We start from the raw sequence: 115,343 nt of genomic DNA on the forward strand, positions 1-115,343 counted from the left end.
AAACTGATCTGTTAACGGTAATCTCTCAATAGGCATAAACACACTACATGTAAGGTTTTCACCTGGGTTACTTTGCCAAATTGTACCCATCTGTCCCTTACCCAATAGTTGCTTTCTTGCTATTACGCAAACTGGAGTTGTAAAATGCTTTTCACGATTCAAGTCTCTTAGAAAAGTATTTGTAGAGTCAATGGCATCAACTTTGATTATATGCATGTATAAGGTGTAAAAGTTTTACAAATGTCCGACTAATACAGACATTAAAATCATAAAAAGTAATAACTTTACACAAATTAAAAAAATGCATGACTAAAAAAGAAATCGGTAACGATCAATTAATTACTCAAATATTAAAAGGTATTGAAGAAGTAAAAGGTAAGGATATTAATATTTTAGATCTCAGAGATATCGAAAATACAGTATGTAACTACTTTGTAATCTGTAACGGAACTTCTAATACGCAAGTAAATGCAATTGTAAGCTCTATCCAAAAAACGGTAAGTAAAGAACTCAAAGATAAACCTTGGCATATCGAAGGTAGTGAAAATGCAGAATGGGTATTAATTGATTATGTTAATGTTGTTGTGCATGTTTTTCAAAAACACATCAGAGAATTCTATGATATAGAAGGACTTTGGGGAGATGCAAAAACTACAGTTATCGAAACGAATTATTAAAAGAACACCGTAAATGGCGAAAGAAAATAAAAAAACAGAACCGAATAAAAAACCAAAGTTTAGTGCATATTGGATTTATGCAATTATTATTGTTGGTTTTTTAATATTGAATTTTATGGGTGGAAGCGGACTAGGATCTGCTCCCACTACTTCTCCTTCTGAATTCCAGGAGTTTTTAAGTAACGGAGAAGTAGAAAAAGTAGTGATTGTAAATCGCCGAAATGCTAAGGTCTTTCTTACCGGTGAAGCTAAATCATTAGATAAGCATCAAAAAAACAAGAGCAAATCCCTATTGCCAGCAAGTCCCAATGACCCTGATTATCAATTTGAATTTGGTGACTTACAGAATTTTGAAAATAAAATTGCCACAATAAAAAAAGAGAATGGATTATCAACCCAGGTAAATTATGATACTGAAAGTAATGTATGGGGAGAAATTTTTATCACCCTCTTACCGTTTGCCCTTATAATCGGAGTATGGATATTCATCATGCGAAGAATGAGTGGTGGTTCTGGTGGTGGTGCCGGAGGGCAAATATTTAATATTGGTAAATCTAAAGCTAAGCTTTTTGACCAAAATACCGAAGTTAAAGTTTCTTTTGAAAATGTAGCTGGATTAGAAGGTGCCAAAGAAGAAGTACAAGAAATTGTAGATTTTCTTAAAAACCCAGAAAAATATACCTCTTTGGGAGGTAAAATCCCTAAAGGAGCTTTACTAGTAGGACCTCCGGGAACTGGTAAAACATTATTAGCAAAAGCTGTAGCTGGCGAGGCAAAAGTGCCATTCTTTTCTCTGTCAGGATCAGATTTTGTAGAAATGTTTGTTGGTGTTGGAGCCTCTCGTGTTCGAGATTTGTTTAAACAAGCAAAAGAGAAATCTCCTGCTATTATTTTTATCGATGAAATTGATGCTGTGGGTAGAGCCAGAGGTAAAAGTAATTTTTCGGGATCTAATGATGAAAGAGAAAACACATTAAACCAGCTACTTACAGAAATGGATGGTTTTGGTACAAATACCAATGTAATTGTTATAGCTGCTACCAACCGTGCAGATGTACTTGATAAAGCATTATTACGTGCCGGTCGTTTTGATCGTCAGATATATGTAGATCTTCCGGATATTCGTGAGCGTAAAGAAATATTTGATGTTCATTTAAAGCCATTAAAGAAAGTTGAAAATGAACTCGACACCGAATTCATGGCAAAACAAACTCCAGGGTTCTCTGGTGCTGATATTGCAAACGTATGTAACGAAGCTGCCTTGATTGCCGCAAGAAAAGGTAATAAAGCAGTTGGGAAACAAGATTTTCTTGATGCAGTAGATAGAATTGTAGGAGGATTAGAGAAAAAGAATAAAATTATTACTCCAGAAGAAAAACGAGCTATCGCTTTTCATGAAGCAGGTCACGCAACTGTAAGTTGGATGTTAGAACATGCTGCTCCACTGGTAAAAGTTACTATTGTACCCAGAGGACAATCTCTAGGTGCTGCATGGTATTTACCAGAAGAAAGGCTAATTGTACGACCAAATCAAATGCTTGATGAAATGTGTGCCGCATTAGGAGGTCGTGCTGCAGAAAAAGTTATATTTAATGAAATCTCTACAGGTGCCCTAAGTGACTTAGAAAAAGTGACTAAGCAGGCAAGAGCTATGGTTACTGTATATGGATTAAATGATAAAGTAGGAAATCTTACCTACTACGATTCTTCAGGACAAAGTGAATATAATTTTACAAAACCATATAGTGAACAAACCAGTGAACTTATTGATAAAGAAATTTCGAATATAATTGAAGAGCAGTATCAACGTGCAATTAAATTATTAGAAAAAAATAAGGACAAGCTAACAGAATTAGCAGAGGTCTTATTAGAAAAAGAAGTGATTTTTAAAGATAACTTAGAGAAAATTTTTGGCGAAAGACCATTCGGCAAAAAAGAAGAAGAAATCATTAAAGAACCTTCTTAAACATATTATTTTTACTTGTAAATTGAAAAATCTTAACCTAACGGAATATTAGGTTAAGATTTTTTTTATCTTTGGAGGTAATGTAAAACCGTAATTTCCCAATCCCAATCTAAAAAATGAGTCTATTTAGAAGAATATTTTCCTCAAAATCTAAATCAGACCAAAAGAGTAAAGAACGTCACTTAGATGATCGCAGTAAATATATGCCAGAAATCGATCTACCGATTGATGAAAGCTTTATGATAAATTTTAAAAGAAACGGTGGTAAGTTTCTTTATTGTGATGATGAAAATGAAGTCTCTGATTCTTTTGACAAGATTCTTTTGGAAAATGATTGGTATGAGAAAGACGTATGTTGTTTTGATATTGCTTTAGAACATAAATTCTCTGGTTTCAATCTAAATTATGTTAAAAGCTTTTCTGCTTCTTTCTTTTTTGCTACTTGTGAATATTTAATTGCAGATAACGGATCTATATTAGTATCCTCGAACCAACTTAGAGAGAAAAAACTTACCGAGCTTCCTGATAATTTTGTAATCTTAGCTGCTACCAGTCAACTAGTTAAAAGTATTGGCGAGGGATTAAAAGGTATAAAAAATAAAAACAAAAATTCTATTCCTTCTAACATTACTACAATCAAAGATTTTGAACCGCAAAAAGAAAAGGATTTCTTAAGCTATGGAAATAGTTCAAAAAATTTATATTTGCTGCTGCTGGAAGATTTATAATATGAAGGAACTGCTTACAAGATCTTTATCGGGGCTTTTATATGTCTCTATTTTACTACTATGTATATGTATCAATAGATATACCTTTATTGGGATCTTTTTGGTTTTTGGAGTAATTGCTATATATGAATTTCAAAAATTAATTTATCTTAGAAATAAAAGATTGTATGTAATATTTATTATCCTCTTGGCGGTGTTAAACATATTTCAGGATAAGCTATATTTTTATCTTATTCTCCCTGTTTTAACTCTTACCATTATCACAGAATTGTTTTTGGTAAAAGATTTAGTTACGATTCGTATTATCCCAATGTTCGAGAAACGAAAATATCATACCAGTATTTTTTATCTAATCACTTCTATCGTGTTTTTAACTCTTGTACCTTATTATACAGGAGAGTATCAACCTTTCATTATTGCGGGAGCATTTTTAATCACTTGGGTCAATGACACTTTTGCTTATTTGGTGGGTAAAAATTTTGGAAAACATAAATTATTAGAACGAATATCTCCAAAAAAGACTATAGAAGGGTTTATCGGAGGGTTTATTTTCTCATTATTAGCGGGATATTTAATCGCCATATTCACCAATACTTTATCCATAGGCATTTGGTTGATTATAAGCATAATTATGAGTATTTTTGGAACTCTGGGAGACTTAATCCAATCTAAGTTCAAAAGACAGGCTGGAGTTAAAGACAGTGGCACTATAATGCCAGGTCACGGCGGCATATATGACAGATTAGATAGTGTTATATTTGCCAGCCCATTTTTATATGCATTTTTACAAATATTAAAGCATGTTTCATAAAGAAGGATATAAAATAATATCGGTAGCACTTGTATTATTTCTAGGCATTAATTTGGCCTCATACGTAGCTATTCAGATCGATGAATGGCAAATCGCTATATTTTCGGTTACATTAGTATTTCTGATCTTAATTTTGCAATTTTTCAGAAATCCTAAAAGGCATACAACAGTAAATGATAGTACTGTAGTTGCACCTGTTGATGGAAAAGTAGTAGTTATCGAAGAAGTATTCGAAAAAGAGCATTTTAAAGACAATCGTTTACAGGTTTCAATTTTTATGTCTCCGGTAAATGTTCATGTAACACGTCATCCAATAAATGGCGAAGTTATTTTTAGCAAATACCATCCTGGTAAATACCTTGTAGCCTGGCACCCTAAAGCTTCTGAAGAAAATGAAAGAACTACCGTTGTCGTAAAAAATAATAGTATAGAAGTACTTTATCGACAAATAGCAGGAGCACTTGCAAAAAGAATTGTAAATTATGCTAAGGAAGGAGAAAAGGTAGTTCAAGGTTCTGATAGCGGTTTTATTAAGTTTGGATCAAGAGTAGATGTATATTTACCTATAGGAACCGATGTAAATGTTACTTTAAATCAAAAAGTAAAAGGAGGAGAAAGTGTTATTGCTAATCTTTAATCATGACCGAAGAAGAATTAAATATCGCCTTCGATAACGCATATGAGCGCGCCTGCAATACTAAAATACAATTGCCTCCCGATATCATGCTTCATTTCTATGCATATTACAAAAGAGCAACGCATACAGAAGGTTTTTTTACCCCATCAGGAGACAGTGAGCTTAGAAATGCATTTAAATTAAATGCATTTTTTCAAGCAAAAAACCTTACCCCAAAAGAAGCTAAAGAAAAATACATAGAATTGGTAAATAAATATATTATCGACTAATAAAAAAGGCCTTGATTTGATCAAGGCCTTTTTTATGAATCAAACTATCTATCTAATTATGTAAGCTCTTTAGACTTGATTTTATAGTAGCAATTTTAGCTTCAGCATCAGCTTGTTTCTTTTTTTCATTAGCAATAACCTGCTCTGGTGCATTGTTTACAAAACGCTCATTTTGTAATTTTTTCTGAACAGATTTCAAGAAACCTTCTGTATACGATAACTCATCGGTCAACTTTTTAATTTCTTCCTCTACATTTATTGCTCCAGAAATCGGAATAAAATATTCATTAGATTTCACTCTAAAAGAAAGTGCTCCTTCAACCTTTTGATCTACATAATTTAATGTCGACAGGTTTCCGAGCTTACTAATTACCGGATCAAAAGTAGAACTATTGTTTTCGCTATTCAATACAGATAATTCGATGGTTTCTTTAAACGCTATATTTTTCTCCTTTCGTATTGTTCTAATTCCAGAAACCACATCTGCTGCAATCTCAAATTCTGCAATCAAACTTTCATTAACAACTTGTGATGCTGGCCAATTGGCAATAATTAATGCTTCTTCTGGTGTTCTATCTGTGATCTGTTGCCATATTTCTTCAGAAATAAAAGGAACAAAAGGGTGTAAAATCTTTAAATTGTCTTCTAAGATTTTGATTATCTCCCGGTAAGTTTTACCATCAATAGGACTACCATAAGCAGGTTTAACCATCTCTAACAACCAGCTACAGAAATCATCCCATACTAATTTATAGGTTGTCATTAAGGCATCACTAATACGATATTTTGCATAGCTATCTTCTAGCTCTAACAATGCTTTTTGAAATTTTGAGGCATACCATGCTATTGCCATAGCCGAAGCTTCTGGTTGATCTATAGTATTATCAACCTCCCAACCAAGAATAAGTTTAGAGGCATTAAATATTTTATTAACAAAGGCACTACCTTGCTTACACAAGTCTTCATCAAACATTAAATCATTTCCTGCAGGAGAACTTAACAACATTCCTACTCTAATACCATCTGCTCCATATTGGTCAATTAAATCTAATGGATTTGGAGAATTACCTAAAGATTTAGACATCTTACGGCGTTTTTTATCTCTTACAATACCAGTAAGGTATACATTGGTAAAAGGTTTTTCTCCTCGATATTCATATCCAGCAATAATCATACGTGCCACCCAAAAGAATAAGATTTCTGGGGCAGTAACCAAGTCATTAGTAGGATAATAGTAATTAATCTCTTTATTATCTGGCTCCAAAATACCGTTAAAAACACTCATAGGCCACAACCAGGAAGAAAACCAGGTATCCAAAGCATCAGGATCCTGAGTAAGATCTGCATTAGTTAACTCTGTATTCCCTGTTTTTTCTTTGGCCAAAATCAAAGCCTCTTCTTTACTTTCTGCTACCACAAAATCTTCCTTACCATCTCCATAGAAATATGCCGGAATTTGATGTCCCCACCATAACTGGCGTGAAATGTTCCAATCTCTAACATTTTCCATCCAGTAACGATAGGTATTTATAAATTTTTCGGGAACTAGGTTTACCTCTTTATTCAAAACAGAATCTAAGGCTGGTTTAGCCAGGTCTTTCATTTTTAAGAACCACTGATCACTTAATTTTGGTTCGATCACAGCTTTGGTACGCTCACTAGTCCCTACTTTATTAAGGTGTGTTTCTGTTTTTGCAAGTGCTCCAATATGTTCTAACTCCTTTACAATCTCTTTACGAACTACAAAACGATCTTTTCCTTCATACTGTAACCCATAAGAGTTTAAGGTAGCATCATCATTAAAAATATCTATAACTTCTAGATTATGTTTATCTCCCAATGTCTTATCGTTAGGATCATGAGCAGGTGTTACTTTAAGGCACCCGGTACCAAACTCCATATCTACATATTCATCTTCGATTATTGGTATAACACGATTAGCAATAGGCACAATGGCTTTTTTACCTTTAAGATGCGTAAATCGATCATCATTTGGGTTAATACAGATTGCAGTATCTCCCATAATTGTCTCTGGACGGGTAGTTGCAATGGTTAGTATATCTTCTGTACCTTCTATTGCATAATTGAGGTAGTATAAATTACCTTGTTTTTCTTCATAGATCACTTCTTCATCAGACAAGGTGGTCTTAGCTTGGGGATCCCAATTTACCATTCTATACCCACGATAAATCAATCCTTTATTATACAGATCTACAAAAACCTTAATTACAGATGCCGACAAGTTGTCATCCATTGTAAAAGCAGTACGTTCCCAATCACAAGAAGCTCCTAGTTTTTTTAACTGTTCCAGGATAATTCCTCCATGCTTATGGGTCCATTCCCAGGCATGTTCTAAAAACTCTTCTCTGGTAAGATCGTTTTTATCAACCCCTTCATCTTTTAGCTTAGCAACAACTTTAGCCTCTGTTGCTATCGAAGCATGGTCTGTTCCCGGTACCCAACACGCATTATACCCTTTTAAACGAGCTCTACGGATTAACACATCCTGAATTGTATTGTTAAGCATATGTCCCATATGCAAAACACCAGTAACATTTGGCGGTGGAATAACAATAGTATACGCTTCTCTTTCATCAACCTCTGAGTGAAAATAGTTATTTTCCATCCAGTAGGCATACCACTTTTCTTCTATCGATTTTGCATCGTATTTTCCTGCTAAAGACATACTTTGGTCTGATTTTTGAATTAAGAAGTGCAAAAGTACTTATTAAAGTATGAAGTACGAAGTTAGAAATATGAAAATTTAAAAAAAACCTGAGTAATGAAATTAAATATTGTGGCTATAAAAATATAATAGTTTATATCATACACTATATGAAATTTTCTAACCTCACACCTCTAGCTTCTGACCTCTTACTTTTGGGTATCATTTTGCAGTTGAATAAAAAGTAAGTACTTTTACGTTTAACAAAAACCTACATCATGAAAAAAATAATGATAATTTTATTTATTGGTTTTCTTGGCACAACCTTATATGCACAGGATACTAATAAAGCGCAAATAAAATTTAAATCCGAAGTTGTTGACTATGGCGAAATCGCCAAAGGTAGTGACGGTGTTCGTCAATTTGAATTTACAAATACAGGAAATGCTCCTTTAGTTATCTCCAGAGTATATTCAAGCTGTGGATGTACCATTCCTAAAAAACCAGAGCAACCAATTGCTCCTGGAGCATCTGGTGTTATCGAAGTTAAATACGATACCAAAAGAGTGGGACCAATTCGTAAAACTATTACAGTAACATCTAATGCAGGAGATACTCCTACAATGGCTATAAAAATTAAAGGAACTGTCCTTGATAAAAGTGTTTTAGAAAAGAAAAACTAGAACTCGTATAATTAATCGTATTAAAAAAGGATACTCTAGAGTATCCTTTTTTATTTTTAAATTACTTTTTTAAGTGAGAAATTATAACTTATTTCTATCCCTAATCGTTCTATTTTCATCTTAATTCTCCTTCCTTCTTCAAAATAAAACATATCATTGAGATCAGAAAGTTTATACCTATATGCGTTTTTACCGTTCACTTGCAAAATAACATCTCCTTTTTTTAAACCAGCAAGATCAGCTGGCGAATTAGGTCTAACATCCAAAATTTCGTACTTGGGCTGAAGAATAAAGTTATTTGTCAACTCAATTGTTTTTTGGTTTACCAATTTATTTAATCCCAAATACACTCTATCTTCTTCTTTATAATTTTTTACTGCTGTAAAACCTGTATGCTGAATAGTAAGCCCACTCATATTATAATGAAAAGGTTTATTAAAAAAACTATTCTTTTTAAAAGATATTTTCTGACGGGTATAATCTAAAATAAGATTAAACCTCCTTAGAATATTTCCTCCTAATGACCCTTGCCTGTTATTTAAAGATATCCCTTGTATATAGATAGAATCCGGAAATGAGGCTGTTACCTCCTTCATTTTAAAATCACCAATATGGAGTTCTTTAATTTTAGTTTTTTCACCATAAATATCTCCACTAAAACCTTTACCCAAAAAATCTCTAAAGGAATTCTCACCAGCATATATCCCTTTTTCTTTATTCTCAAATAACCATAAAGAAGAACCAGAACCCGAATCTAACAAAAGATTGATATCGATCAACCCCTTAGCAGATTCATATTGAGCCGTAATAAAGGGTCTTTTCTTTTTTTCTCTAAAATCAATTTTGGTTTGGTAGCACTTTTTACACTTTTTGTAAGTATACGACCCTGGATTATACATTTTTATATACTGCTTTGAATAATTAATATCCAAAACAAAGTTTTTAATAAAATCATGACCTATAATCCCATGTACAGGAAATCCCATTCTGGGAGAAAAATTAATTGACTCATCCAAAACCAGGTAAATCTTGTGATTAGTACTAACAGCATCACCTATCCTTACTTCGTTATTAATAGATTTTATTGCCTCTACGGGTTCATTATCGCCTAACCCTCTAAGGTAAATTTTTGATGCATTCTTAAGTTCTAAGGAGCTTTTATTATCTACGCTAAATATAATTGTTGACCCTACGCCAGTATCTAAAATAAAGGAAAGTTCGACACCATTTACAACAACAGGAACAACAATGAGGTTGTTTGATAATTCAAATTTAATCTTATCACTTTTTTTCCCAATAGGTAATTGGAAGCTTTCTTGGGCAAAAAGAGCTGTACTAAAGATCAGAAATAATACTAAAATCTTACTTTTAAAAAAATGACAAAAATCTAGTGATAAAATCTTCATTACTCTAAATATAAAAAATATACTTGAAAAACCTACAAACTAAATAGGGATTTACAAATTCGAATACGTTATTCTTCTGTTAGATAACCTTTTTTAAATAGAATTTGCACTTTATTTCTACTCCTAATCGTTTTATTTTTATCTTAATCTTTTTACCTTCTTCAGAAGAAAATAAATTATTAAGATCCGAAAGTTTATATTTATAGGCATTTATTCCATTCACCTGTAAAAGAATATCTCCTTTTTTTAAACCAGCAAGATCAGCCGGTGAACCAAGTCTTATATTTGAAATCTCATATCTGGGCTTAAGTACAAGATTATTTGAAATCACCAATTTTTGTTCACTTACAATATTATTTACTCCTAAATAAGCTTCATTTTTTTCTGTATAAGATTCTTTTTTTATACCATTAATATCATAATCATTTATGGTAGTATAACCTCTATGCTGAATAGTAATTCCGCTCATATTGTAATAAAATGGTTTACTATAAAAGCTATTCTTTTTAAACGATATTTTCTGACCAGGATAATCTATAATAAGGTTAAATCTATGTAAAACATCACCGCCTAACGATCCTTCTCTGTCATCGAGAGACATTCTCTGGGTGTAAATAGAATCTGGAAAAGAAGCTTTTACTTCTTTCATTTTAAAATTACCAATATAAAACTCTTTGATTTTAGTTTTTTGACCATATACATCTCCATTAAATCCTTTACCCAAAAAATCTCTAAACGACTTTCTGGTTATTCGAATACCTTTTTTAACATCTTTAAACAACCATAAAGAAGACCCAGAACCTGAGTCCAGCAAAAGATCAACATCAATCAATCGATTTTCAGACATGTATTTTGCAACTACAAATGGTTTTTTATTTCCATCTCTTAAATCAAGTTTAGCCTGATAGCATTTTCTACATTTTTTATACACATAAAATTCTGGTTTATATATTTTTATGTATTCTTTGGTATAATTAACATCAAAAACAAAATCTTTAAAAAAATCATAACCGATAACTCCATGTATAATAATCCCCATTCTGGGCGAAAAATTAATTGATTTATCCAAAACCTTATAAATGGTATGATTAATACTTAGCGCATCACCAATCGTGATAACATTATTAACCGTTCGCATCGCTTCTACCGGGTCATCATTACCTAATCCTCTAAGCTGAATCTTTGAAATATTTTTATGTTTCAGAGAAATAGTATCATCAACACTAAAAACAATTGTAGAACCAATACCAGTATCTAGAATAAAAGAAAGCCTGGTATCGTTTACAACAACAGGAATAACAATTAGATTATTGATTAATTGAAACTTAATCTTAGTGCTGTTCTGTTTAAAAGGTAATCTGAAATCATTTTGAGCATGAAGAACAAAATTGAAAAGTAAAAATATCATTAAAAGCCTACCTTTCATAAAACAACAAAATTAAGTCATAGAAGCTTGATCGCATTAAATATAAAAAAATAGTTAAAAAAACATCTCAATTACACCCCTATTCCTAAAATATTTAAGAAATTTACCGCTATTTTATTTTTTTAAATCAGATCAGATGCCAATAATATCGCATAAAGGCAAAGCTATGCCCGAATCACCAATTCGAAAATTGGTGCCTTTTGCAGAAAAAGCTGCAAAAGAAGGTAAGCATATTTACCATTTAAATATCGGTCAACCAGATATAAAAACACCGATTGAAGCCATGGATGCCATACGAAACCACAAATTAGACATTTTAGCGTATAGCCACTCTGCCGGATTTGAAAGTTTTAGAAATAAATTAGCCGACTATTATGCAAAACACAATATTACGGTATCTTCTGATGAAATTTTGGTCACTACCGGAGGTAGTGAAGCATTAATTTTTACTATGGGTAGTATTACAGATCCTGGTGATGAGATTATAGTTCCCGAGCCTTTTTATGCAAATTATTATAGTTTTTCGACACAATCTACTGTTAAGGTAGTTCCTGTTATATCTAAGATAGAAAACGGATTCGCATTACCATCAATTGCAGAGTTCGAAAAATTGATTACGAAAAAAACCAAAGCCATACTGATCTGTAACCCCGGTAATCCAACAGGTTACCTTTACAGCAAAGAAGAAATAAAACAATTAGCAGAACTTGCTATCAAGTATGACTTATTTTTGATTTCTGATGAAGTGTATCGAGAATTTGTATATGACGACTCAGAGCATTACTCTATTTTACAAGAAAAAGGTCTTGATGAATATGCCATTATTGTAGATTCTGTCTCTAAACGATACAGTATGTGTGGAGCCCGTATTGGATGTATGATAAGTAAAAACAAAAGTGTAATGGAAACTGCTATGAAATTTGCACAAGCACGACTAAGCCCTCCTACTCTTGCGCAAATTGCTAGTGAAGCAGCTTTAGAAGCGCCAGAATCCTATTATACAGAAACAGTTGAAAAATACAAATTAAGGAGAGATACCTTGGTTGCAGGACTTAGAGAAATCCCAGGAGTAAAAGTAGGAGTTCCCAAAGGTGCTTTTTACTGTATTGCCGAATTACCAATCGAAGATGCTGATCATTTTGCACAATGGCTTCTAGATGAATTTGATTTAGATAAACAAACTATTATGGTGGCACCAGCTTCTGGATTTTATTCGGGACCTAACAAGGGGAAAAATCAAGTAAGAATAGCATATGTTCTAAATCGAAGAGATCTTAAAAAGGCAATTGAAATATTAAAAATAGCTCTTGAAAAATACAATAATCAATGAAGCGAACATTAAAAAATTAAACCTATTTTCCCAAAAGGAAATGTTTAAGATTTTTAATGAGAGAACGTAGTGATTTGCACATGTTCTCAATTTTATAATTAATTTATCATCAAATAATTACTAAAATTTAAATGTGTGAAAATTGAATATAATAAATCCTTAAAAAAATACAATACTTTCGGGATTGATGTCGTTGCAGCAGAATTTGCAGCTATTACATCAGAAGCCGAACTTGATACAATGCTCTTAAAAAATAATAAAAATCCACTTTTTATTTTGAGCGGCGGGAGCAATATGCTGTTGACAAAAAATCTAGATATGTTAGTGTTGCATATTGCCATAAAAGGAATTACAGTTATAGAAGAATCAGACAAGTATGTATCTGTATCTGTAAATGCAGGAGAAAACTGGCATGATTTTGTACAATACTGTATCAAAAATAATTATGGAGGCTTAGAAAATTTATCTCTAATTCCCGGGTATGTTGGTAGTGCTCCTATTCAAAATATTGGTGCTTATGGTGTAGAACTTAAAGACACAATGACAAGTTGTGAAGCAATCAATATCAATACCAGAAAGAAACATATCTTTTCAAATAAAGATTGCAAATTTGGATATCGTAATTCTATTTTTAAAAACGAGGTAAAAGGTGAATATATAATCACCAAAGTCACTTTTAGATTAACAAAAAAAGAACATACTCTTAATACAAGTTATGGTGCTATAGAAAATGCCTTGATAAATGGGGGAATTACCCAACCCACAATTAAAGACGTTTCTGAAGCAGTGATTGCTATACGAAAAAGCAAACTTCCGGATCCCTCACAAATAGGAAACAGTGGTAGTTTTTTTAAGAATCCTGTTGTTGATGTTAAACATTTTACCAGGCTTCAAAAGACATATCCTAACATTCCTTTTTATAAAATAGATGAAGAACATATTAAAATTCCGGCAGGCTGGCTGATCGAACAATCTGGTTTTAAAGGAAAACGTTGGGGTGATGCAGGAGTGCATAAAAAACAAGCTTTGGTTTTAGTAAACTACGATAATGCCTCTGGAAATGAAATTTTGAATGTATCTAAAAGAATTTTAACCAGCATAAAAGAAAAATTTGATATTCTTCTGGAAACTGAAGTTAATATTATATAATACAATATTGAGATATTAATAAAGATATCTAATCAAAAAAAGCTAATATTAATCAAGAATTGACACATTATTCTTAATTTTTTGTTTAATAGCTTCTTAGCCATACATTCTTTGTATCTTTGTAATCAATTTTGATTTTTTATATTATTATGAAGCTTTTATTACTTACAATTGTTTTATTACTATTAGCATTTGGTGGTATCGCAATTAAACTATGGGCGAAAAAAGATGGTAAATTTGCTGGTACATGTGCAAGTCAAAGTCCGTTTTTAAATAAAGATGGTGAATCATGTTCTCTTTGTGGTAAGACTCCGGATCAATACTCAAGTTGTAACGAAGAAAAACACACTAAATAGTTTCTTATCGATTATCTATTTCACTCAAAAATAATGTATTGAAAAAAGAAGACTCTATCCTTTTAGAAGATCATATTAAAAAAGCTAAAGAAGGGAAACAAATATCTTTTAATTATCTTCTTGATACTTTTTGGAATGATGTTTACAATTTTCAGTTAAAAAAAACTCAGGATGAGTACGAAGCTGAGGACATTACTATACAAAGTTTTTCTCGAGCATTTGATAAAATTAACACGTTTAAAGAAGAATACAACTTTAAAACATGGCTGATTCAGATCTCAAAAAACATACATATAGATCTATTGCGAAAAAAAAATGCTTCAATACAGTCCAAAACCACAACACAAGTAGATGATGCCGTATATAAAATTATCGACCATAACCCAACCCCAGAAGATAAGCTAATTACCGAGCAAAATTTAGCTCAATTACTACTCTACATTAAACAATTAAAACCTAATTACCAAAAAGTAATTAATCTAAGATATTTTCAGGAATTGAGTTATAAAGAAATTGCTGATCATCTCAATGAACCTATAAACAATGTTAAAGTAAAGTTATTGAGGGCCAGAAAACTACTTTCTGAAATAATTACCAATGCAAAACACTAATTTATAAACGAAAAACTATCGCAAGGTAAAAGAAGTAAACCTTTTGATAACACTATATAATGGATCAATCCATTTGTCGTTGATCTTTTTATCGTATTTCACAAACTTTTGTATCAATCCTTTTGGCGCAGAAATCTCTTTTTCTATAGCAGTGATATTAATATACTTCTGGTTATTAAGCAACCATTTTTCTACACGCTTTCGATTGTTTTTTGTTTTTTTAAGACTTATCAATTCTTCGGGCATGATTTTTTCTCTTTATCACATGAGATAACTGTCAAATTCAAAAAAAATTTTACGTTAACTTAATTTTAACCTGATGTTAAGACTTTGTATGGATATGGTTTTACTGTAAGGAGAAATCTACAGAAACTATAGCTCTTGTTCTCCTTTAATATCACGTAGTTTAACAATGTACTTCTTTTTCAAAATCAAGATGCCTTTTATAACGATGTATTAACTTTATTCAAAACTTCATCTTAATCTAAGCTTTCTTTGTATTTTTGCTAAAAATGTTGCTTGTATGAATAACAATGTTGCTAGTGTAGCACCTCCTAAAGGAAAACCAAAATGGTTACGTGTTAAACTTCCTACGGGAAAGAAATACACAGAGCTTCGGGGATTAGTAGATAAATATAACTTACATACTATTTGCACCTCAGGAAGCTGTCCTAATATGGGGGAATGCTGGAGTGAAGGAACTGCTACCTTTATGATATTAGGTAATATATGCACCCGTTCCTGTGGTTTTTGTGGCGTTAAAACCGGAAGACCAGAAACTGTAGATTGGGAAGAACCCGAAAAGGTAGCTCGATCTATAAAATTGATGAAGATAAAACATGCTGTTATTACATCTGTAGATAGAGATGATTTGTTAGATGGTGGGTCAATTATCTGGGCAGAAACTATTCAAGCTATTCGCAGAATGAATCCAGAAACTACACTAGAAACACTAATTCCGGATTTTCAAGGAAAAACAAAAAATATAGATAGAATCATTACAGTAAAACCAGAGGTTGTTTCTCATAATATGGAAACTGTAAAGAGATTAACTCGGGAGGTTCGCATCCAGGCCAAATATGAGCAAAGCTTACAAGTATTAAAATACCTTAAAGAAAATGGTATTGAACGTACAAAAAGTGGAATCATGTTAGGACTTGGTGAAAAAGAAGAAGAAGTGATACGAACACTAAGCGACCTTAGAACAGTAGGTTTAGATATCGTTACAATAGGGCAATATCTGCAACCAAGTAAAAAACATCTTCCTGTAAAACAATTTATAACTCCGGATCAGTTTAAAAAATATGAAGAAATAGGTTTAGAAATGGGATTTAGGCATGTAGAAAGTAGTGCCTTGGTAAGATCTTCATATAAAGCTCAAAAGCATTTAACTTAATCCAAAAACAGTAGTAAGGATTTAATGAATACACCTATTAGAATTGCCATCAACGGTTTTGGAAGAATAGGCCGTAACTTGTTTAGATTATTAATTAATCATCCTAGTATACAAGTTGTAGCAATAAACGATCTCGCCGACTCAAAAACCTTAAGTCACCTTCTTAAGTATGATAGTATACATGGTATTTTATCTTATGAGGTATCACATACCAAAGATCATATTATAGTACAAGATGTATCAATACCATTACTTAATGAAAAAGATCCCGAACATTGCAACTGGAAAAAATATGATGTAGACATTGTTATCGAATCAACGGGAAAATTTAAAACCAGGCCTGATGCAGAAAAACATCTTAAGGCTGGAGCAAAAAGAGCTATCCTATCTGCTCCTTCTATAGAAGATAGTATAAAAACTATCGTCATAGGCGTAAATGATCATATACTTGATGGGTCAGAGACTATCTTATCTAATGCTTCTTGTACCACAAACAATGCAGCACCAATGATCAAGGTAATTAATGATTTATGCGGAATTGAACAAGCTTACATCACCACAGTACATAGTTATACTACTGATCAAAGTTTACATGATCAACCACATAGGGATTTAAGACGGGCACGAGCCGCAAGTCAATCTATAGTACCTACAACAACTGGCGCAGCAAAAGCACTAACAAAAATTTTTCCCGAACTAAGTGATGTAATAGGAGGATGTGGTATAAGAGTCCCTGTCCCAAATGGATCACTCACAGATATTACCTTTAATGTTAAAAGACAAACTTCTATTGAAGAAATTAATAACGAATTTAAAAAGGCCTCTCAAACCAGCTTAAAAGGCATCTTGTCATACACAGAAGATCCAATCGTATCTGTTGATATACTTGGCAATCCGTACTCTTGTACGTTTGATTCTTTAATGACTTCTGTGATAGGAAAAATGGTAAAAATCATAGGTTGGTATGACAATGAAATAGGATATAGTAATAGAATAATTGATTTAATTATTAACATTTGTAAGAAATAACTATCTTAGTTGAGATATTTCAGAGGAAAATGCCAACCCAAATCAAATATTTTATAGCGCAATTTTTACTTATTTGTTGTTTTTTTGGTTCTGCACAAACGACTGAGCTTTCAGAAAACAATCAAATGAAAGACTCTATTGAGAGCTATTTGATGAATGCTTCACAATCTATTGATCAAACTAGATTAGAAACTGCACTTTCTAATATTATCAACGCAAAAGAACTTGCTTTACAACAACAAAATAAAACCTATATAGCAAAGACCAATATGGTGCTTGCTAAGCTATACCGCGAATTGGGGGATCTAAAAAAAGCTGAAGAGCAAATCCTAGATGCTATTGCTTTTCAGAATGAAACCAATGACGAATTTATGCTTGTTTCCTCATATAGTATATATGGATCAATTGCCACAAAGCTTGGAAAATTTAAAACAGCATTAAAATCCCTTCAAAACGCGTTAGCAATAGCCAAAAAAAATGATTACAAAAATCAGGAAGGACCTATAAAATTAAATCTTGGACTTTTAGCTCTCGCTCAAGAAAAACCCAAATTGGCTATACAACACTTTAACAGCGGGCTTCCTATCATCAATTCATTTGATCAGTATTATTTCAAAGCAAAACTCTATACAAATAAAGCTAGAGCACAGTTATCAATGAACCAACCTGATGAAGCCATGAAAACCAATGATTTGGCTATGCAAATTGGTGAAGATATGGGATATGCAGAAATACAGTCAGAATGTTTCGAACTGTATAGCCAGATATATGAACGAAAAGAAGATTATCCTGCTTCTCTTAAGAATCTTAGAGCGCACGAAAAAATAAAAGATGCTCTTTTTAACACCAATAAAGAAATTATAGCTCAGGAAGCAGGTGCAAAACTAAATCTAAATGAAAACAATGTTCTAATAGAAGAGTTAACAGAAGAAAACATACAACAACAAAGGTCATTAAAATTAGGACGACTTACTACCATACTAAGTATTGCTTTAATAACAATATTATCTCTTTTAACGCTTTCTCTTTATAAAAATAATAACCTAAGAGCCAGAGCAAATGAATTATTACAAAATAAAAATACAGAACTTATACTGGCAAAAGAGAATGCAGAAAGAGCTAGTGAAGCCAAAGTTCAATTCCTTTCTACAATAACACACGAGTTAAGAACACCATTATATGCTGTCACAGGATTAACGCATTTGTTACTCGAAGAAAGCCCTACACCTAATCAAAAAGAGCATCTTAATTCTCTCAAATTCTCTGGAGAATATCTTTTGTCACTAATTAATAATATTCTGGATCTCAATAAACTTGAAGCTAACAAAGTAGAACTAGAAAACACATCATTCAATTTAAAAAAACGAATAAACGATGTATTAATAGCGCTGGGCAAATCTGCTAAAGACAGAAATAATAATTTACATTACGAATTTGATGAGTCTATCCCAGCTAAACTTAAAGGAGACCCACTTAAAGTTTCTCAAGTCTTAATTAACCTTATCGGAAACTCTATAAAGTTTACACAAAACGGAGATATTTGGATACGAGTAAAACCAATTAATCGAACCGATAATAAAGTCTCGCTTAGTTTTGAAATCGAAGATAACGGAGTAGGAATATCAGAAAAAAAGCAACTTAGTATTTTTGAAAACTTTACTCAAGGTTCTGTACAAATTAATAGAAAATTTGGTGGTACGGGCTTAGGACTATCAATAGTAAAGAATTTATTATCCTTAATGGATAGTGAGATCAAACTAGAAAGTGAATTAGGCAAGGGATCAAAATTTTTATTTGATCTTAAATTCGAAGTTTTTGAAGACAAAAGCACCAACTATACTGAAGAAGCTAAGAAAATTGATTACAGCATAATGATCGACAAACATATACTGGTGGTCGAAGACAATAAAATCAATCAACTAATTACGAGAAAAATCTTAGAAAAGAATGAGATAAAATGTGATGTTGCCGATAATGGTGATATTGCAGTAAATAAAACAAAAGAAAACGCTTTTGATCTTATTCTTATGGATATCCATATGCCAGGAATCAGTGGAATTGAAGCCACCAAACAAATTAGAAAATTTAATAAAGAAATTCCAATTATAGCATTAACAGCCGTTACCCTAGATGATAATCTGGATGAGTTCTACGATAATGGATTTAATGACATCATACCAAAACCATATAAAACTGAAGAGTTTTTCACAAAACTCCACAAAGCATTGGTAAAAAAACAAGCCACTGCTTAGTGATTTGGCATGGCTTTTGAGAAACAAAGGTTAACCGAGTTTATAAATAAACTTATTTGAGTTAGCCAGAATTAAAAAACAAGATCCTACTATAGGATCTTATTTTTTTTCAATAAACTTCAATATTTTATCATCAAAAGAAGAAGCTCCTTCTACAAACCTTACTCCTATCGGCTGGTACCATAATTTCTCTTCAGAAATATTCGAAGCTAATCTCACATAATCTTTTTCTGTCGTAATAATAAATTCAAGACCATTTAATTTATCTAATTCAGTATCGGTAAAATTATGATGATCAGGAAAACTAATATGATCAAATGTTAACCCTAAAGAAGTATAATAATCTAATAAAGGAGTAGGATTAGCTATACCAGTCACCAAAGTAAAATGAATAGTTTGTAAGGAACCGATTGGTTTTGTTCCAGAAATATTTACGATATCATTTCCATAATCGATAGTAGTAAAAAACAAATCTTGATTGGGTTTTATCGCAAGTTTATCTGTAATTCTTTTTCTTTCTTCAAAAGACAATGGATTAGGACATTTTGTAACTACAACAATATCAGCTCGATCAGCCCCTTTTTTTGGTTCCCTTAAATTTCCTGTAGGCAAAACAATATCATTACAGTAAAGATCATAATATGCAGTAAGCAAAATATAGAATCCTGCTTTTACCTTACGATGTTGATAAGCATCATCTAATAAAATTACTTCCGGTTCGGGTGTTAATGATCTTAAATTAGAAATTCCACTACGCCGATCTGCATCTACCGCTACAACAACATCTGTAAATTTTCTTTTAAACTGAAGTGGTTCATCTCCTACTTGTTTTGCCGTAGAAGAAGTAGCAACCAGCTTAAATCCTTTGGTTTCTCTTTTATATCCCCGACTAAGTGTTGCTAATGACACCTTATCTTTAAGCAAAGTAATTAAATATTCTACCATCGGTGATTTACCTGTTCCTCCTACACTAAGATTCCCTACTGCTATTATCGGAAAGGTATATGTCGTAGATTTTTTAATCCCCAGATCATACAATTTATTTCTCAACCAAGTAATCAAATAATAAAAAGGAACAAAAGGTAAAAGTATTTTTCGCAGTAAATTCACACGTTTAAAATTTTCAATATATCAGTGCAACAAAAGTATAAAACGAAACTTTGATTATTGATAAAAATTTTTTTACATTCAATTTTTATTCAAAAACATATTATAATGCAAATAAAAGAGGTTATACAGCATCTTGAAACTTTAGCTCCAATCACATACGCAGAGGATTTTGATAATGTTGGTTTATTGGTTGGTAGTCGTGAAACTGTAGTAACAGGGATTTTGGTAACCCTGGATACTCTCGAAAACATAGTAGATGAAGCAATAGAAAACGACTGTAATCTCATTATAAGTTTTCACCCTATCGTATTTAAAGGACTCAAAAAATTTAATGGCAGTAACTATGTAGAGCGAGTAGTAATGAAAGCTATTAAAAATGACATTGCCATTTTTGCTATTCATACAGCACTAGACAATGCGATACACGGAGTAAATAATATGATATGCGAGCAATTAGGACTTCTAAATCGCAAAATTCTTATCCCGCAAAGCGGAAATATAAAGAAATTAATCACCTTTGCTCCTACTACTGAAGCCGAAGTATTACGCAACAAGCTATTTGAAGCCGGAGCAGGAAGCATTGGTAATTATGATAATTGTAGTTTTTCTTCTGAAGGAACAGGAACATTTAGAGCTTCTGATACTGCAAACCCATCAATTGGTGAAATCGGAAAAACACATCGCGAAAAAGAAACTCAGATTCAAATTACATACCCCAAACATTGTGAAGGTAAAATCCTTAAAACTCTTTTTGAAAATCATTCTTATGAAGAAGTAGCCTATGAAATTACCACTCTTGAAAATAAAAATCAAAATATTGGGATGGGTATGATTGGGGAGCTTCCAAACCCGGTAGAAGAGCTCGATTTTTTAAAACACATCAAAAATATTTTTAAAACCGGATGTGTACGACACTCAGCATTACTAAACAAGCCTATCAAAAAAGTAGCTGTTCTTGGCGGTAGTGGTAGTTTTGCTATTGCCAATGCACATCGAGCAGGTGCAGATATTTTTATCACTTCAGATCTAAAATATCATCAATTTTATGAAGCCGAAGGAAGGCTAATATTAGCCGATATTGGCCACTATGAGAGCGAACAATACACAAAAAACCTAATTGTTAGTTATCTTAGAAAAAAAATCAGTAATTTTGCAATCATTTTATCGGATAAAAACACCAATCCTATTCAATACATATAAAATATGGCAAAGAAAGAAGTTACTGTTGAGCAAAAATTAAGAGCACTATATGACTTGCAATTAATAGACTCTAGAGTTGATGAGATCAGAAACGTACGCGGAGAATTACCTTTAGAGGTTGAAGATCTTGAAGATGAAGTAGCCGGATTAAACAAAAGATTAGAAAAGCTAAACAATGATCTTGAAACTATCGCCGAAGGTATTAGTAACAAGAAAAATCTAATTGAAGAAGCTAAAGCATTAATCAAAAAATACGGAGAGCAACAAAAAAATGTTCGCAATAATCGCGAGTACAATTCACTTAGTAAAGAAATTGAATTCCAGGAATTAGAAATTCAATTAGCAGAAAAGCATATCAAGGAACACAAAGCTCAGATTGTTCAAAAAAATGAGATCATCGATCAGACCAAAACAAAACTTGGAGAACGTAACTCTCATCTTTCTCACAAAAAAGGAGAGCTTGATGCTATTTTAGCTGAAACTGAAAAAGAAGAACAAGCTTTAATCTCTAAATCTGAAGATTACCAAAAAGAGATCGAAGAACGTTTAATCAATGCTTACAAAAGAATACGTAGTAATGTAAAAAACGGACTTGCTGTTGTGCCAATTGAACGTGGTGCTTCTGGAGGGTCGTTCTTTACCATTCCGCCGCAAGTACAGATGGAAATTGCTTCTCGCAAGAAAATCATCACAGATGAACACAGTGGTCGAATTTTAGTTGACCAAGAACTTGCAAAAGAAGAAAAAGAAAAAATGAATGCACTTTTTGCAAAACTATAATAAATACTAGTTTAACAACATATAGCCTCAGTTTTACTGAGGCTTTTTTGATTGCACAAACAATGAATCATATCCTCATCATAGGCTTTGTTTGGCCAGAACCCAATTCTTCGGCAGCAGGAAGCAGAATGATGCAGCTTATAGCACTATTCGAAGCTCAAAACTGGAAAATCACCTTTGCCAGCCCCGCAGCAGAAACAGAGCGCATGGTAAATCTCGAAAACACAAACATCACTAAAGCAACAATAGAGCTTAACAATTCTAGTTTTGATGATTTTATCAAAAAACAACAACCAGACATAGTGATGTTTGATCGATTTATGACTGAAGAACAGTTCGGATGGAGAGTCACAAAATATTGCCCTAATGCATTAAAAATATTAAACACAGAAGACCTACATAGTCTTAGAAAAACCCGGCAAGAATTATTTAAAAGCAATGCAACTTTTAACAACGACGCTCTTTTATCTAGTGACATTACAAAACGAGAGATTGCAAGCATATATCGATGCGATCTATCCCTAATTATTTCTGATTTTGAAATAAAACTTCTTAAAGAGATCTTTAAAATAAATGAAGACTTATTATTCTATTTACCTTTTCTGTTTGACTCCATCACTACAGAGATAAAAAAAATATGGCCAGAGTATAAAAACAGAAAACACTTTGTTACTATAGGAAATTTTCGCCATGAACCAAATTGGAATAGTGTGTTATACCTTAAAGAAGTTATTTGGCCATTAATCAGAAAAGAGCTTCCAGAAACAGAACTGCATATCTATGGATCATACCCTCCTCCTAAAGCAACACAACTACACAATCCAGAAGAAGGGTTTCATATTAAAGGATGGGCAAAAAGTGCAACAGAAATAATGTCGCAAGCCCGCGTTTGCCTTGCCCCTTTGCAATTTGGAGCAGGAATTAAAGGAAAACTCGCAGAGGCCATGCTTTGTGGCACACCAAGCGTAACCACCTTTATAGGGGCAGAAGGAATGCTCGATGAAGAAGCCGATTGGAACGGTTTTGTTATCGATGACCCTTCAAAATTTGCCAAAGCAGCCATAAGATTATATAATAACGAAAGCCTCTGGCAACAATCACAACAAAACGGAATAGAGATTACAAATACACGGTTTCAGAAAAAAAAGTTCTGTACCCCGTTTCTCAATCAGGTTTCTAAACTTCAAAAAAACCTTAATAAACATCGTACCAAAAACTTTATCGGTAGCATACTACAGCATCATACACTACGAAGCACCGAATTCATGTCTAGATGGATAGAAGAAAAAAACAAAGCTTAGTGAGCTCGCATTACAAAACAACACTACCCCCTCCTCCCTGTAACTTATTGTAAATCAATTAATAAAATTGAAAAACAGGGGAAATCCCCCTTTTATTAGAATAAAAATATCTCTAATTTTACTTTACCAACAAAATTAATTTTAGGAGGAATCAGAAAACCCTTTAACAGAGTACGAACAACTAGTACTGGTTTCTATTACTATATAAATTTGATCGAAACTAGTATAAATCTTAAAACCTTATGAAAAAATTCACACTAACCATCTTGGCGAGTTTTATGTTACTATTATTCTCATCTTGTGAAAAAGAAGTTAACACTACAATCGAAACTCAGGAAGTAATTACCCAGGAAGATATCATTGGAATCAAGAGATCCGAAATACCTGATGACATTAAACTCGATTATCACGAAAAATATGGTGTTATACGAGCAGATGAATACCCTATGGAGCGTAGAGGTACAGAAATCACCTTAGAAACATTTTTAGAAAAAGCAAATCTCAAAAAAGATGATTTTGCCGATTACAGAATCACCGAAAGACAATTTTCTGGAATTGGACTAGCTGAACATCGAATAAACGGGGAAGTAATTCAGGTACATCACGAATACAAAAACGAACCTGTAACTGTTTTTGAAGGAGTTACACATGAAGGCAAAAGAGTAACAATAATCATCATTATTGTCTGTTCTAATGGACTTGTTATTATAATTATTCTCTAAACTTCTAAAAAAACAGCAATTCTGAAAATAAATAAAAAATCAGGAGTGACACCATAACATATCACTCCTGATTTTAATATTATAATAAAAGTACCGCTACTTAAAGTGCAGCTACGTGTTTTGCTAATTGTGATTTCAAGTTAGCAGCTTTATTCTTATGAATAACATTATTCTTAGCTAACTTATCAAGCATAGAAACAACTGTAGGAAACAAAGTCTCTGCTTCTTTCTTATCAGACTCACGTAATTTTTTTATAGCATTACGTGTAGTTTTATGCTGATACCTGTTTCTAAGACGTTTTGTCTCGTTACTTCTGATTCTTTTTAATGCTGACTTATGATTTGCCATCTCTCTTCTATTAAATTTCTTACTATAAAATTTGTAGCCCGTAGGGGAATCGAACCCCTCTTACCAGGATGAAAACCTGGCGTCCTAGCCGATAGACGAACGGGCCATTTTCCCTTTTCAAGGATTGCAAATTTATAGCTTTCACTTTAAATTTGCAATTAATTTCATTATTGTAGCCCGTAGGGGAATCGAACCCCTCTTACCAGGATGAAAACCTGGCGTCCTAGCCGATAGACGAACGGGCCATGTTGTCTAATTGCGGATGCAAAAATACAACTATTTTTTAATGCTGCAAGTGTTATTTTATTTTTTTCTAAAACCCTTAATAAGCCTTAGCAAATAACACTCTCATTTTTGATGGCTTATCACTATAAACACAGCTCCCTTCCTCTTCTTTTGCATCAAAAGGAATACATCGTATTGTAGCTTTAGTAAGCTCCTTTATCTTTTGCTCTGTCTCTGCAGAACCATCCCAATGTGCCGAAATAAACCCTCCTTTATTCTCCAAAACATCTTTAAACTCATCAAAAGAATTTACTTCTGTAATATGTTCATCCCTATATTGAGTTGCTTTTTGATGTAAACTTTCCTGAATCTCTACAAGCAACGACTCTATTGTTTCAACAACTTCATCTTTAGCAACAAATTGTTTTGTTAATGTATCACGGCGAGCAAGTTCTACAGTTCCTTTTTCTAAATCCTTAGGTCCAATTGCAATCCTAAGAGGAACTCCTTGTAATTCATACTGAGCAAATTTAGCTCCTGGCCTATGCGTATCTCTATTGTCAAACTTAACAGAAATTCCTTTAGATCGTAAGTCAGTGACCAATGCATTAGCAACTTCAGAAATTTGATTTAACTGCTCTTCTCCCTTATATATAGGAACAATTACTACTTGAACAGGAGCCAAATTAGGTGGTAAAACCAAACCATTATCATCGCTATGAGTCATAATTAAAGCACCCATCAAACGAGTCGAAACTCCCCATGAAGTAGCCCATACATAATCTAACTTGCCTTCTTTTGACGTAAATTTTACATCAAATGCTTTTGCAAAATTCTGCCCTAAGAAGTGCGAAGTACCTGCCTGTAAAGCTTTTCCATCTTGCATTAGCGCTTCAATACAATATGTATCTTCTGCTCCAGCAAAACGCTCACTCTCTGTTTTTCTTCCTCTTATTACAGGAATAGCCATAAATTGCTCTGCAAAATCCGCATATACATTATTCATTTGCTCTGTTTCTGCAATTGCTTCCTGCCTTGTAGCATGAGCTGTATGCCCTTCTTGCCATAAAAACTCTGCAGTTCGAAGAAATAGCCTAGTACGCATTTCCCACCGCACTACATTAGCCCACTGATTCACCAACAAAGGCAAATCTCTATATGATTGTATCCATCCTTTATATGTATTCCAAATAATAGCTTCAGAAGTTGGACGTACAATCAACTCTTCTTCTAACTTAGCTTTAGGATCTACAATAAGCTTAGAACTATCTTCTGGGTCAGTTTTTAATCTATAATGAGTAACTACTGCGCATTCTTTAGCAAACCCTTCTGCATTTTTTTCTTCTGCTTCGAATAAGCTTTTAGGCACAAATAATGGAAAATAAGCATTTTGATGCCCTGTTTCTTTAAATTTTTTATCTAATTCTGCCTGCATTTTTTCCCAAATAGCATACCCATACGGCTTAATCACCATACACCCTCTTACTGCCGAATTCTCGGCCAGGTCGGCCTTAACGACCAATTCGTTATACCATTTTGAATAATCTTCACTACGCTTTGTTAAATTCTTACTCATAAACTTCTATTTGGCACAAATGTTGTGGCTCTGTTAAATATAATTTAGTTAGCGCAAAACTAACTAAATTTGTAATGTTCAACAATAAAATAAGAAGATATGCGACTTAAAAATTATTTTCAGAGAAGTGGAGCTTTAGGTTTTTTACTTTTAGCAGCCATCCTTATGTTGACGTCTTGTGGTTCGTATGAATACACTCCTTATAGAGATGGTATTTATGGCGACGCGGCAAGCCAAAAAAACATTGAGACCCAACCTAATAATACAGATAAAAAATCTAATTATTATTCTAGCTATTTTTCTGAAAAATCTGCACAAATCGATACCGCAATTGAGGAAGATGCAATTTTTACCGATATTGATTCTTATTCTAGCGAAGGTTATGATGCTGCAGATACTACTGCTACTGCATTAAACTATGAAGTTGGACAACCAGCATGGGGCAGCAACCCTACAGAAATCAGCGTTAACCTTTACAATACTGGTTGGAATAACTGGGGTCCTGGATGGGGATGGAATGGATGGTACGGTAATGGATGGGGATGGAATGCAGGATGGGGATGGAACACCGGATGGGGATGGAATGGTCCTGGATGGGGATTTGGCTGGGGTAACCCTTATTGGTATGGTGGTTACTATTGCCCTCCTTATTATGGAGGTTATGCGGGATATTACAGAGGATATTATCGCCCTTACTATAACAGGTATCCATATTATGGAAGATCTCGTTACAGAGCATACAACAGGAGTGCAAGAAACTCTTATGCTTACTCTACCAGAAGTCGCAGAGCATATAATAATTCAAAATACAGCACAAGGTCACGAAGATCTTCAACTTACAGCAGAAGCAGACAAGGATATAGCAACAGAAGAGTTGATGCTGCCAGAAGAACACGATCTTCATCAAACAACTATTATAACAGATCCGGATCTTCAAATAATACGTATTCTCGTTCAAGATCATCTTCGGTAGGCAGAAGTAATTCGACAAGATACACTAGACCAGCAACAACGACAAGATCCAGAAGTAATTCAACAAGAAGCAGAGGATACTCTCCTTCGTCGAATAATTCTTCAAGAAGTAGAAGTTCTGGGTATTCAAGAAGTAGTGCGCCTCGTAGCAGTGGGTATTCACGATCAGGAAGTAGTAGCAGGTCTAGAAGTAGCGGAAGTCGTGGTGGTAGCAGAAGCAGAAGTCGCGGAAGAAATTAAAAAACTTAATTCAAACTTATAAACCAATTGTTAGATAACTTTCCCGAATATCTTACTTATTTTTGAGGTATTCTGTAATTCAAAATTTAAAAAATTGATGAAAAAGCTATTCTTATTCATAGGTATACTATCTATGTCTTTTTTGAGTGCTCAAGATATTACCGATGCATTACGTTATTCACAACAAGATATCCTTGGTACCGCACGCTACAGAGCTATGAGTGGTGCTTTTGGCGCCTTGGGCGGGGATTTATCTGCACTGCAAATTAACCCTGCAGGATCAGCCGTTTTTTTAAATCCTCATGGATCGGTTACCCTTTCAACTAGTCATATTGATAACGACATAAACTACTCTAATCGTTTAACTAATCGTGATTCTAGAAATTTAAATTTTAATCAAGTAGGAGCCGTTTTTGTTTTCGATCATTACAGTGATGATGCGATTATTAATAAGCTTTCATTAGGATTAGCGTATGATCAGACTGCAAATAACGCCAATGAATTTGCTGCTTTTGGGAGAAGTTCTAATTCTATCGACAACTTTTTTCTTGCCGAAGCCCAAGGGCTGCCTCTGGATTTGATTTCGAGAAGATCGGGAGAATCTATAGACCAGCTTTATAGTTTTCTTGGAGAATCTGAAGGCTATGCTGCTCAACAAGCATTCCTAGGTCGTGAAGCTTTTGTTATAGAAGCAACTGATATTGACAATCCTAATAACACTTCTTATTTCTCGAATATTGCACCTGGTGTTTTTGATCAGGAATACTATTATGAAAGCACAGGTTTAAATGGAAAATTCACCTTAAATGGAGGTGCACAAATTAATCAAGTTTTTTATGTAGGATTTAATATCAACTCTCATTTTATTAATTACGATAGAGTTACTGAGTTTTTTGAAGGAAATAACAATGCAGGCAGCAATGTTAATGAAGTAACATTTACCAATAAATTATCTACTACTGGTGGAGGGTTTTCTGCTCAAGTTGGGGGTATTGCCAAGGTATCTGAAATGATTCGCTTAGGAGCTTCTTTTGAATCTCCTACCTGGTACTATATTGAAGAAGAGACCACTCAGCGCCTAGAAACATTTAGCGATATAGACGGAAGATCTATTGTTGATCCCGATGTTATTAATATTTTCCCAGAATATAAATTACGCACACCCGCAAAAGCCACAGGTAGTATTGCTGTATTATTTAAACAACATGGATTAATCAGTGTCGATTACTCTTACAAAGATTATTCTACAACAAAACTAAGCTCTGACGAAAACATTAGCTTCTCTAATCTTAACAGGGAAATTAACGACAATTTACAAGGTGCTTCTAGCATAAGAATTGGTACCGAATGGAGAGTTGAAAACTGGAGCATTAGAGGTGGATATCGTTTTGAAGAAAGCCCATATAAAAATGATTTGATCCTTGGAGAAAAAATAGGGTATTCTCTTGGAACAGGGTACTCTTTTGGAAAATTTAAAATTGATATTGCTTATGATTACAGCGAACAAGAACGTACCGAGCAATTTTATCCTAATTCTGGTTTTAACAATGCAGCTCTTGTAGATAGTCAAATGCAAAATCTTACATTTACTTTTGGCATGAATTTCTAGAATAGTATTTATCATACAAAAAAACCGAGATGCTATGATCTCGGTTTTTTTGTATAAAAGTATTTTATCGTATTAATGAAAAATTACCTGCAAAAACTCTCCTTCGCATATTCGGATCTCTGGGTTCATTAAATTCTACTCTAAACCAATAATCTGAAGAAGGCATATTTTTTCCGTTATAGGTACCATCCCATCCTGGTCCACCTGCCCTTAGTTGTTTTAACAACTTACCATATCTATCAAATATATAGATTAGTGCCGCAGGTTGGCCTTCGATATTAATCAGGCTCCAGGTATCATGAAAGCCATCCCCATTAGGTGTAAAATATTTAGGGTATCCTAAAATCATAATAACATCAGATATTTCTTCACTAGCAGGACAGTTTGCATATCTGGCTGTAATAAAATAATCTCCTGGCGGAACATTAGTAAATATTGGCGAAGACTGAAAAGGCCTATATTCTAAAAAGCCATTTCCTATATCCCGGTCGAGCCTATACTCAAAATCATCAAACCCTGCAGCTTCTACATCAGGAGCAGCAACTACTTCTGCCGTAATAGTATACCCCCCTGCAAAAGACTCTTCTGCAATAGAATATCCTACAGAAACAACAGCATCCGAAACATCCAGAACTACTAAATCATCAGGAGAATCAGGAACCTCTGCTCCTGTTTCATCAAAACCTCTTAATTGATATACTCCTTCTGTAGTAACTTCTAAAAATGGTATTACTCCAGGAGGTCCCGGAACATTCACAAAATTAGTAGTTCCTACATCTGCTCTTGCCCATTGATACGTTACAGCTCTAGGAAACCTTCCTTCTATAGTAATCGGAAATTCACCACATGTAGCAATATCAGGTCCTACACCTGGTTCTAAAATACTACAATCTGTAGTTCCTGCATTATCTTCGTTAAGATTGGTTTGCTGAAGTTGAATAACCCCTGCCTCATCTGCAAAATTAGTAATTAGAATAATATAATACTCGCCAGATTGCGCATTAGGTATTGTTAGTGTTTCTATATAGATATCATCATCTGGTGTTCTTGCATAACTACAATCTATAATATTAGTATTATCCATATTATTAATATAATAATCAGGATCATCGACATTATTTACACATTCTGCAGGACGTATATTATCTCCGTCCCCATTATTATCACATCCCTGAGAAAGAATATCACAATTCACAAATGAAGTAGGAAAAGGTCCCCAGGCAATAAAATCTACATCAAGTTGCCTTTCTCCTCTGTCTAAATTACTATTATCATTACTATCGACCCATTGCTGAATATCAAAAATCAATTCTCCTGGTTGATCAATACGAATAAAGTACCATGCTGGATTAGGAGTAGTATTTAAACAACCCACTTCACCAAGACCATCCATATCACCAGTTACATTAGGGAAAGTCAATTCTAAAGAAGCATCAGAACAAAAAGGTTGAGCAGCTCTACAAGCTACATCAAAGTCCTGAGCATAAAAAAGCGTACTTTTAAAAACAAGAATGCTAAAAAGTAACAAAATTTGAGGTAATCCTTTTGCCATTTTCATATAACGTTAAAACTTTATTTTTCGTGTGTTACAGTTCAATTTGGGACTTAAATATACAGAACTTCTCCAAGAAAACTAATATCTACAATTGTTTAACATAGCTTTTACTAAGTAAAACAACAAAATCGTATCTTTGCACACCATAATATAGAAGGTATTCATTAATACGATTCTATTTATGTTACAAAAAACAAAAAAGTGAGAATTTTGATAAATTATAAAATTTTGAAGTGTGAAAATTGACAAGGCCCTCGAAGCTATTGAAGCGCTAGGTGATAATCATGTAGCTACTAGCGCTACCACTCCTCTTAGAGAAGATGCCTTTAAACTTAGCGATGCCGAAAAAATTGCTTTGATTAAAGAAGATGTAAAACATATTATGGAAACTTTGGGACTAGATCTAACAGATGACAGTCTTAAAGGTACTCCTCAACGTGTAGCAAAAATGTTTGTAAATGAGATTTTTTCGGGCCTTCATCCTCAAAGAAAACCAGATGCCTCTACATTTGACAATCATTATAAATATGGAGAGATGCTGGTAGAGAAAAACATTACTGTATATTCTACTTGTGAGCATCATTTACTTCCAATTGTTGGTCGGGCTCATGTGGCATATATCTCTAATGGTACCGTAGTTGGACTATCCAAAATGAATCGTATTGTTGATTATTATGCAAAACGTCCACAAGTACAGGAACGTCTAACCATGCAAATCGTTCAAGATTTACAAGTAGTTCTGGGAACAAAGGATGTAGCTTGTGTTATCGATGCAAAGCATTTATGTGTTAATTCTCGAGGAATCAGAGACATAGAAAGCAGTACGGTTACTAGCGAGTTTGGCGGTAAATTTAAAGAGCAATCTGTAAAAAGAGAATTTTTGGATTACATCAAATTAGATACTACCTTTTAATTTTATTTTCAACAAAATCATAAGCATCACTCTACATCATGGCAGCAACTTCGTTGTATAAAACTCAGGAATTAAAAATTTATAATTCCATTTCAGGTCAAAAAGAAACATTTAAATCTATTACAGAAGGTAATATAGGAATGTATGTGTGCGGCCCTACGGTTTATAGCAATGTACACTTAGGAAACTGTCGTACATTTATTTCTTTTGACCTGGTATTTAGATACCTAAGACATCTGGAGTATAAAGTTCGCTATGTTAGAAATATTACCGATGCCGGTCATCTTGAAAACGATGCAGACGAAGGCGAAGATAAAGTGGCCAAAAAAGCACGATTAGAAGAGCTAGAACCTATGGAAATCGTACAGCGATATACTTTAGACTTTCATCATGTTATGTCTAAATTTAATGCAATATCACCAAGTATAGAACCTACGGCTACTGGACATATCGTAGAACAAATTGAAATTATCAAAACGATTATCGATAATGGTTTTGCATACGAATCAAATGGTTCTATCTATTTTGATGTTCAGAAATTTAATAAAACTAATCATTACGGAAAGTTAAGCGGGCGTAATCTCGAGGATATGATTGCAAATACCCGGGAGTTATCTGCTCAAAGTGATAAAAAGAACCCCCAGGATTTTGCGCTTTGGAAAAAAGCAGAACCTCAGCATATTATGCGCTGGCCATCTCCATGGAGTGATGGTTTCCCAGGTTGGCACCTGGAGTGTACTGTAATGAGCACCAAATATTTAGGTGAGCGATTCGATATTCATGGAGGAGGAATGGATTTAAAATTCCCTCATCACGAATGTGAAATTGCACAGGGAGAAGCCGCTTGTGGTCAAACCCCTGTAAATTATTGGATGCATGCCAATATGCTTACTCTTAATGGCAAAAAAATGTCTAAATCAACCGGGAATACCATATCCCCGGGAGAATTATTTTCGGGCAATAATAACTTTTTAAGCAAACCATTTGACCCTAGCATTGTTCGGTTTTTTATGCTTCAGGCACATTACAGAAGTATTTTGGATTTTTCTAACGATGCATTAGAAGCTTCAGAAAAAGGGTTTTATAAATTGATAGATGCAATACAAACTATCGATACGCTATCAGCTAACTCGACCACCAAAGGGTTTAATGTTCAAAACTGGAGGCAAGAATGCTATGATGCAATGAATGATGATTTTAACAGTCCTATTCTAATTGCTAAGTTATTTGATGCCGTTAAGTTTGTTAATACCGTTAAAGAACAAAAGGCTACAATTTCTGCAACTGATCTCGAATTATTACGTAAAACCATGCATGATTTTGTTTTTGACGTTCTTGGATTGGTGAACATAAATGAAACTGCATCAGACATAAGCGATAAGCTTTCTGGAGCGGTAGAATTATTGATTAACTTAAGAGCAGAAGCAAGAGCTAATAAAGATTTTGCCACTAGTGATAAAATTAGAGATGAACTTATAGAAATTGGCATTCAACTTAAGGATGGCAGGGATGGCACTAGCTTTTCATTAAATTAACCATTTTGGCTTTTAAGACGACCATAAAACAAATTTTAATATTTCCATTTGTGGTATTGGTTAAGCTGTATCAAAACCTAATATCACCATTAACTCCTGCTACCTGCCGTTATCAGCCTACTTGTTCGCATTATACTCTTGAAGCGTTACAAAAACATGGGCTTTTTAAAGGAGGAATGCTTTCAATTAAGCGTATTTTTAGTTGTCACCCCTGGGGAGGTAGTGGATATGATCCAGTTCCTGATGTCGAGAATGAATCTGTGAAAAGTGAACAATAAAGATCCTTTCATAATAATTGTATTTATAAAACGTATGGTCATTTTTTCAATATATGAATATGTAATACGTTTCTCATATAAATACCTATATTTACTTTTGAAAAATAAAACTCACGCATGATATTTACAAAAATTACCTGGAATCCGGTTGAGGGAATAGATCTCGGCTTTTTTGTTATTCGTTTTTACAGCTTAATGTTTGTAATTGCCTTTACACTAGGATGGTACCTAATGAAAAAAATCTATATCCGAGAGAATGTCTCTATGGAAAAACTAGATTCTGTATTTATATATGCCGTTATCGGTACATTATTAGGCGCCAGGTTAGGACATGTATTTTTTTATGACTGGGATTATTACAAAAACAATCTTTTAGAAATTCTTTTACCTTTCAGGTTTAAGCCAGCGTTTGAGTTTATAGGTTTTCAGGGATTAGCGAGTCATGGAGCTGCTATTGCTTTTATAATTGCAATGTATTATTACTCTAAAAAAGTCCTACATAAACATCCGCTTTGGGTTTTAGATAGAGTTACTATTCCTGCAGCATTTGGAGGTATTTTTGTTCGATTAGGTAATTTCTTTAACTCTGAGATTATTGGAAAAGAATCTGGAGATTCTTTTTTTGGAGTAAAGTTTATACGTGATGGTATAAGTAAAAGAGAGGCTTTAAAAGAAACCGGAATGGATAGCGTTAATAAAGCATATTCTGCAATCGTAGAAAATCCTAAATTCTCTAACTTACTAGAAGCTATTCCATATCGTCATCCAGCTCAATTATATGAAGCTTTTGGATATATATTTGTATCTATTATCCTATGGTTAATCTATTGGAAAACTGATAAACGAAAAAACAGTGGGTTTCTTTTCGGAATGTATTTAATTCTAATATTTACGGTACGTTTTATTGTAGAGTACGTTAAATCAAGCCAGGGAGGTTTTGAAAGCGCCTTAGGTTTGCTATCAACAGGCCAATGGCTTAGTATTCCTTTTATTATTGTTGGCTTGTATTTTGTAATACGATCCCGAAAGAAAACAGAAGTTAATTAAATAGAAAATAGCATAAAAAAAGCCGATGTAAGATACATCGGCTTTTTTTATGCGTTTAGTTTTATTTTAAAAAATCTCGTTAGATTCTTTTAGTTTTTCTGTATTCGCCACCAATTGAAGTTCATCGATAATTTTCTGAATATCTCCATCTATAATATTACCTAAGTCATATAAGGTTAAACCAATACGGTGATCAGTCACCCTACCTTGTGGATAGTTATAGGTTCTAATTTTTGCAGAACGATCTCCGGATGAAACCATACTTTTACGTTTCTCAGAATCTGCTGCTTGCTTCTTTTCCAGTTCTAAATCATACAATCGAGAACGCAATACTTTCAATGCTTTTTCGAGGTTTTTATGTGATGATTTCTGATCCTGGCAACTTACAATCATTCCTGTTGGCTCATGATGTAATTTAATTGCCGAATATGTAGTATTTACAGACTGCCCTCCTGGTCCTGTAGAAGTAGTACGTTCTATACGCACTTCTTGCATATCGAGTTCGATATCAAATTCTTCTGCTTCAGGTAAAACCATTACGGTGGCAGCACTGGTATGTACACGACCTTGTGTTTCGGTTTGAGGAACTCGTTGTACACGATGTACACCTGCTTCAAACTTTAATGTCCCATAAACATCTTCACCATTAACTTCGAAAATAATCTCTTTATAACCACCACTGGTTCCTTCATTAAGATCTACAACACTAGTACTCCATCCTCTACCTTCACAATATTTAGTATACATTCTAAATAAATCTCCTGCAAAAATACTCGCTTCGTCCCCTCCTGTTCCTGCGCGAATTTCTACTACACAGTTCTTAGCATCTTCGGGATCTTTTGGCACAAGCATAAAGCGAATTTTTTCTTCCAAACCTGGTAATTCTTCTTTAGCTTCTTCTAGCTGCATTTTGGCCATTTCTACCATCTCTGCATCACTACCATCAGCAATAATTTCCTCGGCTTCCTTTAGATTATCAGTGAGCTCTATATATCGCTCTCTTTCATCCATAAGTGCATTAAGATCCTTATATTCTTTATTAAGCTGTATGTACTTTTTTTGATCTGCAATAATATCCGGTTGAATGATTAAATCACTCACTTCATCAAATCGTTGCTTTACAATATTTAATTTATCAATCATAGTGTATTCTTCCTATTCTGTAGAATTTACAAAAGTAAGCTTTTTTGTCAAAAGCTCATACAGCATGATAAGATTACAAATCAATTTTATTTACAAACCAGATTTGAAGTTACCTAACCTGACAACATCTATTGTTTTTGGCTTTTATTTTCTTTCAAAAATTACTTCTCCATCAAATACAGTCATATCTACTTTGGTATTGGCAATTTTATTAGGATCTACAGAAAAAATATTTTGACTTAATACTACAAAATCTGCTTTTTTTCCTATTTCAAGAGATCCTACTTCTGTCTCCTGTCTCATAACATAAGCTCCATTGAGTGTATATGCTTTTACAGCTTCTTCTATGGTTATATTTTGCGGAAAACGTGTTATCGCATTTTGCATCCCTACAAATGGATTGATACTGCTTACATCCCAATCACTACTTAATGTAATTCTGGCATTAGCTTCTTTTAAACTCTTAATAGGAACCAGGTTTTGTGAATTTTCCTTTCCTATAAGTTCTGCATTCTCACTCCAATGATCTGGTTGTGTAAAATCACCTGCTACCTGGCAATCTGCAGTAACATTTAATTGAGAAAAACGTGACAAATCTGATGGGGTTACTATTTCGACATGTGTAATTCTATGCCTTCCCGAACCAGTACTTGCTGTTTCTATCGCATTTAAAGACTCCTGGATTCCCCTATTTCCAATAGCATGAATATGAAAATCAAACCCTACATTTTCTAATTGTTGAATATAGCTTGTTATTCGGTTTTGGGTAAAATAATTCAATCCGTTATTATTCGGTTTCTGAAAAAGATCTATTAGATATTCTTCTTGCATTGCCGCAGTTGTATTATGTACTATCCCATCACTATATAGCTTGATTTGGTTTATTTTTAAAAGACGATTATCATCATTCTCATATAATGATTTTAGTAATGATATTTGCGACTCATCATCCTGCATGGGATATGCCCATAGTCCTAAATTAACCCGAGCAGTAAGTTTTCCTTCTTTTTCTACTCGTTTCCATATGATATGATGATCTCTTTTCCAATAGGTTCGCGCATCACAAATAGAGGTTATTCCATTTTTAGCCAGTTCTGGTAATGCAAAATTTACTAAACCATTATAATCATTTGCTTTAGTTTGACTAGTTGGAGCCAATGCCAAATCTAAAATGAGGTTTCCTGCATTATCAATAAGAATTCCATTAAGGTTACCGTTTTCATCCTTCATATAAATTCCTCCTGATGGATCTTTAGAATTACTATCTATCCCTGCTATTTCTAGCGCTTTAGAATTTACCCAGATCGAATGAGAAGTACGTTCCATAATTGCAATAGGCCTAGTACTACTAATATCATCCAAAATATCTATAGGAGAACGTTTGGTTTCAAGAAGTGCATACAAATCTACACCCCAACCCAAAAGCCATTCTTCATTAGGAAAATCACGTAAAGCTTTACGAATTGTGGGAACATAATTTTCGGGATCATTATCTTCTTTTAAAATAAATTTAAAATTTTCTGATGAGGCTTCTAACGGATGCATATGTACATCGTGTATCCCTGGTATTACTGTAGCTCCTTTAAGATCTATTACTTCTGTATCTTCACCTATCTGCGCCAGCGCTTTATCTGTATTTCCCACATAGATTATCTTATTTCCTTCAACAATTATAGCCTCTGCCCATACCTGCTCTGGGTTTACCGTAAAAATTGCACCGTTGATATAAGCTACTTTAACTTTTTGCTCTTGATTAGATATAGAATTATCATCTTTATTACAAGAATTTGCACTTACTATTAATGTTATAATAAAGGCTATAAGTTTCATTTGATTGTTTTTAATATTTGATATTATCATTTTATGGGGATATATATTTCGGTTACATACTCTTTGGGGTCATCGCTATGCATACTATTTACTTTATACAATTCTAAAAAAGGGGATTCAGATACCTCATGTTGTGTATTTAATATCCAATTCCCAAAAATTTTATCGTAAGTATGTTGTAATAAACCATAAGCCCCATAATGTGTAAAAACTGCATATGTTTGTTCTGGTAAAATTTTCACGCTGAATTTATTTTTAAAATCACAATTTTGAGGTAGTGTAAAGCAAGCATCATAGTTACATCGAATTGCCTCTGATATTAATGGTTCATCCCAAATAATCCCTATACTTTCTGATGCAGATATATTTACCTCTAGTCCTACAGCTTCTTCATGTAATTCATCCCAAACCTCTTCAATCTTATCACTATAATAATCTGCCATAATCGTTTTATAAAAAACCTTTTGTTCTGGCAGGTTGATTATTTTTTCTTCATAAAAACTCATTACTATTTTCGTATTCTTTACTACCGACGTTAAGATGTCTTCTTTTTTACTTTTATACTCCTGAGGAGAAATACCAAAATGTTTTTTAAAAGCCTTACTAAACGCTTGTAAATCAGAATACCCAACTTTTATTGCTATTTGTGATATCGTCTGGTTTTGATACAAAAGCATTTTTGCTCCGCTTTCTACCTTAAGCCTGGTAATATAAGCTCCAATGGTTTCTTTATAATATCCTTTAAAGATGCATTGTAAGTTTCGATATGAAAAATTAGAGACTTCTTCAAGCTTCTTAATCTCAAAAGTTGTATTGAAATTATTTCGCAAATACAAAGCTGTACTTTGCATTCTTTTTATATAAACATCCTTTTTATTCACATTGCAAATTTATGAAATATAGCAAGTTATGGTATTGTCCTATATTGACAATTATACATAATCATCATTGTAATATCGTATTATCTTACCCTAATTAAAAAACCGTAAATTTGTATTGATATGCAAGATCGTACAGGTACATATTTTAGTTCTCTCACCCCTAAATGGTTAGGAGTACTTATTCTTTTAATCTCTATTGGAGGATATTCTAATTACACACAGCCTGTTGATTTTAAAGAAACTATTGAAGTATTGATTTCGCCTGAAGAGTTCTCTTCACCTCAAAATAGTATTCTTTATAGCGATGTTATCGATTCAGAAAAAAGCAGTGATTTTCTATACATCGAGCATAAGTATTTGGTTTTATTATCATTAAATCATACTAAGCTTAGTAGGGTATTCAAAAAAAATCAATCTGTTTTTGTTAGTTTGTATAACAAACATAAAATAATTAGTACTTCGTACACTTCTTCTTATAACGATAAAGAAGATGCTTTTCATTTCAGTTTTATAGGATAAAACCTTATCCCACCTATTCGTTTATAAATAATCTATTAACAACTTATTTATTTCTTACCAATAGAAATAAACGGGTATTATTAATTCTCTGAAATGAAAAAATTTAAAAAGACACTTAGGCGTATAATCTTGATCATATTCATTATAATGGCTTCTTTACTTCCTGTTCCTATATTATTTCAGAAAAAAGATGGAAAGTTTGATGACGATCACATCATTGAGCATGTAGATGTAAAAGAAGATGACACAGAGGCAGAAACAAAAGTCACCACTACATTTAAATCATAATGATTTATGTTTTTATAACGAAACAGACCTTCGGGATCATGATCCTGAAGGTCTTCATATTTCCAACACAACAACTTCCGCGAATTTAGAAACAAAACTTAATGCAGAACTACTAATGTATTCCTGTCATTAATTTTTTAATAATTGGTGAAATTAAAATAGCAACTATTCCTATTCCCATAGTAATAACCCCAAAATTGGCATATACAGACACATAAGAATATAATTGCTGAAAAGCTTCTGTATTATTACCATCTACCAATGTACTGGATAATCCCGTGATTGCCTCGCTAATGGTTCCCGAGAGACCTTCTGAAAAAATACTGGCTTCTCCTTCTTTTACTGTTGTAAGCTTTGCTATTTTTCCTGCAAAAAAATGGCCATAGAAATTTGCCGAAAACCAAACCCCCATGATGAAGGTAACATATTTTATGGGTGATAGTTCGGTTATTTTAGAAAGCCCTATAGGGGATAAGAACAATTCTCCAACGGTTAATACTAGATATCCAAAAATCAAATAAAACATTGGGGTCCTAGCATATTCATCAACTTCTTGAGCAGACATCCCAAAAATTAAAAATCCTAACCCTAGAAACAACATACCTAAGCCAAATTTAATAGCCGAATTAGGGTTTGCTTTCTTCTTACTCAAAAATGTCCATAGCAACGCAAAAGGAATCGCCAATACCACTATCCAGGTAGAGTTTATACTATTAGTTTGCGCCGCATTAATCCCTATAAGATTTACATTTCTATCTGCAAATAATGTAAGTGAGCTTCCGGCTTGCTCAAATACTGCTGCAAACAAAGCATATAGACTAGTAAAATATACTGCAACCAATAACCGTTTTCGTTCTTTGATTGATACTTTTGTTAAAATATAGGTTATATATCCTATTAAAAAAAAGGTTGCAATCCAGACCAGGTAATGTTCAAATTCATTAAATCTAACAATTAACGCAAATACCGGAACTGATAACCATGCCAGAAACCATACTCGATCCCCTTTATTGAGACCATATATTTTCTTTTCATAATTCTTGATATCGGGTACTAGTCCTTTATCCCCAAAAACTGCTAGTTGTGTTCCTCGTTTAAAAACTAAAAGCCCAACCAGCATTCCTATTCCTGCTAATAGAAATCCATAATGCCACCCGTATAGTTCGGCTAGCCAGGCACACATTAAGGGTGCTATAGCTCCTCCCAAGTTAATTCCCAGATAAAAAATTGTAAATCCAGAATCTCTCCTTCTATCCCCTTCTTTATACAATGTACCCACCATTGTTGAAATATTGGGTTTAAAAAAACCATTACCAACGATTATTAAAGCCAGTGATCCGTAGAAAAAAACAGGAGTCTCAATAGTTAGAAAAAAATGGCCTGCTGCCATCAAAACGCCTCCCAGTATGATTGATTTTCTATACCCAATATATCTATCTGCTATAATACCACCAATCATAGGAGTGACATATACTAGAGACATATATGCCGCCATTACTCCAAACGATTTGTCATCAGAATATAAAAGATGTTTGGTCATGTACAACACCAAAAGTGCTTTCATGCCATAAAAAGAAAATCGTTCCCATAATTCTGCAAAAAATAGATATAATAATCCCTTGGGGTGTCCGAATACTTCCTGCCTATTTACTTCAGTTTGATCTGAGTTCATGTTATGTGTTTAAAATTATTTTAAACACAAAGCATCAATAGTTTACGAACAACTAAAAGGAAAGTTCTAAAAAATAGTAATTTATATCAAATTGTTATTCTCTTACAAGTAGTTACAAATAATTACAATCTATGGTTTACGAAGTTTTATTAAACTCTTCTAATAGTGTTTGATCAATAATTATATTTTCTGGTATAACTCGAAGCCTATATTTTCCCTGCCCCATAAATGTGAACAAATCTTTTCTTTCTAGTTGTGATATAGACTGTAATTGAAGTATTGTATTGATATTTTCTATAATTCTACTCAAGTAGGTTTGGCTCTTTATTTCGCCTCCAGAGTTCACTACTAAATATTGCCTGTCTCCTGCTTCATATTTCCGTTTTACAGCAAACTTTAATAAGTTTTTGTATTGTGTAGTTTTGGAACCGAAATCTATGGTTTTATCATAAATCTCCTTAGATGGGATTGTTATTTTGACCAATGCCCAATCCATAAATTTAATAGTCATTTCACTAGGTTTAGGTGTTAATGCTAATTGAATAACCCAGCTTGTAGCTAATACCAGAAAAACAGAAATGAATGTTGTTTTAGCAATAATTTTTATTAAATGACCGTATAATTCATTGCTCATTACCACAAAAACATCTGGCATTTGTGAGATTAGCATTAATAAAAAAGCTAATACAGAGATAATGGCTACCAGTCTTAGTCCTCGATTCATGAAAGTTCTATAAAACGAAACAATAAGTAACCAGGTGAGTAAACAAGAAAATATCAAATCCGGCACACTGCTTATTCGTATTCCGTTTATCACAGGAGTATTTTTAAATGCTTGAATCAAAACAAAAGTTACAATAGACACCACTACTGCTATACCAATAAGAATAAGGGTATTTCTCTTATTTTTTGACAAAAACTGAGGTGCAAAATCAAAGTAAAACAATGCCATTATTAAAACCAGAGTATTCAGCACCGAAAAAAAACTATATCCTATATCGTAGATAATCGTATCTGTAAATAAGAAAAGATTACCCATATAAATCCAACCTCCAGAAAACACCCATACAAAAAGGGCCAGACTTAAATACAATAAGCCTTTATCTATTCTTTTTTGAGAATCATCTTCTTCTAAAAACTGTCTGAAACGTTTCCTTATATTATACCATATAGCCAATAACAATATCCCTCCTATCAAGGCGATACATATATGTGCCAGGCTATAAAACTTAGTAATATCTGACATATCTGATTATCTGAACGATAAAGGTAATTACATATTCGATTTAAAACAAGACTATTTATCTTTTGATATGACAATCAAATAATATAGTATTACTGATTAGAAATATGTAGTTATTGTGAAATCATCTCATAAGGTTTCAATACGTTCTCAAACATTTATATACACTCTATTTTATGGACTTACTAGTTTTAAAATACCATCACAATGTGCAATAGCCATTTCGGTAGCACTGATCTGAATAGTGTATGCTCCTCCGAGACTTTGAACAATTCTTTTTAATAAACGAACATCTTCAAAAGGGAACTCCCTTTTTTTCATTTTATCAAAATCTGAGTTATATATATAATACTTTCCCAAATACTCACGGTGAATAATTTCCTGTCGTTCATAAGCTTTAGTTACTTTCTGTAAATCTGAAGAATAATGTTTCTGAATAGCCGACTTTAAAGATATGTCATTAAAAAGAGTAAAATCTCCAGAATTGACCAGGGTTTTATAAGTGATGTCTTGAGGAGTAAACTCTACCAGCGGAGAAATACTAAACACTTTCTTAGTAATTGTATAATTTTCTATAGTAGTATCATTAAGCACTTTTGCAATAGTTTCGGCTTCTTTCTTATATTTTACTAATGTCTTTAGGTTCTTTGTTAATTCTTCTTTATCGGCAAGTATATCTATCTTTAAATTTTCGAGATACGTAGCTCTAAGATTTTTATCTTTTTTCTCCTCTGCACATTGATTAAGATTAAAGGCAATAGTGATACCAACAATAACTATTAGAATTTCTCCTAAGGTGTACTGCCAATTTATTTTTTTCATTTGACATCCAGATTAATTGTTCAGTAAAAGATAATGATTTAATTTTTATAGTATTAGTTGATCTATGTATTTGAAATACTATCTCTAAAATATCATCTGGAGTATTTTGACTACGTGCAGTACAACATAGACTTTATCGAAAAAGTATGTAGTAGAAATTTATTCTCTCCCAAAATTTTTATAATCTTCTCTTACCGGACTAAAAGTATCTAAAACTCTACAATCTGTCAATGCAACTCCGCTATGGGGCACATTTGCAGGGATTACAGCAACAAATCCATTTTCATAAACATTTGTTTCCTCACCTACGGTTAACTCTAGTTTTCCTTCTAAAACTTGTGTTGTTTGTTCATGAATATGAGAATGTAATGGTAAGACCGATCCTTTTTTTATTTCCCAAAAGGCAAGGGTTGAATATTCGGTATGAATAAATTTACCTTTAAAGCCCTCCATTATCTCTTTTTCTTCGATTTTTGAAATATCTATCATAGAACTCGTTTAAGCTTTTTCAACTGGTTAAAAAATCACCCTCTATTTCTTATGATTTTAATAGCCTCTTTATAATAACTTTCAAACGTTTTATTTCCATTTGGTTTATACTCTGAAAAAAGAAGGTAAATATTTTTTTCGATACTATTAGGTTGTTTTTTATAAAAATTACTACCTGCTAAGTCATTGAAAATCCTTTTTGTTAATACCGCTTGTAGCGGTCTAATAATCATGTGGTCTACTCTATCTTTAATTTGCAGTTTTGTTAGTTTATCATCAAACAAAACCCTAAAATCTTCTACATCCCCAATATATTTGTCGAGAAAAATACTGGTCGTATATAAATGTGATATTTCATGGCAAAATACTCCTTGATAGTTTTCTATATCTAACACCTCATTTTGTGGCTTACTTTCAGAACTTAAATCACAGAAATTACCTAATGTAATCGCTCTTATATTCGGATTGTAATTATCGTAAAAATCAACCGCTTGACTTTCGCTATTATTTGTTAATTCTACAAATACTTTAAATTCTAAACCATCTCTATCATCTTGATAAAATTCTTGTATTTTTCCTAACAAATTTTCTGCTTCAACTTGTCTTTTAATTTTTGAATTAGATGTTGCGTAGTACTCTTTATTACTCTTAAAAAATGAATTAAATTTAGTTACTCTATAAAAATCTGCTGCTAACTTTCTGAAATTATTGATATCATTGGTATAAATTTTTCTTTTTATCAACTCTATATCAATATCAGAATTTAATTCCATGGTTTCAAGGTTTGTTATAACTAAGCCAACACTTGAAAAATCAGTCCCTGAATTTACTTCATCAAAAATATATTTTAAAAAAGGATGTTCTTTATACTCTGCAAAGTAATTATTCAGGCGTTTTACATAACTTGTTTCGCAAGGTTTATATTCATCTGACATTTCTTTTTCTACTGCCAAATTGAATGCTGTTAATAAAAATTCAGTTCCTTCATTTACTTCAAAAGTAATTTTATTAGGATTACTTGTAGTTTTTCTTTCTTTATCTTGCTGTTTACAGCTTGTAATTAAAACTAAGAACAATAGCATTAAGTATTGTTTATTCATTTAAAACTGTTTATCGTTGAACTGAAATTTAAATTGTAACGAGTTTTTATAATTACCGGCAAAATTTAGTAAACATAAGTTCCAAACTCACTTTTGATGGTAAGTTTCTTCTCTTCAGAAGCCTCGACACGACCAACTATTTGGGCATCTACGTTAAAACTTTTTGAAATTGATATGATTTCTTCTGCTACTTCTGGAGCAACATATAACTCCATACGATGTCCCATATTAAATACTTGATACATTTCTTTCCAATCTGTTCCAGAGTTTTCCTGAATCAATTTAAATAATGGAGGTACATCGAATAGGTTATCTTTTACGACATGTAAATTATCTATAAAATGCAGAATCTTGGTTTGAGCACCACCACTGCAATGTACCATCCCGTGAATGGTTTCTTTATCAAAGTTTGCTAAGATTTTTTTGATAATCGGAGCATATGTTCTGGTAGGTGACAATACTAATTTACCAGCATCGATAGGTGCATCTTTCACAGCATCGGTTAAACTTGTCTTACCCGAGTATACTAAATCTGAAGGTACAGAAGGGTCAAAGCTTTCTGGATATTTTTCTGCCAGCGTCTTACTAAACACATCATGGCGGGCAGATGTTAAACCATTGCTTCCCATACCACCATTATATTCTTTTTCATAGCTTGCTTGTCCAAAAGAAGCCAATCCTACAATTACATCACCTGCTTTTATATTTGCATTATCAATTACATCTTTACGTTTCATACGAGCAGTTACTGTAGAGTCTACAATAATTGTTCGTACCAGATCCCCAACATCAGCAGTTTCTCCACCTGTAGAATGAATTTCAACTCCAAAATCTTTAAGTTCTTTAAGTAACTCTTCGGTTCCGTTAATGATTGCAGATATCACTTCACCCGGAATCAGGTTTTTATTTCTTCCGATAGTAGAAGACAACATTATATTATCGGTTGCTCCCACACATAATAAATCATCGATATTCATGATTAATGCATCCTGGGCAATTCCTTTCCATACAGAAACATCACCTGTTTCTTTCCAATACATATATGCCAGAGAAGATTTGGTTCCTGCCCCATCGGCATGCATGATCAAACAATACTCTCGATCACCGGTTAAATGATCTGGTACAATTTTGCAAAACGCTTTTGGAAAAAGTCCTTTATCAATGTTTTTAATCGCACTATGTACATCTTCTTTAGACGCAGAAACACCACGTTGCGCATAACGTTTACTTACTTCTTGACTCATTATATTGAAAATTAAAGCGCAAAGATAATTTAATTAATTACGAATTGCGAATTACGATGTACGAATTATAAAGTCTAAATTACTAAGCTTAACATTATACAGGCATCATAATTCGCAAGTCAAAAATCAAAAATAATGCTATTCCCAATCGGGCATTGCTGCTTTTTGTAATATTGTAGTTCTTCCATCTAAATCAGCTATGGGCACGGTTAAAATATTTTTTTCAGAAATCCCATCATTCGAAGTGTTTACAAAAATGATACTAGCTTCATTTGGCGAAAATCTGGCATCCAGGTCATTAGTCCCTGCTGTTTTATCTGTAGACAGATCTGTACTTACCATTGTACCAAAATCATAGGTAAACACACGAGAATCTAATTGACGATAATTTGGATTTTCTGCCCCAGACATATCTCGACTATACAACAATTTGGTACCGTCTACAGACAAATTGATACTACCCGCAGCACCATTTTGACCTGTAAGAACTGTATTTTGGACTGCTCCAGCACCATCAATTGTAAAAATTTGCACTCCGTATCCATCTAAATTATTCGTTTTTATGGCCGTTATACCTGTACTTTCATTTTTATCTACTTCGGTAATCAAGTCACCAGTGGTTTGATATATTAAACTCAAGCCGCTTCCATCTATATTAATAGAATACAATTTATTCTGATTAGGAAATAACAATTTTGCTCCATTGGCATCCCATGAAAAATCTACTTCTTCAAGGTTAAATCCAGAAACTCCAACTGTAGAAGTAATTTGTTTTATTTGCGAACCATCTTGGTTCATTATAAATAAATGAGTTTGTGAACCAACCGATTGTAAAAAAGCAATTTTCTTAGTAGTAGCATTTCTTCTAGGTCTAAAACTATTTTTTGATACCGAAGTAAGCGCTATTTCTGTTCCCCCACTCTCATCTGCAGAATAAATAACACTGTTGCCGCCAACTAGTTTTGTATACACAATTCTATTGTTTGGTGGTCCCGCAGTCGTAAAGGCAAAAGTTGTACTATTAACCGGATCATTAATATCATCACTAGAGCTTACTTGCCAAAAATATTTGGTAGCAAAAGAAAGTCCAGATACGGTATATGTTGTATCTGCAATATTTTCAAAAACTTCTACATTAGAATTTTCTTCGTTCCTTAAACTTACCTTGTAAGTAAGTTTATCTTTATCAGGATCCTTGGCACTCCACACCAATTTAACTTCTAATGGCTGATCGACAGCATTATCTACTGGTGTCACTAAAGTTGCAGCTTCTGGTGGGCGATTGGTAGCTGTTGCAATATCCATTTCAAGAACTATTTCAAGTTCTTTATCTGCTAATACTGTAATTGCTTCAAAAACTGCTAATAGTCCCTCTCGTTGACCCGAAAGAGAATAATCTCCTGAAGGCACATTCTTTAAATGATAGACACCATCTTTATCTGTAAAAACAGTACTTGAAGCAGGATTTGTTGATATTTTCACATTCTCTAAAGGTTCGTTAGTTCCTTTTTTAACTACTTTCCCTTTAACAGATCCTAAACCTTCTGAATCAATAGTATCCTCACTACAAGAAGCCGTAGCCAAAATTACAAAAACACTTATTATTCTTATGATAATTTTTCTCACAACCTATTCGTTTTTATCCTCTCGGATTATACCTTCTTTTCTAATTCTTCTATTTCTTTTTCTTAGCTCACGTAATTCTACATTTTTCTCTTGTTTCTGTAATCTTGATTTTTTACTCGCCTTTGCAGGGTTTCCAAAATACCAATTAAGTCCAAAAGAAAAATTAAAATATTGATCATCTCGTTTTCCCTGAACTACACCATCCAATTCGTCACTAAGAATCAGATTATGAGTAGCTCCAACAGAAATACCTATTTTATCAGAAATTAAATATTCTACACCACCTCCATATTGAAACTTAAACAATGTAGTATCAAAATCATCATCATTCACAATTCCTACTCCTCCAAATAAAAAGGGTGACAACCTATCAAAGGGCAAAAGGCTTAACTCTGTATTAAGATCAAAAGCGTTAAATCCTTTAGAAAATGCGTTTTGATTAGTGAGTTCAAATTTATTAATACTTCCATTAACATTAAGATATGGGTTAAAATACCATCTCGCACCAATCTTTGCAGAGTAGGTAAGCTCTGGATTATTATAATCTCCACTCACTAAAGCGGTTCCTCCTTTTAAAAATGCAGAAAGCTTAGTTCTTCTTTCTTTAAAATACCGATCGTACAATGCCGTATTTTGTGCTTCATATTTTTCTGCTTTGTAATTTTCTATCAATGTATTTACAACTTCTGGTTCTGCTTTAACAGCCCACAACTTATCTTCGATTCCTTCTACAATTAGAGATTCTACGGCTTTCTCTATTGCTTCTGATACTGCCATTTGAGCAGGTTCATTCTTAGTAAAACCAGTTTCAGCCTCGAGCAATCTTTTAAACTTTATATATCTAAAGAAATTTGCATCTAGTGCTTGTGACAAAATAGTTTTAGACACATACACTGTTTTTAAGATTTTACCACTCGAAGTAGAAACGGCTCTTAAATAAATTGTAATTCTATCTTGTCTATATTGAGTAGAAGCCCCTACACCAAAATACCTTGCTCCCAATCCACCTGTGATGATATTAGAATCATAAGATACAATCCCTCCTTCGAGGATAATCCCTGCATATAGTAATGGTGGTAATTGTGGCTCGTTGGTGTTTTTGGTTTTTCTATATTCTTTTCTTGTAGAACGTATAATATTACGTTCATTGAGTAAGTTGCTTAGATTTTCTCTTTCGATAGGCACAAACCACTTAGAATCTTCGAGTGCTTTGATCAAAATTGTTGTTGCTCCCTGAGTAACGGCTGTACTAAAAGTGCTTCCATTTTCTGTGGGTTTATATTGCCCTGTTTGATCTCTAAATTTATACACCCCAACAACAACAGGTTCTACCGGTGACGGAAAATCCCTTAATGTTTTTGTAACTTCTGTATCTTCTCCTATTCTGGCATTTTCGATAGTTATAGGTTGATTAAAATACGTCCCACATCCGTGTAATAAAAATACGCAAGAAATTACCGCGATTACTTTATAAAACTTATGATACATTAAAAATTAATTAGGAATTATTACTTGGGACTGATCTCCGGTGCTTGTATCTAAAATATTGATTACCAACCCTTCTCCAGAAGGAAAGATTTCTATGAATAATGATCCAAAATTATACGTTCCTTCGGTAAGACCTCCTTCTCCAAATTGTTCGGTAAATAGTGTTCTTGATATCTGACTTAATAACTGGTTATTTAGATTCTCTGTAAATCTTTCTACATCAGACCTTTGATCTCTTGAATCGGTAGGGTCTGTAAATTTATTCTGAGCTTCGGCAGAGCTAAGGAGCCACTGATAATTAAAGGTATCTCCTCCAAAAGCAGGATTTACAGGCTTATACACCAAATCTTGTCCAAAAGAAAAGCTACATATCGAGAAAACAAGAAAAAGCGTTATTAAAATTGATTTCATCTTAACTGTTTTAATACTGAAAAATATCGTTCTTCTGTTTTTTTAGATCCTTAAAATATTTATACACTTTTCGAATTGCAATTTTCGACATTTGTTCTAAATATTCCAAATCTGGTTTTCCTATAAATTCATGAATGACATTATCCTCTATTTTTACTTGAATAATAGTGCTACGGCCAAAGCTTAATTTTTCATATACCCCAACTACTTTATTACCATTTATTTGGTTTAATGTATAGGAGGCATAGAAAAATTCATAGAAATCTCTTCCTGGTTTGGTCTTAGTCTCTTCTATTACTATTCCTTTTAATTCAACTCCATCATCAGAGGAGATATCATCTTCTGTTGAATTAGGCTTCTGATTAGCTTCTTCATTAAAACCAAGTCTATCTTTACCTATAATCTTATCTTCTTCATAGATCAATAAAAGTAATACTATTTTATCACTCTCATCTACACTAATTGCCCCTCTTGAGAGTTCTTTACTTTCGTTTGCTTCTAGCGTAAATCTTCCTTCCTGATTATTTTTAGATACATTGTTATTTGCATCTGTTCGAAAAACAGTAATAGTGTATTGCAAACTTTTGTATACTTCTGTAGTATTAGTAGCAGTAGCAACCACAGAAATCATATCATCTATAGTTACTGTTTTAACTTTTGCAACTACATCGGTATTTGTGAACTGTGCAATTGAAACCTGAAAACACAAAGTCGCAAGTATGATAAGTTTACACTTCATACTCTTATATGTATATTATTAAAAACTTCTAACAATTATAGTTCTGGCATCGCCAGACATTTTAAATTTCAAATTCTTTGACAGTTCATTACTACCAAATCGTTCAAAAATCAAGTTATTACCTTCTTGTATAAGTTCTAAATTAGTTGATATATCAGGATTAAAAGAAAAATCAGTCACAGAATTATTATTTCCTGTTTGTATAATTGATTTCTCTATTTCTCTGGCAGATTCATTTATCTCTACTAGATTTTGATCCCCTTTCTGAAGTATTTTAATATCTGAAGATTCTGCAATAATAGTAGAAAGCACAGCATTACTTGTTCCTATTTGCTGAATAAAAACTGCATTTACTCCATTAGAAAGAGGTGACGATTCTGCTCCTGTAGATAACACATTATTAACCTGAGACAGGGTAATAAACTTATCTTGATCAGTAACAGAAAGCTCGCTTTCACCTTTTAAATTTTGAGCATACCCATTAGAAAAAGTAAAGAAAATAAAAAACACCAATGTCTGTATAAGAATGGTTTTGTTCATCTTTTTCAGAATTTAAAAAAATCAAGATAAGAGTTATGCTCAAATTGAGCATAACTCTTATAAAGAAATTAAAGTTTATTCGAATTTAATTAATTCGAACCATTTTGAGTTACAGTAGCACCATTGTTTACTCCTGTTTGAAGGATCACACTAGTGTTCATATCTCCTATCTGAGTTACAAAAGTATTGTTACCTGTTCCTACCTGAGTATCTGTAGCGACATTCATATTTCCAAATTGGAAAATATCACTTGTATTGCTTGCTCCATTTTGAGTTGAAGTAGCTCTATTTTCATCACCAAACTGAATTTGGCTAACAAGGTTATTTTCTCCAGCTAAATTTAAATCTGAACTTCCTTCTTGAGAAGCTTCAGCAACGTTACCATTACCTAGTTGAAGTTGTCTTGTAGTATTTTCTCCTCCAAAGTTTATAAGGTTCTGAGTAGCAGAAGCGTTGTTTCTATCTCCTAACTGAGTTTGTACTACAACATTATTATCTTCTTCGTGTCTTGCAAAAGCTTCGTTACCATTACCAGATTGAAATTGATCTACAAGACCACCTCTAGAAGTAAAGAACGCTCCTCCTTGTACAGAAGTCGCATTGTTACCAACTCCTGTCTGACTTTGGATAGCTGTATTATTTGTTCCTGATTGTGTTGTAGAAGCAACATTCTCATCACCAGATTGTGATTGATCAGAAATATTAGTACTTCCGTTTTGAGACGCTGTAGCTGCATTACTATTACCTTCCTGTACTTGAGTAGCCAAGTTATCTCCTCCAAAAGATCCTAAATTTTGTTCTGCACTTGCATCATTAGAGTCTCCTGTCTGGCTTTGAAGAATTGTATTATTATCTTCTTCATGATTCGCAAATGCATTATTTTCATCACCTGCTTGTACTTGCTCTACTCTTCCTCCTCTAGAATCAAAAAGAGTACTACCTTGTACAGAATTTGCAGTGTTACCTCCACCTTCTTGGTCTTGGCTCACAGAGTTATTATTACCCCACTGTCCCGCAGTAGCAATATTAGCATCTCCTATTTGTGATTGTGAAGAAAGATTGTTCTGCCCTACTTGTGTAATAGATGCTGTGTTAAAGTTTCCTTCTTGATTAAGTTCACTAAAATTATCTATCCCTTCTTGGCTTGAAGATCCAGAGTTACCATCTCCAAATTGAACCTGAATAGCAGTATTGGTTAATCCTTCCTGAGATATTGTTGCTTCGTTTCTATCTCCTTCCTGAAGTTGATTAGCTACATTGCCGCCCCCTTCAAATGCTAAGTTTTGAGTAGCTCTAGCAGAATTACCATTACCTACTTGTACTTGATACACTTGATTATCAGCTTCTTCATGATGAGCAAAAGCCGAATTCTTATCTCCGGTTTGAGATTGTTCTACAACTCCATTAGTTGAATTAAATGCAGCAGTACCTTGAATAGCTTCTGCATTGTTAGCCTTTCCTTCTTGAGTTGTTAAAGAAGAATTAGTTGCCCCTACCTGAGAAATATTAGCGATATTATCATCCCCGGTTTGAGTAACATTACTGTTGTTTGACTGTGCGATCATTGCCGTAGCACTTAATAAAGCTGCTAGGCTAAAAATTAATTTTTTCATACGTAATATATATTAAAAGTGATTAAATTGAGTTACTCTCCTTAAAATTTTACAGCACAAGAACAATAAAGATCAGAAAAATCTAATCTCCATTATTATTCAATAAAAACAAATATATTTTGGGACCTGGGGGGGTATAATCAAAAGTATGACGACCATTTTGACATTATCAAATTTAGGAAAATATTAAAGCTATTATTATCAATTTCCCAACTATTCGACGAAATACATGCAAAAAAAACCATAGAAATTTGAATTTCTATGGTTTTTAAAGGGTTTATCAAATATGATTTTTTTGCTAAAATTTCATTGAAAAACAAATCGTAGGTTAATTCTTACTTGTTTATAAAAACCAACACCATTTCTAAGGCAAAAAGATTTGATTACCTTTTCAAGTTTAAAAACCAAGTAAAGAAGTAATCACCTCCTTACCTAATTAGCCCCTCCTTGAGTCACATTAGTAGTATTATTAGTTCCTGTCTGAAGAATTGTGCTCATATGCATATTTCCTACCTGATTCAGTGATATATCATTACCTATACCAAATTGAGTATCCTCTGCTATATTCATGTTTCCAGACTGTAAAATATCGTTTACATTATTTATTCCATTTTGAGATGAAGTAACTTTATTTTGACTTCCAATTTGAATTTGATTAATTAGATTATTCTCTCCTACTAAATTCAAATCCGAGTTTCCTTCCTGATAAGCTTCAACAATATTTCCATTTCCAACTTGAGCCTGTTTAACAGTATTTTTTCCACCAAAAAATAGAATATTTTGAGTTGCAGAAGCACTATTCCTGTTTCCAACCTGAGCTTGTAGTACTGAATTTTTATCTTCCTCTTGCTGAGCGAATGCTTTGTTACTATTACCATACTGAAATTGATTTACCATCCCACCTCTAGAGGCAAATAAAAATCCTCCTTGTTTAGAAATTGCTTCATTATCTACTCCTGTTTGGTTTTGAAAAAGCACATTATTTCCCCCAAATTGCGTTGCCGAGACTCTATTTCCGTTACCGGATTGTGACTGGTTTAGACGATTTTCATTTCCATCTTGTGCTGCTATAGCCGAATTACCATAACCATTCTGTATTTGCATTGCAAAATTCTTACCTCCAAAACGAGTTAAATTTTGCTCAGCCCTGGCATTATTTCCATCTCCCCCCTGCCCTTGAAGAATAGTATTTTCATCTTCTTCATGATTTGCAAAAGCTGAATTCTCATTTCCATATTGCACTTGCTCAATTCTACCTTCTCTAGAATCAAAAAGACTACTTCCTTGCATAGAAGTCCCTGTATTTCCATCTCCTCGTTGGATTTGGCGTATAAGATTACCATTACCCAATTGTTCAGCCTTAACCATATTAGAATTTCCGGCTTGCCTTTGTAAAGAATTATTTTTGTCACCCTCTTGAAAAACCGAGGCGGTATTAAAGTTCCCTACCTGCATAAGCCTACTAAGGTCATTGCTTCCTAATTGCACCGAAGAAGCAGAATTACTTTTACCTATTTGCACCTGAAACGCAGAATTAGATACTCCTTCCTGAGATATTATAGCATCATTCTTATTTCCTTTTTGACGTTGTCTTGCTATATTATTCCCCCCTTCATATTTTAAATTTTGTTTAGTATTTGACGAGTTACGATTACCTATTTGTACCTGGTTTACTCGATTATTCTTTTCTTCATGTTGGGCATAGGCAGAGTTCCTATTTCCTGTTTGAATTTGTTTTACAACCCCGTTACTAGAGTTAAACTCCTTACTCCCTTGTATAGTTTCTGCATTATTGCTTATCCCATTTTGAATAGTTAAAGAAGAATTAGAAACCCCTATTTGAGTAACATTAGTAAAATTTTTTTCTCCTGTCTGCGTAACAGAACTATTGTTCGATTGTGCGATCATTGCCGTGGTACCTAATAAAGCTACCAAGCTAAAAACTGTTTTTTTCATGTATAATATAAATTTAAGTGGTTAATATGATTTTTATATAAAAACTATTGCACGATAAAGGAATATTAGAAAAATCTAATCTCCATTTTGACTAACATGAAAATATGTGCTTGGGGTTAGGGAGGTAGTATCAAAATGAGTTACAATCATTATGATAGTATTCAAATTTAAGAAAATATTAAGTCTATTTATAACACACTTGCTTTACATTCGATGAAATGCATACGGAAAAACCATAGAAATATATATTTCTATGGTTTTTAAAGAGTTCTTAAAATTGTTAATTTTTAGTTAACTAATCATCAAGAACAATACTTGTGAGACAATTCTTACCTATCTTGTAAAGAGCAGTTCTCTATATTTTGTTAACGGCCATAGTTCATCATCTACAAGCAACTCTAATTTATCGCAACTATATCTAATTTCATCAAACATAGGTTTTACTTTATCACAATAACTTGAAGCTTTTTTCTCTAGATCTTCAAGTTTATTTGCCTTTTTACGTGCTTCGGTCATTTCATTAACCTTAGTATTGATCTTACCAATATGTCCCGAAATCTCTTCTATGATTTCCATCTGCTCCTTAGCATATTTCTTGAAATCTTTACCATATAGTTCTTTTAATCCAGATACATTATTGATTAACATATTTTGATATCGTATAGCGGTCGGAATCACATGGTTTCGAGCAATATCTCCAAGCACCCTACCCTCTATTTGAATTCTTAATACATATTCTTCTACTTCAATTTCATAACGAGCTTCGGCTTCAATCTTATTCATTACCCCCATTTTCTCAAAAAGCTCTAGGTTTTTCTTAGAAACCTTAGCTTTTAGCGCTTCGGGAGTAGTTTTATTATTACTTAACCCTCTCTTCTTAGCTTCTTTTTCCCATTCCTCGCCATATCCGTTTCCTTCAAAAAGAATATTTTTGGACTGCTTTATATACTCTCTTAGCACATTAAATATTGCCTCATCTTTTTTGAGTCCTTTTTTATCAATCAATGCGTCAACTTCTTTCTTAAAATCTACCAGCTGTTTTGCTACGATAGTATTAAGAATTGTCATTGGGTTTGCACAGTTTGCTTTAGATCCTACGGCTCTAAATTCAAATTTATTTCCTGTAAAAGCAAAAGGAGAAGTTCTATTACGATCTGTATTGTCTAATAAAATCTCTGGTATTTTTCCTACTACATTTAATTTAAGATCTGTTTTTTCTTGTGGAGATAATTTTCCATTAGTAACTCCTTCCAATTCTTTAAGTACAGCTGTTAATTGTTCTCCTATAAATACAGACATAATAGCTGGTGGTGCTTCATTAGCCCCTAGACGGTGATCATTACTAGCCGAAGCAATCCCTGCTCTCATTAATTCTTCATTTTCATTAATAGCTTTAATAGTATTAATGAAAAATGTTAAAAATTGAAGATTACTCATTGGTGTTTTTCCCGGACCTAATAAATTTACACCAGTATTTGTTGCCAAAGACCAGTTATTATGTTTTCCTGATCCATTTACACCTGCAAAAGGTTTCTCGTGCAAAAGTACAGTTAGGTGATGTCTTGCAGCTACTTTATCCATAACATCCATAAGTAAGGAGTTGTGATCTACGGCAAGATTTGTTTCTTCAAATATAGGAGCCAGCTCAAATTGATTAGGAGCTACTTCATTATGACGTGTTTTTACCGGAATACCCAACAGCATACATTCTGTTTCTAAATCCCTCATATAATCCAAAGCTCTCGTAGGAATGCTTCCGAAATAGTGATCATCTAGTTGTTGTCCTTTTGCTGCAGAATGACCAAGAAGTGTTCTACCAGTCATTACTATATCTGGTCTGGAATATGCCAATGCACTATCAATCAAAAAATACTCTTGTTCCCAACCTAAAGATGCATTCACTTTTTTAACATTCTTGTCAAAATACTTGGCAACCGCTGTTGCTGCATTATCGACAGCCTGTAAAGCTCTTAACAATGGCGTTTTATAATCAAGAGCCTCCCCTGTATAGGCGACAAAAACGGTAGGAATACATAATGTAGTCCCATAAATAAAAGCAGGAGAAGTAGGATCCCATGCAGTATATCCTCTAGCTTCAAAGGTATTACGAATCCCTCCATTAGGAAAAGAAGATGCGTCTGGCTCCTGTTGTACCAGTTGTCCTCCTCCAAATTTTTCGATTGACTGTCCATTACCTATGGTTTCAAAAAATGCGTCATGTTTTTCTGCTGTTGCTCCTGTTAATGGCTGAAACCAATGTGTATAATGTGTTACACCTTTAGAAAGTGCCCATTCTTTCATCGCAGATGAAATTTGATCAGCAATCTTGCGATCAATCTTAGAACCATGTTCTATGGCATCCATTACACTACTATAAGCATCTTTGGTAAGATACTGAAGCATGGTTGTTTGATTAAATACATTGTTACCAAATAATACGGATCGACGTTCTGTTTCTGTAACTATAACAGGTTTACGATGTAAGGTCTCTTTTAGAGCTTGAAATCTGAGTGTTGACATAATTAAGTGAGTTTTATACAAAGATAAAAGAAGTTTCTATTGATAATATAAAAAATATTTTCTTTCAAAATTAATAATTATTTAAAATACCCCCTAAAAAAACAGGGTATTAATAAAACTTATTACAAATATGATTATACACCCCCTATTTTTTTGGTAATACCAAAATAAAAATTAATTTTGAACCTTATAACAATTCAATTTATAAAGTGTTAATTATGAGTAAAGCTAAATTAGAATACATTTGGCTAGATGGTTACAAACCAACTGCTAACTTAAGAAGTAAAACAAAAATTGAAGAAAATTTTAGCGGAAAGCTTGAAGATTGCCCTATGTGGTCTTTTGATGGTAGTTCTACAAGACAAGCAGAAGGTGGTTCTTCTGACTGTTTATTAAAACCTGTTGCTATATATCCTGATCCTGCAAGAAAAAATGGATACCTGGTAATGACAGAAGTTTTAAATTCTGATGGAACTCCTCACGAATCTAATGCAAGAGCAACAATCGATGATGATGATAATGATTTTTGGTTTGGTTTTGAGCAAGAATACTTTATTATGGATTCTAAAACACAATTACCTCTAGGATTTCCTGTTGGTGGTTACCCTGGTCCACAAGGTATGTATTATTGCTCTGTAGGAGGTAGAAACACACATGGAAGAGATTTTGTTGAAGAACATGCTGATCTATGTATCGCTGCAGGACTTAATTTTGAAGGAATTAACCAAGAAGTTGCGAGTGGACAATGGGAGTTTCAATTATTTGCCAAAGGAGCTAAAAAAGCCGGAGATGAAATATGGGTAGCTCGTTATTTATTAGATCGTCTTACCGAACATTATGGATATTATATTGAATATCACCCAAAACCTATTAAAGGAGACTGGAATGGTTCTGGTATGCATGCAAACTTTTCTAACGAAGTATTAAGAACATGCGGTTCTAAAGAAGTTTATGAAACTATTTGTGAAGCATTTAGACCTGTTACCAAAGAACATATTGCTGTATATGGCGAGTTTAATGATCAACGATTAACCGGTGAGCACGAAACACAATCTATACACGAATTCTCTTATGGAGTATCAGATAGAGGAGCATCTATAAGAATTCCTATTATCACCGTAGAAAAAGGATGGAAAGGTTGGCTAGAAGATCGCAGACCTGCATCTAATGGTGATCCATATAAAATTGCCGCAAGAATTGTAACCACGGTTAAAACTGCAGATGTTGCATCTGTAATGGCATAATAATTTATTGTATGTAACTTAACTAACTAAGTTGGTTAAACACCAAAACACCTTTAGGAATTTTCTAAAGGTGTTTTTTTTATTGTTTATACAGACTACAATCCTAATTGTTCTCTAAATTTTATGGATTGCCTTCTGGATATTTCTATTTCTAAACCAGAACCCATAGTGACTTTTAACTTACCATTAAACCACGGAACAACCTTTTCTATAAAGTTGAGATTAATGATTTGCTGTCTGCTGGCTCTAAAAAAGGTCTTTACAGGAAGTTTTTGCTCTATTTGATTTAGAGATTTATAAATTAATGGAGCTTCTTGATCAAAGTATACTCTCGTATAGTTTCCGACCACTTCAAACAGTTTTATATCTGATATCGTTACTAACCAACATTTTTCTCCTTCTTTAATAAAAATCTGACTGGTTTCTGACAATTTTTCTTTTGACTCAGAGGTTTTCTTTTCTTCAATAGTTTTCTGTATTTTTTCTATTGTCTTAGAAAATCTTTCTTCATTAATTGGTTTTAATAAATAATCAAACGCATTATATTCAAACGACTTAATAGCATACTCATCATAAGCAGTTGTAAAAACAACCAAAGGCACTTGATCTAACATTTCTAATAAATCAAAACCATTTTTTTCTGGCATATTAATATCCAGGAATAAAATATCCGGATTTGTACTTGTTATAAGCTCGTATCCCTGATCCACATTTTCGGCTTCACCAATGATCTCTACCAAAGGATACTTTTTAAGTAACTCTTTTAATTCATTACGTGCTAAACGCGAATCTTCGACAATAACAGCAGTATTACTCATCTAACGGTATTTTTATTCTGGCAACTACTTCTTGGTCCTCTTCTTTCAATTCAAAGGAAGAGGTCGTACCATACAATAATCGTAGTCTTTCTGAAATATTCTGAAGCCCAATTTTTGTAGTAGATCTACTTTCTTTTAGCATTCCCGTATTATACACCTCGATTTGCAAGTCATTATTTCCTGTTCTTATTTTTAAAGATACTACTCCACCCCCTATTTGATTAGAGATTCCATGTTTTATAGCATTTTCTACCAACATCTGAATTAGCATAGGAGGAATTTTTATATCCAATATACCTGCTTCGATTTCTTCATGATATCGCAATCGTTTTTCTAATTGAATCTTTGACAATTCGATATAATTATTAACAACCTCAATTTCTTCTCCAAGAGTTATTTTATCTACTTTATTACTATTTAATGAATACCTTAACAACTCTGACAACTTAGTAATCATCTCTCGTGATTTATTCACATCTTCTAACATTAATGCTCTAATATTATTAAGGCTATTGAACATAAAATGAGGATTAATTTGACCTTTAAGTGTGTTGAGTTGAGATTCCCTTAATATACTCTTTAATTGCAGGCCTTCTACTTTTCCTTTTTGAGCTCTTAGAATCGAATTGATTGAGAAATAAAGAATGAGCCAAAAAAATAAGATTACAGAGATATTGATAAAATTGAGGATATAATCATTAAAAGATCTATCTAACTCTTTATTTTCGATATTTACATATAATAAATAAACCAAAACCTCTACAAATATTGTCATTGCCAAGCACATTAACAGGTAGATCAAAAGTATTCTAATGACTATCTTAATACTTATAGTTTCTATGAAAATTTTATTTCTAATTAATAGCCATAAAAACGAAGAAAACAATATTCCTGCACTAGTAAATAAGACTGCTTCTGAAACAATATAGGTTTGAGATAATGTTTTTTCATAGTTAAACTTTGTATACACAATAAGACAACCAGGTATCCCCCAACCTAAAAGTTGTAAAATCCAAAACCAGTTCTTTTTTGAAATCTTTAATGTATTCAAATTGTGATATCGTTTATCATAATTACCTAAATATCTATCGATTATCTAATTTTAAAAAATTAGAATCGTTTCAGAATCCATTTACTAATTATTTGCATTGCTTCTGGAGCAAAAGTTTCTTCAATATTGGGATACTCTGATTCTGAACCAGTCTTTGCTGTCTGAAATAAATGATTTAAGCCTTCAATTTCACTTATCGTTACATCCTTATTTCCAGATTTTTTCAGAATGCTCTCGATTCTTGTTAAGTTAAGATCAGGTATCACCTGGCAATCTTTACTTCCGCTAATTGCTAATATAGGAGTTTTTACTTTCGACAAAAACTGCTTTGGATCTGTTCTTACAAAATAACGCATCCAAGGATCTTTAATAAACTCAAAAAGTTGCTGCTCTAACATCCCCAAAGAGTATACTTTTTTCATGCTATCATCTAAAGTATTATGGTATGCAGTCATATTTTCTCTAGACATCATCTTCATTACAGCTACATCCTTTTCTTTTTGAATTGATGTTAATACAATATCGGTAAACCTGTTATTGATTTCTATTATTTTTGGTGAAACGCCTTTTAATTCGGCGTCAAGTTTCATTTGTGACAATAATACTTCTTTCCCATCAACGCCAGTTCCTGCCAAAAGCACAACAAATGCTACCTTTTTATTTTTAGAAGCCACTATAGGAGCAATAAAACCTCCTTCACTATGTCCTACCAAGCCAATCTTATTTACATCAACATCATCTCTGGTTTTAAGAAATTTAATTGCGGCTTCGACATCAGACGCAAAATCAACAGAGGTTGCTCCTTTAAAAACACCTTCACTTTTTGCCACACCTCTTTCGTCGTATCGCAATACGGCTATACCCTGACGAGTTAAGAAGTCTGAAAGCACTAAAAAAGGTCTATGATTAGCTGCCTTAATTTCTTCATTTCTGTCCTGTGGACCGGATCCCGAAATTAAAACAACAACTGGAGGTTTTTTTTTATCTTTTGGCAAAGTTAGCGTTCCCGATAGCTTAATACCACTGGCTTCTGTATTCTTAAAAACAATATCGATTGACTTATATGGATATGGTTTTTTGGGGTCTTGCGGTCTACCCTTAGTAACAACATCCCCTTTTTTAAGGTTTAACGGAAATTTATTCCCTGCCTGATCAAAAACCCCTTTTACTTCATGATTTTCTAATACTCCTTCATACATAACCTTAAAAGCTTTAACCTCGATAGTAAGCTTCTGATTTACATATGTTGTTTTTTCTGCCGGAAGCTCTTGATCTGATTGTTTTGGGCTTTTTAAAGTAGATATATAGGTATTGCCTTCTTTTTTAATTTTAAAAATGACAGGAAGTTCGGTTCCCTGAACCTTAATTGCTCCATTCCAAATCCCGACAATCTCCTGCGCATTTATAATTTGAGAAAGAAAAGCTAGTAACAATCCAATTATCCATTTAACCAATGACATCATAATTAGTTTCTTTTTGATTCATGATCAAAAATATATGAATCTCTATATATAATAGTTCAAATTATGACGAATGGTAAATATGCAGGATAGATGGTAATGATGAAATCATTATATATCTGCTTTTCTCAATAGATATAACTTCTGTCTACATGTGTAGTTTATTCTATAAAAACCATTGCAATAAAAATGCAATATGCTGCAAAAATCAATAATCCTTTTGGGCGTCCCAGGATCATTTTTTTAGGTATAAAAGCCAATGGAAGTAAAATCATAGCAAAACCAAGCATCCAATAAATATTTACATTCATTAGTGTTTCATCTTTTACTGCGATAGGCTGAATTAATGAAGTTATTCCTAATACTGAAGCGATATTAAAAATGTTGGATCCGATAAGATTTCCTAATGAAATTGCTTTCTCTTGTTTAAGAGCTGCAATAACAGAAGCAGCTAATTCTGGTACACTAGTCCCTATTGCAATAAGGGTAACTGCTATTACACCTTCACTAACGCCCATTTTTTTGGCAATGGTTTCTGCCCCGCTCACCAATAATTCTGAACCAAAATATAATGCACTCCCCCCTATAAATAGCCAAATTATAATTTTAAAATTAGATGTTTTCTGAAGAGAATCATCGACCTCTTCTGTTGCAGTTTCAGAAGATTTTCTAGCTCTTCGAATCAAGAGGAACAGATAAACAATTAAAGATATTAATAACAAAAGTCCTTCTAACTGAGTTAAAATTGCATCATTTTCTAAAAAGAGATATAAAACAAACGATAACAATACCATTACCGGCCAATTGAATTTGTAAAAATCCTTATCGATAGCCAAAGGACCTATTATAGCAGTAATACCCAATACCAAACCGATATTAGCAATATTAGACCCAACCACATTACCTAAAGATATATCCGACAATCCGTCTAATGCCGCTTGAATGCTTACTAATAATTCTGGAGCAGAGGTAGCAAAAGAAACTACAGTTAACCCAATAACCATACGAGACAATTTAAGTCTAAAAGACAAGGCAACAGAGGATCTTACCAAAAATTCTCCTCCCACAACAAGAAGTATAAGCCCTATAATAACGTACAATATACTGGCAACCATAAATTTTAATTTTGTTTGCGAAGATACTATTATATAGAAACTTTTCTCAAAAAAAAATAGCATCCATATTTCAGGATGCTATTTGATAATATAACTCTATATATTAGCAAGTAAGTTAAGGGGTATTACAACTATTCTTGCTAAATTTTCTAATACAGAAAATTAAGAGCTACTCTATCCAAATTACTCCATTCTCCGTCGGTATTTGCAGGATAACAAGCGTTCATTATAGAATTAGCATCTCCTCCCGGACCTGCTGTTCCTGGAATAAACACTAAACCATCGTTACCTACTCCTTCATTACTATTTTCGCCACATGTTTTTCTGGTATCCCAGTCTGTATGTCTAAATCCTATACAGTGACCAATTTCATGAGCTAATAAGTGTTCTAGTTGTTGATTTGTTTGTGTTAAATTTGCTCCGTTATTAATTCTTACTCTTGTAAAAGGGTATCCGTTACTAGGAAAACCTGCAATCCCTGCTGATCTGTTTGGATCTGGGTTTATACTATTATCTACATACACTAATATATCTCTAGCACCCCAGTTTGTTCCGAAGGATAATTCGAATCTAATGCTAAGGTTTTCATTATTATAATTGTCAACCGCATATCGAAGACCTGTTTGTGCTGTAGCACTTAACCCAAATTGATTATTTCCTGTATACCCAACAACACGAATAACATTAGTGGCAGTTACTGTATTGTTTGTTCTATATTGTTTGTTTTGAATACCACCATGAAGCTGCATATTCATTAGTTGATCTTCGGTAAAAAGAATATCATCTTCAATCTTATATGCGGTTTTTTGGGTTCCATCGATATCGTTTAAAGTAATTTTTTCGACACCATTAGGGTTAAAATGTAATTCTGTTATTTTGTTTAACACATCTTTTGAAATTTCTTGAGAAGATTGATCTGCCACAACTTCTGGAGATTCTTTTTCACATGATGTAAAAACTGATAATGTAGCAGTAATGAACACTACTGCAAGGGTTTTAAAATTTTTCATTGAGTTTGTATTATTATGTTAAAACTTTAACAATATATTCTTAAATTTTCTTAAAACTTAATCATAATACACAAACCGTCGATTTCTTTACATAAACTGCTATTTTTTGACAATAAACAGTAACAAACCCGTATTTCTTTAACGTTAAAAGCGCAATAACACTTTAATATGTGTGGTTTTATCTGGTATTCACAAGATATGCTCTACAACTTATTTCATTAATAATAGATTTATTTACACCAATCACAATTCATTTTTTGTAAACAACAAAATTGCAATACATACTGTATAACTTTATTAGTTTCGTAATTTTACTTACCATATATCACAGATATGACAACAAACAGGTATATTATCGTATTGTTTTTTCTATTCGAATTGCTCTCTGTTGTATCAATTTATGCAAAAGACACAACAGTGATTGATCCAAAAAAAAGAGCTCAGGATTCAATTCTAATCAATCTTAAACAAAAACGAGAACAGGCAAGGCAGTTAAATCATAAAGATAGCATTATCAAAAATGACCTATCATTATTAAGATTCTACACATATAATCAATCTAAAAATACGGACACAGGTAAGCTATTTGATTTATTAGAGTATTGCACAGATAACGACAATATTAATTGTCGTATAGAAGTATGCGCTATGCTAGCCTGGCAAATGCAAAAAAAAGATCAATATTCGCAAGCTTTAGAATATTACAACAAAGCTATTGATCTTTCTAACGCTACTGAAAAAGAACCTTTTAAATGGCACATTCTAATTAATCAGGGAACACTATTCAATGAGTTATTAGAACCAGAGCTTGCCAGGGAAAATTTTAAGATTTCGTTTAAGTATATTAAACCAAATGAAGAGCACAGGATGGCTATTTCGCTTCTAAATATTTCTTCTACATTCGAAAAAACAAATCCTGATTCGATGGCTTATTTTTCTAATAAGGCCATACGAATTCTTGAAAAAAATCCAAAGGGAGACAATTCCCTGGAAATAGCTGCAAATAATGTTGCTTATGGTTATATCAAGCAGAATAAACTAAAAGAAGCGTCGAGAGTTATTGATAAATATATTGATCTAAATAATATTACAGATAGTAAAAAAGAACAGTTTGGATCATTTTTCTTCAACACAGTAGGAGAATTAAATTATAAGCTAGGTCATCTAGACAAGGCTATTGATTATTACAAGAAATCTATAAGTTATACAGAGAACGCCTATCCTCCTTCTAATCTAATGAGTTTAAATGATTTGGCAGAAATTTATGAAATCAAAGGAGAATTAAAAAAGGCTATTCAATACTTAAAAGCTAAAGAAAACTATCTTCAAAAATTTAATGAACATAATCTTAAAAAAGAGATTGCCCGATCAGAGTATAATAAAATACTAGCCGAAAAAAACAAACTAATTACTAATTTGGAGAAGAAAAATCAAAAAACAAATAAACAAGTTTACAATAGTAAAATTCTCGCCTTAAGTTCGGGAGTTATCACTATAATATGCATCTTGTTTTTTTTAACTATTTATCAAAAAAGCAGGTTAAAAATATCACAACTCAACGAAGAAATAAGTTTGGTTAGATTAAAATCATTACGATCAATAATGAATCCACATTTCTTGTTTAACTCATTCAATACATTGCAAAGTTATATTCTTCAAAAAGATAAATTCGAAGCCAGTGAACATATGAGAGAACTTTCTCAATTAATTCGAAAAATACTATCTAACTCAGATAGTCTATACATTAGTTTTAAGGAAGAATTAGAGATTATCAAGACCTATATAACTCTAGAAAACAAACGATTTGAGGATCAATTTGAGTTAAACCTAACAATTGATGAGAATTTAATAGAGCTTAACCCTAAAATACCTTCTATGATTATTCAACCACATCTCGAAAATGCTGTTATACACGGGTTAAGTTCTAAAAATAAAAAAATACTAAAGCTTTCATTTCAAAAAAAGAAAAATAGTATACAATGCATTATCGAGGATAATGGTATTGGCAGAAAAAAATCTGCCAAATTAAATAAAAAATCAAAAAACACTACCAATTTATCAATTGCATCAGGAAATACAGCAGAAAGGATAAAGCTTCTTAGAAAGGTAGGATATAAAAAAACGTCTATGAAAATTACAGATTTGTTGGATGATAATAAAAAATCAAGAGGCACCAGGGTTACCGTTAATCTACCAATTATAAATTAATAGTTTATGAGTACATCACTTAAATGCGTCATTATAGATGATGAAAAAATGGCAAGAAATAGCTTAAAAGTTCTATTACAAAACTATTGCCCAGAAGTAGAAGTGATTGGCGAAGGGTGGGACAAAACATCAATGAGAAAACTCTTCAAAGAATTTAATCCCGATATTGTGTTTTTAGACATTCAGTTAGGAAACAGTACTATTTTTGATATGATCCCTAGTCATGAGCTTATGGATTTCAAAATAATTTTCATATCTGCGCATGATGAATATGCATTAAAAGGGTACAAGTATGATGCTATTGATTATCTTTTAAAGCCAGTAGACCCAATAAAACTAAAAGAAGCTGTTAACAAGGTAACTCAATATATAAGTAAAGAAGCAGCTTCTAAGAGCAGTGTAGAAGAAAACTTAAAAAACCTGTATAATTTAAGAGAATCTCCACAGATCACATTATCAGATGCCAGAGGGTTACATGTTATCAAAATTGAAGATATTATGTATTGTATTGCAGAGGGCAACTACACTTCTATAATTCTTAATAATCAACCACAGATGGTAGTATCAAAAAATCTTAAGTTTTTTGAGGAAAAGCTAACACAACCTAACTTTTTCAGGATCCATAAATCTAATCTTATCAATATCCATTACCTCAAATTATTAAGTAATGATGATGGAGGGCATATTGTAATGAGTGACGGAAAAACATTATCTATCTCCAGAGATAAGAAACGAGAACTTCTTAAACGCATCTAAAAACACTCCTGTTATTTATATCGTACTGTATTATTATAAAATAATAAAAGACTACCAAAAGGCAGTCTTTTATCTATATCTAAATATACTTTCGACCGGCAAATTAGTAAAGGTAGTTTAATGCTACCCTATCCAGATTACTCCACTCTCCATCGGTATTTGCAGGGTAACAAGCATTCATTATAGAATTTGGGTCACCACCAGGACCAGCTGTTCCCGGAATATATACAAGACCAACATTACTTACTCCTTCATTACTATTTTCTCCACACGTTTTTCTGGTATCCCAATCTGTATGTCTAAATCCTATACAGTGCCCAATTTCGTGCGCTAATAAATGTTCTAGTTGCTGATTTGTTTGTGTTAAATTAGCTCCGTTATTAATTCTAACTCTTGTAAAAGGATATCCATTACTAGGAAAACCTGCAATCCCTGCAGATCTGTTTGGATCTGGATTTATGCTATTATCTACATACACCAAGATATCATTAGGTCCCCAGTTTGTTCCAAAAGATACGATAAACCTAATACTAAGGTTTTCATTATTGTAATTATTAACAGCATACTGCAGACCTGTTCGTGCAGTAGAACTTAATCCATATTGATTATTACCCGTATACCCCACTACACGAATAACATTAGTTGATGTTACCAAATTATTAGTTCTATACTGCTTATTTTGAATCCCACCGTGAAGCCCCATATCCATTATTTGAGACTTTGACAACATGATATCATCTTCAATACGATACATTGTTTTTTTAGTGCCGTCAATATCATTAACCATTACTTTTTCTATGCCGTTAGGATTAAAATGTAATGTTGTGATTTTGTTTAAAACATCTTTTTCAACAACCAAAGAGGATTCTTCAACGGGAGTATTAACATGGTCTTTATCGCAAGACACCAGCGTTAGTGTAATAGCCATTGCAGTGGCTATCACTAAAGATTTGATTCTTCTCATTCTAAATAAAAGTTAAGTTTGTGTTATTTTATTGTGATAAATTTAACATTCCATTTACATAACGAAAAATTTTTTTATTAACAAATTGATGATAAGTCACATTTTTCTTACTGTAATACAGTAGTTTACACAAAACAAAAAAGTCGCTTCAAAAAAGCATTTCTATACTCTATAAGTGTAAAATTATCACCTCTTTTCTTCTTTAATAACTACGTAAATAGTTAAATAACTATAAAAATAGTTGTAAAACTAGAATTATAGTTATACTTTTGATCATTATTAATACTCTCTTATGGAAAAACTTACTAATAAAGAAGAAGAAATCATGCAGGCATTATGGAAGCTAAAAAAAGCTTTCGCAAAAGAGGTTCAGGCCGAATTAAATCATGCCGTACATTACAACACCGTATCCACGATTATACGTAATCTTGAGGATAAAAAATATGTAGGTCATCAAGCATATGGGAAAACACATCAGTACTTCCCTATTATTACAAAAGAAGAATATCGCAGCAATTTTGTAAGTAAAGCCATGAAACAATATTTTAACGACTCGTATAAAAACATGGTTTCCTTTTTTGCTAAAGAAGAGAAAATAACTGCAGATGAGTTAAGAGAGATTTTAAAAGTAATAGAAAAAGAAAAATAAGCTATGGAAACCTTCTTAATTTATCTTTTAAAAGCCAGTATTTTACTTTCGACATTTTACGGAGTTTATTTTTTACTACTTAGAAAAGACACCTTTTTCACAATAAACAGGCATTTTCTATTGGTTGGTATCATCACATCTATACTATTACCATTCATAGAATTTACAACTATTAAGTTTATTGAAAATCCGGATTTTTATGTAACAGGAACACATCTATCTGCTTCAGAAAATGCAATTCCCGAAACTATAAACTGGTGGTTAATTGGATCTATACTTTATGGCCTGGGAGCCCTTATATTTCTATCTCGTTTTGGCCTGCAACTGTTATCCTTAAAGAAATTACTAGCACATCATCAAGGCAGAAAAAAAGACGGTTTCAACTTTATTGAAGTTACTCAGGATATCGCTCCTTTTTCTTTTTTTAATACGATCGTATACAATCCAGTATTACATTCTCGAGAAGAATTAGATATGATTCTAAAACATGAAAAAATACATGTTCAGCAATTTCATACTCTTGATTTAATACTAGTGAACCTTCTTCTCATATTTCAATGGGTAAATCCTTTTGCCTGGTTATACAAAAAAAACCTGGAGCAGAACCTAGAATTTATCGCCGATCGAGAAGCTATAAACCAAATGACATCTAGAAAAGAGTATCAATTAACTTTACTAAAAGTATCATCAAATAATTACTCTACCATTACTAATAATTTTTATCAATCATTAATCAAAAAACGAATTATTATGCTAAACAAACAAAGTTCTCAAAGTAAGAAATTATGGAAAATCACTGTTATTCTTCCCTTATTAAGTCTATTTTTATGGAGTTTTAACACCCGGGAAGTTGTTAGAATCAAACAGGATACAAAAACAAACCAAAAAGCTTCAGAAAATATTGTCATTCAAGAAAGAGGAAAAAAGATTATTGAATTTATAGTCGACAAAAGCTCTTCAAAAGAAGATCTCAATAAAGTCAAAAACACTCTAAAAAATGACTACAGCCTTGAAGTTAAATTTTCTGGTATTAAGCGAAATGATGCTAATGAAATTACGAGCATTAAAGTAGACATATCCTCTAAAAAAGGAACGACCAACTACGCCATATCAAATGACACCCCAATTAATTCTTTTGCCATTATATACAATAGTGAAACTGGTAAAATCGAAATTGGACAATCCGGAAATAGCTCAAATTACGTGTGGGTGGTTGATAAGGATGGTAAAACCAAAAAAGGAAAAACAATGAAAATCCATTCTGGTGATAAGAAAAATGAGTTCATTTTTAGCGATGGAGATCAAAAAGATATTTATGAGATACACACCAATGACAACAAAACCTTTGCTTACATTACTGGTGATAGAGACGGTGAACCATTAATTTATATAGATGGGAAAAAAACGACCAAAAAAGAAATGGAAAAATTAGATTCTGATACCATAGAAATGATGAATGTCCTTAAAGGAAAATCTGCTATTAAAAAATATGGTGATAAAGCAAAAAATGGAGTAATCGAAATTACTACCAAAAAGAACTAACTCAATCCAGACATAAATCTTTAAAAAACTCACTTCCTTCAAGTGAGTTTTTTGTATTTTTGACCATGCAAAAACATTTCTTTTCGTTTATCGCCAAACTTAATAAAGTAATTCTACCGAGTTTTACCAAAAAGCGCCTGGATCTTGCTAAAGCATCCAAATTACAACTTCTCATATTTGGATGGCGACTATATGTTACCAAAAGAGCTTTGGGGTAACACCATAGTCTTATCCATAAAAAAATACTTCTTTTTGCAACACTAGCAACTCTTTTTCGTAATTAAAGAAGAAGTAATATCATCTATAAATAACCAAAAATATGTAGTATGAAAAAATGGATCATTATGGGAATCAGCATGCTAGGTATGCTCTCCTTAACCGCATTTACAACAAATTCTAGTAAGGATTTGATAATTGATAACGTTCAACCTAACGAAATAACTGCGGTAATAAACAAAGACACCTCAGAAAAAGAATTAGAGGATTTAAAAGCATTCTTTTTAGAAAATGGTATCGAATTGCTTATCAAAAAAATAGAATTTAATGACAAAAAAGAGATTACCAGTCTAAGTATTGTTCTTAAAAAAGGAAATTCGAAAAGTCAATACTCTTCATCTTCTAAGACACCTATTTCTAAAATAGAATTGGGTTATAAAGATGGTAATTTGTATATCTCAAACTCTGGTATGTTTGACATTGCCGCCTGGAAAAATCAGTCGGGCTTTAGTCACATACAAATTGATATGGATAGCATTATGAAGAAGCATAATTTCGTTTTTGATTTTGATAAAGAGAATGACTCTTTATTTTATAAAGGGCATTTTGATGCACAAAAACTAAAGGATCAAATCATGAAATCTTTTACTTTTGAAGAAGACGAGGATGGAAACTTCTTTTTTAACGGACAGCAAATGCCGCATTTTCAAAACTTTAAATCCAAAAGATATAATTTTGTAGACAATCCTGATATTGAAAAGCTAATTATTATTGACGGAAAGGAAGCTGATTTTAACACTCTGGATACGCTTGCAAAGTCGGATAAGTTAGCCGAAGTAGATTTTCTTAAACCAGAAACTGCCATTAGTATTTATGGTGACAAAGCCAAAGATGGTGCTATTATAGCCACTACCAAAGAATAAATTTCTTATAAAAAACAATATAAGCCTTCATCTTTTTTGAAGGCTTTTTTTTATCATTAATATTTTAAAAGAGCAGATCTGGGAACATCTAGTTTATCTTTTCCGTTAAGAAATTCCAGCTCCATAATAAAATTGCATTGTACTACTACTCCACCCAGTTCTTTAACCAGATCACATACAGCTTTAGCAGTTCCTCCGGTAGCCAGTACATCATCATGAATCAACACATGTTCCCCGGCTTTGATAGCATCGATATGGATTTCTAATGTATCTTCTCCATATTCTAAGCCGTAACTCTTTGATTTTACATCATAGGGCAACTTTCCTTTTTTTCGAACAGGTATAAATCCTGCTTGTAAACGTTCTGCAATCATACTTCCAATAATAAATCCTCTGGCTTCTATACCAATTACCTTATCAATCTTAATACCGTCTGGACATAAACCAACTAATTGATCTGCGCAACTTACCAAAGCTTTGTGATTTGCTAATAAAGGAGTAATGTCTTTAAATAAAATTCCAGGTTTGGGAAAGTCAGAAATATCCCTGATATAATCTTGTAAATTCATTGGCCGAAAATAATGAAAATAAAAAAAAGAGGCTAAAAAAAGATGAAAATCGCCTACAAAACGAAAATACGATGCAAAATCGCTCTACAAAAGTTTCATTTTATAACAATAAAAGCATTTTTTAATTACATTTATCAACCAATATCAAGCAAATGTGATTACACCCTAAAACAGTTATCGTTTTTTTTAGTTACAAAATCATAATCACTTTCACAGATTTCAATAAAAATATTTTGCCCATAATTTTCTTTCAGATATATTAAAAAGACAATATAGAAATACCATTAATTTTAACTATAAAAATCTAGAAATCATGTAAACAAAACTACTTTCTTCTGTACCTAAAAATTAAATCAATTAATCATTTCTAAAACCATTTAATATGCTAACATTTATAGGAATCGTGATGATTCTTACAGGAATCATAATGCTCATAATCAAACCTCTTTTTTCAAATTCAAAAATTATAAATTGGTTCACCAAGTCGCGTAATTTTAAATTAATTGGATTCGGTTTTGTGCTAAGTGTGATCTCTGGTATGTTTTTTTATGCAGAACCTGGTACTGCCTATGCAGTACAATATCCTTGGGGTACCCAAAAAGCTGTTGTACATCAAGGTATCAATACCAAAATGTGGGGACGTTTGATCCCTATACAATTCGAACTTCCTATCAAATATGTAATTCCAAATAAAGATAGTGGTGAGCTCGGAGAACAAAGTAAATATGCCAATGTTGATGTGGCAAAATACTGGGCATTTAGCGATGCTGTAAAAGCAAGAATTGCAACTTCGGTAGTAATTAGTATTAATACTACAGATGAATCACAATTCTTATCTGTTGCAGACCGTAATAAAACCGAAAAAAACCTTATTCGATCACGTATCATCCCTAATATAGATCAATCTATTAAGAATACATGTAAATTAATGGATGCTCAGGATTATATCTCTGGACAAGCTTCTGATTTTGATCGATATTTTAAAGATCAGTTAGAAAACGGCATGTATGTACTAGAAGAATACATAGCCAACGAAAACAGAGAATTGATTGGCGATAGCAGTGTAGTGAGAACTATCGTAAATAAAGAATCTAAACAAAAACGTTTTAAGATCAAATACGTAAATGGAGAGCCTGTACGAGAAAAAGGAAACTCTTTAAAAGCTTATGGTCTTACCGTGGTACAAGCTGTGGTTACCGAAATTGATTGGGAAAGCACCTTTGATAAACGATTACAATTACAAAAAGAAGAGGTAGCACAAACACAATTAGAAAAACAACAAGCAGAGCGTGAATTCTATCGTGCTCAAAAAGAAACAGCAAAGGGTGAAGCTGAGAAAGCAACAGAACGTGCCCGACTAGAAAAAGAGCAAATTCAAAAAACTATCGAAGCCGAAACAAAGGCCAAAGTAGCAGAATTTAATCTTATCGAAGAGCGTAAGAATTATGAAGTTGCCCAGTTTAAAGCCAAAACACAAAAAACCATGGCAGATGCACAGTCTTATGAAAATGCTAAACTGGTAAGTGCAGGTCTTACTCCACAAGAACGTGCCGAGTGGGAATATAAGACTTCTGTAAATATAGCCAGAGAGCTTAAAGAACTAAAACTACCAGAGATTTATATACAGGATGGTGGCAAACAAGATGCTAATGGAAATTTATTACAATCACTAATTGGTGCAGATCTTGCAAAAAAAATGATGACCAGAAAAAGTCAATAAATTAACTTGCATATAGCATAACTGTGTTTTAACACACATACTATCAAGCTACTCGAATCTTGTTTTTAGATCTTATTTATCTAAAACCTGTCGAGTAGCTTTTTTCTGTTTGCGAAAAAGTCTATATAAATTTTGCCAGCAATATAAAAAACAACTATATTTGCACCCGCAAAAAGGCCTCGTAGCATAACTGAATAGTGCACTTGATTACGGCTCAAGAGGTTGCAGGTTTGAATCCTGCCGAGGTCACAACAAGCAAGAAACCACGTCCAAAAGACGTGGTTTTTTATTTTATGGAAAAACCAAACGTAGTTTGAAGTTTTGGAATAAAATAAAGAACTAGAGTAACAACTCGTGGTTTCTTATTTGCAACCGTGAGTTTTAATTAGGATCATTATTAAATAATCCTGCCGAGGTCACGAATGAATCACAAAAAATGTGAATTACAAAGTGAGTTTCAGATCTGATTTCAAATATTCAAATTCTTTAGAGCCTCCTACATAAATAGTTCTCTTATTGTCATTATTAAGTGATCTTATCACAGTCCTTTTAATTATGAATCTGAGAATTCAAATCTCCATAATTAAAAAAATAACTTACTCTTATTATATTATAAATAAAGACCACCAAAAAAAATATTTCTCAGGCAGTCTTTGTGCATTGATTAACAAACACTACGCATTAACTAACTCTATTAGCACTTTTTTCATTAGTTTTATCTAATACCTAGATTTAAATAGAACTATAGATTTAACATGCTAAATAATACATTGTATTAATTTTATATAGCGTACTATTTCTTAATAATTTGCTTAGTAATTATTCCTTTTTCATAAGGAATTTTCATAAAATACAACCCAGGGATGCATTCAGAAATGTCTATCGTCGTCATACCAAAAATGGGATTTAAAGTACCGTTTTTTATAACTTTTCCTTTAACATCTACAATATGGATCGGTAAACCATTCATAGAGGGTTGTACCTGAATCATAATTTTGTCTAAGACCGGATTAGGGAAAATATAGACTTCTAACTGATTAAGTACTTTTTTTTCATTGACTTCTTCTTTACAAATGGGTGCTACATCACTATTACTAAAATATATAGTAACGTTTCTACTTTTAGAAACAAGAACAAAGTTCTGGTCATCCAAAGTTACATAATATGAATCATCCAGATTAGGAAAACCTGTGTCAGACAAGGTAATTGAAGGGCTTGAAGTGTTTAAGTTTTGGCTTGTTATTTTACTTTTTAAATCATTCCACCAATTAGGAATCCCGTTTGTAGTATTCATAGACAACTGCCATAAGCCATTATTAGGCAGGTCCCAATTTACGCTAAAACTGGCCATATTGCTTAGGTCAGGACCATTGGTTCCTAATATATGAACCTTGGTGTACGTTGCATTCGTAATACTAGGTAATGGGTTTGCTAATGGTGTTCCAAAATCACAAAGATCACCGTTTCCTGGTTCAGTAACAATAATAATACCGGTTGATATACTATTATTACCAGCAGTATCCGAAACAGTTAACGTTACAGAATAAGTATCTACATTAGTAAAAGTATGCGATGTGGCGATCCCTGTAGCTGTGGTTCCGTCTCCAAAATCCCAGGAATACGATAGTGGATCATTTTCAGGGTCTGAAGAATCGGATGCATCAAACTGAACTGTTAGTGGCGCATCTCCAGAAGACACGTCATTTGTAAATCTAGCTGTTGGCGGCAAATTCTCTCCCACAATATTTGGGATTAATGGTGCAAAATGAGGTCGTAGGACGTCCATCTTCCATTGGTTCACTGAAAACCAATCATCTTTCAAAATCCCACCTGTATCCCCTGAGTTAGGATTCATCGTCCAGAAAGTCCAGGAATAAATATCTCCCATAAAATTCATCCACTCTGTAAACCAGGTATAGGCAGCTCCTCCAAAAGCTCCTTGGTTTCTGATTCCAAACTCTCCAGCAAATATGGGAGAAATTTCTTCTTCATACAGGTAATGAAAATTTTCCTGCCATATTCCAGGCATATTTTGAGGAAAATTAGCTGCTCCAAACCAATCTTGATTAAACACTTCTGGGCCATACTCATGAGCAGAATACATTAGTTTATTTTGATTAGAAAGCTGAATTGGATATTTTCTGGCTCCCATCAACTGGCCGCCCCACCAGTAAGAATTTCCTTCAAATTCTCCAACTCCTTCTACAATAATCAATACATTTGGGTTAACCTCTAAGATAGCATTTCCGCATCGTTCTGCAGCTTTATTCCAATCTGTTGCCGGATTACTGTTCCCCCAGGTAGATCCATGAGGTTCATTATTTAAATCCATAGCAACAACAGCTGAAAAATCTTTATATCTTTCTGCTATAAAAATCCAATCATTAATCCAACGATTCTCAGAATACACATTTGTATACCAAAGAGCTTCGTTAAGAAAACCATCTGCTGCCCTTGAATGATTATCCAAAACTATTTTGATATCATTATCCTGACACCATTGTACCATAGCATCCATTAGTTCTATAGGTGTCGTTAATTTTGATTCTTCTTCATTCATAGGAGAAATTCCTGTATATGGATCGGTTCCAAATGAATTGATATTGATCGTAGATCCGGGATTAAGCATCTCGTTGCACCAAGGTACTCTGATCGTATTAAACCCTAAATCTTTTATTTGCCGAAGTACACTTTTCATATCTCTGGTCCAAATCCCATGAGGACTATATAAAGAAGTTTCAAAACCAAACCAGTTAACACCTGTTAACCGTACTTCTTTTCCTTCAGAATCAAATAATTTATTTCCCGATACAGAAAGCCAATTTTGTTGTTGGGCTATAGAACTTAAAGTTGCACCAAAAATTAATAGTGTAACCAATACTCGTTTTATTTGTTTAATTATGTTTTTCATGACGTGTTATGAAGATTATAAATTATAATACTATTACTGCCATTCAAAACGAAGCCGAATACTAAGATTGAACTTCGATTTTTGGCAGTTTGCTATACGTTTACATTAAATTAGATGAATTCAACTCATCATTTAATCACAACTTTACTTCTTATTACCTGATTAGAGGCAAAGTCTAAAATTTCTAAAATGTAATTGATTTGATCTACCGCAAAATTATTATACGTACTCGCTTTGGGTGTAGCTATTTTATCACTATAAACAAATTCAAGAAAAGCGGTATTAGCACTATGTCTTAAAGACCCCCAATTTGTTAAATGTGCTTGTCCTCCAGGGCTATAAGTAATTTTTTCTCCACTAACCCCTGTAGTCCAGTAATCAAAATGTCTTTCTGCATCATCTTTATATTCTAGCGCTCCCCAGGATAAAACTGTAGCCGAATAAGCCATTGGAAAACCAAATTTTACGTGATCGCCGGCATCATACCATCCTCCTGTAAGATCAACACCTACATCCGAACCATCGTTCAATGCAAAGTTTCCCCTCCAGTTTACCCTATTCCAATCGGGTATCGCTCCTGATTGTTGTGCTTTATAAAAGAAAAGCGATTTTTGTAATGCTTCTCCATAATTAAACTGCGCAATACAATGTGTACACCAAAAGCACCACAAAGCTATTGCAATAAGCTTCCTAATTTTTTTCATGAGATTCGTATTTTTAAGTTGGTATAAACCTTATGGTAAACTCAGTCGTTTTTGAAATAAACAACAAAAACGATTTCGCTTACTGTCTTATATACAAACAAGCTGTTAATCAAGCATTTATAGACACCTTTTTCCCGCAAACATTATACTTTTTTACCATACCATTTACACTATTATTGACATAGAAGTGATCGAAATTTTTATTTCCTTTTTGTTTTTAAATCATCAATCCATATTCAATCCTACTTCTATCGTACTAGTGTGCCTTACTTCATTTGAGTTTTAGCCGTAAAAAATTGCTTTTTTTGATACAAACTGTGTTAAAATTTAGCAAATACAGAGGCTAACTAGTTAATATACGCACAATTAGCATTAGCTTAATAGCATTATTAACTAACTTAAATTTATTTTTAACATGAAGAATTATAACCGTAAAAACGAGATTTTTACGGGGATAAATCCCCGTTTAAAAGATTGGTCATTACAGATTTTACTCTGTATAATCTTATTATTCTCACCTTTTCAGTCCATTTTCACACATGGTACAGTAACAAGTCCTCCCAGCCGAGTTTGGATTTGTTATCAAGAAGATCCCGAGAGTCCCGATTCACCAGCTTGTATCGCAGCAGTTCTCTCTCACGGAACACAAGCTTTCTACGATTGGAATGAGGTTGCAAGAATGGATGCACATGGTATGCATCAAGAAATTATTCCGGATGGTAACCTGGCCAGTGCTGGACGGCCAGATAAATATGGAGGATTGGATCAGGTAAGAAACGATTGGGTATCTACCTCTGTTACTCCTGGTCCATTTACAGTAACCTGGACTAATTCGGCTCCGCATCAAACATTATACTTTGATGTGTATATAACAAAAGCAGATTGGACACCAGATCAACCACTTACCTGGGACAGTCTGGAGCGTCTTGTACGTACCGGACCAAGACCTGCTTCTTCAATTGATAATATAGATGTTACATTACCAGAAAGAACAGGTAAGCATGTTATTTATAGTATCTGGCAGCGATCACTTACTGGAGAAGCTTTTTACTCAACAAGTGATGTTGATTTTGGAGGTGGGCCAAATAAACCTCCCGTGCCTTCGTTTAAAAGCAATAATGGTAGATGTGGTGGTCCTAATGTTACTTTTGACGCATCTGATTCTTATGATCCTGATGGAGACGAACTTACCTATACCTGGGACTTTGGCGATGGTAATACTGCTCAAGGTCCTACAGTTTCTCATAGCTATTCTAATATGAATAACGCAACGGTTACATTAACCGTAAGTGATGGAGAGTTCAGTAGTGGTATAGTCGAAACAATTAGCTTATTAGAAGAACCAGATTGTGTAGAACCTATTTGTCCTCTTGATACTCCTATTGCAACGGCATTACCTTCTTTAATCCAAACATATACAAATGTCCACGTATTAGGAGATAATGGTCCTAATCTAGATAGTATTACTATGTTTACCATAAATTGGGATTTAGCTAATAATGGTTTATACCTATTTTCTTTCAATTTAAATTCGGCTCCATGGTACATGAATTTTTCAAATGCTACGCAAAACTTTAATGGGCCTAATCCGGAAATTTCGTTAACAGGAACAGGTATTCCCGGTTTAGATGGAGATTATTATGTAACGATTGACCAAGGAAACTTTGCAATGGTTTCCAAAGACGATGCGCATACTATCTATTTCAACAGTTCGTCAACAACGCCTGATTGTGGGGCTATAACAACCAGAACAAAAAAGACTAAAGAACTTTCTTTTGCTATGTTCCCGAACCCTGCAATTACAAATATTTCAATACGAAATAAAACAAATCTAAAAGGCAATGTAATTACTATTTACGATCTTACCGGAAAAGAAGTAAAATCCCTGACGATAATGGAAAATACAATGAATATGACTATTGATATTTCAGGAATTAAATCAGGATTATATATGGTGAGAATTTTAAACCCTTCCGGTGTAAGTAGTTCTCAAAAATTAATTATAAAGTAAGATCCTGATTAAAATAATTCAAACGATTTTAGAAAGATGATCAGAGTTATTCTGTTCCTTTCTTTTAACAAAAGAGGTTGTCTTGTCTTTGGACAACCTCTTTTTATTGAACCTGCAAGAAAAAGTCGAGCAATTTTCGAAGATATATGCTACATTTTTAAGTTTATAAAATTCTATTTCGATTGTTATGGGAGTTTTGTATCCCGAAGAAATAAATTTTAAGATTTCATAAATCACTTAAAATCGTACTGATAATTCTATTATCAAAATTGATAAAAAAGAAGATAACAAAATCACCACTGTTGATCGAGATAATTTTTTTGGGTTTTGGGATGGTTTTGGTTGTTTCTTTTTTGAAACAAAGCCAAGTGATTCTTTTTGTGATTCTCAAAACGGAGCTTTGCCAGGAAAGGTTATAATCAATCCTGCCGAGGTCACTAGGAGAAAGCTCCAAAACAAAAGTAACTTCATTTTTAGCATAATTTTCTTTTAATTATTTAATAATTAACAGTTTACACACATATAAATTGCCGTTTTTGACCATGTGTGATAACCACAAAATTAATACTGTTTTATTCTTATCGACAGTAATATACTGATTATCAGTATTTTAATATTTTAATTCTAACAAAAAAACATTAAAAAATCAACTACTTGATAACGAGTAGTTTATCACATTTGTTTAATTTAGAATACTAACTTTAATATATCAACACAAATGAAATCAACTAATTTAGCAACACTAGCTTTGCTGTTGGTCTTCTCTATGATGACCTATGGGCAACAAAATGAAAACAAAGCTTTTTATCACGGAAAAATATCCTCGGTAGAGTATGTTTCTCCAATGTCTTCCAGACCTCAAGATCTCCTACCTCCTGATAATTCTTTTAAGGAAGCAAAAGACAAAAGATCATTAGGAAACATGGTTGTATCCGGTAAAGATCCACAAACTACTAATGATTATTATGTAAAAAACAGGCATCAGAAATCGGCAAGTATGAGTCTAGCTGCTCCAAGTCTTGTATTTGATACCTATTCATCTAATTCTCAACCAACAGATCCATCATTAGCTGTTGGGCCAAATCATGTGTTTGTTGTTTACAACACAGGGTTTATGATTTATGATAAAGCAGGTAATCAATTAGTGGGGCAGACAGCTCCTAACCCTGCAATTTTTCCATCCGGAGGATGCTGTGACCTTACCGTTTCTTATGATAATGCCGCCGATAGGTGGGTATTGTCATTTTTGGGATCCGGAGCACAGGTAGCTATATCTGATGGGCCTGATCCAGTAAATGCCGGGTGGTATGTATACAATATATCATCAATTAGTGACTACCAAAAATTATCAATATGGAGTGATGGATATTATATTACGGATAATACTAGTAGTAATAACAAAATATGGGCATTAGAGAGATCTAAAATGTTAACAGGTGATTCTAATGCACAAATAGTAGGTTTCAATCTTCCGGGAATTGTTACTAGTGGTTTTTACAGCCCACAGGCGTTAAACGTAACTGATGCTAATTTACCAGCAGCTGGCGGTGCTACCATTGTATATATGCAGGATAATGCCTGGTCAGGAGTTTCTACCGATCATGTCAAATTATGGACTGTTAATGTAGATTGGAACAATTCAAATAATTCTACTATATCCAATCCACAGCAGATTAACACAACTCCTTTTATTGGTGTATTTGATGGAGGAAGTTTTTCTAACTTACCTCAACCTGGAGGAGGCGATACTATTGATGCATTACAAGCAACGATTATGAATCAGGCGCAATTCAGAAAATTTGCTACTTATAATTCTGCTATATTCAATTTTGTAGTAGATACCGATGGTGGATCTGGTAAGCTTGCCGGAGTACGCTGGTATGAATTCCGTCAAAGTGGAGATAATCAACCATGGTCTTTACACCAGGAAGGCACCTATACTGCTCCTGATGGAAGACACGCCTGGAACGCTAGTATGGCAATGGATGCACAAGGTAATATAGGTATGGGATATACATCTATGTCTGGTCCGAGTACCTCATCAACTGTTAGGGTAAGTTCATATTATACCGGAAGATTAAGTTCGGATCCTCTCGGTGTGATGACAGGAACAGAACAATTAATTTCTAACGGAAATGGTAATATTCCTAGTTTACGCTATGGAGATTACAGTAAAATAGATGTTGATCCATCTGATAATTCTTCATTTTGGTTTATAACCGAATACATGAAAAATGGTAGAAAAGGAGTTGTTGGAAAATTCCAAATACAATCAGGACCTGCTGATACGCAAGCGCCAACGAATCCAAGCAATTTGACAGCTAGCAATATCACTTCAAGCGGAGCAACTCTGAATTGGACAGCTTCTACAGATAATGTTGGTGTTACTCAATACAACATTTCTATAGGTGGTAATTCAGTAGGAACTTCTGCAAGTCCTACTTTTAATGTTACTGGTCTATCTCCATTGACCAATTATAATGCATCAGTAACAGCACAAGATGCAGCAGGAAATATCTCTGGAAGTGCTACCGTTTCTTTCACTACCTTAGAAGGAAGTGGAGTAACTTATTGTGACTCTGCAAGTACTAATGTAAATGATGAATATATTGGTAAAGTACAGGTTAATACCATTGATAATTCTTCGGGAGCTCAGTTTTATTCTGATTTTACATCGGTTTCTACAACCTTAAAAGAAGGACAAAGTTATGATATCACTGTAACCCCAACCTGGACAGGAACTACTTACGCTGAAGGGTATGCTGTTTGGATTGATTATAATAACAATGGGGACTTTACAGACTCTGGAGAATTGGTATGGTCTAAAGCAGCTTCGACCGATACTAACAATACTGGATCATTTACGATACCAAGTGGAACGGCTCAAACTTCAGTAAGAATGAGAGTGTCTATGAAATATAACGCTATTCCTACTTCATGTGAAACCTTTACGTATGGAGAAGTAGAAGACTATACGATCAATCTGGAACAAGGGACCACAGGAGGGGTAACCTATTGTGATTCTGCAAGTACCAATGTAAATGATGAATATATTGGTAAAGTACAGGTTAATACGATTGATAATTCTTCGGGAGCTCAGTTTTATTCTGATTTTACATCGGTTTCTACAACCTTAAAAGAAGGACAAAGTTATGATATCACTGTAACTCCAACCTGGACAGGAACTACATACGCTGAAGGATATGCTGTTTGGATTGATTATAACAACAATGGTGACTTTACAGACTCTGGAGAATTGGTATGGTCCAAAGCAGCTTCGACCGATACTAACAATACTGGATCATTTACGGTACCAAGTGGAACGGCTCAAACTTCAGTAAGAATGAGAGTGTCTATGAAATATAACGCTATTCCCACTTCATGTGAAACCTTCACGTATGGAGAAGTAGAAGACTATACGGTCAACCTGGGGAACCGCTCGAATGAGCAGAATAGTGGAGATCTATTAAGAACGTTTACAGAAAACTCTCTTAACAATATTAAATTACATCCTAACCCTGTAAATGCTCAACTTAACATAAAGATTTTAAAAGGTAGATTTGAAAGAATCACCATATTCTCTTCTACTGGTACAATTGTAAAAGAGATTAATCCGGAAATTGATTCTTTATCCATAGATGTATCTAAGTTTACTTCAGGAATGTACTTTGTACGATTCGTTGAAAACGGACTGGCGGTAACCAAAAGATTCATAAAGAAATAACCAAATAAGCTTGTTTTTTTACGATAATAACTACCTGAAAATTTATAAAAAGTATCTTCAAACTTTAATTCATTTTTCAGGTAGTTTTTTGTGATTCTCAAAGCGGAGCTTTGTCAGGAAAGGTTGTAATCAATCCTAAAGTTCTCGTTATTCAAATCAAATCATTTTAAAATGTTAATGAAAAATTAAATTTATAATACACTCCTGTCTTTTTTGTATTTTCAAACAAAATTACCTCTTAATCAGAATTCTATATGGATACTGATATGAGGTTTTTTATTTTTAACATAGTTATCATTTACAATTTTAGATGGTAATTTACCCCCCTTCCTAATTTTTTAAACACTTAAAATATCCCACGTAAATAATAATAAAAATGTGTATTAGAAAAAAAATATAATGATACTTTATATAATTATTATCGACCAATGGTGAAAACACAAAACGTGAAAGTGCTCGAAATTATAATTGAAGATTAAATGTTTAACATCATGATTAAAGAGCATTTTTTCTCCTTTACACTTAAAATAAGATCAATATTTAAATATCTGGAGTGAAATGAAATTTTTAATAAAAAACATAAAATGGATTAACATCCTTGCTTTTTGGGGGATTTTAAACGCTGTCCTTGAAATTATCTGGTTGTATTATGAAACTGGAAATTATTTTAAAAGTAATCACTATATCTTTCTACTAGTAAGTGTGATTATTACAGTTATTCTGTATGTGATTATTGAAACAATTAGACAAAAAAATATTAAAAACAAATTCACTTATGAAATTAGGAATACATTACATGAAATTGAGAGTTTAGTCAGGTCTTTTGACAAGAAAAATGCTTACTTCCCATTATTATTGATTAATTGGAGACTAAAGATTGAATTGAGTAAGGCTAATAAAATAAAAGGTGGAGAATGGAACTTGAATGCACTCAAAACATATGAATATTTGAGGAATGTTTTTGGTAATATAATTGGCTTATTAAATAAAGATGATGAATACATAACTCTTTCTAATTTAGATTTTTGGTCCGAAGATAGATATGGTGCAACTGATTTTGTAACTTCTAATCTCGATGCTGCTAAAAAAGGAGTAATAATTAAGAGAATAATAATTATTGATGAAAAAATAATTGAAACACCTCAATCTCATTCAGATGAACTTTCTTCTTTATTAAAAATAATCAAAGAATTAAAACGAAAAATTGCAAACCGAAGAGAAGATGCTCGGAATATGCAAACATATTTTTATTTATCAAAAAACTATGATGATGATGCCAGACCTCCAGTTCCTTTTGCAATAATATATGATAAAACGGAAGATCGATATATATCAATGTTACCATCTAATCTAATAACAAAAAAAGAAAATCCATACGTATCAATAAAACTTAAAGAACCTCAGAATGACCATGATGTTAGGGCTAGTAAAGATAGATTCCACGATATTTACTCTAAGACTACTGAACTTATGTCATTAGATGCAATTGAAAGTAAAGTTGTGGAAGCTCAAAAATTGCTTAAAACCAATTAAACTGGTTCATTTAATATAGATATATTTTTACAATATTAAAATAAACCACAAAGGCATAAATTGTGACTCTTTTTTCTTAATCACCATACTAATTTAGGTACAACTTAAAAAGTTGTATACGTGGATAATCTGGTATTAAGAGCATTACAATCTCCTTTCAATTCGCAAACACGAAGTGCTGAAGTCAAACAATTTTCTAATGACATTTTCAGTTTTTTCAATACTAAAACCAGAAGTGAAAAATTAGTAAATCATCAAACAGTTCTTTGTCTCTCTGCTGTATATAATGCAATAGATCAAATGACATTGCAAAACTTCCAAAATCTGTTTTTGAAAAATGGCAAATCTGCAATTGCTTTTGATAGATTAGAATTTAAAGTCGATCAAGAACCATTTCGTAATATTGTACCAATAGAAATAAAAAACTGTAGCCTAACATCATAAAACATTAAAACCTTTAGTAGGAAGTGATTACTGCAACTTCATAACACACAAACAGTCTTTCATTAAAGTTTATCATATTTAGAACTATTTTCTAATCTTAACTTTATATGAAAATAAATCAATGTTTACCAGGTATAATTTGCATCCTATTTTTCTCAAATTCGTATTCTCAAACTTCTCCCGAAAAAAATAAACTTGAATTCTCAATAGGCTATAATTTTGGTGCATTAAAAAACCTCGAAATCGCCCCGGTGTCCCGTTATGATTATAATGGTCCTATTTACAAACTAAATTACCAGCGTTTAACCAAAAAGAAAAAAATAGTTGAGGTACAATTAGATTATTTACAATCCGAATTAAAAACAGATCTAATTCCTGCCCTAAATTTAGAGTACACCAAAATAGGATTAAGTTTTTCGTCTTTAAAACCAATTTATACCAAAAATAAATTTGGGATTCATTTGGGTTTACAGTCTAATAGTGATTTGTCATTGTATCCTATACCTAATAATTATCAATATATATTAGATCAAAAACTTGGAATAGCCAGTCGATTCTCTTATCAAATTAATGAAAAACACTCTCTATTTTCTAAGCTAACAATTCCTGTATTATTATTTAGAGTTACAAATTCTAGTGCCAATGTGTATTCTTTAGATCGTTATCAAAGTGTACTCTGGAATATAGGATACAACTATTCACTTTCTAATCACCTCGACATGAAACTTAGTTATGATTTTAATTATGATAGATTACAAATCTCAAATGCTTTCAGAGAGGTTCAATATCAATTAAACTTAGGTATTAAGTACAAATTCTAATGAAGCTATGAAACACGTAAACACAATTGCCTCTATTTTTGTTATGATATTAACTTCTTGTACTGACGCCCTAATTGGTGATGAAGGAAAATTGGATGAAGACATTTACCTAAACTATCAAACAAAAACAGATTTAGAATTGCCTTTTGAAGAAGAATGGTATACATATGTTGGAGGGAGAACACACTTAGAAGGGGGGCATCATTTTATTACTCATGGTAGTGGTCAAAGATATGCTTATGATATAGGAATAGTGATAGACGGAAGTAGTCATTCTGGAGATGGAAGTAAAAATGAAAACCATTATTGTTTCGGTAAACGTTTAAATGCTCCTGGTGACGGAAAAATAATAGCTTTAGAAAATAATATTGAAGACAATAGAATATCGGGTATCGTTAATGATAATATTAATGATAGTAATCTTGCTGGTAATTATATTATAATAGATCATTTAAATGGTGAATACTCTATGCTGGCACATTTTAAAAAAGGCACTATACTAGTTTCTGTTGGGGATATGGTTACCAAAGGGCAAGAAGTAGGTAAAGCCGGAAATAGTGGAAATTCTACCGGTCCACACTTACATTATCATTTACAAAACACGCCAGAATATCTCGACGGAATTGGGCTTCCTGCTCAATTTATAAACTATTCTGCAAATGATGCCTTAATAGAAAGAGGCGAACCTGTACGGGGTCAATCTATTAGAAAAAACTAATTCACTGATCGAATTACTAGTGATGCTTAACTGAAAAGCATTAACTTTAATTCTGTAACTAACAATTATACGAGACCGTTGTATAGAATTTGAAAAAAAGCAAGAAAATGATAAGACCATACGTACTGGCAGATACAAATTGGAAACATCTAAAAGATGTAGATTTTGAATTAGCTGTTCTTCCTTGGGGAGCAACAGAGGCTCATAATTACCACTTACCATATTCAACAGATGTAATTGAAGGAACTGCAATAGCCGAAGAAGCCGGGAGAATTGCTTGGGAGAAAGGAGCTAAAGTAATCATACTACCAACAATCCCTTTTGGAGTCAATACCGGACAATCGGATATATATTTAGATATGAACTTAAACCCAAGTACTCAATTTGCAATTTTAAAAGACATAATTGAAGTATTAAACCGGCAAGGCGTTCATAAGTTTATGATTCTGAACAGCCACGGAGGGAATAACTGGAAATCAATAATTAGAGAACTTGGTCTGTTATTCCCTGATATGTTTTTGTGCGTTGGTGAGTGGGTAAAAATTGTTAATCGAAATGATTTTTTTGATGACCCCGGAGATCACGCCGATGAAATGGAAACAAGTTTGATTCTTCATCTAGCTCCAGAATTGGTTCTTCCCAAAAACGACTGGGGTGCAGGAACAGAAAAAAAGAACAAAATAAAAGCGTTTAATGAAGGGTGGGTTTGGACTGAAAGACCTTGGTCTCAGATTAGTGAAGATACAGGAGTAGGAAACCCGAAAGCTTCTACTAAAGAAAAAGGAGCGCTATTTTTTAACGCTGTTTGCGAAAAACTAGGAGATTTATTTGTAGAAATATCAAATGCCGATACGAATAAGTTATATGAATAAACGATATACATTACTGTATAACTAATAAAATGTCATGAAAATAAATTCTAATAGCTCATATTTCAATGAATTGTTTAAACAAAAACTAGAAAGTTTAAAACAAAGTGAGGATTACCACCTGGTCAAAGAATTAATTCCAGAAAATGCAATAGAGGATAAGATAAGAGATTATATAAAAGAAGAATTAACTACTACTTTTAAGGTAGCTCATACACTAATAGAACAAGACAAATCTGAAAAAGCAAATGCTTTTCTATTTCAATGTATTGGTTCAGATATTCCTCCTTTTATTCCTTCGACCTGTTGGATGAATGGATTTTCTTCTCTTGTATATGATGATGGAGAAATTAAAAAGAAAGGACAATTATTTGATTCTACAGGAGGGTTCGATTTAAAATTATTACACCCATTATACGATACTTTAGAAGATAATGAAGATTTATGGGAAATAGATGTTTATGATGATTTGAAATGGGTGCTAATATTTAAAACCTTTCAACTAATGGCTGAAGCAATTGAGTATACCATACAAAGTGATTCCTTTTCAAAAATACCCATTACAACGCCATTTCATTTTTTGGCAACAGGTGGGCATGATGAAAATAAAGAACTTCTCTTATTAATTGAATAAAAAGAAATTGAGTTTAAATTAAATTCTGATCAAAATTACAATAGTGAAACACTTAATAATAATCAAAGATTTAGTGTATTACTTTTTTATAAAATAAGTATCTTTGAGATAGGGATAAAAACAAAAAACGACTAAAAAAATAATAGGGCATTATACCCTTTATCTTTTTTAAATCTATTGGAATTTTAACGGTTGATGAATACACAAAAATATATAGAAGATCTACTTAAGTCACATTCATTAAAAAAGACTTCGGCACGAATAGAAATGCTTAAAATATTTCTAAATTATGATTACGCATTATCTGCAAAAGAAATTATTTCTCATATGAAGGTAAGTCATGATCGGGTAACCATATATCGAACGTTAGGCTCTTTTGAAGAGCACGGGATACTGCATAAAGCTTCTGAAGACAGTCATGGTATCAGGTATGCGCTATGTAGTCATGAATGCCCCGAAGAAACACATTCTGATGAACATGTTCATCTTATTTGCGAAAATTGCTCACAAACCTATTGCCTGGAAGATATTAAAATTCCAAAAATCAAAGTTTTAGAAAAATTTCTGGCGCAAAAAATAAACTATACAATTAATGGCGTTTGTAATGCATGCCTTTCTAGTTTAAAAACAACTAATGGATAATCCCTGGAACACTCATTATCATTATTTTGATCAGAAAAAACATCCTCCAGCAGCTACTTTACGTAATGCACTAGCTCTTTCTCAAAAACTACAAATTAATCCACAAGACAAGCAAGCTGTTGATTTGGGTTGTGGCAATGGTGTAGACACTTTTGCCTTACTACAGGATAAATGGAATGTCCTTGCTATAGACCAACAAAATGAAGCCTTATTGCGAATTAAGGAAAATACTCCGGATACATACAAACAACAGCTTCAGCTTCGTTTAAATTCTTTTGAAAACATAGATACACTTCCTAACTGCCAACTTATTAATGCCACTTTTAGTTTACCATTTTGTCACCCCGATCATTTTGATACATTATGGAATATTATTACTTCTTCAATATCTAAAAAAGGGATTTTTAGTGGTCATTTTTTCGGCACCAATGATGCCTGGAGTTCTAATCCCGAAATGACTTTTCACACCGAGAAACAGATAAAAGCAATGTTTAATCGTTTTGATCTTACCCATTGTAAAGAAATAGAAAAACAAGGTAAAACCATATCCGGGAAAGAAAAATATTGGCATGTATTTCATATCGTAGCTCAGAAAAAGTAGGCTATTTACACCTTACACTTATTATTTCTGAAACGCCATTCTTTTAGAAGTTGAACTTAACAATTTTTTAAGTTCAATAGAAGATAGTATCCATAATACTAATGCATAGATTATATTTTCTACAACAAGCGTATAATATATCCCATTAATACCAAACATTTTTGGGAAAACCCAAATTAAAGGTAGAAACAAAACAATTTGTCGACTTATCGGAACTATACTGGCTAGTTTTCCTTTTCCTACCGATTGAAAAAAAATAATACTACTCGAGGCAATAGGTAATAAAAATAGCACTGCCAAAATACTTCTTAGATTAAAGATTTCATGAGTGTCTAAAACCATATCCGGAAGCATCAATTGGATACAGAATTCAGGAAAAATTAACACGGGAATCATAAAAACCAGTATAAATAAAACACCACCAATTCTAAATGTTTTTATCGCTTCTATACATCTCGATATATTAGACGCGCCATAATTGATTCCTATTATAGGTTGCAAGGGTTGTAATAAACCTAATACAGGGATTGCCAAAAATGAAAATAACCTAAATGCAGCACTAAAAAAAGCAATATCATGAGCAGTACCATACCACGCTAAAGTTCTAAATAAAAAAAACTGTTTTATAACATTAGACAATTGCATAACAAAAGCAGATGTACCTACACTAATTACATCTTTTATGATGTCTTTTTCAATCTTAATACTAAATTTTCCAGTTGTAAACGATGCTTTTTTCTTAACAAAATAGAGCGAAGTTGCAATCGCATATATAAACATAGATATGATACTACTTAAAGCAGCACCAGCAATATCCATAGAAAAGGTATGAATAAATAAAGGGGTTAATGTAATATTTATTACAACAGACATTATTGTAAATGTCATTGCCTGTCTAATTTTGCCTTCGGATCTAATAAGCCCATTAGCAGAAAGGCCATGGATAGTAAAAAATACTCCCAGAATAGATATTTCAAAATAAGAAACCCCATAATCCAGCATAGCTCCTGTAGCCCCCATAAAAGCTACTAATTGTTGAGTAAAAAGCACACCTATAACCATTAATATTATCGAACTTATAAGAGAAAGTGCAATCATATTAGGGATTACCTTTTGTTGTTTTTCTATATCATTGGCACCAATCGCCCTACTCAAAACCGAAGACGATCCAGCTGCAATAAAAACAGTGACACTGGTAATAACCAAGGTGAGCGGAAATAATAACGAAATCCCGGCGAATGCTTCTGCACCAATAAAATAACTTACATAGATAGCATCTACCAGAGAATTAATAGAAATTACCATCATCCCTAATATTCCTGGTAAAGAAAGTTTAAGCATCAATTTCCAGAGATTATCTTTTAGTATATCTGGTTGTTTCTTCACGACTAAAACTGTTTCAAAAAAGTAATTTTACTAATGAATTGTTGATTCCTGTCTATAGGATCTAATGATGATTTTATTTGAGTATCGTTAAACACCAGATAAATAAAAGATAAAGGCATATATTCCCAACTAAATCGTGCATTCCACCTTCCTTGTTTATTAAATGAATTATACTGATAAAAAGTGGATAGTTGCATTCTGGGGGAGAGTGCAAGACGAAGACTGGCTGAATACAAATTGGTTTCTAAATTTTCGCTTAGTATTCCTATTTTCCTAAGATTATTATATTCATAATCTGCAGTTAAAGCAATATGAGGCAAAGGAGCGTATCGCATACCAGCCGTAATCGTGTTTCTGTTTCCATTATAGAAACCTCCCCATTCATATTTAAAAGAAGCCGACAATTTTCTTGATCGATCAGAATTATATCGAATAAACTGTCGGGTATAGAAATATCTTTTTTGTTCGATAGCTAACCCCAGAGGTTTGAAATCAAAATTTATATTTTGCCATGATGGCGTAACCGAGTATTCTACAAAACTGTTGTCTTTAAAAAAAACATATACAGGAAAAAGGTAGAGACTTGCCTGTTGAAACTTTTCAGGATTTTGAAAATCATGATAGTAGTTTGCAAAAAAACCTGGATCCCAACGACGAATCCAGGGAAGTTTTTTAGGTCTTACAATAAAATACCCCCCAGGATTGTGTTTTATAACATCATTCTGAAAGACAAAACCTGTACCTGGATTATAATTCTTACTCACAAAATTTGTAGACCATCCCCAATACATCTTATTGCTTCGATATCCAGAAAAAACACTTCCTGCTTCTCCCCACCTATTGGTTTGTTTATCATATGTAGACGAAATTAGATAAGAAATTGTCCATTTATTTTTTATTCGAATTAAACCATCTACAGTTGCTGTTGTATTATTGTTTTCTTCGATATCTAATACTTTACTATTTTCATCTAAGCGATGATTGATCATCACTCCCACATTGTTTTCTTTTCCGTAATTCTGGAGATACCGAAATATTCCAAAATTGGCACTGGGCGCATTATCGGTATTTCTTTGATGGATATATAGCCCCGCCAGAGTTCTTTTATCGTTTCTATCGGTAAAACGTGTTCCGACATTAATCGGAGCAGGAACGGCATTAAATTTACCTTCTAACCCAATTTTTCTACTAAAAAAAGGACGAACCAAATTACTAGAGGCACCAGCCCAAATTCCTGAATTTTCTAAGAAAAATTGCCTTCGCTCTGGAAAAAATATATTAAACCTGTCAAGATTGTTAACTGCTCTATCTACATCTGCCTGTGCAAAATCTGTATTAACAGTTACGTCTAAGACCGATCGTGGACTTATAGCCCATTTTGCATCTCCTCCAAATTTTAGTTTACTATCAGAGTTTTTTTCTCCTTCTGTATTAGTCGTAGTGTATTGATATAAAGAATAAGGTTCTATTCTAAGGTTTGCTCCAGAACTGGGAAGTTCTAACCCTTTTAATTGCGCAGCATATGTCATCCTATACGGAGAAAAAGATTGCGGGATAGCAGGAAAAACGGTTCGCTCATAATCTCTTCTTGCCAGTCTGCTAAATGTAATTCCCCATGCAACATCTTCTTCTTTTTTCTGACTGTCATACCGAATAGATGTAAAAGGTATGGCAAACTCTGCATAATACCCTATATCGGTTCTATGGGTACGCACAGACCATAGTGCATTCCAATCATTATCGGTACTGTTATCATTAAAATTCTGTAAGTCTCGTTGATTACCATACGGAGTGGTTTGAAACGAAACACAGTATTGTTTGAGATTTTGAGGATCTAATTGAATACTAAAAATATCATTCTCACCATCACTAAAATCTCTTCTTAAATCTTGTACACGAACTCCTTTTTTTCCTAATGAATCTTCACAAAACACTCCTACGTATAACTGTTTCTCATCAAATAAGACACGTACTTCAGTTTTATAAGTATACACTCCTCCCTGTCGGGGTTCCATTCGAAAAAAATCTTTGGTAACAGGAGCTTCCTGCCAGTCAGACTCATTTAATTTGCCATCGATTTTTATGGAACCCTTTGCGCGTTTTGCAAAAACCTCGGGAGGATCACTAGGGGGTGGAAAATTTTGATTTGTATGCTGTGCAATACCGATCATATGTTGCATAATAACTACTATGACACAAAGCAAATTTCTCATATTTTCTTTTTTTTCATGATTATGAAACCTATTCCGAAAAATAAGATCGTTGCCATACTAACTTTTGCTATTCCAAATAAAATAAGAGTACTCCATTTTACTTCATCTGTTTTGATTTTGAAGGATGGTAATCGCGAATAGTCCTCACGCCGTATAGGTTTATCCCAAAATAATTTCTGAAAATAGAAGTTTGAAATATTGCGATGGAATGATTCTATAGAAGTATGAAACTGATGAAAGGTATTAAGGTCTGTTTTTGCGATATGAATAAATATACTCTGCATATTTACCGCAGGATTTACCCAATGAAAATCTGATATCCATTTATTTCTCTGATATACCTGATTGTTATATTGATCTACATCTTCTTTACTATGCATATCTTTTAAGGATGTTAGCGCTGCATATGCTTTTGCAAGTGTGTTATTATGTATAAGACTATCAGATCCCTGAAGGTTCGGATTATGTGCTAAAAATTCATGAATAACTTCTCTGGCTTCATTTTTATCTTCTTCATTTTCAAGACTTGTTCTACGAGTAATTTCTGCTAGCGATGTACTGTCTAATGGGTATCTGGTAGTTACCCATACATTAAGCACTGCAGGGATTATTATAAGAAAAAGCAACCATACTCCTGCTGCCGTGATCGCTGTAAAAGACGAATTCATTTTAAAACTTACAATAAAGAAAAGTACTGCAAACCAAAATGCACAGTATATGATAACGCTAAGTATCCAAAAAAGAGCTGCCAGGCTATTCTCAGAATTCATCATATTACCAGAAGTGGTTAATCCTATTATAGAAATAAGAAGTGCTAACCCTGTAATAAGGAAAAAATATAATACAAGTCGTACTATAATAATTCTTCTAATATTTACAGTTTGTATATATAGTAATGGTAGTACTCCACTCTCTTTTTCGCCAGAATATAAGCCATAGGAAAATGCTATAATCAATAAAGGGAAAAGGTAAATTAGTACAAATGATAAATCAAAATTACCAACGTATAGTTTTACGGGATTTGCTATCTCATTTTCAAAAAGCTGATAGTGTAAACTCATTCCTGTAAGGCGGTAATAATAAGGGTGTAAATCGCATTGTCCAATTGCCAAGGCCGCGTAATCATGAGGATGTAAAATCGCATGATAACCATGTCTATGCCATGCATAGGCAGGGTCTGATGCAATTTCTAGTTTCTTTTTTTGTGTTACAGAAGCTAATTCTTCTTTAAAACTTGCCTGATATTGATGGAACTCGGTTTTCTCAATTTCCATTACATCCTGGATAGTATCCCGTTGTACTTTTATCTCTGATTGCCCATAATAAATTGAATAAAGACTAAGTAAAAAAGTACAACCCAGCATTACTATTTGAAAAGTATTTCTGGTAAAAGCAATCCACTCATAACGCAATAATGTTATTGTTACTTTACTCATAATACGGGTTTCTTTTTATGTGATGAATAGTTAAGAAGAAAGAAAATAACCAACCCCCAACAACATAAGGATAATAGTTCTATTAAATATTGGCTTAGTATCTCGTACGCAGACATTGTTTTATAGTGAAAATCTTTAACCGTTTTCCATAAATTTTTATCTGCTTTATATTCATAAAACTCGCCATACTTAGAGTTTTGTGCCATATCAAGATTCATTTTCCGAACTAATTCTCTACGGTAATTTTCTGTTACTTTTTGAAAATGAATAGAAGTATTGAGATCGGTAGCAGCAAGCCCCATAGATATATTACGTACAGCTAAATATGGAGTAATAAAACTGGATAAGCTACTGATTCGATTCTGATGATTAAAAATATCGATTAACCTTTCCCAATGTACATCATATACTTTATTTCCATAATCTTCTCCGGCTTGCATTCGTATTCCTTCAAAATTTAAAGGTAGTTTATGAATTGAATCTACTTTATAGTGTTGTAAATATTCTTTTTTTAATTGCTGCTCTCGGGCGATTTTTGGATTTTTTCCATCTAAACCATTTCTAATATCTTTTTGAATAGCTTCTCTATAAATTTTCATAGAAGGTAAAGGATAGAAGCTTTCTCCAAAATTAGCCGTTGTTTTTGGGATAATAATGGTAAAAAGAATCCAACAGGTTAACAGAGTAAGTAACGCATTTCTTCCTGTTGATGATTGCATAGATACCCATACCGAAAAAGCAACAAAAATCGATAAGTATATGGCATATACTATTAATAGAAACAACACTCGTAATCCAACATCGGGAATACTGCCAGAATCTGTTATTACGGTAGATAAAATAAAAGCGATTACAAAAAACGGAATCACTATAGCAAAGAGAATACTTACATATGCTATTATTTTCCCTTTAATTATAGAGGAATAAGATACTCCCTGACTTATTAACAATTTGAGAGTTCCATTTTCTCTTTCTTCGGTAAATGCAGTAAATGCCAAAAATATAATGAGTAAAGGAATTAATATTTGAAATACCATTGCTGCACTAAGTTCTCCAAACCGAATCATACTACTATGATCTTGCGCAGGGCGAAACATAAATTCATGTTGATAATGAGCCTCTAGATATACAGAAGTTCCTGTATAGGTATCTAATCCAAAATCAAATAAACTTAATATAGTTTTTGGCTTAAATACAAAAGTCCCATAATGAGCGGCTATATGAGGATGTTTGTCACCTTGCTCTAACCATTCTGTTCTATTTTCTTGCTTAGCCTGCTCTATAATAGCTCGTTGTTGATTATAGGCCACATAACCTGTGTATAAGGCAATACTAAGCAATCCCATAATGACTATGGCTAGAGCTGCTATTAGCTTTTTCCGCAATGCGATTTGTATTTCTTTTTTGGCAATTAGTAGTACTGCATTCATCTTATCAATTGTGCATGTGTTTCAAATACATTTTTTCAAGATCCTGAAAACTAACGTCTTTGGATTCAAACTTTTCTAACAATACCCCTTCTTTCATTATACCAATGTGTGTACCTGTGTCTTTTGCTCTAAAAAGATCATGTGTTGCCATTAATGTGGTTACTCCTCTTTCTTTCATATTTAATAATAGTTCAGAAAATTCATTACTGGCTTTGGGATCTAATCCAGATGTAGGCTCGTCTAGAAGTAATACTTTTGCTCCTCGAGCTCGGGCCAGTGCAATGCCCACTTTTTGGCGCATTCCTTTAGAGTAACTACTTACTCTTTTACGTATAAAATCTTTCTGCAAGCCAGATTGTGTTAATAATTCTTCCAGCTCGCTTTTGTTTTGATTTCCTCCGCCTAATCCACAAAAAAAATGTAAGTTTTCTAGCCCTGTCAGATTTTTGTATAACATCAGGTTTTCGGGAATATAGGATAGCAATTGTTTGGTTTCCTTAACATGCATAGTGACATCCATATTATTGATCATAGCTTTACCATGAGTTGCATCTATAAAATTTAGAAATAGATTAATAGTGGTCGATTTCCCTGCTCCATTTGCTCCCAACAGACAAAAAATTTCTCCTTCTTTTATCGTAAGATTTAAAGATTTTAGGGCAGTGAAATCCCCATATTTTTTTGTTAAATCAATTGCTTCAAGCATTTTCACATTATTTTAGAGTGATTAACCCTGTTATATAACCACTGGTACTTTTCATTTTCTTTGAAACATTACCCGAACTAATTTCATAACTGTACAAGGCATCTTCTTCTGTACCTGCAATGGCAAAAAGAACCTCATCATCAGAAACTTGTTTCATGAATGATGTTCGGGATGCTGCAAATGTATTAGGTAGAGAGGCTTCTAAATCCCCTAAATCTTGCGCCTTAGAAAGATCAATTTTTCGATACCTAAAAGCAGGATTAGCTCCATCTGTACCAAAAAAGTTATCATCATTTTCGGAAACGGTAGTACATACCATTCCATCACTAAAATGATATAACCCAAAACACGTATTACCAGTGGCAGCTTTGAGATCGAAAAAATAATCTGCGTCAAATTCTGTTTCTCCTGCTTTGATTCTAAGAACACCACTAGGTTTACCACTAAACAGTCCCGAAGCTTGAACATAAATATTTCCTTGAGCATCGGTAGTCATAATTTCGGCAGTAAGTGTGTTAAAAAGTGTGGCTGTACGATCATCTGTTATAATTTTACTTAAGGAGTTTGTATTTAAATCTACCACGGCAATCTTAGCAGAACCTGATCCTCCAAAATCATTAAGTGCGATAAATAAATTAGTATCTCTTATGATCATATCGGAGTAAAAAAGACCATCGCCAGCATCTTTTAAATTTATTTCTCCTGTAATTCTCATCGTAGCAGGGTTAAATTGAATAACTTTAGATATCCCTCCTCCAACTGTAGCGTAACCTGTAGTTTCATTAAGGATCTCGAGAGAAGAAAAAGAATTAGATCCCGGAATTATTATTTCTTGATCCAAAACAGCTTTGCCAGTTTTATCAAACACAAATTTTTTCATAGTTGCGGGAGCACCAAAACCTGCTGTAAACATCGCTTTTCCGTCTGAGTATATAGAAGAAAACTGTCCTACCTCTGTACCATTGGCATTGTCTATCGAAGGTTTATTAAGATCTGTAAGTCCTTGTAAAAATGTAGTTTTTACATCTCCTGCACCCGATACTATGGCCAGGCCATGGTTTATTTTTACTGTCGTTTCTTCTGGAGGAATAGAATTATCGTCGCTTTTACATCCTGATAGTATACTTATTGTTACAAAAATGAATCCTGTAAAAAGTATATGTGCTGCTTTTTTTAATTTGTTCGTGTTCATTACTATAGTTTTTGTATTATGATTTAAATAGTGAGGTTTTTAACTTAAGATGCCATGATCTTCCTGGTTTTTGAACTCCAAAATTATCATAGGCTTGTTGATCAAATATGTTGTGAGTTTCGAGAGTTACAGTATATTGCTTATGCCTTCCTGTGTATGCAATTCCTATATTATGAAGCCATTGAGTTGGCACGACTAGTTTATCTTCTTTTCGTCCATCAATCTCCCAATACCTAAAAAATTCTTCTACATAGCGGGTAGACCACCATACTTGTAATTGGTCATTGGGTCTCATTAAACTATTTTTGGTGATTTGAATTTCTCCGTTTCCGAATAGATACGGTTTGTTTGGTAATCGAGCTCCAAAATAGCGATCATTAGACACTCCTGAAGCTTCTTTTTTGGATCGGTTTCGCAAATCCTGAAAAGTGCCATTTAATGTAATATTTAACCATGATAATGGCCGCATACTAATTTCGCCTTCGACTCCTATGATTCTTGTTTTTAATAAATTTTGATAAGTACTCAAAACAGGAGGAGGAACCGCTTGAAGTATAATAATATTCTCTATCTCTCTAAAAAAACCATTAGCTTCTACACTCCATGTTTTTTCTTTATAACTCCCACCAAGATTAATATTATGGCTTCTTTCGGGTTTTAAATTCGGATTAGCTGCTACTGCGATACTAAAATCTCCTAAAGTTTCAATTCTATCTGGTAATCTTGTGGCATACTCATAAGATAGTTTACTTAAAAAATTACGATTAAGTCTCCATGAAAAAGATTGACTTCCTCCAAATTCTGTCCTTTGCTGTTCTACCTCATCGATTTCATTATTTTCAATTTCAAAACCTTTTGCGGTATAGTGATAGAATTTCACAGCACTGTGACTTACTATTTTTTTATCCAGAAAATCTTTTTCCAGACCTATCCCACTAACAATTTTATTGATATGCACAGGGTTTTTATAGTAATCATTTCCGTAAAACGCAGCTGCAACGGGATCTTCTCCCGATCGTTCAAAAAAAGAAGTCACTCCATTAAAGAGAATTCGTGAAGTAGTATTAACATTATATTGAAGATTAATTCTTCCCGAAATATTATCTCCGGTAAGTTTTAATTTATTTTGAGAAGGTGTAATCTCACCTCCAGAGGTTCTCTGCCCAATAACTTCTCCTCTCCAATTGTATATATTAAGTGTTGTATCATTAAAATTGGTAATGATTCTATTGTACCCTATGTATAGATTAGCATCAAGATTTTTTATAAGGCCTTTTTTTTCATATTGTAATGCATTATTATATACAGATACTTTGTTAAGGGCTTCTCCGTAAGGTTGTCTCATTTCGAAATTATGCTGAATCTCATCATATAAATTTGCATAAGAAAAATTGAGTGCTATATAATCTGCCCAGGATTGGTCTATCAACCCTACATCTCCTTTTATCATATAGCTTCTAAAAGCATCATGAAATTTTTTTGCTGAAATTGATTCTGGATTACCTTGTTCATTAATAAGTGTTACATCGTTTAGTGTGTAATTATTGTCTGAATATGTATAATACCCTGTTAACCCTGCTGTTAAACCAGAGGGCATTACTTTTCTCGCATTTACTGTTGCCTGCCATGTATTAAATGAACTATATGCTACAGATGTGTCAAAAAAATCATACTTCTCTTTTCTTGTAACTATGTTAATAGCGCCTCCTAATGCATCTGCACCCATACTTACAGGAACCGCACCTTTATATACTTCCATTCGTTTAATAAGGTTAACAGGAAGCATAGCCAGAGAGGGGCCTATTCCTAATTCTTCTACTGGAAGTAAAAAATCCATAGGAACTCCATTCACAAATAGTTTTACTTGCCTGCCGCTTAACCCTTGAATAGATACTTCAGTGGCATTTCCAACTCCCCCACTCTGTCTTATTTGTACTCCGGGCACTGTACCTAAAAGATCAGATGTAGTAACAGATCTATTATTAAGTTTTCTGGCTTCGATAACAGATACTGTTGTCGTACTATTTTTAATTTTTGTTGCTTCTGATGTGCTCAATAGTGTTACTTCACCTAATTCATCGAGTTGTTTAGCAAGGCGAATTGTTACTTTTATTTTGGGTTGATTTTTAAGTAATGTTATCGTTTTTTGTTGTGTTTGGTATCCTATATGGGATATTACAATTTGGTAATCCCCCGATCTTAAATGTTCTATTCTAAAGGCTCCTGAAGTATCGGATACGGTACTTTTATTCATTTCTGGAATATATATATGGGCAGTAGATAAAGGGTTTCCTTTTTCATTGGTTATTGTACCAGAAATTACCCCTTCCTGACCTATAGAAATGATTGGGATTAGTAAAAAAACAATTATAAGATATGAGATATATTGCATATAGAAGTAGTAGACGATTTATTGTATTTAATTATGTATTCTGATTTTTTAAGAATAGAATGTCATTTGTTATAAAGTAATTTCCTGAATCAATTCTTCTGAATTCATTTCCTCAAAAATCACTTTTTCTTTCTCAGACATTTGATCTTTATGAAGTAACCCATTTGATCTATCCCATAATTGTTTTGTTTCTGCAGTTAATTGATAGGCTTCATCTTTATCCTTTTTTAGCAAACAGGTTAACCCATTATTTTTACGTAGTTCAAGTATTTGTTGGTTTCGTAATAGATAAGATGATGATAAATTGGTTAGAGAGATCACTTCTCTTTCTTCATTGTACAATAAAAATTCTTGGTCTGAATAAAGTTCTAGTATTGTTTCTTGTAGGGGTTCGATTTCAAAAACACGTACTTTAGTTTTTAGTTCTTCTTGTGTATTTTGATAACATTCAACAATCTTTACAGGAGTTTTCTCTGGTGAATGATTCATAATTACAGCTTTCTTTTGTTCACCTTCAATAATATTGTTCAGTGTTATTTTTTCAACAAAAAAGAAATCATCAACTGCTGTTTTAGAATACCTTATTTCTCCAGAACTGTGTACTTCTGAAATAAGTGTGTATTTCCCTAAAGGTGCATTGTTAGGGATGGTATATGTAAAATAATAGTGTCTTCCGGATTGAATATTCTTGAGTATTTGTATTAATTGTTCTCTCTTACAAGCTCCACTCAAATAATCTGCTAATAACAGTAACGGAACATTTTTATTTAAATATTTAAGTGATCGTTCTTCTTCTTGTGTTACTTCGTTTATAGGGTTTGGTAATCCCAAAACATGTTCTTCAAAAAGCATAGTAACATTTCCGTTAGGATCTTTAACACCTATTCTAACCCACGGAAACACGTGTACATTTTTTAAGGCAGAGACATTAAAGTTCCAGTGAATAGTCACAGTCTTACCGGGGATAGCTCTTTTTGGAAAAATACTCATGACTATTTTCTTAGTGCTTTAAGCTGTTCTTTACTATATTGATTTGCATACTGCCTGAACCATTTTTCAACTGTTTTTTCGCCTAAATAATCATAGGTTACAGATAGTAAAAATTCTAACTTTTGTAAATACTCTTTTTTAGCTTTTTCTGGGTCTTTCATCATATTTTTCTTACGATCTTCTTTTTCCTTTTTTGAAGCGGGAACATGATGAAAATAAGTTGTGTTAAAGTATTCCTTACTAAACTCATGATATTGAGGAGTGAAAAGGATCATATTATGCCACATTTCGTCGATAATCAAAAGATCATCTGGTATAAAAACTCCTGGAATCTGACTTATGAATAGAAACTTGAGGGTTTCATTAAAAATATCCTGTACTTCTTCGACTTCTAACTGGTACATATCATTAAACCTCGAAATAATGTCTTCGTTTCTAAACTGAAGAATATTTGCTAGTTGTTTTTTATCTAATTTTTTCATGGTTAAAATGTTTCCTTAAAACGGTAGTACGACAAATCGTACTACCGCAATACAATGTCTACAATGTAGATGAACAATGTCCACAGTTACTACAATGCGTACCTCCAACTGGATTTGCTGATTTTTCGGCCAGAATCTGAGAGATTAGTGCTTCTTTGTTAATTTTCATGATTACATAAATTAAGATTATACCTACTCTATTTTTTAAGGTTTTCGGCTCGCCCTTTGTTGCAACAGTGTTGCAATATAGAGAACCTGTTTTTCAGAAGCAACAATGTTGCATTTAAAGAAATGTTAAAAAAATAATTTCAATTGTTAATGGCTTAGTGCCATTTTTCGATAAATTTTCGAAACTTTATGTTATTACCCGATCGATAAAATCTTGTAAATACTTTAATAATGATTCCCTTATCTTAGTATATTCTTCGTTTTGATTACGCCAAATTTTAATACGCTTAAATTGGGTTATCAAAGCTCTTTTATCATTTTAAATTATACTTTTTGGGTAATACATTGAGAGAGTTAATTTTATTTGTAGGATTGAAATATATTAATTGATTTATAATAAATAAAGTTTTAGCGATATATGCAGATAATAATTTAAAATTTCTAATATTTTATTATAATTTACTTTAAAGTTATGCGTTAATTACAATTAATCAACTTTTAGTGGTTTGCATAATTTTTCTAAACACACAACAGGTCAAAACACTATCCAACTTAGACCACAAACAACTCATTATCAAATCACTAAATCCACAAAAACTCTTAAAAACCAACATTCACAATATGCAAATTAAAAAACAATACAAGGGGATTATTTTTGATTTAGACGGAACCCTTTTAAATACATTAGGAACATATAGCCATATCATGAATGCACTTTTGGAAAAAAATAAATTTCCGATTCATACCATGAAAAACTATCGTGAATTTATTGGAAACGGTGCAAAAAATTTTATAACCTTATCCATCCCTTCTGAGCATAGAACTGAAGAATTGATAGCGCATTTGCTCCATGAATTCCATTTGCAATATGAAGATTTATACACCCAACATTCTGAAACATATGCTGGCATAATGGATGTACTAATAGATTTACAATCTGCCGGAATAACACTCGCTCTATTATCTAATAAATTACATGATTTAACTCTTAAATGCGCAGGCCATTTTTTCCCAGATATCAAATTCAGTCATATTATAGGTCAGTCTGAGAAATACAAAAAACCAGATCCCAGTGGGGTTTTAGATCTATCGAAATTGTTAAAAATCCCTCTAGACCAATTGGTATTTGTTGGTGATACAGATGTTGATATACTTACAGCTAAAAATGCAGGCGTTGATAGCATTGCAGTAACATGGGGATTTAGAGATGAAAAAAACTTGGTATCCTTATCTCCTAATTACATAATAAGAAGTCCTAAAGAACTCATAGAATTCCTACCATTTTCTAAACAAATCTAAACAGCCTTAACACATTTTTTTCGGAATGTGATATTCTGTCTTCTTGATATTACATCAAATAAACTTTAATTTTTCTCAAAAAAAACTCTATTCACCTATATCATAGCACGATACAGATAAATAAAGTTCTTTTTGTGCACAAAATTACTATAGAAGTCGAACTAGAATTTCATCACTTAAAAATATAGTATAAGTCTCAAAAAAAATTCAACTTGTAGTCGTAAGTCTCTACCTTGCAGAAAGATTCTTATATAGAAGCTATTGCTAGTTATTGGTTTTATTAATTATTTTTAGTTCTCTTACTGTCTTCCCTCCAACGGCCATGTCATCATCCGGGATTTCTTTTATTGAAACTAGAAATAATTTTTTTGGAACACCTGTAATATCTGCTGATATTTCGGTTAATTGTTCAATTAGTTTCTGCTTAATTTCTTTTTCGAGTTTAGTTGATTCAAATGATATATATGGCATATTGTTTAGATTTTTGTTTTTAGAATAAAACAGTTTATATTAAGTTTCTATTTTGTCTTTCGTATTATACTTTGCTTATTATTTTGCACTTCCCGCCCGTTTTTAGATTGGCATTAAAAGTCGAACTTTTGGTATTTTTACTTACACGTATTTAGGGATGATACCATCTTAAAGTTAAACATAGTATTGCTATTAGCAAGATTTTGGGTTGGAATATCTTGATAAATGCTCCAATGTGCTACGATCTTTTCTTCTTCTAATCTAAACAGATCATATATTGCAGAATTTTTTCCGGCAAGAGCTCCTTCACTAATGGATAGAACAAAGTTCCCTTCTCCAAAAACGGCATGCTGTTTTTTATAACGAGGAAAAAGTGATTCATCTTGAATTGCCTGAATAAGATTCTGAATTCCATCGGCAAATCCTATATTATGTTGATGGAAATTAGTTTGAAAAAAATTAGGTATGATCTCTATTATCGTTTCTACATTTTCGTGTGTTAGTGTATTAAATAGCTCGGTGATTATAGATTTATTACTTTCTGTTTTCTTTAGGTCTTTTATTTCGGTCTCACCATCAAATAAAGATCTACCCGATAAGTTTGGAGAAGTTATTGCTGTCATAACATTCCAGTGTTCGGCAATTAATCCATTATAATCAAAACGAATGATATGAAAAGCTACTGCTTCATTAAACCCAAAAGGAGTAGCATTCATCCATTTGTGATGCATAATTATGTACTGATCATCTTCTAGCATGCGAATATTTTCAATTTTACTACCATACTCTTTTAATTTTGGTATCATAGAAATAAAAGCTGCTCTTCCCGACGGAACCCTTGGATTGTGTTGGATATAGTTTTCATGAACCATTTTCTCTATTATTGATTCATTGTACTGGCTAACTGCAGTATGATATGCTTTAGCCTTTTCTTTATTGTTCATATGCTTTTTCTTTATAAGTTGATCTACATTTTTGTATGTGGTTAAATTAAAATATCGCAATGATGAGATATATTAACCCGTTGTACATTTTAGGTTTTTTAATTCGTCAATTCGAGCGTAATCGACAGGCTATTCCGGAAAACCACTCGAATTGACGTTTTTTTATGTACATCACTAATGAGACACTATTTTTTGAATATTTACGAACAAGGTCTTTAATTAAAGAATCTGTTTGATCTAGTGAACCGACAGATTCGATATAAGAATCTGGTCTTACCAAAATAGTCTGATCTTTATAGTATTTACTTTCTGTCCAGAGTCCATGTTGTGAATCATTGGAATGAATTTGTATTACTTTCACAAAATCTGGTAATTCTAAATCTATTTTTTGATTGCCAAAATAGAGAAGCGTAAACTTGGTATAATCAAGAAGAGAATATAATTGGCTTTTTTCTTCTCCCTGGTTGACTTCGATATCATAAACTCTTGTTCCTGCCATTCCATTTTCACTATAGCGAATACCCATACCTGTAATATTTCCGGCTCTCTTTTCTACAATCTTAACATAATCTTTTGCATGGGTACCAGAGCTTGAATATTTTGTAGAACGAACAAGTTCTCCAGAACTCTGAATTACACTAAGAGCAACTGGTTTTCTCTCGCTTTCATATAAATTGAGCAAACTTTGATCAGCACCGTGATTTTTTATCATATTCAATTTCCAAATTAAGTTAAATGAATCTGCCAGACCGGTATTTAAACCTTGTCCTCCATTCACAGAATGAATATGACAAGCATCTCCCGCCAGAATTACGCGATCTTGAATAAGATAGTTTTCTGCAACAGATTCTTTTACAGAAAATTGAGAAAACCAGATCAGCTCTTTTATCTTAACTGTATGTGGTGCCATCGCGAAGTTAATTTTTTCCATAGCATCTTCTATGACAAAATCTTTGCGATCCATTCTAATATAGAACCTATCAATATTTCCTTCTCTGGGAATCCAGGCAACATCTGATGTTTCTGATTGGAAAACTATAATTTCGGGTACTTTTGTAAAATCAGTTTCGAATACTGCATCAATTACTGCCCATACAATTTGAGGGCGTGTAATCTCGAAAGGTATATTAAAGTAGTTACGAACAAACGAATGAGAGCCATCTGCTCCTATAAGATAATCTGATTTTATTACATCTCCATTAGAAAGAGTACTGATACACCCTTCATCTGTAACCTGAATATCTTCTAATGTTGTTTGTCTTACTACAGGCGCATTAATTAATGTAAGTTTTTCATCTAAGAGTTTCTCTACAAATGCTTGTCCCAGCATCAAAAAATGTTTATGAAAACAACCTTCAAGCTCATCCCACCAATACGATTGTCGTGATACAAACTTTCCCTTTTCCCATATTGAACTTGTATTACAGGGTAAACCCAGAGGGTAGAGTTCTTTGAATAAATCAGCAACTTCAAGTAGCTGTAGTGTTCTTGCATTAAGAGCATCTGCTCTTCCTACTTCTAGCGGGCCTTCAGATTTATCTATAATCATTGTTTTTAATCCCGAAAGCTCTGCTAGATATGCACAAGCTAGCCCAACTGGTCCAGCCCCTACAATAAAAATATCTGTTTCTTTTGTTATCATTTTGTATATATAAGATGTGGATTATCTGGAGTTTTCCCTAGTAATTGTACTCTCCTAAGGTGTCTGGGAGCGCCTTTGGTAAAAGGTTCGCGACCATGTAATAAAGTGCTATTATCAGAAAATACAATATCTCCAGTTTCCCACCGATGTGTATAGAGATATTCTGGAGCGTAGAGCGTTTTATTAAGGTTTTGAAGAAAATCTCCAACTTCTTGTTCTGGAATCCCCTCGACTTCAAAGCCAGGATGATTAACAAACGATTCATCGCTATGATTTGGAGGTTCGCAATAGCGAATTACAGAGTATTCTTTTTCTTGGTGTTTATTAAGAAGCGGAGCAATCGTTTTGCTATCATAAAACTCCATTTTTCGTGAATACACACAACTTACTTTACTCCAAGATTCTTTAGTATTTTCTGAGATTTCTTCTAAAATCATTTTTGTATTGGTAAAAGTTGTGCCTCCTCCATTATCAATTCCGGGTGAACTTACACAATGAAACACTTGCGTTTCAGGTACTTGTTTACGATACATACCATCCCAATGAAGAGGGATATAAGTATTGTCGAAAATATGGTCTTCGGGATTATCCTGAACAACAAGTTCCAGAACTTTTCCGAAAGGCCACAAACAAATTTCTCCAAATTTTTCACAATAGTCAGAGAAATCTTCGGCGCTGTCAAAGCTTCGAAATCCTCTCAAAGCAATTAGATGTTCATTTGATAGCACACTTCTCAATTCGTTTATATCTAAATCCCGAATATCTTCCTTTCCGTTAATCGGTTCAATTAATAAACCAAATGGATTTAATTTTGTGGTTCTAAAATTCATATTTTACTCTTTTAACTTTGTTATTCTACATTAGCATTCTACGCCTTAATTTTGAGGCATTAACTCGTAGTGGCTAGAGTGTCCGTTTTCGTCCTGAACTAATTTTGCATTTAACTTTTTAACTTCCCGGTGCTTCATAAGTATAAATTCGTTTCCAGTTTGTACAGCAACCCCGTGCCAGGGTGTCATCCATGTTTCTCTTCCAAGAAGTTGAATTCCAATTTTCTTAGAACCGCAGATCTGCGGGTGTATCGATAGACGTATTGCTTCTGGAAATTTTTCTGCAATCAAATCGGTCCAGGCATTACTTCTTATAATCGCCTGATAGGCTTTTACTTTACATTCTTTTTGGATTGAGCTTTTAGATCTTGTTTGTCCAGGAAACATTAAATCTTCAACAAGAAAGCGTGTAAGCCCTCGATACATGCGATTAGCTTCTTTTTCTTCTGCATTGTTCGACCCTGTTCCTCCTTTTTTCACTTTATCTTTTAAACTATCCAGGTCTTGTCCATATTTTTTTACAAGTTCATAACGAGCTTGATCAAAATCACTGTTAATATCTATATCATCGAGATTAAAAGTAGAAAGCGCTTTAAGGTTTAACTCTTCGATAAGGCGATCAATTTCAATTTGATAAGAAGTTACATGCTTTTCAGAGATTCCTACAATATCGCTAAAAACTCTACCATCTGAACATATAATTAACTCTGCTCCTGGTTCGTAAATACTTTGAATTTGTTGGCAGAGATCATTTAAAAATGTAAGAGCCTGCTTTTCTGCCATGTCGGGAAGATATCCTAAAACTTTTGCCGGATTAGGAGATTTACCAGGAAATGCCGGTAAGACAAATCTAATTTTCTTTTTTTGCTTAATGGCCATAGAAACTTTATCCAAGTGTGGTTTATGACAACTTAGGCAAGCGGGTGAATCACAGCTATCTTCGGATATCATCATTCGCCGAAATTGCATGACTTTGGTTAAAATATTTCTCGCCTGATCTGTAACTTGGTCAGAATGACTAAATGATGTGTAAGATTTACTTAGTTCATTATCTAAAATTTTCATAATAAGGTTTTAAGAATTAATTTTCTATTTTACGTGTCGATTTTTCTCATCATAAATTATTTTAATCTGTGTTCATTATGGTATATATAAAACTCTATACAGAAAGGATATTACTATCCTAACCAGTAAGGTTTATCCATATACTCTCCTTCTGCAATCATTTTTTAACGATAGCTAATCCTTCTTAAGTTTCTTTTATAATAACAAAGACTTCTTCTCCTATAAATAGAGTTTTGTGGTTTCGCTATTTTCAAGAATATTTACTATTTCCTGGTACTACCAAATACTATCTAGTATCACCAATGTTATTTTTTAAAATGCAATTCTTGATTGCAGTTTTATATTTTCTGCAATTCATACATTAGCCGTACGATTCGAATTAAATCAAAACGATAAAATGTTGTCTCTTCTTTATAAAAAAAAGCAACCTTATTCCTAAACTATTTAATCTAATAACAGAAAGCCTCTGCTATTGTCTAAACACCATACATTTTTTAGTATACATACTATAATTTTATGTACTGAACTCATCTTTATTGAAAGCATGAGTATTTATCTAAATCAATATTTATTAAATATTAAAACGTTGCATATCTTATAAGATCGTCTTATCAAGGTCGTCTTTTTTGAATCTAACTTTTATAAAAATCAGTATACAAGAGTATATTTAGTGATTTTTATTTTTCTAATTAGTGATTAGTATCCGATAACAAAACGGATATATTTTTAATCAAATATGCTATATTTTATAATTCAATATGATGTATTTATCTGTCATTTCGGATATAAATATAGTCTAATTTTTAACTATAAAAAATTCTCTTGGCGCTTTTGCGACTGCTACCAGAATATAACTCGTTTTCTATTATAATAGTATAACAGCTTACAAAAATATTTTAATCTATATCTGTAAGTATTTCGGTTTCTAATTTTTCTATAAGGGTTTTTAATTCCTGAATAGCATTTATATCTTTTTTATCAATTGCCATATTAATTGCAGATATAATCCTTCCTTTTATTAATTTAAGCCTATCATTTTTTGGTAAAAATAAGGGGTCTACTCCTTTAACAAATTCGATATTTCCTTTTTCATTATTATCTAATTCATCTAATTTGTTTTCTATATTTTGCAAGACGTCTTCTTGCGAAACTTTTATTTTATGTCTCAAATCAGATTCGTTAATGATAACCCAGTCTTCTATTCCTTTTACCTTAAGTAAAGTATATAAATCTGATTTCTTAATTTTTATTTCTCCCGACAATATCTGGTTTTTAAGCTTATTATTGGTTATCCCAATAAGGTCAATAGCTTTGGCAAACCTAGAATCTCTTTTGATAGTACTTTCACTTACTTTATATTGTTCTGCGAGTATTTTTGATGTTGAAGGTTCAATTTGACCCTTCGAAAGAATATTAGCATACCCTCCTTTTTTTTTCTTGACACTTAGATATTTAAGTCCTCTATAATAACTCAATTGATCGGGGTTAAGATTTCTGCGTCCTAGTTGATGGTTTATCATCCACGACTTCACTTCTTCTATCGAAGAAAAAGAAAACTTGCTTATTCTATAATCTATCTCGTTTTCTTGGCAAATTTTATACCGATTATGTCCATCTATTAATACTAAATCATCTTCTCGCTCCCAAACCGATAATGCTTCTTTACACCCTTCTAAAAGAATATTTTCTTTTAGTTGTTTAAATTCTTCTTTAGATAATGGTACAATAAACTCTTCTAATTCTTTTAAAACTCTAATATTCTCTTTGTTCATTTCTTATTTTGAGTTATTTAAAAAGTGTTCTTAGTTTATATCTTCATCTTGTTTAACGAGACCTAACTAACCATAATTCATTCATATTAAAAAAAGCAAGTTCACATCAATATTAACTACTATATTTCAATACATTAGCAAGTTTCAGAAATAAAAAACAGGCTTCCCCTTACATAACGAGATTAGTCTTGATTTTTTGAAATTGATAAAGGATTATAAGTATTCCTGTTTCAAAACTCAAAATTATAAACCTATATATGTAGTACAAAACAAAGATATAATAGAATTAGAGATTATCCCATATTTACTATTAATTGTTCCATATTCACCATTGGTTATATTCTATTTATTGCTATAAAATCTTGATTTCAACTCTAAAAACTAATCTCTTTTTGAGGTGATCAGCATAAAGTATTACAGAATTCATGCAAATCCGATATAGGCTTTAACCTACAAACGAACGAAGTCTTTTCTTACAAAATAATCATTAAGTTGTTGTTACTAAAAAACCGCAAAATAATTACGTTATCAATAAATGTGAAACAATAGTAGCACAAAAGTGCAATACAAATCATCTTGATCTTTATATTTTAGTCTTCAATTAACTTTTAAAACCTAAAAAATGATAGATACCAGATTTTATATTTACAGCACTTATTCTTTAGTTATAATAAATTAACAAATAACTTTTCTAAACAAGAAAAATATACCTCAACACAATTTTATTGGCCTAAAGAACATATAAAGATTCTGATATACTAAGGCCGTAAAACACCCTCAACTATAATGAATATTAAAGAAAAGGTTTCATTAGATTTAAAAATTGATGACAATGATCCTGATTTGATTTCGGGCTGTATAGAAATAGAGTTTCGTACAGAAAAAATAAGACATTACTTCTCTTCGATTACACTAAAAGAGACAGATTTTATTCATCTATCCTTTTTTATCGAGTGGAAAAACCGCTTATCGACATCTTGTTGTTGCTATACTGTATTTTCTGGGTCTGTAAATTTAACACAGCAACATTTTTTTGATTTAAAGTGGATGTTTGTTTGCCCAAAAAATAAGTTATCTAAAGAAGGAAAATACACACTCTATTCTAATCAAAAAAATCAATTTTCAAATTCGTATCATAACAATTACGATATTCCTTTTATTGTAAATTATGGCTAAATACATATTCTATAAGCATAGCGATTACAATGCTAAGATGTAAAGAAGTATGTTGAATAAAAATTTACATTTTTTGACACTTCTTTTACATTTTTTTTCATCGGTTACCCAGTATCTGTTTTAGTTTTACAAAAAAACATCAGCTATGAAAAAAATAATTATAGTAGTCATATTTTTTTTAATTCCTACAGCTTACGCGCAACAAGAGTTAAGAATAGATACTGGTAAAAGTATTATTAATTGGCAAGGTTCTGATCTTCTAAATTTGAATACACATAATGGAACAGTAAAATTTAAAAACGGTGTTATACGTAGAAAAGGTATTCTTATTACAGGAGGGGAATTTGAAATTGATATGAATTCTATTATCAATATAGGTGGTCAATATAATGAAATGTTGATCACCCATTTGAAGAGTGAAGATTTTTTTAATGTTAAAAAACATTCAATTGCTAAATTAGAAATTATTAATACCCGGTATATAAATGCTACAAATTTGGATGTAATTGCATATCTAACCATCAATGGTATAAGGCACATAATACAGTATCAATCTACTATTGAAAACATTAATAACCAAGTGCTGATGAAATCTAAATTTGTAATCGATAGAACATTATGGAAAATCAACTATAAATCCAAAAATTTTCTTGTTAACCTGAAGGATGATATCATATCAAACACTATTGGTTTTGAAGTATTTGTAGTAGTAAACCAGGATGGATGTTAAAAGTTTATTTATTGACCTTTACACCTTCCCACTGCACTCCCTGAAAATCCATCAAAATGTAATAATTTCCTGATTCGTTTTCCACAAATTTTATTGATTCCTCAGAAGTCTTATCTCCAAAAAACATAGTTTCGCTTTCTGGATAGAGTACTCCATTATTTTGTCCTTTCTGATATAAAAACAAACTATCTCTTTCTACTTTAAGGGTAATTAAAAGATGTCCGGCATCAACAAAATCATAAGTTCCTTCATACTTTTTAAGCACAAGAGGAGAAAGGTTGATCGATTTACGAAGTACTGCTTTTGGCATTTTTACCTTCTTGCCCTCAAGTATCTTTTCTAAATCACTTACCAATTGCTCAAAAGGAATTTCATCATAGTTTGTTAAGAAAACAATACTATAATCTTGCGAAAAATTTCTATGAATATAAGCTCGTTTACCTTTTGTACCTCCTGCATGCGAAATACTATGATCATGAATCAACGAGGCATGATCTTCTTTGTTTAAGGCAGTAAGAAATTGAGTCAAATCATCAACAGACGAATGTAAATTACCCATTCTTACTTCATCCTGTAAAAAAGAATCGACACTTTTAATGTTTTTTTCATCATCAACATAATGTCCATAGGCATAACTTTTTAAATGCCTAAGATCTGCATCAAAATTACCACCTGAGCTCTTCATTCTTAACGGTTTGAAAAAATTTTCTTTCAAAAATAAAGAATACGAACTTTTATTGGTTTTGCCTATAATATAGTATAACAACTGAAAACCTACATTAGAATATCGCATCTCAGAACCTGGCTCAAACTCTAATTCTTCCTTTGAAGCTAGAGTTACTATTTCATCTGGAGAAAGTTCTAATGTATTAGATATTGAACTATCAAATTCTCTGGGTAAACCCGAACTATTATCCATAAGATGCTGAATAGTTATACGCCCTCCATTAGGAAAACCGGGCAAATATTTACCAATGGTATCGTTACGATTAATTTTACCTTCGCTTTCTAGCTGAAGTATACTTACTTTGGCAAATAATTTAGAAACAGAACGAAGATCAAATTGGCTTTCTACATTTACATATAATTTAGACAACGTATCCAAAGAGATATTATATGCTTTTCGTAAAACAGTTTTCTTACCCTTCTTAAGTAATACCACTCCATTAAATTTCTTTAACTCGGTAAGCTTTGTTAAATACGTATCACTTTTTAGAAATAGCGAATCATTGGGCTTGTTTTCATGATTAACTTTTGAAATTTTTGTTTCTTTATTTTTAGAACATGCTACTAAAAATATGGCTAATACTAACAGTTTTAATAAAATACGAGTCATTTTCTTTTTTATTGCAAAGCAAATACAATTGGCGTATTAAAAATTGTAAAAATGGAACCTTGTCTAATGACGGAATAAAAATTCTGGTAGATCATTAAAGAATTGCATAGGTGTTACACCGCATACTTTCTTAAAATCCCGATTAAAATGTGATTGATCAAAATAATCATATGTATAACACAGTTCGGTCATAGAAATATGTTTGTTCTTAATTCTAAATTTAACCAAATCCATAATTCGTACTGTAATGATAAACTTCTTCAAACTATAAAGTACTTCTTGCTTAAAGATTCTATTTAAATATTGACGGGTTTTTTTATATTTTTCACTCAATAGATTTACCGATGTCATTCCTTTTACACTGTATATATACTCACAAACCTCTTTTACAAAAAGAGCCGAAGAACTAAGTATAAGGTTTTGGTCTTTTATAAAATCACTTGCTATAGTACACATGTCATTTATTGGCACATCATTAAATAATTGCTCTCGTACTCCTAATATGCCCGTTTTTTCAATACTTAGGTCAATAATTCCAGAAGTATCTAAGTATGAAAAAAAATGTGCATTTGCCCACGGTTGTACTTTAATTGTAAAAAAAGTAAGAGATACTTCAAATTTTAGCGTATAAGGAGGGGAAAGATCATGAATAGTAAATACTTTAAAAGGGATAGGAAGAGTGGATTGTTTCTCTCCATATGTTAGCACACTATTACATTCTTTAAAGAAAACAAAATCATAACAACAATCATCGATCACTGGCACATACTTAACCGCTGTATCCATTTTTTTTGAAAAGTAATAATATTCTTTTATCAAGTGTTGTAAGGATAAATCAGCAAGTTCACTTTTAATAATCATAGTATTGTAGTAATTGTAAACCATTAAAGCTATCAAACTTTGATAGCATGTAAATTTCACCAAAAAGTAAAATTATGGCCTTTTTTGTCACATTTTTGATCTTTTAGTTGTCATCATATAATAATACATTTATATATTAAAGAAACATATTTATTCATACATTAAAAAATCAATGTTTGATTTCAACACATATCAGGAGTTTTTATTTCCATTTGCCTATAACATTCTTGGATCTACCGACGATGCAAAAGATGCTATTCAGGATACTTTAAACACTTTTATTTCGCTTCAAAACAAAAATATAGATAACCCTAAAGCATACTTGATCAAATCGGTTATTAATACTTCGATCAATAAAAAAAATCGGCAGAAAAAATTTGTTTCAGAAAATAGTTCTCTTCCAGAACCTATTGCTACCGATACTGCTGATAATGATTTATACTTAAAAGATATCGTTTCGTACTCATTATTGATTTTATTAGATCAATTAACTGTAAAAGAAAGAGCTGTTTTTGTGCTAAAAGAAGCATTTAATTATTCTCATAATGATATTGCCGAAGTTCTTTCTAGCACTCCCGAGAATTCGAGAAAATTATTGAGTCGAGCTAAGATTAAATTAAAAAAACCCAGTCAAAAGAATCTAACCTTTACAAACAAAAAAACAGAAGAATATCTTAATAATTACAGTACTGCAATACGAGAAAGAGATATCAAAAAGTTAGAGCAACTTTTTGCCAATGATATTACCATGATTGCTGATGGTGGTGATAAAATTAAGGTTCTTAGAAATTTTACCCGCGGAAAACAGAACTGTATCCAGCTGATTCTTGAAGTTTTTAATAAATTTCAATTGCGGCAAAACATTAGATATATTAGAGTTAATCACCAACCTGCAATTGCATATTTTGACAATAATATATTATCATCTTGTCAGGTGTTTTCAATTAATCAAGATCAAAAAATTTATAAAATCAGCTCTGTGGTTGATCCAGAAAAACTTAAAAATATTGCAAAAAAGATGCGTTAGTGTCACGTTTTCATATTGTGATTTGTCATATAGGTAAATGACAAATTTATATACAATGAAAGAAGATTTTTTTAATGATACGCTAGAAAATAAAGAAGTACTAATCCTACCCAATGAAGGAGAAGCATTTACTATGAATGGCATTTCTTTTACTTTTAAACTAACCAGTGAATTATCGAATAACCAACTAGGGGTATATGAAATAGTTTTAGCACCTCGAGCCATTGGTGCCAAGTTACATTATCATAGATTTATGGATGAAACCTTTATAGTAAATAAAGGAATACTCACTCTTTTTACAGGAACTAAAGGCGATAAACATCTGATTGCCCCCGGTACCGTAGCATATGCTCCTAGATTTACCCCACACGGATTTCAAAATGACACCGACGAAGAAGTTCGGCTTACCCTACTTTTTAATCCTTCACAAAAAAGAGAAGGTTTTTTTAGAGGATTATATGAAACGCTTAACAGTGACACTATTGACCCAGAAAAATATTTAAAACTTTATAACAAATACGATAGTTTTCCTGTCGATACTTCTAATATGTTACCAATTAGAGATCATTAATTTTAAAGTGATTGGTCATATTTTCGCTTGTTTTCTTTCCTTTACCAGAGGTAAATACACTAGAATTTGATAAAAATCGATACAATTTCATAGATTATAATAGCAAACAGTATAAATTTGCAATATTGATTATATGATAAACTGTAAAAGTATTTTTGTACATACACCTTACATTAAAATATTTCAATTCATTAATAATCAATAAATTACACCAAATAAAGAAAACTTTAACAGTAAAAAATTTGCTTTACTAGACGACTGGTCATATTTTTGTCGTCCCAAAATGAGAATGATGTCGAAAACCATAAAACATGAGATCAAAGCTGATTACCTTTTAGAAAAAGGGATGGAAATCATTTGGTCTAAAGGTTACAATGGTACTAGTGTAAATGACATTGTTAAGGCAGCTGATGTTCCTAAAGGTTCTTTTTACTTTTATT

At 32.7% G+C, this 115,343-nt stretch carries 102 protein-coding genes and 3 tRNA genes (2 of these 105 cut by a window edge); 51 read left to right on the top strand and 54 right to left on the bottom strand.

Annotation, left to right across the window (positions count from 1 at the left end):
- Positions 1–216, bottom strand: partial view of a biotin--[acetyl-CoA-carboxylase] ligase gene (locus NNL09_RS00300; RefSeq protein ID WP_025666718.1) — the 5' end (the start) only. 516 nt of this gene lie to the left of the window's left edge; 216 of the gene's 732 nt are visible here — the first part of the coding sequence; it begins with the start codon at positions 214–216; its stop codon lies beyond the left edge, outside the window.
- 89 nt (positions 217–305) lie between these two features.
- Between NNL09_RS00300 and rsfS the strand changes: the two genes are divergently transcribed.
- From rsfS to NNL09_RS00330, 6 genes are all read left to right on the top strand, one after another.
- Positions 306–677 (top strand): ribosome silencing factor, encoded by a 372-nt coding sequence (rsfS, locus tag NNL09_RS00305; protein WP_024770761.1) that lies wholly within the window; start codon positions 306–308, stop codon positions 675–677.
- A gap of 13 nt (positions 678–690) precedes the next feature.
- Positions 691–2,643 (top strand): ATP-dependent zinc metalloprotease FtsH, encoded by a 1,953-nt coding sequence (gene ftsH, locus NNL09_RS00310; RefSeq protein ID WP_196910589.1) that lies wholly within the window; start codon positions 691–693, stop codon positions 2,641–2,643.
- Between the two features lie 116 nt (positions 2,644–2,759).
- Positions 2,760–3,371: an LUD domain-containing protein gene (locus NNL09_RS00315; RefSeq protein ID WP_025666716.1), complete on the top strand. Its 612-nt coding sequence runs from the start codon at positions 2,760–2,762 to the stop codon at positions 3,369–3,371.
- A gap of 1 nt (position 3,372) precedes the next feature.
- Complete coding sequence (locus NNL09_RS00320) at positions 3,373–4,182, top strand: phosphatidate cytidylyltransferase (RefSeq protein WP_196910590.1); 810 nt, start codon at positions 3,373–3,375, stop codon at positions 4,180–4,182.
- Entirely contained in the window at positions 4,172–4,819 is a 648-nt protein-coding gene (locus NNL09_RS00325) for a phosphatidylserine decarboxylase family protein (protein WP_025666714.1), read from the top strand. The genes NNL09_RS00320 and NNL09_RS00325 overlap by 11 nt, the downstream gene beginning before the upstream one ends.
- A gap of 2 nt (positions 4,820–4,821) precedes the next feature.
- A complete protein-coding gene (locus NNL09_RS00330) occupies positions 4,822–5,088 on the top strand; it encodes an acyl-CoA-binding protein (protein WP_025666713.1) in 267 nt (88 codons plus the stop codon).
- A 52-nt stretch (positions 5,089–5,140) separates the two neighbouring features.
- Here NNL09_RS00330 and NNL09_RS00335 read toward each other — a convergent pair whose 3' ends face one another.
- Positions 5,141–7,774, bottom strand: coding sequence for a valine--tRNA ligase (locus tag NNL09_RS00335; protein WP_196910591.1), 2,634 nt, complete (start codon positions 7,772–7,774; stop codon positions 5,141–5,143).
- Positions 7,775–8,031: 257 nt separating this feature from the next.
- On the opposite strand from NNL09_RS00335, the gene NNL09_RS00340 reads away from it, so the two are divergent.
- The gene (locus tag NNL09_RS00340; protein WP_025666711.1) at positions 8,032–8,436 is read left to right on the top strand and encodes a DUF1573 domain-containing protein; all 405 of its coding nucleotides are present in this window, start codon (positions 8,032–8,034) and stop codon (positions 8,434–8,436) included.
- A gap of 56 nt (positions 8,437–8,492) precedes the next feature.
- Here the strand turns inward: NNL09_RS00340 and NNL09_RS00345 are convergent, their stop codons facing one another.
- Positions 8,493–9,842: an aspartyl protease family protein gene (locus tag NNL09_RS00345; protein WP_025666710.1), complete on the bottom strand. Its 1,350-nt coding sequence runs from the start codon at positions 9,840–9,842 to the stop codon at positions 8,493–8,495.
- A 79-nt stretch (positions 9,843–9,921) separates the two neighbouring features.
- Complete coding sequence (locus tag NNL09_RS00350; protein ID WP_254514199.1) at positions 9,922–11,268, bottom strand: aspartyl protease family protein; 1,347 nt, start codon at positions 11,266–11,268, stop codon at positions 9,922–9,924.
- A 136-nt stretch (positions 11,269–11,404) separates the two neighbouring features.
- Here NNL09_RS00350 and NNL09_RS00355 point away from each other — a divergent pair, with 136 nt between their 5' ends.
- The 4 genes from NNL09_RS00355 to NNL09_RS00370 all read left to right on the top strand — a co-directional run bounded on the left by NNL09_RS00355 (position 11,405) and on the right by NNL09_RS00370 (position 14,714).
- Positions 11,405–12,598 carry a pyridoxal phosphate-dependent aminotransferase gene (locus NNL09_RS00355; RefSeq protein WP_025666708.1) on the top strand — a complete coding sequence of 398 codons (1,194 nt, stop codon included), beginning with the start codon at positions 11,405–11,407 and terminating at the stop codon, positions 12,596–12,598.
- 135 nt (positions 12,599–12,733) lie between these two features.
- The gene (gene murB / locus NNL09_RS00360) at positions 12,734–13,747 is read left to right on the top strand and encodes a UDP-N-acetylmuramate dehydrogenase (RefSeq protein ID WP_196910593.1); all 1,014 of its coding nucleotides are present in this window, start codon (positions 12,734–12,736) and stop codon (positions 13,745–13,747) included.
- A gap of 149 nt (positions 13,748–13,896) precedes the next feature.
- The gene (locus NNL09_RS00365) at positions 13,897–14,103 is read left to right on the top strand and encodes a hypothetical protein (protein WP_025666706.1); all 207 of its coding nucleotides are present in this window, start codon (positions 13,897–13,899) and stop codon (positions 14,101–14,103) included.
- A gap of 38 nt (positions 14,104–14,141) precedes the next feature.
- Positions 14,142–14,714, top strand: coding sequence for an RNA polymerase sigma factor (locus NNL09_RS00370; RefSeq protein ID WP_025666705.1), 573 nt, complete (start codon positions 14,142–14,144; stop codon positions 14,712–14,714).
- 15 nt (positions 14,715–14,729) lie between these two features.
- Here the strand turns inward: NNL09_RS00370 and NNL09_RS00375 are convergent, their stop codons facing one another.
- Positions 14,730–14,960: a hypothetical protein gene (locus NNL09_RS00375; RefSeq protein ID WP_025666704.1), complete on the bottom strand. Its 231-nt coding sequence runs from the start codon at positions 14,958–14,960 to the stop codon at positions 14,730–14,732.
- A gap of 277 nt (positions 14,961–15,237) precedes the next feature.
- On the opposite strand from NNL09_RS00375, the gene lipA reads away from it, so the two are divergent.
- From lipA to NNL09_RS00390, 3 genes are read left to right on the top strand one after another with little or no spacing between them, the layout of a single operon-like run.
- Positions 15,238–16,110 carry a lipoyl synthase gene (gene lipA / locus NNL09_RS00380; RefSeq protein ID WP_196910594.1) on the top strand — a complete coding sequence of 291 codons (873 nt, stop codon included), beginning with the start codon at positions 15,238–15,240 and terminating at the stop codon, positions 16,108–16,110.
- A 24-nt stretch (positions 16,111–16,134) separates the two neighbouring features.
- Entirely contained in the window at positions 16,135–17,139 is a 1,005-nt protein-coding gene (gap, locus tag NNL09_RS00385; RefSeq protein ID WP_196910595.1) for a type I glyceraldehyde-3-phosphate dehydrogenase, read from the top strand.
- Between the two features lie 29 nt (positions 17,140–17,168).
- Positions 17,169–19,391, top strand: a complete 2,223-nt coding sequence (locus NNL09_RS00390; protein WP_025666701.1) for a response regulator — start codon at positions 17,169–17,171, stop codon at positions 19,389–19,391.
- A 99-nt stretch (positions 19,392–19,490) separates the two neighbouring features.
- Here the strand turns inward: NNL09_RS00390 and lpxK are convergent, their stop codons facing one another.
- Positions 19,491–20,501, bottom strand: a complete 1,011-nt coding sequence (gene lpxK, locus NNL09_RS00395; RefSeq protein WP_196910596.1) for a tetraacyldisaccharide 4'-kinase — start codon at positions 20,499–20,501, stop codon at positions 19,491–19,493.
- Positions 20,502–20,606: 105 nt separating this feature from the next.
- On the opposite strand from lpxK, the gene NNL09_RS00400 reads away from it, so the two are divergent.
- From NNL09_RS00400 to NNL09_RS00415, 4 genes are all read left to right on the top strand, one after another.
- The gene (locus NNL09_RS00400) at positions 20,607–21,701 is read left to right on the top strand and encodes a Nif3-like dinuclear metal center hexameric protein (protein ID WP_196910597.1); all 1,095 of its coding nucleotides are present in this window, start codon (positions 20,607–20,609) and stop codon (positions 21,699–21,701) included.
- Between the two features lie 3 nt (positions 21,702–21,704).
- Entirely contained in the window at positions 21,705–22,481 is a 777-nt protein-coding gene (locus tag NNL09_RS00405; protein WP_025666698.1) for a zinc ribbon domain-containing protein, read from the top strand.
- Between the two features lie 62 nt (positions 22,482–22,543).
- Positions 22,544–23,782 (top strand): glycosyltransferase, encoded by a 1,239-nt coding sequence (locus tag NNL09_RS00410; RefSeq protein WP_196910598.1) that lies wholly within the window; start codon positions 22,544–22,546, stop codon positions 23,780–23,782.
- A 242-nt stretch (positions 23,783–24,024) separates the two neighbouring features.
- Entirely contained in the window at positions 24,025–24,504 is a 480-nt protein-coding gene (locus NNL09_RS00415) for a hypothetical protein (RefSeq protein WP_152538349.1), read from the top strand.
- A gap of 100 nt (positions 24,505–24,604) precedes the next feature.
- Here the strand turns inward: NNL09_RS00415 and rpsT are convergent, their stop codons facing one another.
- The 4 genes from rpsT to proS all read right to left on the bottom strand — a co-directional run bounded on the left by rpsT (position 24,605) and on the right by proS (position 26,654).
- Positions 24,605–24,853 carry a 30S ribosomal protein S20 gene (rpsT, locus tag NNL09_RS00420; RefSeq protein ID WP_024770782.1) on the bottom strand — a complete coding sequence of 83 codons (249 nt, stop codon included), beginning with the start codon at positions 24,851–24,853 and terminating at the stop codon, positions 24,605–24,607.
- A gap of 34 nt (positions 24,854–24,887) precedes the next feature.
- Positions 24,888–24,959 (bottom strand) — tRNA-Glu (locus tag NNL09_RS00425).
- 67 nt (positions 24,960–25,026) lie between these two features.
- Positions 25,027–25,098 (bottom strand) — tRNA-Glu (locus tag NNL09_RS00430).
- A gap of 77 nt (positions 25,099–25,175) precedes the next feature.
- Positions 25,176–26,654, bottom strand: a complete 1,479-nt coding sequence (gene proS / locus NNL09_RS00435) for a proline--tRNA ligase (RefSeq protein WP_025666695.1) — start codon at positions 26,652–26,654, stop codon at positions 25,176–25,178.
- A gap of 99 nt (positions 26,655–26,753) precedes the next feature.
- On the opposite strand from proS, the gene NNL09_RS00440 reads away from it, so the two are divergent.
- Positions 26,754–27,866 carry a hypothetical protein gene (locus NNL09_RS00440; protein WP_152538348.1) on the top strand — a complete coding sequence of 371 codons (1,113 nt, stop codon included), beginning with the start codon at positions 26,754–26,756 and terminating at the stop codon, positions 27,864–27,866.
- A 97-nt stretch (positions 27,867–27,963) separates the two neighbouring features.
- Entirely contained in the window at positions 27,964–29,475 is a 1,512-nt protein-coding gene (locus NNL09_RS00445; RefSeq protein ID WP_196910599.1) for an OmpP1/FadL family transporter, read from the top strand.
- Between the two features lie 64 nt (positions 29,476–29,539).
- On the opposite strand, the gene NNL09_RS00450 is transcribed toward NNL09_RS00445, so the two are convergent.
- Positions 29,540–31,027 (bottom strand): T9SS type B sorting domain-containing protein, encoded by a 1,488-nt coding sequence (locus NNL09_RS00450; RefSeq protein ID WP_196910600.1) that lies wholly within the window; start codon positions 31,025–31,027, stop codon positions 29,540–29,542.
- A gap of 238 nt (positions 31,028–31,265) precedes the next feature.
- Between NNL09_RS00450 and folE the strand changes: the two genes are divergently transcribed.
- From folE to lgt, 4 genes are all read left to right on the top strand, one after another.
- Positions 31,266–31,943, top strand: coding sequence for a GTP cyclohydrolase I FolE (gene folE / locus NNL09_RS00455; RefSeq protein WP_025666690.1), 678 nt, complete (start codon positions 31,266–31,268; stop codon positions 31,941–31,943).
- A gap of 38 nt (positions 31,944–31,981) precedes the next feature.
- Positions 31,982–33,478 (top strand): cysteine--tRNA ligase, encoded by a 1,497-nt coding sequence (gene cysS, locus NNL09_RS00460; protein ID WP_196910601.1) that lies wholly within the window; start codon positions 31,982–31,984, stop codon positions 33,476–33,478.
- A 23-nt stretch (positions 33,479–33,501) separates the two neighbouring features.
- The gene (gene yidD / locus NNL09_RS00465; protein WP_025666688.1) at positions 33,502–33,756 is read left to right on the top strand and encodes a membrane protein insertion efficiency factor YidD; all 255 of its coding nucleotides are present in this window, start codon (positions 33,502–33,504) and stop codon (positions 33,754–33,756) included.
- 117 nt (positions 33,757–33,873) lie between these two features.
- On the top strand, positions 33,874–34,803 hold the full coding sequence (gene lgt, locus NNL09_RS00470) for a prolipoprotein diacylglyceryl transferase (protein ID WP_025666687.1): 930 nt from the start codon (positions 33,874–33,876) through the stop codon (positions 34,801–34,803).
- 66 nt (positions 34,804–34,869) lie between these two features.
- On the opposite strand, the gene prfA is transcribed toward lgt, so the two are convergent.
- From prfA to NNL09_RS00485, 3 genes are all read right to left on the bottom strand, one after another.
- Positions 34,870–35,946 (bottom strand): peptide chain release factor 1, encoded by a 1,077-nt coding sequence (gene prfA, locus NNL09_RS00475; protein ID WP_025666686.1) that lies wholly within the window; start codon positions 35,944–35,946, stop codon positions 34,870–34,872.
- Between the two features lie 144 nt (positions 35,947–36,090).
- On the bottom strand, positions 36,091–37,776 hold the full coding sequence (locus tag NNL09_RS00480) for an amidohydrolase (protein ID WP_196910602.1): 1,686 nt from the start codon (positions 37,774–37,776) through the stop codon (positions 36,091–36,093).
- 26 nt (positions 37,777–37,802) lie between these two features.
- Positions 37,803–38,627 carry a GyrI-like domain-containing protein gene (locus NNL09_RS00485; RefSeq protein WP_196910603.1) on the bottom strand — a complete coding sequence of 275 codons (825 nt, stop codon included), beginning with the start codon at positions 38,625–38,627 and terminating at the stop codon, positions 37,803–37,805.
- 150 nt (positions 38,628–38,777) lie between these two features.
- Between NNL09_RS00485 and NNL09_RS00490 the strand changes: the two genes are divergently transcribed.
- Positions 38,778–39,176, top strand: coding sequence for a hypothetical protein (locus NNL09_RS00490; protein ID WP_196910604.1), 399 nt, complete (start codon positions 38,778–38,780; stop codon positions 39,174–39,176).
- Positions 39,177–39,269: 93 nt separating this feature from the next.
- Positions 39,270–39,464: a hypothetical protein gene (locus NNL09_RS00495; protein WP_196910605.1), complete on the top strand. Its 195-nt coding sequence runs from the start codon at positions 39,270–39,272 to the stop codon at positions 39,462–39,464.
- Between the two features lie 112 nt (positions 39,465–39,576).
- Here NNL09_RS00495 and NNL09_RS00500 read toward each other — a convergent pair whose 3' ends face one another.
- The 14 genes from NNL09_RS00500 to NNL09_RS00565 all read right to left on the bottom strand — a co-directional run bounded on the left by NNL09_RS00500 (position 39,577) and on the right by NNL09_RS00565 (position 56,927).
- A complete protein-coding gene (locus NNL09_RS00500; RefSeq protein ID WP_196910606.1) occupies positions 39,577–41,136 on the bottom strand; it encodes a peptide MFS transporter in 1,560 nt (519 codons plus the stop codon).
- A gap of 136 nt (positions 41,137–41,272) precedes the next feature.
- The gene (locus NNL09_RS00505; protein WP_025666681.1) at positions 41,273–42,382 is read right to left on the bottom strand and encodes a hypothetical protein; all 1,110 of its coding nucleotides are present in this window, start codon (positions 42,380–42,382) and stop codon (positions 41,273–41,275) included.
- A gap of 171 nt (positions 42,383–42,553) precedes the next feature.
- Complete coding sequence (locus NNL09_RS00510; protein WP_025666680.1) at positions 42,554–43,201, bottom strand: DUF6090 family protein; 648 nt, start codon at positions 43,199–43,201, stop codon at positions 42,554–42,556.
- Between the two features lie 159 nt (positions 43,202–43,360).
- On the bottom strand, positions 43,361–43,690 hold the full coding sequence (locus NNL09_RS00515; protein ID WP_025666679.1) for a cupin domain-containing protein: 330 nt from the start codon (positions 43,688–43,690) through the stop codon (positions 43,361–43,363).
- Between the two features lie 35 nt (positions 43,691–43,725).
- Positions 43,726–44,790: a DUF4932 domain-containing protein gene (locus NNL09_RS00520; protein ID WP_081748302.1), complete on the bottom strand. Its 1,065-nt coding sequence runs from the start codon at positions 44,788–44,790 to the stop codon at positions 43,726–43,728.
- 65 nt (positions 44,791–44,855) lie between these two features.
- Positions 44,856–46,034, bottom strand: coding sequence for an AIR synthase related protein (locus tag NNL09_RS00525; protein WP_196910607.1), 1,179 nt, complete (start codon positions 46,032–46,034; stop codon positions 44,856–44,858).
- A 138-nt stretch (positions 46,035–46,172) separates the two neighbouring features.
- Positions 46,173–47,660 (bottom strand): carboxypeptidase regulatory-like domain-containing protein, encoded by a 1,488-nt coding sequence (locus NNL09_RS00530; protein ID WP_241459843.1) that lies wholly within the window; start codon positions 47,658–47,660, stop codon positions 46,173–46,175.
- 3 nt (positions 47,661–47,663) lie between these two features.
- A complete protein-coding gene (locus NNL09_RS00535) occupies positions 47,664–49,148 on the bottom strand; it encodes a CsgG/HfaB family protein (protein ID WP_196910608.1) in 1,485 nt (494 codons plus the stop codon).
- A gap of 6 nt (positions 49,149–49,154) precedes the next feature.
- Complete coding sequence (locus NNL09_RS00540; protein ID WP_025666674.1) at positions 49,155–49,559, bottom strand: curli production assembly/transport component CsgF; 405 nt, start codon at positions 49,557–49,559, stop codon at positions 49,155–49,157.
- A gap of 10 nt (positions 49,560–49,569) precedes the next feature.
- Positions 49,570–50,298 (bottom strand): CsgE family curli-type amyloid fiber assembly protein, encoded by a 729-nt coding sequence (locus NNL09_RS00545; RefSeq protein WP_025666673.1) that lies wholly within the window; start codon positions 50,296–50,298, stop codon positions 49,570–49,572.
- An 18-nt stretch (positions 50,299–50,316) separates the two neighbouring features.
- Positions 50,317–50,838, bottom strand: coding sequence for a hypothetical protein (locus NNL09_RS00550; RefSeq protein ID WP_025666672.1), 522 nt, complete (start codon positions 50,836–50,838; stop codon positions 50,317–50,319).
- Positions 50,839–50,927: 89 nt separating this feature from the next.
- The gene (locus tag NNL09_RS00555; RefSeq protein ID WP_025666671.1) at positions 50,928–52,451 is read right to left on the bottom strand and encodes a hypothetical protein; all 1,524 of its coding nucleotides are present in this window, start codon (positions 52,449–52,451) and stop codon (positions 50,928–50,930) included.
- A 432-nt stretch (positions 52,452–52,883) separates the two neighbouring features.
- Entirely contained in the window at positions 52,884–54,407 is a 1,524-nt protein-coding gene (locus NNL09_RS00560; RefSeq protein ID WP_025666670.1) for a hypothetical protein, read from the bottom strand.
- A gap of 333 nt (positions 54,408–54,740) precedes the next feature.
- Positions 54,741–56,927 carry a glutamine synthetase III gene (locus NNL09_RS00565; protein WP_025666669.1) on the bottom strand — a complete coding sequence of 729 codons (2,187 nt, stop codon included), beginning with the start codon at positions 56,925–56,927 and terminating at the stop codon, positions 54,741–54,743.
- A 218-nt stretch (positions 56,928–57,145) separates the two neighbouring features.
- Here NNL09_RS00565 and NNL09_RS00570 point away from each other — a divergent pair, with 218 nt between their 5' ends.
- Positions 57,146–58,171 (top strand): glutamine synthetase beta-grasp domain-containing protein, encoded by a 1,026-nt coding sequence (locus tag NNL09_RS00570; protein ID WP_025666668.1) that lies wholly within the window; start codon positions 57,146–57,148, stop codon positions 58,169–58,171.
- A gap of 95 nt (positions 58,172–58,266) precedes the next feature.
- Here the strand turns inward: NNL09_RS00570 and NNL09_RS00575 are convergent, their stop codons facing one another.
- From NNL09_RS00575 to NNL09_RS00595, 5 genes are all read right to left on the bottom strand, one after another.
- Positions 58,267–58,989, bottom strand: a complete 723-nt coding sequence (locus tag NNL09_RS00575; RefSeq protein ID WP_196910609.1) for a LytTR family DNA-binding domain-containing protein — start codon at positions 58,987–58,989, stop codon at positions 58,267–58,269.
- Entirely contained in the window at positions 58,982–60,040 is a 1,059-nt protein-coding gene (locus NNL09_RS00580; protein ID WP_025666666.1) for a sensor histidine kinase, read from the bottom strand. The genes NNL09_RS00575 and NNL09_RS00580 overlap by 8 nt, the downstream gene beginning before the upstream one ends.
- Positions 60,041–60,099: 59 nt before the next feature.
- Positions 60,100–61,503, bottom strand: coding sequence for a S9 family peptidase (locus tag NNL09_RS00585; RefSeq protein ID WP_025666665.1), 1,404 nt, complete (start codon positions 61,501–61,503; stop codon positions 60,100–60,102).
- A gap of 158 nt (positions 61,504–61,661) precedes the next feature.
- Positions 61,662–62,615 (bottom strand): calcium/sodium antiporter, encoded by a 954-nt coding sequence (locus NNL09_RS00590; RefSeq protein WP_196910610.1) that lies wholly within the window; start codon positions 62,613–62,615, stop codon positions 61,662–61,664.
- A 149-nt stretch (positions 62,616–62,764) separates the two neighbouring features.
- Positions 62,765–63,625, bottom strand: a complete 861-nt coding sequence (locus NNL09_RS00595; protein WP_025666663.1) for a M57 family metalloprotease — start codon at positions 63,623–63,625, stop codon at positions 62,765–62,767.
- 333 nt (positions 63,626–63,958) lie between these two features.
- Here NNL09_RS00595 and NNL09_RS00600 point away from each other — a divergent pair, with 333 nt between their 5' ends.
- Together NNL09_RS00600 and NNL09_RS00605 are read left to right on the top strand one after the other, a co-directional pair.
- The gene (locus NNL09_RS00600; protein WP_196910611.1) at positions 63,959–65,833 is read left to right on the top strand and encodes a histidine kinase; all 1,875 of its coding nucleotides are present in this window, start codon (positions 63,959–63,961) and stop codon (positions 65,831–65,833) included.
- A gap of 6 nt (positions 65,834–65,839) precedes the next feature.
- A complete protein-coding gene (locus tag NNL09_RS00605) occupies positions 65,840–66,589 on the top strand; it encodes a LytTR family DNA-binding domain-containing protein (protein WP_025666661.1) in 750 nt (249 codons plus the stop codon).
- A 103-nt stretch (positions 66,590–66,692) separates the two neighbouring features.
- Here the strand turns inward: NNL09_RS00605 and NNL09_RS00610 are convergent, their stop codons facing one another.
- A complete protein-coding gene (locus NNL09_RS00610) occupies positions 66,693–67,553 on the bottom strand; it encodes a M57 family metalloprotease (RefSeq protein WP_196910612.1) in 861 nt (286 codons plus the stop codon).
- Positions 67,554–67,845: 292 nt separating this feature from the next.
- On the opposite strand from NNL09_RS00610, the gene NNL09_RS00615 reads away from it, so the two are divergent.
- The 4 genes from NNL09_RS00615 to NNL09_RS00630 all read left to right on the top strand — a co-directional run bounded on the left by NNL09_RS00615 (position 67,846) and on the right by NNL09_RS00630 (position 70,883).
- Positions 67,846–68,202 (top strand): BlaI/MecI/CopY family transcriptional regulator, encoded by a 357-nt coding sequence (locus NNL09_RS00615; RefSeq protein WP_025666659.1) that lies wholly within the window; start codon positions 67,846–67,848, stop codon positions 68,200–68,202.
- Between the two features lie 3 nt (positions 68,203–68,205).
- A complete protein-coding gene (locus NNL09_RS00620; RefSeq protein WP_196910613.1) occupies positions 68,206–69,744 on the top strand; it encodes a M56 family metallopeptidase in 1,539 nt (512 codons plus the stop codon).
- A gap of 65 nt (positions 69,745–69,809) precedes the next feature.
- On the top strand, positions 69,810–69,962 hold the full coding sequence (locus tag NNL09_RS00625; RefSeq protein ID WP_025666657.1) for a hypothetical protein: 153 nt from the start codon (positions 69,810–69,812) through the stop codon (positions 69,960–69,962).
- A gap of 108 nt (positions 69,963–70,070) precedes the next feature.
- A complete protein-coding gene (locus NNL09_RS00630) occupies positions 70,071–70,883 on the top strand; it encodes a hypothetical protein (protein ID WP_025666656.1) in 813 nt (270 codons plus the stop codon).
- 56 nt (positions 70,884–70,939) lie between these two features.
- Here NNL09_RS00630 and NNL09_RS00635 read toward each other — a convergent pair whose 3' ends face one another.
- Positions 70,940–71,452 (bottom strand): adenine phosphoribosyltransferase, encoded by a 513-nt coding sequence (locus NNL09_RS00635; protein WP_025666655.1) that lies wholly within the window; start codon positions 71,450–71,452, stop codon positions 70,940–70,942.
- A 382-nt stretch (positions 71,453–71,834) separates the two neighbouring features.
- Here NNL09_RS00635 and NNL09_RS00640 point away from each other — a divergent pair, with 382 nt between their 5' ends.
- Together NNL09_RS00640 and NNL09_RS00645 are read left to right on the top strand one after the other, a co-directional pair.
- The gene (locus NNL09_RS00640; protein ID WP_025666654.1) at positions 71,835–73,172 is read left to right on the top strand and encodes an SPFH domain-containing protein; all 1,338 of its coding nucleotides are present in this window, start codon (positions 71,835–71,837) and stop codon (positions 73,170–73,172) included.
- Positions 73,173–73,347: 175 nt separating this feature from the next.
- Positions 73,348–73,421 (top strand) — tRNA-Arg (locus tag NNL09_RS00645).
- A 544-nt stretch (positions 73,422–73,965) separates the two neighbouring features.
- Here the strand turns inward: NNL09_RS00645 and NNL09_RS00650 are convergent.
- Together NNL09_RS00650 and NNL09_RS00655 are read right to left on the bottom strand one after the other, a co-directional pair.
- Entirely contained in the window at positions 73,966–76,083 is a 2,118-nt protein-coding gene (locus NNL09_RS00650; protein WP_196910614.1) for a cellulase family glycosylhydrolase, read from the bottom strand.
- 128 nt (positions 76,084–76,211) lie between these two features.
- Complete coding sequence (locus NNL09_RS00655; RefSeq protein WP_196910615.1) at positions 76,212–76,787, bottom strand: glycoside hydrolase family 9 protein; 576 nt, start codon at positions 76,785–76,787, stop codon at positions 76,212–76,214.
- A gap of 415 nt (positions 76,788–77,202) precedes the next feature.
- On the opposite strand from NNL09_RS00655, the gene NNL09_RS00660 reads away from it, so the two are divergent.
- From NNL09_RS00660 to NNL09_RS00705, 10 genes are all read left to right on the top strand, one after another.
- A complete protein-coding gene (locus tag NNL09_RS00660) occupies positions 77,203–78,798 on the top strand; it encodes a lytic polysaccharide monooxygenase (RefSeq protein ID WP_196910616.1) in 1,596 nt (531 codons plus the stop codon).
- Positions 78,799–79,516: 718 nt separating this feature from the next.
- Positions 79,517–82,522, top strand: coding sequence for a GEVED domain-containing protein (locus NNL09_RS00665; RefSeq protein ID WP_196910617.1), 3,006 nt, complete (start codon positions 79,517–79,519; stop codon positions 82,520–82,522).
- Between the two features lie 558 nt (positions 82,523–83,080).
- Positions 83,081–84,055 (top strand): hypothetical protein, encoded by a 975-nt coding sequence (locus NNL09_RS00670; protein WP_196910618.1) that lies wholly within the window; start codon positions 83,081–83,083, stop codon positions 84,053–84,055.
- 120 nt (positions 84,056–84,175) lie between these two features.
- A complete protein-coding gene (locus tag NNL09_RS00675) occupies positions 84,176–84,499 on the top strand; it encodes a hypothetical protein (protein ID WP_196910619.1) in 324 nt (107 codons plus the stop codon).
- 107 nt (positions 84,500–84,606) lie between these two features.
- A complete protein-coding gene (locus NNL09_RS00680) occupies positions 84,607–85,320 on the top strand; it encodes a hypothetical protein (protein ID WP_196910620.1) in 714 nt (237 codons plus the stop codon).
- A 7-nt stretch (positions 85,321–85,327) separates the two neighbouring features.
- The gene (locus tag NNL09_RS00685) at positions 85,328–86,038 is read left to right on the top strand and encodes a M23 family metallopeptidase (RefSeq protein WP_196910621.1); all 711 of its coding nucleotides are present in this window, start codon (positions 85,328–85,330) and stop codon (positions 86,036–86,038) included.
- A gap of 107 nt (positions 86,039–86,145) precedes the next feature.
- The gene (locus tag NNL09_RS00690; RefSeq protein WP_196910622.1) at positions 86,146–86,910 is read left to right on the top strand and encodes a creatininase family protein; all 765 of its coding nucleotides are present in this window, start codon (positions 86,146–86,148) and stop codon (positions 86,908–86,910) included.
- 34 nt (positions 86,911–86,944) lie between these two features.
- The gene (locus NNL09_RS00695; RefSeq protein WP_196910623.1) at positions 86,945–87,541 is read left to right on the top strand and encodes a hypothetical protein; all 597 of its coding nucleotides are present in this window, start codon (positions 86,945–86,947) and stop codon (positions 87,539–87,541) included.
- Positions 87,542–87,736: 195 nt separating this feature from the next.
- A complete protein-coding gene (locus NNL09_RS00700; RefSeq protein WP_196910624.1) occupies positions 87,737–88,183 on the top strand; it encodes a Fur family transcriptional regulator in 447 nt (148 codons plus the stop codon).
- Entirely contained in the window at positions 88,176–88,784 is a 609-nt protein-coding gene (locus tag NNL09_RS00705; protein ID WP_196910625.1) for a class I SAM-dependent methyltransferase, read from the top strand. The genes NNL09_RS00700 and NNL09_RS00705 overlap by 8 nt, the downstream gene beginning before the upstream one ends.
- A gap of 21 nt (positions 88,785–88,805) precedes the next feature.
- Here NNL09_RS00705 and NNL09_RS00710 read toward each other — a convergent pair whose 3' ends face one another.
- From NNL09_RS00710 to NNL09_RS00750, 9 genes are all read right to left on the bottom strand, one after another.
- The gene (locus NNL09_RS00710; protein WP_196910626.1) at positions 88,806–90,170 is read right to left on the bottom strand and encodes an MATE family efflux transporter; all 1,365 of its coding nucleotides are present in this window, start codon (positions 90,168–90,170) and stop codon (positions 88,806–88,808) included.
- A 2-nt stretch (positions 90,171–90,172) separates the two neighbouring features.
- Positions 90,173–92,383 (bottom strand): DUF5916 domain-containing protein, encoded by a 2,211-nt coding sequence (locus NNL09_RS00715; protein ID WP_196910627.1) that lies wholly within the window; start codon positions 92,381–92,383, stop codon positions 90,173–90,175.
- Positions 92,380–93,819, bottom strand: a complete 1,440-nt coding sequence (locus tag NNL09_RS00720; RefSeq protein ID WP_196910628.1) for a DUF3526 domain-containing protein — start codon at positions 93,817–93,819, stop codon at positions 92,380–92,382. The genes NNL09_RS00715 and NNL09_RS00720 overlap by 4 nt, the downstream gene beginning before the upstream one ends.
- On the bottom strand, positions 93,816–95,249 hold the full coding sequence (locus NNL09_RS00725) for a DUF3526 domain-containing protein (protein ID WP_196910629.1): 1,434 nt from the start codon (positions 95,247–95,249) through the stop codon (positions 93,816–93,818). Before NNL09_RS00725 ends, NNL09_RS00720 begins: the two co-directional genes overlap by 4 nt.
- 4 nt (positions 95,250–95,253) lie before the next feature.
- The gene (locus NNL09_RS00730) at positions 95,254–95,955 is read right to left on the bottom strand and encodes an ABC transporter ATP-binding protein (RefSeq protein WP_025666517.1); all 702 of its coding nucleotides are present in this window, start codon (positions 95,953–95,955) and stop codon (positions 95,254–95,256) included.
- Positions 95,956–95,962: 7 nt separating this feature from the next.
- Positions 95,963–97,147, bottom strand: coding sequence for a hypothetical protein (locus NNL09_RS00735; protein ID WP_196910630.1), 1,185 nt, complete (start codon positions 97,145–97,147; stop codon positions 95,963–95,965).
- A 16-nt stretch (positions 97,148–97,163) separates the two neighbouring features.
- Positions 97,164–99,539 (bottom strand): TonB-dependent receptor, encoded by a 2,376-nt coding sequence (locus tag NNL09_RS00740; protein WP_196910631.1) that lies wholly within the window; start codon positions 99,537–99,539, stop codon positions 97,164–97,166.
- A 69-nt stretch (positions 99,540–99,608) separates the two neighbouring features.
- Positions 99,609–100,529, bottom strand: coding sequence for a hypothetical protein (locus tag NNL09_RS00745; protein WP_196910632.1), 921 nt, complete (start codon positions 100,527–100,529; stop codon positions 99,609–99,611).
- A gap of 2 nt (positions 100,530–100,531) precedes the next feature.
- The gene (locus NNL09_RS00750) at positions 100,532–101,011 is read right to left on the bottom strand and encodes a hypothetical protein (RefSeq protein WP_196910633.1); all 480 of its coding nucleotides are present in this window, start codon (positions 101,009–101,011) and stop codon (positions 100,532–100,534) included.
- A gap of 789 nt (positions 101,012–101,800) precedes the next feature.
- On the opposite strand from NNL09_RS00750, the gene NNL09_RS00755 reads away from it, so the two are divergent.
- Positions 101,801–102,478, top strand: coding sequence for an HAD family hydrolase (locus tag NNL09_RS00755; RefSeq protein WP_196910634.1), 678 nt, complete (start codon positions 101,801–101,803; stop codon positions 102,476–102,478).
- Between the two features lie 264 nt (positions 102,479–102,742).
- Here NNL09_RS00755 and NNL09_RS00760 read toward each other — a convergent pair whose 3' ends face one another.
- The 6 genes from NNL09_RS00760 to NNL09_RS00785 form a co-directional block, all read right to left on the bottom strand.
- Entirely contained in the window at positions 102,743–102,949 is a 207-nt protein-coding gene (locus NNL09_RS00760; RefSeq protein ID WP_025666511.1) for a tautomerase family protein, read from the bottom strand.
- A gap of 137 nt (positions 102,950–103,086) precedes the next feature.
- A complete protein-coding gene (locus NNL09_RS00765; RefSeq protein WP_196910635.1) occupies positions 103,087–103,893 on the bottom strand; it encodes a hypothetical protein in 807 nt (268 codons plus the stop codon).
- Positions 103,894–103,999: 106 nt separating this feature from the next.
- The gene (locus NNL09_RS00770; RefSeq protein WP_196910636.1) at positions 104,000–105,535 is read right to left on the bottom strand and encodes an FAD-binding protein; all 1,536 of its coding nucleotides are present in this window, start codon (positions 105,533–105,535) and stop codon (positions 104,000–104,002) included.
- Positions 105,532–106,365: a TauD/TfdA family dioxygenase gene (locus NNL09_RS00775; protein WP_196910637.1), complete on the bottom strand. Its 834-nt coding sequence runs from the start codon at positions 106,363–106,365 to the stop codon at positions 105,532–105,534. The genes NNL09_RS00770 and NNL09_RS00775 overlap by 4 nt, the downstream gene beginning before the upstream one ends.
- Before the next feature lie 45 nt (positions 106,366–106,410).
- Positions 106,411–107,430, bottom strand: a complete 1,020-nt coding sequence (locus NNL09_RS00780) for an L-tyrosine/L-tryptophan isonitrile synthase family protein (RefSeq protein WP_025666507.1) — start codon at positions 107,428–107,430, stop codon at positions 106,411–106,413.
- Positions 107,431–108,326: 896 nt separating this feature from the next.
- Entirely contained in the window at positions 108,327–109,202 is an 876-nt protein-coding gene (locus tag NNL09_RS00785; protein ID WP_025666506.1) for a hypothetical protein, read from the bottom strand.
- A 786-nt stretch (positions 109,203–109,988) separates the two neighbouring features.
- Here NNL09_RS00785 and NNL09_RS00790 point away from each other — a divergent pair.
- Positions 109,989–110,378 (top strand): hypothetical protein, encoded by a 390-nt coding sequence (locus tag NNL09_RS00790; RefSeq protein WP_025666505.1) that lies wholly within the window; start codon positions 109,989–109,991, stop codon positions 110,376–110,378.
- Positions 110,379–110,523: 145 nt separating this feature from the next.
- On the top strand, positions 110,524–111,108 hold the full coding sequence (locus NNL09_RS00795; protein WP_196910638.1) for a YceI family protein: 585 nt from the start codon (positions 110,524–110,526) through the stop codon (positions 111,106–111,108).
- A 4-nt stretch (positions 111,109–111,112) separates the two neighbouring features.
- Here NNL09_RS00795 and NNL09_RS00800 read toward each other — a convergent pair whose 3' ends face one another.
- Entirely contained in the window at positions 111,113–112,444 is a 1,332-nt protein-coding gene (locus tag NNL09_RS00800; protein WP_196910639.1) for a serine hydrolase, read from the bottom strand.
- 63 nt (positions 112,445–112,507) lie between these two features.
- Positions 112,508–113,305 (bottom strand): helix-turn-helix transcriptional regulator, encoded by a 798-nt coding sequence (locus NNL09_RS00805; RefSeq protein ID WP_196910640.1) that lies wholly within the window; start codon positions 113,303–113,305, stop codon positions 112,508–112,510.
- A 172-nt stretch (positions 113,306–113,477) separates the two neighbouring features.
- Here NNL09_RS00805 and NNL09_RS00810 point away from each other — a divergent pair, with 172 nt between their 5' ends.
- The 3 genes from NNL09_RS00810 to NNL09_RS00820 form a co-directional block, all read left to right on the top strand.
- Complete coding sequence (locus NNL09_RS00810) at positions 113,478–114,332, top strand: sigma-70 family RNA polymerase sigma factor (protein WP_196910641.1); 855 nt, start codon at positions 113,478–113,480, stop codon at positions 114,330–114,332.
- A 55-nt stretch (positions 114,333–114,387) separates the two neighbouring features.
- A complete protein-coding gene (locus tag NNL09_RS00815) occupies positions 114,388–114,903 on the top strand; it encodes a cupin domain-containing protein (RefSeq protein WP_196910642.1) in 516 nt (171 codons plus the stop codon).
- Positions 114,904–115,195: 292 nt separating this feature from the next.
- Positions 115,196–115,343 carry the start of a TetR/AcrR family transcriptional regulator gene (locus NNL09_RS00820; protein WP_035096408.1) on the top strand. It continues 449 nt past the right edge of the window, so only the first 148 of its 597 coding nucleotides appear in the window; its start codon is at positions 115,196–115,198; its stop codon lies beyond the right edge, outside the window.

The organism is Aquimarina sp. EL_43, assembly GCF_943422735.1.
Classification (GTDB): Bacteria; Bacteroidota; Bacteroidia; order Flavobacteriales; family Flavobacteriaceae; genus Aquimarina; species Aquimarina megaterium.

Coding starts and splice junctions, on each gene's coding strand:
- rsfS (WP_024770761.1), top strand. CDS start 306: ATGACTAAAAAAGAAATCGGTAACGATCAATTAATTACTCAAATATTA.
- ftsH (WP_196910589.1), top strand. CDS start 691: ATGGCGAAAGAAAATAAAAAAACAGAACCGAATAAAAAACCAAAGTTT.
- NNL09_RS00315 (WP_025666716.1), top strand. CDS start 2,760: ATGAGTCTATTTAGAAGAATATTTTCCTCAAAATCTAAATCAGACCAA.
- NNL09_RS00320 (WP_196910590.1), top strand. CDS start 3,373: ATGAAGGAACTGCTTACAAGATCTTTATCGGGGCTTTTATATGTCTCT.
- NNL09_RS00325 (WP_025666714.1), top strand. CDS start 4,172: ATGTTTCATAAAGAAGGATATAAAATAATATCGGTAGCACTTGTATTA.
- NNL09_RS00330 (WP_025666713.1), top strand. CDS start 4,822: ATGACCGAAGAAGAATTAAATATCGCCTTCGATAACGCATATGAGCGC.
- NNL09_RS00335 (WP_196910591.1), bottom strand. CDS start 7,774: ATGTCTTTAGCAGGAAAATACGATGCAAAATCGATAGAAGAAAAGTGG.
- NNL09_RS00340 (WP_025666711.1), top strand. CDS start 8,032: ATGAAAAAAATAATGATAATTTTATTTATTGGTTTTCTTGGCACAACC.
- NNL09_RS00345 (WP_025666710.1), bottom strand. CDS start 9,842: ATGAAGATTTTATCACTAGATTTTTGTCATTTTTTTAAAAGTAAGATT.
- NNL09_RS00350 (WP_254514199.1), bottom strand. CDS start 11,268: ATGAAAGGTAGGCTTTTAATGATATTTTTACTTTTCAATTTTGTTCTT.
- NNL09_RS00355 (WP_025666708.1), top strand. CDS start 11,405: ATGCCAATAATATCGCATAAAGGCAAAGCTATGCCCGAATCACCAATT.
- NNL09_RS00365 (WP_025666706.1), top strand. CDS start 13,897: ATGAAGCTTTTATTACTTACAATTGTTTTATTACTATTAGCATTTGGT.
- NNL09_RS00375 (WP_025666704.1), bottom strand. CDS start 14,960: ATGCCCGAAGAATTGATAAGTCTTAAAAAAACAAAAAACAATCGAAAG.
- lipA (WP_196910594.1), top strand. CDS start 15,238: ATGAATAACAATGTTGCTAGTGTAGCACCTCCTAAAGGAAAACCAAAA.
- gap (WP_196910595.1), top strand. CDS start 16,135: ATGAATACACCTATTAGAATTGCCATCAACGGTTTTGGAAGAATAGGC.
- NNL09_RS00390 (WP_025666701.1), top strand. CDS start 17,169: ATGCCAACCCAAATCAAATATTTTATAGCGCAATTTTTACTTATTTGT.
- NNL09_RS00400 (WP_196910597.1), top strand. CDS start 20,607: ATGCAAATAAAAGAGGTTATACAGCATCTTGAAACTTTAGCTCCAATC.
- NNL09_RS00405 (WP_025666698.1), top strand. CDS start 21,705: ATGGCAAAGAAAGAAGTTACTGTTGAGCAAAAATTAAGAGCACTATAT.
- NNL09_RS00410 (WP_196910598.1), top strand. CDS start 22,544: ATGAATCATATCCTCATCATAGGCTTTGTTTGGCCAGAACCCAATTCT.
- NNL09_RS00415 (WP_152538349.1), top strand. CDS start 24,025: ATGAAAAAATTCACACTAACCATCTTGGCGAGTTTTATGTTACTATTA.
- rpsT (WP_024770782.1), bottom strand. CDS start 24,853: ATGGCAAATCATAAGTCAGCATTAAAAAGAATCAGAAGTAACGAGACA.
- proS (WP_025666695.1), bottom strand. CDS start 26,654: ATGAGTAAGAATTTAACAAAGCGTAGTGAAGATTATTCAAAATGGTAT.
- NNL09_RS00440 (WP_152538348.1), top strand. CDS start 26,754: ATGCGACTTAAAAATTATTTTCAGAGAAGTGGAGCTTTAGGTTTTTTA.
- NNL09_RS00445 (WP_196910599.1), top strand. CDS start 27,964: ATGAAAAAGCTATTCTTATTCATAGGTATACTATCTATGTCTTTTTTG.
- NNL09_RS00450 (WP_196910600.1), bottom strand. CDS start 31,027: ATGGCAAAAGGATTACCTCAAATTTTGTTACTTTTTAGCATTCTTGTT.
- cysS (WP_196910601.1), top strand. CDS start 31,982: ATGGCAGCAACTTCGTTGTATAAAACTCAGGAATTAAAAATTTATAAT.
- lgt (WP_025666687.1), top strand. CDS start 33,874: ATGATATTTACAAAAATTACCTGGAATCCGGTTGAGGGAATAGATCTC.
- prfA (WP_025666686.1), bottom strand. CDS start 35,946: ATGATTGATAAATTAAATATTGTAAAGCAACGATTTGATGAAGTGAGT.
- NNL09_RS00480 (WP_196910602.1), bottom strand. CDS start 37,776: ATGAAACTTATAGCCTTTATTATAACATTAATAGTAAGTGCAAATTCT.
- NNL09_RS00485 (WP_196910603.1), bottom strand. CDS start 38,627: ATGCAAAGTACAGCTTTGTATTTGCGAAATAATTTCAATACAACTTTT.
- NNL09_RS00490 (WP_196910604.1), top strand. CDS start 38,778: ATGCAAGATCGTACAGGTACATATTTTAGTTCTCTCACCCCTAAATGG.
- NNL09_RS00495 (WP_196910605.1), top strand. CDS start 39,270: ATGAAAAAATTTAAAAAGACACTTAGGCGTATAATCTTGATCATATTC.
- NNL09_RS00500 (WP_196910606.1), bottom strand. CDS start 41,136: ATGAACTCAGATCAAACTGAAGTAAATAGGCAGGAAGTATTCGGACAC.
- NNL09_RS00505 (WP_025666681.1), bottom strand. CDS start 42,382: ATGTCAGATATTACTAAGTTTTATAGCCTGGCACATATATGTATCGCC.
- NNL09_RS00510 (WP_025666680.1), bottom strand. CDS start 43,201: ATGAAAAAAATAAATTGGCAGTACACCTTAGGAGAAATTCTAATAGTT.
- NNL09_RS00515 (WP_025666679.1), bottom strand. CDS start 43,690: ATGATAGATATTTCAAAAATCGAAGAAAAAGAGATAATGGAGGGCTTT.
- NNL09_RS00520 (WP_081748302.1), bottom strand. CDS start 44,790: ATGAATAAACAATACTTAATGCTATTGTTCTTAGTTTTAATTACAAGC.
- NNL09_RS00525 (WP_196910607.1), bottom strand. CDS start 46,034: ATGAGTCAAGAAGTAAGTAAACGTTATGCGCAACGTGGTGTTTCTGCG.
- NNL09_RS00535 (WP_196910608.1), bottom strand. CDS start 49,148: ATGTATCATAAGTTTTATAAAGTAATCGCGGTAATTTCTTGCGTATTT.
- NNL09_RS00540 (WP_025666674.1), bottom strand. CDS start 49,559: ATGAAATCAATTTTAATAACGCTTTTTCTTGTTTTCTCGATATGTAGC.
- NNL09_RS00545 (WP_025666673.1), bottom strand. CDS start 50,298: ATGAAGTGTAAACTTATCATACTTGCGACTTTGTGTTTTCAGGTTTCA.
- NNL09_RS00550 (WP_025666672.1), bottom strand. CDS start 50,838: ATGAACAAAACCATTCTTATACAGACATTGGTGTTTTTTATTTTCTTT.
- NNL09_RS00555 (WP_025666671.1), bottom strand. CDS start 52,451: ATGAAAAAATTAATTTTTAGCCTAGCAGCTTTATTAAGTGCTACGGCA.
- NNL09_RS00560 (WP_025666670.1), bottom strand. CDS start 54,407: ATGAAAAAAACAGTTTTTAGCTTGGTAGCTTTATTAGGTACCACGGCA.
- NNL09_RS00565 (WP_025666669.1), bottom strand. CDS start 56,927: ATGTCAACACTCAGATTTCAAGCTCTAAAAGAGACCTTACATCGTAAA.
- NNL09_RS00570 (WP_025666668.1), top strand. CDS start 57,146: ATGAGTAAAGCTAAATTAGAATACATTTGGCTAGATGGTTACAAACCA.
- NNL09_RS00575 (WP_196910609.1), bottom strand. CDS start 58,989: ATGAGTAATACTGCTGTTATTGTCGAAGATTCGCGTTTAGCACGTAAT.
- NNL09_RS00585 (WP_025666665.1), bottom strand. CDS start 61,503: ATGATGTCATTGGTTAAATGGATAATTGGATTGTTACTAGCTTTTCTT.
- NNL09_RS00590 (WP_196910610.1), bottom strand. CDS start 62,615: ATGGTTGCCAGTATATTGTACGTTATTATAGGGCTTATACTTCTTGTT.
- NNL09_RS00595 (WP_025666663.1), bottom strand. CDS start 63,625: ATGAAAAATTTTAAAACCCTTGCAGTAGTGTTCATTACTGCTACATTA.
- NNL09_RS00600 (WP_196910611.1), top strand. CDS start 63,959: ATGACAACAAACAGGTATATTATCGTATTGTTTTTTCTATTCGAATTG.
- NNL09_RS00605 (WP_025666661.1), top strand. CDS start 65,840: ATGAGTACATCACTTAAATGCGTCATTATAGATGATGAAAAAATGGCA.
- NNL09_RS00610 (WP_196910612.1), bottom strand. CDS start 67,553: ATGAGAAGAATCAAATCTTTAGTGATAGCCACTGCAATGGCTATTACA.
- NNL09_RS00615 (WP_025666659.1), top strand. CDS start 67,846: ATGGAAAAACTTACTAATAAAGAAGAAGAAATCATGCAGGCATTATGG.
- NNL09_RS00620 (WP_196910613.1), top strand. CDS start 68,206: ATGGAAACCTTCTTAATTTATCTTTTAAAAGCCAGTATTTTACTTTCG.
- NNL09_RS00625 (WP_025666657.1), top strand. CDS start 69,810: ATGCAAAAACATTTCTTTTCGTTTATCGCCAAACTTAATAAAGTAATT.
- NNL09_RS00630 (WP_025666656.1), top strand. CDS start 70,071: ATGAAAAAATGGATCATTATGGGAATCAGCATGCTAGGTATGCTCTCC.
- NNL09_RS00635 (WP_025666655.1), bottom strand. CDS start 71,452: ATGAATTTACAAGATTATATCAGGGATATTTCTGACTTTCCCAAACCT.
- NNL09_RS00640 (WP_025666654.1), top strand. CDS start 71,835: ATGCTAACATTTATAGGAATCGTGATGATTCTTACAGGAATCATAATG.
- NNL09_RS00650 (WP_196910614.1), bottom strand. CDS start 76,083: ATGAAAAACATAATTAAACAAATAAAACGAGTATTGGTTACACTATTA.
- NNL09_RS00655 (WP_196910615.1), bottom strand. CDS start 76,787: ATGAAAAAAATTAGGAAGCTTATTGCAATAGCTTTGTGGTGCTTTTGG.
- NNL09_RS00660 (WP_196910616.1), top strand. CDS start 77,203: ATGAAGAATTATAACCGTAAAAACGAGATTTTTACGGGGATAAATCCC.
- NNL09_RS00665 (WP_196910617.1), top strand. CDS start 79,517: ATGAAATCAACTAATTTAGCAACACTAGCTTTGCTGTTGGTCTTCTCT.
- NNL09_RS00670 (WP_196910618.1), top strand. CDS start 83,081: ATGAAATTTTTAATAAAAAACATAAAATGGATTAACATCCTTGCTTTT.
- NNL09_RS00680 (WP_196910620.1), top strand. CDS start 84,607: ATGAAAATAAATCAATGTTTACCAGGTATAATTTGCATCCTATTTTTC.
- NNL09_RS00685 (WP_196910621.1), top strand. CDS start 85,328: ATGAAACACGTAAACACAATTGCCTCTATTTTTGTTATGATATTAACT.
- NNL09_RS00690 (WP_196910622.1), top strand. CDS start 86,146: ATGATAAGACCATACGTACTGGCAGATACAAATTGGAAACATCTAAAA.
- NNL09_RS00695 (WP_196910623.1), top strand. CDS start 86,945: ATGAAAATAAATTCTAATAGCTCATATTTCAATGAATTGTTTAAACAA.
- NNL09_RS00700 (WP_196910624.1), top strand. CDS start 87,737: ATGAATACACAAAAATATATAGAAGATCTACTTAAGTCACATTCATTA.
- NNL09_RS00705 (WP_196910625.1), top strand. CDS start 88,176: ATGGATAATCCCTGGAACACTCATTATCATTATTTTGATCAGAAAAAA.
- NNL09_RS00715 (WP_196910627.1), bottom strand. CDS start 92,383: ATGAGAAATTTGCTTTGTGTCATAGTAGTTATTATGCAACATATGATC.
- NNL09_RS00720 (WP_196910628.1), bottom strand. CDS start 93,819: ATGAGTAAAGTAACAATAACATTATTGCGTTATGAGTGGATTGCTTTT.
- NNL09_RS00725 (WP_196910629.1), bottom strand. CDS start 95,249: ATGAATGCAGTACTACTAATTGCCAAAAAAGAAATACAAATCGCATTG.
- NNL09_RS00730 (WP_025666517.1), bottom strand. CDS start 95,955: ATGCTTGAAGCAATTGATTTAACAAAAAAATATGGGGATTTCACTGCC.
- NNL09_RS00735 (WP_196910630.1), bottom strand. CDS start 97,147: ATGAACACGAACAAATTAAAAAAAGCAGCACATATACTTTTTACAGGA.
- NNL09_RS00740 (WP_196910631.1), bottom strand. CDS start 99,539: ATGCAATATATCTCATATCTTATAATTGTTTTTTTACTAATCCCAATC.
- NNL09_RS00745 (WP_196910632.1), bottom strand. CDS start 100,529: ATGAGTATTTTTCCAAAAAGAGCTATCCCCGGTAAGACTGTGACTATT.
- NNL09_RS00750 (WP_196910633.1), bottom strand. CDS start 101,011: ATGAAAAAATTAGATAAAAAACAACTAGCAAATATTCTTCAGTTTAGA.
- NNL09_RS00755 (WP_196910634.1), top strand. CDS start 101,801: ATGCAAATTAAAAAACAATACAAGGGGATTATTTTTGATTTAGACGGA.
- NNL09_RS00760 (WP_025666511.1), bottom strand. CDS start 102,949: ATGCCATATATATCATTTGAATCAACTAAACTCGAAAAAGAAATTAAG.
- NNL09_RS00765 (WP_196910635.1), bottom strand. CDS start 103,893: ATGAACAATAAAGAAAAGGCTAAAGCATATCATACTGCAGTTAGCCAG.
- NNL09_RS00770 (WP_196910636.1), bottom strand. CDS start 105,535: ATGATAACAAAAGAAACAGATATTTTTATTGTAGGGGCTGGACCAGTT.
- NNL09_RS00775 (WP_196910637.1), bottom strand. CDS start 106,365: ATGAATTTTAGAACCACAAAATTAAATCCATTTGGTTTATTAATTGAA.
- NNL09_RS00780 (WP_025666507.1), bottom strand. CDS start 107,430: ATGAAAATTTTAGATAATGAACTAAGTAAATCTTACACATCATTTAGT.
- NNL09_RS00785 (WP_025666506.1), bottom strand. CDS start 109,202: ATGAACAAAGAGAATATTAGAGTTTTAAAAGAATTAGAAGAGTTTATT.
- NNL09_RS00790 (WP_025666505.1), top strand. CDS start 109,989: ATGAATATTAAAGAAAAGGTTTCATTAGATTTAAAAATTGATGACAAT.
- NNL09_RS00795 (WP_196910638.1), top strand. CDS start 110,524: ATGAAAAAAATAATTATAGTAGTCATATTTTTTTTAATTCCTACAGCT.
- NNL09_RS00800 (WP_196910639.1), bottom strand. CDS start 112,444: ATGACTCGTATTTTATTAAAACTGTTAGTATTAGCCATATTTTTAGTA.
- NNL09_RS00805 (WP_196910640.1), bottom strand. CDS start 113,305: ATGATTATTAAAAGTGAACTTGCTGATTTATCCTTACAACACTTGATA.
- NNL09_RS00810 (WP_196910641.1), top strand. CDS start 113,478: ATGTTTGATTTCAACACATATCAGGAGTTTTTATTTCCATTTGCCTAT.
- NNL09_RS00815 (WP_196910642.1), top strand. CDS start 114,388: ATGAAAGAAGATTTTTTTAATGATACGCTAGAAAATAAAGAAGTACTA.